Source organism: Stenotrophomonas sp. 1337, assembly GCF_031455455.1.
Classification (GTDB): Bacteria; Pseudomonadota; Gammaproteobacteria; order Xanthomonadales; family Xanthomonadaceae; genus Stenotrophomonas; species Stenotrophomonas indicatrix.
The window spans coordinates 1-115,343 of sequence record NZ_JAVDSR010000007.1 but is presented as its reverse complement, the minus strand read 5'-3'; the positions used below and the strand labels follow the sequence as shown (position 1 = coordinate 115,343).

At 66.2% G+C, this 115,343-nt stretch carries 89 protein-coding genes and 1 pseudogene (1 of these 90 running past the window's edge); 31 read left to right on the top strand and 59 right to left on the bottom strand.

All coding sequences use genetic code 11. From position 1 onward, the window contains the following. From ettA to J2X70_RS11830, 3 genes are all read left to right on the top strand, one after another. Positions 1-477 carry the 3' end of an energy-dependent translational throttle protein EttA gene (gene ettA, locus J2X70_RS11840; RefSeq protein ID WP_025876664.1) on the top strand. 1,188 nt of this gene lie to the left of the window's left edge, so only the last 477 of its 1,665 coding nucleotides appear in the window; the start codon falls outside the window, past its left edge; it ends in the stop codon at positions 475-477. A 245-nt stretch (positions 478-722) separates the two neighbouring features. After that, entirely contained in the window at positions 723-1,412 is a 690-nt protein-coding gene (locus J2X70_RS11835; RefSeq protein WP_025876666.1) for an outer membrane beta-barrel protein, read from the top strand. A 63-nt stretch (positions 1,413-1,475) separates the two neighbouring features. Next, entirely contained in the window at positions 1,476-2,792 is a 1,317-nt protein-coding gene (locus tag J2X70_RS11830) for an NCS2 family permease (protein WP_025876668.1), read from the top strand. Between the two features lie 42 nt (positions 2,793-2,834). On the opposite strand, the gene bcsZ is transcribed toward J2X70_RS11830, so the two are convergent. The 26 genes from bcsZ to purL form a co-directional block, all read right to left on the bottom strand. Then, positions 2,835-3,968, bottom strand: coding sequence for a cellulose synthase complex periplasmic endoglucanase BcsZ (gene bcsZ, locus J2X70_RS11825; protein ID WP_309910475.1), 1,134 nt, complete (start codon positions 3,966-3,968; stop codon positions 2,835-2,837). Beyond that, on the bottom strand, positions 3,952-7,527 hold the full coding sequence (bcsC, locus tag J2X70_RS11820) for a cellulose synthase complex outer membrane protein BcsC (RefSeq protein ID WP_309910473.1): 3,576 nt from the start codon (positions 7,525-7,527) through the stop codon (positions 3,952-3,954). Before bcsC ends, bcsZ begins: the two co-directional genes overlap by 17 nt. Positions 7,528-7,530: 3 nt before the next feature. Next, positions 7,531-9,903 (bottom strand): cellulose biosynthesis cyclic di-GMP-binding regulatory protein BcsB, encoded by a 2,373-nt coding sequence (gene bcsB, locus J2X70_RS11815; protein WP_309910471.1) that lies wholly within the window; start codon positions 9,901-9,903, stop codon positions 7,531-7,533. Next, entirely contained in the window at positions 9,900-12,524 is a 2,625-nt protein-coding gene (gene bcsA, locus J2X70_RS11810) for a UDP-forming cellulose synthase catalytic subunit (protein ID WP_025876674.1), read from the bottom strand. The genes bcsB and bcsA overlap by 4 nt, the downstream gene beginning before the upstream one ends. Continuing rightward, complete coding sequence (bcsQ, locus tag J2X70_RS11805; protein ID WP_025876676.1) at positions 12,521-13,276, bottom strand: cellulose biosynthesis protein BcsQ; 756 nt, start codon at positions 13,274-13,276, stop codon at positions 12,521-12,523. Before bcsQ ends, bcsA begins: the two co-directional genes overlap by 4 nt. Beyond that, the gene (gene bcsR / locus J2X70_RS11800; protein ID WP_025876678.1) at positions 13,273-13,452 is read right to left on the bottom strand and encodes a cellulose biosynthesis protein BcsR; all 180 of its coding nucleotides are present in this window, start codon (positions 13,450-13,452) and stop codon (positions 13,273-13,275) included. The genes bcsQ and bcsR overlap by 4 nt, the downstream gene beginning before the upstream one ends. Beyond that, positions 13,452-15,080 carry a cellulose biosynthesis protein BcsG gene (bcsG, locus tag J2X70_RS11795; RefSeq protein WP_025876680.1) on the bottom strand — a complete coding sequence of 543 codons (1,629 nt, stop codon included), beginning with the start codon at positions 15,078-15,080 and terminating at the stop codon, positions 13,452-13,454. The genes bcsR and bcsG overlap by 1 nt, the downstream gene beginning before the upstream one ends. Beyond that, complete coding sequence (bcsF, locus tag J2X70_RS11790) at positions 15,077-15,256, bottom strand: cellulose biosynthesis protein BcsF (RefSeq protein ID WP_025876682.1); 180 nt, start codon at positions 15,254-15,256, stop codon at positions 15,077-15,079. The genes bcsG and bcsF overlap by 4 nt, the downstream gene beginning before the upstream one ends. Then, entirely contained in the window at positions 15,253-16,791 is a 1,539-nt protein-coding gene (locus J2X70_RS11785) for a BcsE family c-di-GMP-binding protein (RefSeq protein ID WP_134831988.1), read from the bottom strand. The genes bcsF and J2X70_RS11785 overlap by 4 nt, the downstream gene beginning before the upstream one ends. A 238-nt stretch (positions 16,792-17,029) precedes the next feature. Further along, entirely contained in the window at positions 17,030-18,217 is a 1,188-nt protein-coding gene (pncB, locus tag J2X70_RS11780) for a nicotinate phosphoribosyltransferase (RefSeq protein ID WP_025876686.1), read from the bottom strand. Positions 18,218-18,326: 109 nt separating this feature from the next. Beyond that, positions 18,327-19,166, bottom strand: coding sequence for a glycosyltransferase family 2 protein (locus tag J2X70_RS11775; protein ID WP_025876688.1), 840 nt, complete (start codon positions 19,164-19,166; stop codon positions 18,327-18,329). Beyond that, positions 19,163-20,017 carry a glycosyltransferase gene (locus J2X70_RS11770; RefSeq protein WP_025876690.1) on the bottom strand — a complete coding sequence of 285 codons (855 nt, stop codon included), beginning with the start codon at positions 20,015-20,017 and terminating at the stop codon, positions 19,163-19,165. Before J2X70_RS11770 ends, J2X70_RS11775 begins: the two co-directional genes overlap by 4 nt. Before the next feature lie 575 nt (positions 20,018-20,592). After that, complete coding sequence (gspD, locus tag J2X70_RS11765) at positions 20,593-22,800, bottom strand: type II secretion system secretin GspD (protein WP_309910463.1); 2,208 nt, start codon at positions 22,798-22,800, stop codon at positions 20,593-20,595. A gap of 9 nt (positions 22,801-22,809) precedes the next feature. Beyond that, on the bottom strand, positions 22,810-23,598 hold the full coding sequence (locus J2X70_RS11760) for a hypothetical protein (RefSeq protein WP_025876694.1): 789 nt from the start codon (positions 23,596-23,598) through the stop codon (positions 22,810-22,812). Beyond that, positions 23,588-24,301 (bottom strand): type II secretion system protein GspM, encoded by a 714-nt coding sequence (gene gspM, locus J2X70_RS11755; RefSeq protein ID WP_238492784.1) that lies wholly within the window; start codon positions 24,299-24,301, stop codon positions 23,588-23,590. The genes J2X70_RS11760 and gspM overlap by 11 nt, the downstream gene beginning before the upstream one ends. Beyond that, positions 24,282-25,451, bottom strand: coding sequence for a PilN domain-containing protein (locus tag J2X70_RS11750; protein WP_309910461.1), 1,170 nt, complete (start codon positions 25,449-25,451; stop codon positions 24,282-24,284). Before J2X70_RS11750 ends, gspM begins: the two co-directional genes overlap by 20 nt. After that, positions 25,448-26,311 carry a type II secretion system protein GspK gene (locus J2X70_RS11745; protein WP_025876700.1) on the bottom strand — a complete coding sequence of 288 codons (864 nt, stop codon included), beginning with the start codon at positions 26,309-26,311 and terminating at the stop codon, positions 25,448-25,450. Before J2X70_RS11745 ends, J2X70_RS11750 begins: the two co-directional genes overlap by 4 nt. Beyond that, a complete protein-coding gene (locus tag J2X70_RS11740; RefSeq protein WP_032977169.1) occupies positions 26,308-26,940 on the bottom strand; it encodes a type II secretion system protein J in 633 nt (210 codons plus the stop codon). Before J2X70_RS11740 ends, J2X70_RS11745 begins: the two co-directional genes overlap by 4 nt. Beyond that, positions 26,937-27,356 carry a prepilin-type N-terminal cleavage/methylation domain-containing protein gene (locus J2X70_RS11735; RefSeq protein ID WP_025876704.1) on the bottom strand — a complete coding sequence of 140 codons (420 nt, stop codon included), beginning with the start codon at positions 27,354-27,356 and terminating at the stop codon, positions 26,937-26,939. The genes J2X70_RS11740 and J2X70_RS11735 overlap by 4 nt, the downstream gene beginning before the upstream one ends. Beyond that, positions 27,353-27,847, bottom strand: coding sequence for a GspH/FimT family pseudopilin (locus tag J2X70_RS11730; protein WP_025876706.1), 495 nt, complete (start codon positions 27,845-27,847; stop codon positions 27,353-27,355). The genes J2X70_RS11735 and J2X70_RS11730 overlap by 4 nt, the downstream gene beginning before the upstream one ends. Before the next feature lie 6 nt (positions 27,848-27,853). Further along, positions 27,854-28,297 carry a type II secretion system major pseudopilin GspG gene (gene gspG / locus J2X70_RS11725; protein WP_032951922.1) on the bottom strand — a complete coding sequence of 148 codons (444 nt, stop codon included), beginning with the start codon at positions 28,295-28,297 and terminating at the stop codon, positions 27,854-27,856. A 49-nt stretch (positions 28,298-28,346) separates the two neighbouring features. After that, entirely contained in the window at positions 28,347-29,567 is a 1,221-nt protein-coding gene (locus J2X70_RS11720) for a type II secretion system F family protein (RefSeq protein ID WP_025876710.1), read from the bottom strand. A 24-nt stretch (positions 29,568-29,591) separates the two neighbouring features. Next, positions 29,592-31,313, bottom strand: a complete 1,722-nt coding sequence (gene gspE / locus J2X70_RS11715) for a type II secretion system ATPase GspE (RefSeq protein WP_025876711.1) — start codon at positions 31,311-31,313, stop codon at positions 29,592-29,594. A gap of 135 nt (positions 31,314-31,448) precedes the next feature. After that, complete coding sequence (locus J2X70_RS11710; protein ID WP_222390794.1) at positions 31,449-33,335, bottom strand: S8 family peptidase; 1,887 nt, start codon at positions 33,333-33,335, stop codon at positions 31,449-31,451. A gap of 161 nt (positions 33,336-33,496) precedes the next feature. Then, the gene (locus J2X70_RS11705; RefSeq protein WP_309910456.1) at positions 33,497-41,953 is read right to left on the bottom strand and encodes an ESPR-type extended signal peptide-containing protein; all 8,457 of its coding nucleotides are present in this window, start codon (positions 41,951-41,953) and stop codon (positions 33,497-33,499) included. A gap of 440 nt (positions 41,954-42,393) precedes the next feature. Further along, the gene (gene purL, locus J2X70_RS11700; protein ID WP_282280454.1) at positions 42,394-46,278 is read right to left on the bottom strand and encodes a phosphoribosylformylglycinamidine synthase; all 3,885 of its coding nucleotides are present in this window, start codon (positions 46,276-46,278) and stop codon (positions 42,394-42,396) included. A gap of 835 nt (positions 46,279-47,113) precedes the next feature. Here purL and J2X70_RS11695 point away from each other — a divergent pair. Next, the gene (locus J2X70_RS11695; RefSeq protein WP_025879352.1) at positions 47,114-49,225 is read left to right on the top strand and encodes a glycosyl hydrolase family 18 protein; all 2,112 of its coding nucleotides are present in this window, start codon (positions 47,114-47,116) and stop codon (positions 49,223-49,225) included. A gap of 117 nt (positions 49,226-49,342) precedes the next feature. Here the strand turns inward: J2X70_RS11695 and J2X70_RS11690 are convergent, their stop codons facing one another. Both J2X70_RS11690 and xerD read right to left on the bottom strand, forming a co-directional pair. Further along, positions 49,343-50,134 (bottom strand): thioredoxin fold domain-containing protein, encoded by a 792-nt coding sequence (locus J2X70_RS11690; RefSeq protein ID WP_032977259.1) that lies wholly within the window; start codon positions 50,132-50,134, stop codon positions 49,343-49,345. A gap of 100 nt (positions 50,135-50,234) precedes the next feature. After that, positions 50,235-51,212, bottom strand: a complete 978-nt coding sequence (gene xerD / locus J2X70_RS11685) for a site-specific tyrosine recombinase XerD (protein ID WP_025879354.1) — start codon at positions 51,210-51,212, stop codon at positions 50,235-50,237. A 56-nt stretch (positions 51,213-51,268) separates the two neighbouring features. On the opposite strand from xerD, the gene J2X70_RS11680 reads away from it, so the two are divergent. Beyond that, positions 51,269-51,757, top strand: coding sequence for an RDD family protein (locus tag J2X70_RS11680; protein WP_025879355.1), 489 nt, complete (start codon positions 51,269-51,271; stop codon positions 51,755-51,757). A gap of 82 nt (positions 51,758-51,839) precedes the next feature. On the opposite strand, the gene lptG is transcribed toward J2X70_RS11680, so the two are convergent. Continuing rightward, entirely contained in the window at positions 51,840-52,946 is a 1,107-nt protein-coding gene (gene lptG, locus J2X70_RS11675; protein ID WP_025879356.1) for an LPS export ABC transporter permease LptG, read from the bottom strand. After that, a complete protein-coding gene (gene lptF / locus J2X70_RS11670; RefSeq protein ID WP_025879357.1) occupies positions 52,943-54,025 on the bottom strand; it encodes an LPS export ABC transporter permease LptF in 1,083 nt (360 codons plus the stop codon). Before lptF ends, lptG begins: the two co-directional genes overlap by 4 nt. A 104-nt stretch (positions 54,026-54,129) precedes the next feature. Between lptF and J2X70_RS11665 the strand changes: the two genes are divergently transcribed. The 5 genes from J2X70_RS11665 to J2X70_RS11645 all read left to right on the top strand — a co-directional run bounded on the left by J2X70_RS11665 (position 54,130) and on the right by J2X70_RS11645 (position 60,172). After that, on the top strand, positions 54,130-55,608 hold the full coding sequence (locus J2X70_RS11665) for a leucyl aminopeptidase (RefSeq protein WP_059065965.1): 1,479 nt from the start codon (positions 54,130-54,132) through the stop codon (positions 55,606-55,608). A 97-nt stretch (positions 55,609-55,705) separates the two neighbouring features. After that, positions 55,706-56,131, top strand: a complete 426-nt coding sequence (locus J2X70_RS11660) for a DNA polymerase III subunit chi (protein WP_025879359.1) — start codon at positions 55,706-55,708, stop codon at positions 56,129-56,131. Positions 56,132-56,151: 20 nt separating this feature from the next. Beyond that, positions 56,152-56,343 (top strand): YqaE/Pmp3 family membrane protein, encoded by a 192-nt coding sequence (locus tag J2X70_RS11655; protein ID WP_025879360.1) that lies wholly within the window; start codon positions 56,152-56,154, stop codon positions 56,341-56,343. Positions 56,344-56,377: 34 nt separating this feature from the next. Continuing rightward, positions 56,378-59,221: a valine--tRNA ligase gene (locus J2X70_RS11650; RefSeq protein ID WP_309910449.1), complete on the top strand. Its 2,844-nt coding sequence runs from the start codon at positions 56,378-56,380 to the stop codon at positions 59,219-59,221. A 129-nt stretch (positions 59,222-59,350) separates the two neighbouring features. Further along, positions 59,351-60,172: a DMT family transporter gene (locus J2X70_RS11645; RefSeq protein WP_263930006.1), complete on the top strand. Its 822-nt coding sequence runs from the start codon at positions 59,351-59,353 to the stop codon at positions 60,170-60,172. A gap of 58 nt (positions 60,173-60,230) precedes the next feature. Here the strand turns inward: J2X70_RS11645 and rimI are convergent, their stop codons facing one another. The 3 genes from rimI to pssA are packed head-to-tail and all read right to left on the bottom strand — an operon-like array spanning position 60,231 to position 62,013. After that, positions 60,231-60,728, bottom strand: a complete 498-nt coding sequence (gene rimI / locus J2X70_RS11640) for a ribosomal protein S18-alanine N-acetyltransferase (protein WP_032952160.1) — start codon at positions 60,726-60,728, stop codon at positions 60,231-60,233. After that, entirely contained in the window at positions 60,725-61,237 is a 513-nt protein-coding gene (locus J2X70_RS11635; RefSeq protein WP_033830302.1) for a hypothetical protein, read from the bottom strand. Before J2X70_RS11635 ends, rimI begins: the two co-directional genes overlap by 4 nt. After that, the gene (gene pssA / locus J2X70_RS11630) at positions 61,234-62,013 is read right to left on the bottom strand and encodes a CDP-diacylglycerol--serine O-phosphatidyltransferase (protein ID WP_025879365.1); all 780 of its coding nucleotides are present in this window, start codon (positions 62,011-62,013) and stop codon (positions 61,234-61,236) included. The genes J2X70_RS11635 and pssA overlap by 4 nt, the downstream gene beginning before the upstream one ends. 80 nt (positions 62,014-62,093) lie before the next feature. Between pssA and J2X70_RS11625 the strand changes: the two genes are divergently transcribed. From J2X70_RS11625 to J2X70_RS11615, 3 genes and pseudogenes are all read left to right on the top strand, one after another. Then, positions 62,094-62,471, top strand: a complete 378-nt coding sequence (locus tag J2X70_RS11625) for a DUF4124 domain-containing protein (RefSeq protein WP_025879366.1) — start codon at positions 62,094-62,096, stop codon at positions 62,469-62,471. A 602-nt stretch (positions 62,472-63,073) separates the two neighbouring features. Beyond that, positions 63,074-64,777 (top strand): proline--tRNA ligase, encoded by a 1,704-nt coding sequence (locus J2X70_RS11620; RefSeq protein WP_025878494.1) that lies wholly within the window; start codon positions 63,074-63,076, stop codon positions 64,775-64,777. A gap of 223 nt (positions 64,778-65,000) precedes the next feature. Further along, a pseudogene (locus J2X70_RS11615) lies at positions 65,001-65,378 on the top strand (H-NS histone family protein); the annotation flags it as partial. Positions 65,379-65,514: 136 nt separating this feature from the next. On the opposite strand, the gene J2X70_RS11610 reads toward J2X70_RS11615, so the two are convergent. Next, positions 65,515-66,774 carry a threonine/serine exporter family protein gene (locus tag J2X70_RS11610; RefSeq protein ID WP_025878492.1) on the bottom strand — a complete coding sequence of 420 codons (1,260 nt, stop codon included), beginning with the start codon at positions 66,772-66,774 and terminating at the stop codon, positions 65,515-65,517. A gap of 92 nt (positions 66,775-66,866) precedes the next feature. Here J2X70_RS11610 and J2X70_RS11605 point away from each other — a divergent pair, with 92 nt between their 5' ends. The 4 genes from J2X70_RS11605 to J2X70_RS11590 are packed head-to-tail and all read left to right on the top strand — an operon-like array spanning position 66,867 to position 70,385. Next, the gene (locus J2X70_RS11605; RefSeq protein ID WP_170919625.1) at positions 66,867-67,988 is read left to right on the top strand and encodes an ABC transporter permease; all 1,122 of its coding nucleotides are present in this window, start codon (positions 66,867-66,869) and stop codon (positions 67,986-67,988) included. Position 67,989: 1 nt separating this feature from the next. Continuing rightward, entirely contained in the window at positions 67,990-68,817 is an 828-nt protein-coding gene (locus J2X70_RS11600; RefSeq protein WP_025878490.1) for an ABC transporter ATP-binding protein, read from the top strand. A 3-nt stretch (positions 68,818-68,820) separates the two neighbouring features. Next, on the top strand, positions 68,821-69,747 hold the full coding sequence (locus J2X70_RS11595; RefSeq protein ID WP_025878489.1) for an MlaD family protein: 927 nt from the start codon (positions 68,821-68,823) through the stop codon (positions 69,745-69,747). Then, on the top strand, positions 69,744-70,385 hold the full coding sequence (locus J2X70_RS11590; protein ID WP_033830299.1) for an ABC-type transport auxiliary lipoprotein family protein: 642 nt from the start codon (positions 69,744-69,746) through the stop codon (positions 70,383-70,385). Before J2X70_RS11595 ends, J2X70_RS11590 begins: the two co-directional genes overlap by 4 nt. An 85-nt stretch (positions 70,386-70,470) precedes the next feature. Here the strand turns inward: J2X70_RS11590 and J2X70_RS11585 are convergent, their stop codons facing one another. From J2X70_RS11585 to J2X70_RS11575, 3 genes are read right to left on the bottom strand one after another with little or no spacing between them, the layout of a single operon-like run. Beyond that, positions 70,471-71,058 carry an alpha-ketoglutarate-dependent dioxygenase AlkB gene (locus J2X70_RS11585; protein WP_309910443.1) on the bottom strand — a complete coding sequence of 196 codons (588 nt, stop codon included), beginning with the start codon at positions 71,056-71,058 and terminating at the stop codon, positions 70,471-70,473. Positions 71,059-71,103: 45 nt separating this feature from the next. Further along, positions 71,104-71,736 (bottom strand): CoA transferase subunit B, encoded by a 633-nt coding sequence (locus tag J2X70_RS11580; protein WP_309910441.1) that lies wholly within the window; start codon positions 71,734-71,736, stop codon positions 71,104-71,106. 1 nt (position 71,737) lies between these two features. Then, positions 71,738-72,469 carry a CoA transferase subunit A gene (locus J2X70_RS11575; protein WP_025878484.1) on the bottom strand — a complete coding sequence of 244 codons (732 nt, stop codon included), beginning with the start codon at positions 72,467-72,469 and terminating at the stop codon, positions 71,738-71,740. A gap of 173 nt (positions 72,470-72,642) precedes the next feature. Between J2X70_RS11575 and J2X70_RS11570 the strand changes: the two genes are divergently transcribed. From J2X70_RS11570 to J2X70_RS11560, 3 genes are all read left to right on the top strand, one after another. After that, positions 72,643-75,264 carry a DEAD/DEAH box helicase gene (locus J2X70_RS11570; protein ID WP_309910438.1) on the top strand — a complete coding sequence of 874 codons (2,622 nt, stop codon included), beginning with the start codon at positions 72,643-72,645 and terminating at the stop codon, positions 75,262-75,264. 96 nt (positions 75,265-75,360) lie between these two features. Beyond that, positions 75,361-76,707, top strand: a complete 1,347-nt coding sequence (locus tag J2X70_RS11565) for a phosphomannomutase (RefSeq protein ID WP_080150057.1) — start codon at positions 75,361-75,363, stop codon at positions 76,705-76,707. Between the two features lie 14 nt (positions 76,708-76,721). Continuing rightward, positions 76,722-78,125: a mannose-1-phosphate guanylyltransferase/mannose-6-phosphate isomerase gene (locus J2X70_RS11560; RefSeq protein WP_309910436.1), complete on the top strand. Its 1,404-nt coding sequence runs from the start codon at positions 76,722-76,724 to the stop codon at positions 78,123-78,125. A gap of 52 nt (positions 78,126-78,177) precedes the next feature. On the opposite strand, the gene rfbD is transcribed toward J2X70_RS11560, so the two are convergent. From rfbD to rfbB, 4 genes are read right to left on the bottom strand one after another with little or no spacing between them, the layout of a single operon-like run. After that, a complete protein-coding gene (gene rfbD, locus J2X70_RS11555) occupies positions 78,178-79,071 on the bottom strand; it encodes a dTDP-4-dehydrorhamnose reductase (RefSeq protein ID WP_309910434.1) in 894 nt (297 codons plus the stop codon). After that, positions 79,068-79,625, bottom strand: coding sequence for a dTDP-4-dehydrorhamnose 3,5-epimerase (rfbC, locus tag J2X70_RS11550; RefSeq protein ID WP_025878479.1), 558 nt, complete (start codon positions 79,623-79,625; stop codon positions 79,068-79,070). The genes rfbD and rfbC overlap by 4 nt, the downstream gene beginning before the upstream one ends. Continuing rightward, positions 79,622-80,509: a glucose-1-phosphate thymidylyltransferase RfbA gene (gene rfbA, locus J2X70_RS11545; RefSeq protein WP_025878478.1), complete on the bottom strand. Its 888-nt coding sequence runs from the start codon at positions 80,507-80,509 to the stop codon at positions 79,622-79,624. The genes rfbC and rfbA overlap by 4 nt, the downstream gene beginning before the upstream one ends. 14 nt (positions 80,510-80,523) lie before the next feature. Next, the gene (rfbB, locus tag J2X70_RS11540; RefSeq protein ID WP_309910432.1) at positions 80,524-81,579 is read right to left on the bottom strand and encodes a dTDP-glucose 4,6-dehydratase; all 1,056 of its coding nucleotides are present in this window, start codon (positions 81,577-81,579) and stop codon (positions 80,524-80,526) included. Positions 81,580-81,867: 288 nt separating this feature from the next. Here rfbB and J2X70_RS11535 point away from each other — a divergent pair, with 288 nt between their 5' ends. From J2X70_RS11535 to J2X70_RS11505, 7 genes are all read left to right on the top strand, one after another. Then, positions 81,868-82,614, top strand: a complete 747-nt coding sequence (locus tag J2X70_RS11535; protein WP_025878476.1) for an electron transfer flavoprotein subunit beta/FixA family protein — start codon at positions 81,868-81,870, stop codon at positions 82,612-82,614. Further along, on the top strand, positions 82,614-83,552 hold the full coding sequence (locus J2X70_RS11530; RefSeq protein ID WP_309910430.1) for an electron transfer flavoprotein subunit alpha/FixB family protein: 939 nt from the start codon (positions 82,614-82,616) through the stop codon (positions 83,550-83,552). Before J2X70_RS11535 ends, J2X70_RS11530 begins: the two co-directional genes overlap by 1 nt. Positions 83,553-83,680: 128 nt before the next feature. Further along, entirely contained in the window at positions 83,681-85,099 is a 1,419-nt protein-coding gene (locus J2X70_RS11525; RefSeq protein WP_309910428.1) for a UbiA family prenyltransferase, read from the top strand. Continuing rightward, positions 85,096-86,406 carry an FAD-binding oxidoreductase gene (locus J2X70_RS11520; protein ID WP_309910426.1) on the top strand — a complete coding sequence of 437 codons (1,311 nt, stop codon included), beginning with the start codon at positions 85,096-85,098 and terminating at the stop codon, positions 86,404-86,406. Before J2X70_RS11525 ends, J2X70_RS11520 begins: the two co-directional genes overlap by 4 nt. A 2-nt stretch (positions 86,407-86,408) precedes the next feature. Continuing rightward, positions 86,409-87,140, top strand: a complete 732-nt coding sequence (locus J2X70_RS11515; protein ID WP_309910424.1) for an SDR family oxidoreductase — start codon at positions 86,409-86,411, stop codon at positions 87,138-87,140. Beyond that, positions 87,137-87,553, top strand: coding sequence for a GtrA family protein (locus J2X70_RS11510; protein WP_309910422.1), 417 nt, complete (start codon positions 87,137-87,139; stop codon positions 87,551-87,553). Before J2X70_RS11515 ends, J2X70_RS11510 begins: the two co-directional genes overlap by 4 nt. Before the next feature lie 112 nt (positions 87,554-87,665). Beyond that, entirely contained in the window at positions 87,666-88,955 is a 1,290-nt protein-coding gene (locus J2X70_RS11505) for a hypothetical protein (protein ID WP_309910420.1), read from the top strand. On the opposite strand, the gene J2X70_RS11500 is transcribed toward J2X70_RS11505, so the two are convergent. The 15 genes from J2X70_RS11500 to J2X70_RS11430 form a co-directional block, all read right to left on the bottom strand. Continuing rightward, positions 88,949-90,565: a hypothetical protein gene (locus tag J2X70_RS11500; RefSeq protein WP_309910418.1), complete on the bottom strand. Its 1,617-nt coding sequence runs from the start codon at positions 90,563-90,565 to the stop codon at positions 88,949-88,951. The genes J2X70_RS11505 and J2X70_RS11500 overlap by 7 nt on opposite strands. Positions 90,566-90,593: 28 nt before the next feature. Next, positions 90,594-91,199, bottom strand: a complete 606-nt coding sequence (locus J2X70_RS11495) for a hypothetical protein (protein ID WP_309910416.1) — start codon at positions 91,197-91,199, stop codon at positions 90,594-90,596. Positions 91,200-91,262: 63 nt separating this feature from the next. Beyond that, positions 91,263-91,829: a hypothetical protein gene (locus J2X70_RS11490; protein WP_309910415.1), complete on the bottom strand. Its 567-nt coding sequence runs from the start codon at positions 91,827-91,829 to the stop codon at positions 91,263-91,265. Continuing rightward, on the bottom strand, positions 91,826-92,968 hold the full coding sequence (locus tag J2X70_RS11485) for an acyltransferase (RefSeq protein ID WP_309910413.1): 1,143 nt from the start codon (positions 92,966-92,968) through the stop codon (positions 91,826-91,828). The genes J2X70_RS11490 and J2X70_RS11485 overlap by 4 nt, the downstream gene beginning before the upstream one ends. Before the next feature lie 2 nt (positions 92,969-92,970). Further along, positions 92,971-93,891, bottom strand: a complete 921-nt coding sequence (locus J2X70_RS11480) for a methyltransferase domain-containing protein (RefSeq protein WP_309910411.1) — start codon at positions 93,889-93,891, stop codon at positions 92,971-92,973. A 33-nt stretch (positions 93,892-93,924) separates the two neighbouring features. Further along, positions 93,925-94,851 (bottom strand): NAD-dependent epimerase/dehydratase family protein, encoded by a 927-nt coding sequence (locus J2X70_RS11475; protein WP_309910410.1) that lies wholly within the window; start codon positions 94,849-94,851, stop codon positions 93,925-93,927. Between the two features lie 4 nt (positions 94,852-94,855). After that, on the bottom strand, positions 94,856-98,221 hold the full coding sequence (locus J2X70_RS11470; RefSeq protein ID WP_309910407.1) for a glycoside hydrolase family 99-like domain-containing protein: 3,366 nt from the start codon (positions 98,219-98,221) through the stop codon (positions 94,856-94,858). A 3-nt stretch (positions 98,222-98,224) separates the two neighbouring features. Then, positions 98,225-99,400, bottom strand: a complete 1,176-nt coding sequence (locus J2X70_RS11465) for a class I SAM-dependent methyltransferase (protein ID WP_309910405.1) — start codon at positions 99,398-99,400, stop codon at positions 98,225-98,227. A gap of 35 nt (positions 99,401-99,435) precedes the next feature. Then, positions 99,436-100,857, bottom strand: coding sequence for an ABC transporter ATP-binding protein (locus J2X70_RS11460; protein WP_309910403.1), 1,422 nt, complete (start codon positions 100,855-100,857; stop codon positions 99,436-99,438). Beyond that, positions 100,847-101,707: an ABC transporter permease gene (locus tag J2X70_RS11455; RefSeq protein ID WP_309910401.1), complete on the bottom strand. Its 861-nt coding sequence runs from the start codon at positions 101,705-101,707 to the stop codon at positions 100,847-100,849. Before J2X70_RS11455 ends, J2X70_RS11460 begins: the two co-directional genes overlap by 11 nt. Continuing rightward, complete coding sequence (locus tag J2X70_RS11450) at positions 101,704-102,876, bottom strand: cystathionine gamma-synthase (protein ID WP_309910399.1); 1,173 nt, start codon at positions 102,874-102,876, stop codon at positions 101,704-101,706. Before J2X70_RS11450 ends, J2X70_RS11455 begins: the two co-directional genes overlap by 4 nt. Positions 102,877-102,999: 123 nt before the next feature. Continuing rightward, positions 103,000-104,370, bottom strand: coding sequence for a pyridoxal-phosphate dependent enzyme (locus tag J2X70_RS11445; RefSeq protein WP_025878454.1), 1,371 nt, complete (start codon positions 104,368-104,370; stop codon positions 103,000-103,002). A gap of 353 nt (positions 104,371-104,723) precedes the next feature. Then, positions 104,724-104,960: a YdcH family protein gene (locus tag J2X70_RS11440; protein ID WP_025878453.1), complete on the bottom strand. Its 237-nt coding sequence runs from the start codon at positions 104,958-104,960 to the stop codon at positions 104,724-104,726. A 323-nt stretch (positions 104,961-105,283) separates the two neighbouring features. Continuing rightward, on the bottom strand, positions 105,284-106,168 hold the full coding sequence (locus J2X70_RS11435; RefSeq protein WP_309910397.1) for a hypothetical protein: 885 nt from the start codon (positions 106,166-106,168) through the stop codon (positions 105,284-105,286). After that, positions 106,165-106,530 carry a DUF4398 domain-containing protein gene (locus J2X70_RS11430; protein WP_025878451.1) on the bottom strand — a complete coding sequence of 122 codons (366 nt, stop codon included), beginning with the start codon at positions 106,528-106,530 and terminating at the stop codon, positions 106,165-106,167. Before J2X70_RS11430 ends, J2X70_RS11435 begins: the two co-directional genes overlap by 4 nt. A gap of 121 nt (positions 106,531-106,651) precedes the next feature. Here J2X70_RS11430 and J2X70_RS11425 point away from each other — a divergent pair, with 121 nt between their 5' ends. The 3 genes from J2X70_RS11425 (at position 106,652) to J2X70_RS11415 (ending at position 110,673) form a co-directional block, all read left to right on the top strand. After that, a complete protein-coding gene (locus tag J2X70_RS11425) occupies positions 106,652-107,779 on the top strand; it encodes a PilT/PilU family type 4a pilus ATPase (protein ID WP_025878450.1) in 1,128 nt (375 codons plus the stop codon). A 130-nt stretch (positions 107,780-107,909) separates the two neighbouring features. After that, on the top strand, positions 107,910-109,193 hold the full coding sequence (locus J2X70_RS11420; protein WP_025878449.1) for a putative DNA modification/repair radical SAM protein: 1,284 nt from the start codon (positions 107,910-107,912) through the stop codon (positions 109,191-109,193). Then, positions 109,174-110,673, top strand: coding sequence for a UdgX family uracil-DNA binding protein (locus tag J2X70_RS11415; RefSeq protein WP_309910393.1), 1,500 nt, complete (start codon positions 109,174-109,176; stop codon positions 110,671-110,673). Before J2X70_RS11420 ends, J2X70_RS11415 begins: the two co-directional genes overlap by 20 nt. Before the next feature lie 33 nt (positions 110,674-110,706). Here J2X70_RS11415 and maiA read toward each other — a convergent pair whose 3' ends face one another. Both maiA and J2X70_RS11405 read right to left on the bottom strand, forming a co-directional pair. Continuing rightward, on the bottom strand, positions 110,707-111,375 hold the full coding sequence (maiA, locus tag J2X70_RS11410; RefSeq protein WP_309910391.1) for a maleylacetoacetate isomerase: 669 nt from the start codon (positions 111,373-111,375) through the stop codon (positions 110,707-110,709). Between the two features lie 14 nt (positions 111,376-111,389). After that, positions 111,390-112,379, bottom strand: a complete 990-nt coding sequence (locus tag J2X70_RS11405) for a fumarylacetoacetate hydrolase family protein (protein ID WP_025878446.1) — start codon at positions 112,377-112,379, stop codon at positions 111,390-111,392. Positions 112,380-113,336: 957 nt separating this feature from the next. On the opposite strand from J2X70_RS11405, the gene J2X70_RS11400 reads away from it, so the two are divergent. Then, a complete protein-coding gene (locus J2X70_RS11400; RefSeq protein ID WP_218788607.1) occupies positions 113,337-114,758 on the top strand; it encodes a DEAD/DEAH box helicase in 1,422 nt (473 codons plus the stop codon). A 207-nt stretch (positions 114,759-114,965) separates the two neighbouring features. Here J2X70_RS11400 and J2X70_RS11395 read toward each other — a convergent pair. Then, positions 114,966-115,343: IS3 family transposase (locus tag J2X70_RS11395; protein WP_309910385.1), on the bottom strand; the 378-nt coding region annotated here is incomplete at its 5' end.

Sequence of the window (115,343 nt, the reverse complement as noted above, 5' to 3'; positions counted from 1 at the left end):
GACGCGCTGGAAGGCAACCACAGCGTGTTCCAGGAAATCGCGGGCGGCCTGGACATCCTCAACATCAACGGCATCGAGATCCAGTCGCGCGCCTATATCGGCCGCTTCAACTTCAAGGGCCAGGACCAGCAGAAGATGGTCGGTTCGCTGTCCGGTGGTGAGCGTGGCCGCCTGCACATGGCCAAGACCCTGCTGCAGGGTGGCAACGTGCTGCTGCTCGACGAACCGTCCAACGATCTGGACATCGAAACCCTGCGTGCGCTGGAAGATGCGCTGCTGGAGTTCCCGGGCAACACGTTCGTCATTTCGCATGACCGCTGGTTCCTGGATCGCATCGCGACCCACATCCTGGCGTTCGAAGGCGATTCGCACGTGGAGTTCTTCCAGGGCAACTACCGCGAGTACGAAGAAGACAAGCGCCGCCGCATGGGCGACGACGCTGCGCCGAAGCGCCTGCGCTTCAAGGCGCTGAAGTAAGCAAGAACGAAAGGCCGCGCTCGCGCGGCCTTTCGCCTTTCATGGGCTGCAATCGATTTTTATTGACGCTTTTGACCCTTTCGCGACGCGCTTCAACGCCACCCGGCTGAAGGCTGCACGTGTAAAGCAGTGTTGATTCCTTGTCGCACACGGCATCCTCCGTACTTTGCAACTCGTTGTATGTTCCCGGCCCAACGCTTCGGTTTTCCTACGCACCCGATTCATCCCCCTCGTAGGAAAACACCATGAAAGCACTGATCTCCACCACGGCAGCGCTGCTGCTGTCGGGCACTGCCGCGGCCGCGCCGGCGAACTGGGAAGGCATCTACCTGGGTGCCCATGCCAGCCATGGCGAAGGCCACAGCCAGGACCGCAGCAATGCCAATGCCTCTGAAAAGAGCATCCGCGGCTTTGCTGGCGGGCTGCAGGCCGGCCGCAACTGGCAGTTCGACAACAATGTGGTTGCCGGGATCGAAGGCACCCTTTCCTTCGGCAACATCACCCAGGAGTGGAAGGACCGCGACAACCACCAGTACAGCCCCTACTACGGCAAGGATGCGGTGACCCGTTCGGGCGCAGTCAACCTGACGCTGGGTTACGCGGCGGGCCAGTGGCTTCCGTACGTCAGCGCCGGCGTGAGCGTGGCCCGCCAGGAGTTTTCGCTGGGCTGCGACAAGTCGCTGGTGGAGGCCACCAACGGCTGCCGCGTGGCCGAATTCGAAACCCGCGCGTCCCATGTATCCACCGGCGCGAACGTCGGCGCAGGCGTGCTGTACCGCTTCAGCGACCAGCTTTCGGCGGGTGCGGAGTACCGTTACACCCATCTGGGCTCCAGCCCGGTTTACCTGGAAGATCCCAACTACCCGGCTGCGGCGCGACGCAGCTTCCATACCAACTACAGCAGCGTTACGCTGAAGTTGAACTACCACTTCTAACCGCCTGGCGACGCACCCGCCGGTCCTTCGGGCGGCAGGGCGTGCAGGTACGAGAGATCTGCGATGTCCCTGTTCGAACGCCTGTTCCAGCTGCAGCAGCACGGCACCACCGTGCGCACCGAACTGCTGGCCGGTGTCACCACCTTCCTGACGATGTCCTACATCGTCTTCGTCAATCCCGAGATCCTGGGCACCACCGGCATGGATGCTGGGGCGGTGTTCGTGGCCACCTGCCTGGCCGCGGCGCTGGGCTCGGTGGTGATGGCGCTGGCGGCCAACTTCCCGGTGGGCATGGCGCCGGGCATGGGCTTGAATGCGTTCTTCGCCTTCACCGTGGTCGGCGCTGCCGGGCTGCCCTGGCAGCAGGCGCTGGCGGCGGTGTTCATTTCGGGCCTGGTGTTCCTGGTGCTGTCGCTGACTGGCGTGCGCGCGTGGCTGGTGTCGGGCATTCCGGCGTCGTTGCGGTCGGCGATCGTGGCCGGCATCGGCCTGTTCCTGGCCATCATCGCGCTGCAGAAATCCGGCGTGATCATCGGCAACGAGGACACGCTGGTGGCGCTGGGCCCGCTCAATACCGCGCCGCCGCTGCTGGCACTGGGCGGCTTCCTGCTGATCGCGATCCTGGAGGCGCGGCGTGTGCGCGGTGCGATCCTGATCGGCATCCTGGCGGTGACCGCGGCCGGCTGGGCGTTGGGCGATCTGCAGTACCACGGGCTGGTGTCGTTGCCGCCGAGCCTGGCGCCGACCTTCCTGCAGCTGGACCTGCCCGGCCTGCTGCACCACAACGGCGGCGCGCCGATCGCCGTGCTGCTGCAGGTGGTGCTGGTGTTCGTGCTGGTGGAAGTGTTCGATGCCACCGGCACGTTGTATGGCGTGGTCGGCCGTGCCGGCCTGCTGAAACTGCCGGGTGCGCAGAAGCGGTTCGGCCGCGCGCTGCTGGCCGACAGCACGGCGATTGTGGCCGGCTCGCTGCTGGGCACCAGCAGCACCACCGCCTTCGCCGAAAGCGCCTCTGGCGTGCAGGTGGGTGGCCGTACCGGTTTGACCGCTCTGGTGGTGGCTGCGTTGTTCCTGGCCGCGCTGTTGTTCTCGCCGCTGGCGGCGATGGTGCCCGGCTATGCCACCGCGCCGGCGCTGCTGTTCGTGGCCGGACTGATGCTGCGCGAACTGGTGGAAGTGGACTGGAGCGACCTGACCGAATCCGTACCCGCCGCGCTGTGTGCGCTGGCGATGCCGTTCACCTATTCCATCGCCAACGGCCTGGCGTTCGGCTTCATTGCCTATGCCGCGCTGAAGGCCGGCACCGGCCGCTGGCGCGAGGTGCATCCGGCAGTGTGGCTGGTGGCGGTGTTGTTCGTGCTGCGTTACGCGCTGGAGTGATCACCTGTTGATGGGCCCGCCGGGCATCGCCCGGCCGTTGCATCACCAGCGCGGCTGCAGGCGTCCGTCGGCAGCGAAACGCCAGCGGCCTTCCGCCCAGCCGCGACCGAACAGGGTGAGCATCTGCGAATAGTACGCGGGCTCGCCAGCACGCTGCTGTTCGGCGCTGGGCAGGCTTTCAAGCAGCACCGCGGCGCGGGATGTTTCACCCTGTGCCAGCAGGTAGGGCAGCAGTGCGGCACGGAAACCGTAGTTGCCCTCGCCCTGCCCTTTGCCGGTACGCGTGTCGATTTTCTCCCACATCGGCGCACCGCTGCGCAGGCGCTGCAGAGGGCCGGACAGAGCGGTGAGCTGGCGACGGAACAAGGGATCGCGCGGCGCAGTCATGCCGGCCCAGGTGTAACAGCGGATGGCGTCGTAGCCACCCACAGCCCCTTTCACCGGATCGACGATGAAGCTGCCGTCCTTCCACGCGGCCCAGTCCGGCGCGAACCCATGCGGACTGGTCTGCTGCAGCAGGGCCACGGTGTTGTCGGCCAGCGCCTGCCAGGGGCCGCTGCGATCAACCGATGCGAATCGCCGCAGCAACGGCAGCGGCAGGTAGCTCGGATTGACCCGGGTGGCGCCGTCTTCGATGAATCCCTGCGGCCCCGGCAGCAGCATCGGCCCCAGCGTGGGTATCTGCACGATTTCGCGCGCGCGCACCTGTGCCAGCATGCCTTCGGCGATGGCCTGCAGCGCGGGGCGGCGCCACAGGCGTGCAGCTTCCAGCAGTGCGTAGGCGAGCCACAGGTCCGAATCGGATGCAGGATTGTCGTCCAGCAGGCGCCAGCCTTCCTTGCCCTGCCCCCACAACCAGCCTGGCAGGCGCGCGGCCATGTCACCGCCTGCGAGATTGTCCTGCGTCCAGGCCAGGATGCGGTCGAACAGTGCAGGATCGTTGTCGACCAGCGCGAAGAACAGTGCATAGGACTGGCCCTCCGATGTGCTGCGCTGATCCTCCTGGCTGCGGTCGATCATGCGCCCATCGCGGCTCAGGCTGCTGTCCTGCAGCACCTGCCAGGCCGGCCAACGCGATGCTGTGGTGGCCGCGCGAACGCCGGCGCTGCCCAGCAGCGGCAGCAGGACTGTCGCCTGCAGCAGACGGCGGCGTTGCAGGTCAGCGGAATTCGCCATACGGCACCAGCGGAGAGACGGGCAACGGCAGGTTGCCCTGCCACGGTTTGAAGGAATAGCGCAGGTACAACTGGAACGTGTTCGGCGAAAAATCGCGGCTGCGCTGGAGGGTACCGGCCGCACCCAGCACGACGTGATCACCCACGCGCCGCTCTACTGCCGCGTACAGGCGATAGCCCGTACCGGTACTGCTGCCATCGGTGGTGTACAGGCCATCCGGGTCCAGTTGCAGCGGACCGTACTGCGGTTCCAGCTGTGCGATCACGCGCTGGATGAGGGCCTCGTCGGGGAAGCGGCTGATCGAGCGGGTGCGTGCATTGGAGACGCTGACCGAACCATCAACGCGCACCGACCAGTCGTCGTTGCGCCAGGCGAAGCCCACCGGAAGGCTCAGCGACGCATAGCGCTGCGGGCTGTAGTAGCCGCCCTGACCCAGCGAATAGCCGCCCAGGTCCTTCTGGTAGCGCCAATACATCGCGGTGGTTCCCACATCCAGGCGCATGTCCGGGCGTTGGATCAGCTTGTGGTACCAGCCAACCATCGCCCGCGCGCGGGTGTTGTCCACCACGTTGTGACCGGTCAGCTGGTGCCAGCTCCAGTTCGACCACACGCCGTTGCGTCCACCTTCGTCATAGCCGAGGCTGACGGTCACGCCATTGGCGGTGACACCGCCCCAGGCAATGCCACTGCGTGGATCGATCGCACCAGCCTGCGACAGCAGCGAATTGGTCATCGGCCGCCGCGATACGGTCGCTCCCCAGCCCAGCCGGCCGAGGTCACCATTGAAAGTGACGCCGCCCAGCCAGTTGCCCACCACGTAGTTGGACGGCGAATGGCCGATATCAAAATTCCAGCGATCATCCAGGGTGCGCCAGCCCACGGCAAAGCCGGCACCCGAACTGCGCCGCTGGTGTACGTAGCGGGTGCAGCCCGGCGCCTGCAGCTGCGTGCCGTCGGCCTGCAGCAGGCCCAGGTCGCAGCTGCCGAAATCGTCGCTGTAGGCGCCGTCGGCATCGGTCTGGAAACGGCCTGCATCGAAATGCACCTGTTCAATGCGCGCCCAGCCCAGGCCACCGGCGAACGGTGCATCAAGATGGGCGATGCGGGTATCGCGTGCAAGTTTCGAGATGCCAGGCGTGCCGTCGCTGCGACGGCCGGAATCCTGCATCACGGTCAGCGTCGGATTTTCCTGCTGGTACAGGGTTTCCACGTCGCTGCGCAGGCTGCGCCGCAACCAGTCGTCGCTGGCGGTTTCGCGGCTGGCCAGGGTCAACGCGCGGTTGTCACGTGGCTGCGCCTGCGACGGTGCGATCAAGCCATTGTCGGCCATCGCCCGTGCGTACATGTCCAGCGCCTGCTGCGGATCTTCGCGCCGTACAAGACGCGCCGCATCGCGCCAGGACTGGGCGTCCGGTCCGCTCTTGCGGGCAAGCAGCGCGCGCAGGATCTGCAGCGCCTTGGCGTCTTCATGCAGGTCGGTCCAGATGGTCGCCAACTGGCGTTGCTGGCCGATCGCATCATCGGCCACCACGGGGGGCGCGTCGTGCATCTGCCGACGGGCACTGGCCAGGTCGCCGGTGCCGATCCAGGCCTGCAGCTGGCCCAACTGCGCATCGAGATTGTCCGGTTGCACCGCCAGCACCTGCTGGTAGTAGTGCAGCGCCTGTGCATGATCATCACGCAGGCGCGCCCACTCGGCCAGGATCAGCTGGTTGTCCGCGCTGGGCGGCTGTTGCTGCAGCAGGGCAATGGCTTCTGCTTCCCGGCCTTGCGCGCGCAGCTCCCACAGATGATCGATCAGCTGCTGGCGCTGCAGGCGTTCTGACAAGGCGCGCATGTCATCGTCCCACTGCGCGCGCGGCACGCCTTCAAGCACGGCCAGCGCCTGTGGCAGGCGATCGGAACCGGACAGGTACAGCGCCTGCGCGTAACGCGCTTCGATGCCGGCATTGCGCGTGGCCATATCGGCAACCACCGCATCTGCTTCATCCAGCTTGCCGGCCGTCCGCAGTTCATTGCCCAGCGCATACGCCAGCCAGGCATCGCCGGGCAGTTCGCGGCGCAGCTCACGCCCCAACGTGATGGCCGCATCGGCATCACCAGCGGCCAACGCCTGCTCACGACGCTCACGCAGCCGGCTGATCTGCAGCTGGCGCAGGTCTTCGGCGTACAGGGTGCGCTGCGCTGCAGGCAAGGCGTTGATGAAGGATTCCAGACGCTGCGGGTCGGTACGGCCATACAGCTGCACCAGCTTGCGGATCACATTGGCATCGCGCGGGGCGATCCGTCGCGCGGCCTGCAGCTGCCGCTCGGCGGCCTCATCGTCGCCACGCGCCACCGCGACATCAACCAGGCCGAGGATGGCGTTTATCTCGCGCGGCTGCTGCCGGCGCGCCTGCGAATACAGTGCCTGAGCATCATCGAGCCTGGCAGCGGCCAGCGCGGTGTCGGCCTGGTCCAGCAGCAGCCAATAGCGGGTGCTGGTGATCAGGTCGCGCCATCTGTCGCTGGTATCACCCGCGGGTGTGGCCTGCACGGCACGCTGGAAATAGGCGATGGCCTGCTCGCGGCGCCCCTGCCGCATCAGGGCCATGCCCAGCCCACCGAGGAACTCCGCTTCGCGCGGATAGCCGCGCAGCGATTGCAGGAATGCGCGCTCGGCCTCTGCATTGCGACCGGCGTCGAGCAGTTGCTGGCCACGCAGGCCTGCGCGCCAGGAGGGATCGCTTACCCGCTTGTGCTGTTCGGCATAGCGTTCGCGCACCAGCGCAATGTCGCTGAAGGTGGGGTTGCGGGTGATGAACTCCTGCAGGCGGCGCACGTTGCGCTCGTCGGCAGGCTGGTCCTGCAGGTAGCCCCATTCGGCATCGGCCGCCAGCGCGCGCGCTTCCGGATTGCGCCCCATGCGCTGCAGCGCCGCCAGCGCATCGGCATCACGCCCGGCTGCGAACAACAGCTGCGACAGTGTCTGCAACAGGGTGGTGTTGCCGGGGTAACTGCGGTCCAGCGCGGTCAGTTCGCGGATTGCGGCATCGCGCCCGCTGGCCTGCGTGCCGCGCAGGCGCCAGTACTCCAGGCCCAGCTGCAGCCCCGGTGGATCGTCGTTGAACAGACGGCGGTAGATCAGCAACGCTTCCTCGCTGCGACCACCGGCGGCGAACAGCCGTGCCTGCTGCAGTTCCTGCTGCAGGTCGCCGCGATAGGCGCGCCACAGGCGCTCACCGGCGGCCAGTTCGCGGCTGCCGGCGCCGAGCTGGCGCAGCCGTTGCAGGGTCGCATCGGCATCTTCCATCTTCTGCTGCGACAGCTGCACTTCCAGGATCGCCACCAGGGTGCTGCGGTCGTCCGGTGCGAGCATGCGCAGCCGGGCCAGGGCATCTTCGATCAGCCCCTGACGGCCGCTGGCCTCGCCGATGCGCACCTGCTGCAGCAGCCATTGCCGCTGCTCGGCGACAGTGCCGCCGGGCGTGGCTGGCAGCGCCTGCGCCGCGCACGGGCCCGCCAGCCCGATCAGGACCAGGCCGGAGGCGGCGACCAGCGACGGCGGCGTACGCACCATCAATCAGTGCCCCGGATCCAGCCGCTTGGCTGCCACCCAGCGCAGCACACGCCAGAACAGGAATGCCACCATCAGCACCACCACCGTGGCCAGCACCGCCAGCAGTGCCGGGTGGTCGGCCAGGTGGTACCAGAGCAGCAGCCACCACGGCAGCGCGCCAACGTAGTAATGGTCGCCGACGAACTGGCTGTGGATGCCCGAACTGCGCAGGATCGCCACCGAACCGGCGAACGCCTGGCGCTTGCCGGTATCGCTGAGGGCTTCGTCGAGCAGGCCGTAGTCGGCGGCATTGCTGGCCGCCAGCGAGACGATACTGCGCTGCGCGTGATGCGGCGACTGCAGGCCGATGATCGCCGCGAAGGGCGCTTCGGCGGTGACCGCCACCTGGGTAACTGCCGGATCACCGGCACGGCTGCCGCGACGGGCCTGTTCCATCGCCAGCTGCGGCGACGGTGACTGGCCATTGAGCAGGCGCGTACGCTGGTCATCGATCAGCAGCGACAACTGATCGCTGCCGCGCAGCTCTGCCGGCATTGCACCCAGCATCAGCAGGTCGGCATCCAGTGCGCTGGCCTGCTTCCAGTCGTCTGACAGGCGCAGGCCATAGGCCGGGTACCCCGTCTGTACGCCCAGGCCGCCCACCAGGTTCAACAGCAGGCTGACCTGCGACTCGCTCGCCGTTGCCGGCACCAGCACCACCGTCTCGGACAGATCGGCCATGCGGCTGAAGGGGAAACCGCTGAGCGCGAATGCGGACAGGTCCGGCAGGCCCATGTAGTGGTGGAAACCGGAGAAGTCGATGGTCGAATCTTCTTCGATCGCCGCCTGCAGGTTCGGCGGCAGCACGGTCTGGCAGTGGTCGCGCTGGGCACTGCCCATCACGCTGGCAAAGTTGAAATCAAAGCGCAGCTGGTTGCGGTCGCCCAGCTTGAGCGAGGGAATCAGCAGGCGGCCGTCGTCGGCACCGGCGTCGCCGGCCAGCACCGGCAGGCGGATTTCCTCCAGACCCTGCTTGCCGTTGCGGCGCACCAGAGGGAAGCTGGAAATGAACTGGTCGTTGATTGCTACGCCCAATCGCGATTCATCGCTGCCGAACGGCGGCGTGTAGCGGTAACGCAGGTTCAGCGGAATGCCCTGGTTGCGCCAGATGAAAAGATCCGGCGGCAGGTTGAGGTTGACCGTGATCGGCTGCGGCGACACGCCGTTTGCATGCAGCTGCTGCGGGTAGTCGAGCAGTTCGGCCAAGCGCACGGCCCGGTCGGTGCGCACCCAGTTAGGTGCATCGTACGGCTTGCGCGGGGCCAACGGCTTGACCTCGTCGATGCTGACCTGGCGGCCACGGAACAACGCGTTGCCCGCCGCCATCGCCGCCACCGCCTTCTGCAGATCGTCATCGTTGCGGCCCAGCACCAGCAGCAGCTTGCGCTGCGGATCCTCCGGCAGCGCCATCAGCTCGACCACCGGGCCCTTCACCGGTGCATGGTTGGCGATCACCGGCGGGAACTTGCCATTGACTGCCAGCACCACGGCATGCCCCTGCGCCGGCAGTTGGCCGAAGCTGACCGGGAAACGCGCCTGCCGCCACCAGCCGGCCAGGCTGCCGAAGTAAGAGGCCATCACGGCACCGGCGCGTTGCTGGGCCAACGTCGGTGCGGCACCGAACACCACCGGCAGCTCCAGGCGCGCGGTGTCGCGTGGATCGAAGAACGGCAGCGGGAAGTTGGCCAGGTCATCCTGCATCGCCAGCAGCTGTCCGCCCAGGCGCAGCGTGCTGTTGCTGGACAGGTTCACCCACAGCGAACTGTGGGTGGGTTCTTCGCAGATGTCGGTGTAATGGCCGACAAATTCCAGCCGCACCTGGTTGAAGTCTGCGATCAGGCGCGCATCCAGCGGCAGCTTGGCCTGCACCGGGCGGCCAAGCTGGTCGTTGCTGATCGGCACCACGCCCATCAACGCATCGTTGAGATAGACCCGCAGGTGCGACAGGGTCGGCAGCAGCGACGGCGACGGTGTGAAGCTCAGGTCCAGTTCGGCCTCGCGCGCGAGCCGGTCGCGGCGCACCTGGAATTCGAAGGTGGTCGCGTTGCGCACGCCCGACAACAGCGTGTCCTGGCGACGACCCAACTGGGCGAAGGTACTTTCGCGTTGCCAAGGCCAGGCACTGCCTGCCCAGGTCTGCGGCAGTGCAGCTTCACTGCGCTGCGCAGGAACCGCTGCAGCCGCCACCGGGGTCGGTACGGCGACCTGGGCAGCCGGTGCGTCCGGGGTGGAACCGGTGGTCGGCATGCGTGCCGGGGCCGGCGCACTGTTGCCCGAGGCCACAGGCAAGGCCAGCAGAGGCAGCAGCAGCCAGCGCAGAGAGGACGGAATGCTCATGGACGAAGCCCTGGATCAGCGGCTGGGTCAGCCGGGTGGGATGGAAGCGGACGTTGCGGGGCGAAACTGGCCAGCCAGCGCAGCAGGCGACGGTTCCAGTGCGCGGGACGGTCAAGGTCGAACGGAGTGAAGTCGCCCATCCGCCGGTAACCGCGCCAACCCAGCACCAGCACGCTCCACAGGCTGCGTGGCAGGCTCTTGGGCTGATAGCCGGCGTGCCAGTCGAGCCACGCATCGGCGCGGGCGAAGGTGCACTGGGCAAATTCCACGCGCTGGCGTTCATTCTCGAACGTCAACAGCAGGCCGAGGCGATGGCCAACGCTGCGCTGCACCCGTGCGGGGAACGCAAACTCGCGGCGGCCCCGGCCCAGCAGCACCTGCACCGGTTGCCCCTCAAGCAGCTGCGGGTCGTCGCCCAGCTCGATGCCGACACCGTCGTTGGAGTAATCCTGCATGACGCCACGCAGGCGGCGACCATCGGGAACCTGCAGGGCCATCGGCAAGCGTGTCGTCACGCGATGGGTGCGGCGCACCTGCTGCACCTCGGCGGCCACGGCCAGCGCGCCACCGATGATCAGCAGGTTGTACAGCACCCACAGCGAGCTGACGACCACGGTGCCGCGTTCATCAGCCGGGCCGTGCATGAAGCGCCAGACCGCAAAGCACAGGCCCAGCACGTTCAACAGCGCCAGCACCAGGTATGGCCGTGCCACACGCCAGTCGAAACGGTCACCGGCCTGGGTGCCGCCCTTGTCGGTGACGTTGAACTTGCCGCGCCCCGGGCTGAACAACGCAATGGTGGTCGGCCGTGCGATGTACCAGGCCAGCACGGTCTCGTAGACCTCGCCCCAGAAAGGCCGCCGATACTTGCCCTGGATGCGTGCGTTGGTAAGGCTGGCGTGGGCCATGTGCGGCACCACGAACAACAGGATGGCCAGTGCTGGCGCATAGATGATGTAGACGTGCAGCAGCAGGAACGCCAGCGGCGCGGTGAGGAACACCAGACGTGGAATGCCGGCGAGGAAGTGCAGCATCGCGTTGGCGTAGCAGAAGCGCTGGAACAGGCTCAGGCCCTTGCCGATCAGGGGATTGTCGATGCGGAAGATCTGCACCATGCCGCGCGCCCAGCGGATGCGCTGGTTGACATGCGCTCCCAGGCTGTCGGTGGCCAGGCCAGCCGCCTGCGGGATACGCAGGTACGCCGAGTTCCAACCGTTGCGATGCAGGCGCAGCGCAGTATGCGCATCCTCGGTGACGGTCTCGGTGGCAAAGCCGCCAATGGCATCGATCGCCTCGCGGCGCAGCACCGCGCAGGAGCCACAGAAGAAGGCCGCGTTCCACAGGTCGTTGCCATCCTGCACAAGACCGTAGAACAACTCGCCCTCGTTGGGGTCGCTGCGGAATACCTGCAGGTTGCGCTCGAACGGATCGGCCGAGAAGAAGTGGTGCGGCGTCTGTACCAGCGCCAGCTTCGGGTCGCGCAGGAACCAGCCGCAGGAGACCTGCAGGAACGACCGCACCGGCAGATGATCGCTGTCGAAGATGGCCACCAGTTCGCCATCAATCAAGGTCAGGGCGTGATTGAGGTTGCCCGCCTTGGCGTGTCGGTTGTCGGTGCGGGTGATGTAGTTCACTCCGGTACGTTCGGCGAAAGCGCGGAACTCTTCGCGCCTGCCGTCGTCGAGAATGTGGATGCGCAGCTTGTCGGCCGGCCAGTCCAGGCCCATCGCCGCGTACACGGTGTGCCGCACCAGGGCCAGGTCTTCGTTGTAGGTGGGAATGAGCACATCCACCGTCGGCCACTGCTGGACATCGGCGGGCAGCGGCGCCGGGCGACGGCGCAGCGGCCAGGCCACCTGCACATACCCCAGCATCAGCACCAGCCACGAGTAGGTTTCCGCAGCCAACAGCACCAGCCCGCAGATCAGGTCGAAGGTGCTGTTCCAGTTCAACGTGGCCGTATAGCGCCACCACAGGTAGCGGCAGGACACGGTGATCGACAGCACCACCAGCACCAGGGTGGCGTAGCGCCCCTGCATGCGCCGCACCAGCAGGGCGATGACCCACAGCAGCAGCACGAACACGAACTGCGCGAAGTAGGTGAACGGCTGGGTGATGCACAGCACGGCCAGGCCCAGCGTGACCAGGCCGATCAGGAACGTCAGCAGATTGCGCGTACGCGGCGACAGCCCCTGCAGGCGCTGGCTTGCCCAGGCCATGAAGCGGCTGTTCCAGACCTCGTTGGGTGCATCGCGCATTGCGCGCACGTAGCGCAGGTGACCACGCCCGGCGGCACCGCGCAGCTCGGCGATGCGTTGCCGGCGCGCGCGCGCCAAGCGTTGCCGGCGCTGCGAAGGGCGCGGCACCAAGCGCACGATCGACAACCAGAGCGCCTGGATCAGCAAGCGGATCGGATCGCCGGGGCGCCAGCGACGGTCACCCTGCAACTGCGGGAAGGCACCGCGCAGGCGCGGCGCCAATGCCTGCCATGCCGGAGCTTCCAGGCGCAGGAACGCCCAGCCGATGGCCTGCAGCAGCCACAGCACCAGGCAAGTCGCCCACGGCGCATGTACCCGATCACGCAGGCGGCTCCAATGCAGGTAGTACACCCGCGCGCTCATCCGTGCGCGCCCTCCGCCTGCCGCCGGGCAGACTCGGCCAGGCACCACAACGCGAGGCCATCGATATCAGCGGCGGCCAGCGAATCGGCCGCGTAGCGGCCCAACGGCTGCTTGCTGGCCAACGCCGCCGGTACCCGCGCATCCTCATGCAGCGGTTGCGGCAGCAGGCGCGCAGCATGCGAGTGCAGCCACAACTGCATCAGGTCGCGCTGTACCGGCACAGCAGGATCGTAGCGATTGGCCAGCACACGGCGCGCGTCGGCACCTTGCCGTTGCAGCGCCACATGGTTGGCCGGATCGACACAGGCCAGGCGGAGCGGCAAGGTGCAAGCGGCATGCTGGTTGATCGCGGCCACGTGTGCAGGCAGCCGCTGTGGCAGGTCGAACATCACCCAGTCGAACTGCGGCGCCAACAGCGGCATGCGATCGGCCCAGGTGGCCGGCGCCGCCTGCAGCCACTGCTCTACCTGCAGTGCCTCAGCGTCATCGACGCGGCCATAGGGAAGCACGGCCAAGCCAGGCGCGCAGGCGAAGGCCGCCGCGCGCCAGTCGCCTCCGTCAAGCTGGGCACGCGCCCAGCCACCCGCTTCCTTTGCGGGCAGGCCCAGGTGCAGGCCAAGCATCTGGTCCGGGCTGCATTCGACCAGCAGCACGCGCTGGCCCTGCGCATGCAGGGCCTGGCCCAGCGCTGCCAGCACGGTGGTTACCCCGGTGCCGCCATGCACGCCCTGCAGGGACAACAGCGTGTTCATCGCTGCTGCTCCAGCTCCGCCAGCAGCGGCCAGCGCGCCAGCGCCTGCTCGCGCTCGCGCTGCGCCGAAAAGTCCACGTAGGGCATCTCCGGCATGTTCAGGCTGCGCCGCAGCAGGTCGATGTCGTCTTCCTCGACCGACAGGGTGGTGGGCACCGCGAGAATGTCGGCAGCCATCAGCGTTTGTCCTCGGGATAAGGGCTCCAGGTCTGGCTGCCCTGCAGCTGCAGCCACGGCTTGCCGTCGTAGTCGATGACCTTGGCGCCTTCGTTCTCGGAAACCGATGGCGTTCGCGGCAACCCCTTCAGCAGGCTGTCCCAGTCACGGTCGGCCGGCGGCGACTGCGCGTTGAGCGCGTAGACCCGTGCCACCAGCTCGGAGATGGCCAGGTAGCTGCTCGGTTCGGGAATGTGGCGCGGGCCGCCGGCAGCAGGTGCCCCCATACCGACCAGCTTCACGCCTACCGGCACGTGGGTGATCGACGGGCTGGGAATTTCACGCATGCCCGGGATCTGCATGCGATCGCCGTGCAGTGCGGCACCGTGTTCGGGTACCACCACGATCATGGCGCGGCGCCCACTCTTCTCCACCGCGTCGACGAAGCCGGCCATGTCACCGAGCACCATCTGCGCACGCGCCTTGTAGTCGGCAGCGTTGGCACGACCATCGGCGCCGACGATGCGGTTGCCGTCGTGCAGCGAGATCGTGTTGTAGAACAGCGCGACCTGCTGGGTGGATTCGGCCTGGCGTTGCTTGAACCAGCTGTTCAGCACGTCGCCATCGCGACGCAACGGTGACTTGTCGAACGCCACCAGCGCGCGCGGCAGTGGATTGATGTCCATCGGTTTGGCCTGCAGGCCGCCGTACTTGGAGAGCTCGCCGATGAAATCGTCGAAATGGCCATCATGATTCATGGCCAGCTCGCTCTGGAAACCGAGGCGCTGCAGGTTGGAGAACAGCTGGCACTCGGCCGGTACCGGGTCGAACAGCGCGGTGTGCGAAGTCTGCCCGCAGCTGGCGCGCAGCAGGCGGATGGCCGCCGGCCCGCTGTAGGCGGTTGCCGAATTGAAATCGTCGAAGACCACGTCCATGCGGTCGAGCAGGTTGTTCTGGCGCAGCCCCACTTCGTCCAGGTCGCTCCAGGCCAGCGAGCAGATGTTGAGGATGATGACGTCGAAGGGCGCGCCGCTGGCCGGCGCCGGGAAGGCCGTCTTCAAACTTGACTGCTGCTGGTAGAAGCTTGCCAGCCAGGCGTTGAGGTTGTCGTTGCTGGCCGGTGCCAGCGGCGCACGACCGGAGCCCGTATTGCCGGTGGCGGCCACGGCCTGGCCCTGTCGCGCGACCAGGTCTGCTGGCAGCGGCAGCGCAACCACCGCCATGCCGAGCATGCCCAGCACGCTGAGGGTGGTGATGCGCAGCCACGGTTTCAGCAGGTAATAGGCCACCAGCAGCAGGGCCAGCACCGCCACCATCTGCCAGTTGATGAAGCGCTGGGCCAGTTCCAGCCAATAGTCGGCAGAAAAGTCGAGCACGCCCGGCTGCGCCAGCAATCGCTGGAACGGCGGCCACCAGGTGTCCTGGTAGTACAGCGCCACGCCAACGGGGACAGCCACCACCGTCCGCGCGATACGCGCCCAGCGCCAGCGCAGCGGCACCAGCAGCGCGCCGAGGAACAGCAGGTTGGGCAGGATCTTCAGGTCCAGCGCACCCATCCAGGCCAGCACCACCTTGGACAGGAAGTACAGGTTCCAGCCGCGCAGGTCGGCCCAGGCGAACGGCGATGCGGGCAATGCCTGCGGACTCATGCCGGCCTCCGCGGTGCGCGCTGGCGCACGCCCGCCCGGCGCAGGTGACGTGGCGGCAACCACCCACCGACGCGTCGGCGCAGGCCTCGCCACAGCACGCCCAGCATCGCGCCGAACGGAATCATCAATACCGCGCAGGCGACGATCAACGTCCACAGCTGCTGGTCGGTGGTCATGTGTCGTCTCCCAGCCGCAACGGTGTTGGCGTTGCAAATGGCACTGCTACAACCGTCGCAACTGCGACCGGCGCGGGTTCCGCAGGCTGCGGCAGCAGCTCCGTCTCCGGATCGCTGCCGCTGGCGTTCATCGCCGCGATATCGTATTCGGCAAGCCGCTGGTAACCGTCGAACAGCTCGCGCCAGGGCAGCCGGAACAGGTTGCCCAGCGCCTGTTCGATGGCATCGCGGCGACAGCCGAACAGGAACAGGCGCACCTGCCCGCGGTACACGCAGGCCAGGTCGCCCTGGCGGCGGATGCGCAGCTGCTGCAGCGTCTGCTCGGCGCGCAGGCCAGCCACCGGCTGCAATGCCAGCACTGCACTCTCCACGGCGCTGCCGTCCTGGTCGATGCGTTCACTGGCGATCTGGCGGAAGCGCGACGCACTGACCTGGCCACTGATCGACGGCGGCCGGTGCGCACGGATCAACGGTTCCGGATCGTCAGCCAACTGGCCCTGCCAGCGCTGCCGCTGCACGGTATCGAGCAAGGTCAACAGGCGCGGCAAAGGGGTGTGGGCAGGCACCACGAGGCTGCCGCCGCACTGCAGCAACAGCCGCTCATCGGCGTAGCGCAGGCAGGGTTGCAGTTCGCGTACCACCAGCTTCACAGCATCGCCGCGCTCACGCCGCAGGCGATGCAGCAATCGCGCCAGGGCGTCGACCTGTGCGTTTTCGCTGATGGCGACCACCACCGTGGCTTCGCGTGCCTGCAGCGCGGCAGGCATCAGGCCAGCCCAGCCTTCATACAGGCGCCAGGCCGACGACAACGGCGGGGCACCTTCCAGTACATCGGCCTGGGCCAGGAACAGGTCGCGGTCGCTGCCGCCCTCGCCCGCCACTGACGGCGCTTCAACCTCGGGGTCGACCAAGCGCTGCAGACGCTGCTCGACTTGTTCAACGGTGAAGGCACGTTGTGCGACGACGCCGTGGCTGTTGGTCCAGTAATGCAGCAACAGCTGCAGTGCACCACGGTGTGGATGCAACTGGGCGACACCGGCGCAGCTCCGGTTCAAGGGCAACAGACGCGGAGCGAGCGTGGCCACCTCGCCATGGCAGAGCAGCAATAAGACCTGCGCGGCGTTCTGCGCCCACTGCTGCAGGCGCTGGCACCAGCGCGACAAACGCGCGTCGTCCCAACCGTCCAGTGCAGCCACGGGGAACTGCACGATGCACATGCGCGTTGTGGCGCCTGAAGCGCGAGGCAAGTCCTCGGCAAGGCCGCGCAGGGCCAACTGCATGCCCTGGTGCGAGCACTGGAACATGTGCACCCGTGCAGGGCCCTGTTCGGGCGTCAGCAGAGACAACATCGGCTCGACGCCGCGCCCCAGCGTTGCCAGCACTACGTCATCAAGATCGCCCGCGCCGATCAACGCACTGGCGCCGAGCAGATCGGCCGGCGCGCTGCCAGCAGCAACGACCCAGTACACGCTGCCACCGCGCATTTCGACGAATTCGGCCGGCATGCCGGCAATGGCAAGATGGGGCGCCGTCACGCGTTGTTCCTTTCAGCGGCCATCGGTGGGTCCATTGGCAGACTTGCAGGGTGGATACTGCAGCGAAGGGAACTCATTTGATGACGCACGTCACATTCGTGTGGTTGTGGGCGCATCATACCGTCGATCCTGATGCTTGCGGCATCAAGGCACAGTCAATTACTGCCACCCGCGATGTGCGGCAATCACCACATGCAGGGCAGCCACGGGCCGCGGTGCGGCCCCGGACCGACCGCGATCAGGTCTGGGCCGGATCCGGCAGTTCGAATACTTGCCGCAGGTAGGACAGGTAGCCCGGGTCGTCGCACATGCTCTTGCCCGGCGAGTCACTGAGCTTGGCCACCGGCTGGCCGTTGCAGCGGACCATCTTGATGACGATGTTCAGCGGGGTCGGCCCCAGATCGTTGGTCAGGTGGGTGCCCACGCCGAACGCCACCTGGCAGCGGCCACGGAAGTAGTCGTACAGGCGCATCACCTTGGTGATGTCGAGCCCATCGCTGAACACCAGCACCTTGCTGCGCGGGTCGACGCGGCGCAGCTGGAAGTGGGCCAGCATGCGGTCGCCCCAGTCGAACGGGTCGCCGGAATCATGGCGCACGCCGTCGAACAGCTTGCAGAAATACATGTCGAAGTCGCGCAGGAACGCATCCAGCCCGACCACGTCGGACAGGGCAATGCCAAGGTCGCCGCGGTACTCGCGCGCCCACGACTCCAGCGCCGCCACCTGCGAATCGCGCAGGCGCGGGCCCAGTGCCTGGAACGCCTGCAGGTACTCGTGGGCCATGGTGCCGTGCGGCGTCATGCCGTACAGGCGCGCGAAGTGCACGTTGCTGGTGCCGACCAGCTGCGGGCCCAGCGCATCGCGCAGCAGCGGCAGCAGGCGGGCATGCCAATCGCGCGAGTAGCGGCGGCGGCTGCCATAGTCGGCGATGCGGCACTGCTCGAAGCCAGGGGTATCGCGCAGCAGCGCGGCCTTGGCCTGCAGGCGGCGTTCGCCTTCGGCGAAATCCGCCGTGGTGGTGTTGCGGAACCAGACTTCGTTGATGATCGCCAGCAGCGGCACTTCGAACAGGATCGTGTGCAGCCACGGACCGGTGATGTCCAGTTCGATCTCGCCCGGCACCGTCTTCGACGCGCGCAGCTGGATGTATTTGCGGTCCAGGTGGAACAGGCCGAGGAAGTCGGCGAAATCGGGCTTCACAAAGCGCAGGCCACGCATGTAATCCAGCTCTTCATTGCTGAAGCGCAGGCTGCACAGGTGGTCGATCTCCTCATCGATCTGGTCGATGTAGCGGGCCAGTTCGATACCGGGGGTGCGGCATTTGAAACGGTACTGAACCTGCGCGCCGGGGTGCTGGTGCAGCACCGCCTGCATCATGGTGAACTTGTACAGGTCGGTGTCGAGCAGGGACTGGATGATAGGCATGGGGGAATTATGCGCCCGTTCGGGTGAACCGGGGTCCGTGGTGGAGGTGGCGCCCTCACGCGCTCTGCAGTCGATCCACGCCATGTGTGGATGATCCTGTGGCAGCGCGTTACAGCGACCTGCGCAGCAACCTCGGCACCTGCACCAGTGCATGGGCCCAGATCGCCCCCCACACCGCCACCCGCACCGGCAACGACCGCTGCGGCGCTTCGAACTTGCTGAAATAGCGCCATAGCCCGCGATGCTTGTGCCATTCAACGAAGAACGGGCGCGACCGGCTGGACACCCCGCGCACGTGGGTCACCTTCAGGTCGTTGGCGATGGCAACCACGCCGCCGGCCTCACGCACGCGGCGGCACAGGTCGAGGTCTTCGGCGTGCAGCCGGTAGCCGGCATCCCAGCCGCCGATGCGATCAAACAGGGCGCGGGGCATCAGCAGCAGCGCACCGGACAACGCCGGCACCTGCTGCAACGGCTGCGCCGGGTCGCGGGCAATGGCCAACCGCGCGCCACGACCGGGTGAGCGCAGCATGGCAAGGAAGTCCGGATCACGGCGCCGTACCGCTTCATCGGCCTGGCCCTGCTCGTCCACCTGCTCCACCCCCAGCAGACTGTCGCCCACCGCATTGGCGCAGTCACGCAGGGCTGCCAGCGTATCGACTTCGACCATCAGGTCGGGATTGATGAAGGCCAGCCACGGGCTGCGTGAATCGGCAACGCCCTGGTTGTTGGCCGCGGCAAAACCGGGGTTGTCCGGGTTGGCGATGAAACGTACACGCGGATCATGGCTGGCGTGGCGCTGCACGACTTCCAGGGTGTCATCCAGCGATCCATTGTCGACCACCCGGATCTCGGCCACGTCCTGCGCCTGGCGCAGCCGCGACAGGCACGCATCAATGGTGCTGCCGCTCTGGTAGGTGACGACGATGGCGGCAATGGCGGAATTCAAACAGGCGGCTCCAACGGTGATGGCGGGACGAACAGGTCGCCCTGCCCGCGCGGCATTATCGCCTGCTGCAGGCCGTGCTGCAGGTCCTGGCGCAGCGTGTGCAGCGGGTCGTGCATCAGGAAGTCAGCCAGCCGCGGTACCCAGCCCGGCCAGCGCGCGGCCAGTGCTTCCAGATCGCCGTCGCGGCTGGGCGCTTCACTGGCACGGCTGACGAAGGCGTTTTCGCACAACACGTTGCGCCAACCGAGACCAGCCATGCGCAGGCTCAGATCGACCAGCGCCGCGTTCCAGCCCAGGTAGCTTTCTGCATCCAGGCCGCCGGCGCGCCGCCGAGCATTGGCGCGCACCAGCACGGCGTGGGTGACCGCCGAAGGGAGTTCAGGATGCAGGCTCGGCAGTGCGGCGCAGACATGTGCCAACAGCGCCGGGTCGCCCGGTTCGGGGTTGAGCTCACCCAAGCGCGGCCACGCCGCGGTTTCGCCCACGTTGCACCACGGCGTGGCCGTGGCAATGGCCGCGTCGCGTGCAAACGTGGCCTGCAGCTGCTGCAGCCATCCCGGTGCGGGCACGCTGTCCGGGGCCAGCACCGCCACGTCCAGGCCATCGCAGGCACGCAGCATTTCGTCCAGGTGGGCAACCTCGCCCAGCGGCCGCGCGCGGCGGGTGTATTCGGCCTGCAACGGCGTATGTGCCAGCCAGTGTTCGACCACCGCCTGTGCACGTGGCCCGGCCTGTGCGTCATCGGCCAGCCAGATCGATGTCCCCGCTGCGGTACCGGCATCAAGCGCCGCCAGGCAGCGGTCAAGTACCGCGTCGTCCACGCCCAGCGGCAACAACACGATCGCCCCCATCCCGCCTCCGTGGTTGTCGGTGGCCACAGCGTAGCATCGGGTGGGTGTCGGCCGGGTTGCACCCGGCACCCGCAGAGGCTTCAAGCCAGGGCCGAAGCAACAGCAACAGCTGGGGTCCTGGGGGATGGCGGGGCGGTATCGGATTGCGGGGACGCCGCAAGTACGTCCTTGTAGGCTTGGCAGCCGCATCCATGCGGCTGACACCCCGCAATCCGACACCCCCCCACCTTCGACAGTTTTCCGCGAACTGTCTGAACGACTCCTGGGGTCAGATCCGTTTTCCGCAGGAAAACGGATCTGACCCCATTCCTGTATTTCGATATCTGAAAGATGTGTCGACCAAGGTCGACACCTACCAACAGCCCACGGAATCTGTCGGCGGCGGGGCGGTGTGGGCTGGCAGGACCGTTGGCGCCATGGATGGCGCCATCGAGCCCCCAGGGACGGGTTTACGGCGTGTCCTGCCAGCCCACACCGCCCCGCCATCCCACGGAATGCCCGCTGTTGCCGTTGCTTCGGCTTCGGCTTCGGCTTCAGCTTCGGCTTCGGAGGGTGCCGGGCGCAGCCCGGCCGGCTTACTTCCTGCGCGGCTGGTTCAGCGGTTCCATCGCGCGGAAGCGCTGGCTGTACTCGTCGGTCAGGGTGCGGGCTTCCTGGCCGTTGCGGACGATGGTCGGGGTCAGCAGCACGATCACTTCCGAACGACGGCTGGTGCGGCTCTTCTGGCCGAACAGCGCGCCCAGTACCGGAATCCGGCTCAGGCCGGGAATGCCGCTGCTGCCATCGGTGGCCGAATCGGTGATCAGGCCGGCCAGCATGATGGTGTCCCCGCTCTGCACCGCCGCCTCGGTGGCCAGCTTCTTGGTGGAGATGCGCGGATTGCAGTTGCGCTCCTGCGGATTGCAGTTCTCCGGCACGTCCGATGCGCTGCTGATCTCCTGCACGATATCCAGGAACACCGTACCGTCACGGGTGACGCGCGGGCGCACCTTGAGGATCACGCCGGTGTCGATGTACTGCACCGAGCTGTAGCTGCTGGTGCCGATGCCGGTGTTGACCGTGGTGGTGTTGATCGGCACCTTGTCGCCTACGTTGAGGGTGGCTTCGGCGTTGTTGCGCACGAACACCGAGGGCGTCTGCAGCAGGCGCACGTCGGTGACCTTGTCCAGCGCACTGACCACGGCTGCACCGTTGTGCCCGGTGAACGCCCAGCCGGCGCCATCGGTACCGGTCACCGCACCGGCGAAGGTGTTCCAGGAGCCGCCGGCCGCTGCTGGCAGGGTCAACCCGGACAGCGCGCCGGTCAGCGCGCGCCCCGCCACGGCATTGTCGAAGAACCAGTTGACGCCGTACTTCAGGTCGCCGGTCAGCCCGACTTCGGCCACCTGCGCTTCGATGTGTACCTGCAGCGGCATCACGTCCAGCTTTTCGATCACCTCGCGGATCGAGCGCCAGGCCTGCGGTGTCGAACGCACCAGCAGCGTGTTGGTTTCCTCCACCGCCGACACGCCGACACGATCGCCTTCCACTTCCAGGCTGATGCTGACGTTGCCCGACTGGCGCTGCGGCAGGTTCAGGCTGCCGGCGCTGCTGCCACTGCCGCTGCTGCCGGCACCCACCTGGTTGTTGAAACTGCTGCTGTTGCCCGCATCCATGCCGCGGTCGCCCTCGCTGCCCAGCTGCGACGGAATGGCACCCGGCGCCAGCGATGCCGAGCCGGAGCCGCCGCGGTTGCCGCTGCTGGCAAAGGCTTCGCTGAGGCGTTCGGCCAGGTCGCGTGCCTTGATGTATCGCAGTTCATGCGAGAACAGGCGCGCGCTGCCGCCGGCGGTATCGATGCGGTCCAGCCACTGCTGGATCTGGTCCAGGTAGCGCACCTGCGGGGTGATCACCAGCACTGCATTGGCGTTTTCCAGCGGCAGGAAACGGAACATGCCGGCGCTGGGCGTCTTGCTCTCTTCGCCGAAGACCTTCTCCAGATCCGCCGCGACCTGCTCGGCCTTGCCGGACTGGATCGGGAATACACCCACCGACATGCCCGAAAGCCAGTCGACGTCGAAGATCTCGACGGTATGCAGGTAGTTCTCCAGTTCCGCACGCGTACCGCCGAGGGTGATCACGTTGCGGCCGCTGTCGACGTTGACGATGGCATTGGGCCGCGCATAGGGCTCCAGCACCTTCTTCATCTCGGTGGCGGAAATGAACTGCAGCGGCACCACGCGCACTTCAAAACCGCGTGCGCTGGAGGCCGGCGCGGTGCTCGGCGCCACGGTGCCGGCCAGTGCCTGGTCGGCGGCGACAATGTTGTAGCGGCCACCGCTGTAGACCATGCGGGCGTTGTTCCAGCCCAGCACCATCTCCAGCAGGTTCAGTGCCTGTGCCGGCGATACCGGCTTGGGCGTGGCCAGCGTCACCGTGCCCTGCACCCCCGGGGCGATCACGTAGTTCTGGCCGAGCATGTCCCCGAGGATGGCCTTGACCACCGCGTGCACCGACTCGCCTTCAAAGTTGAAGGTCGCCTCACCGGAGCTGGCCGCATGCAGCGCGGGCGACGGCTTGCGCGCGGCTTCGCGGTTGATCATGGTGCCGGTGCCACGGCGGATCACCGCCTGCGGCGCCCCCTGGGCTTGATCGGCCGCTTCGGTCTGCGCATCGACGGCAGCCTGGCCGGCACTGGCCGAGGGCTGCAGGTTGCCGTTGCGTTGCACATGCGGGGCCGACACGGTGCTGCAGCCGACCAGCAGCGTCAGGGCGAAGGACCAGGGAAGAAAACGCAGATTCATGCATTCACTCTATCGGTTGGTGCCATCGCCCGGGGGCGGCGACGGTTGTTGCTGCTGTTGCTGCAGCTGACGGCGGCGGGCCTGGATGCGTTCGCGGATGGCCTGCATCTGCGCTTCGCTGGGACCGTTGGTGTTTGCAGGGGGTGCGGCGGCCGCGGCCGGTGCAGGCGAGGCGGGAGCCACGTTGCCATCGGCGGCACGGGGGGTGGGCAGCGTCTGGCTGGGCGTTGGCTGCGGTGGCGGCGGCGGAACCACCGCGCCAGGCACAGGCGGTGTGCCAGTGGCTCCGCGCAGCGCGGTCGGCGCTTCACCGCCCTGGCCATTGAACACGGCCAGTTCCAGCACCTGGCTGCCACTGGAGCCGATCACCGTGGCCTGGCGCGGTTCCAATGCCACCAGCTGCCAGCCATCGACTGCATCGCCGTTGAGGCGCAGGCGCAGCGACCGGCCCTGCTCGGTGGTGAAGGTGGCCATGCTGAAGTCGCCGGTCATCAGCACGCCGGTCAGGCGCAGTGCCGGACTGGCGGCGGCTTCACTGCCCCCCAGCAGGTACGGGCGCGGCTTGCGGTCTTCGGCGAACAGGGGCCGTTCGCTGATCACGCTGTAGCTGTCTGCACCGGCCATGCGTTCGGGCGCCAGCACGGGCAGCGCCGGCAGCGCGGCCTGCGCGTCGCCCTCCGCACTGACCGTGGGCAGCTGGCTGCCAAGACCGAAGCCGGTGGCCAGCCAGAGCGCTGCGGCCCATCCGGCCACCGCCAGCAACAGCCCGGTGCGCAGGCTGATCTGCTCAAGCTTCATCGGCCACCTCCTGCGCATCGGTGGCAGGCTGCTCCGCCGGTGACGGCACAGGTGCCGGCGGCGACACCGCCGGCGCCGCTGCAGGCGGCGTGGCCACGGGTGCTGTCGAGGGATCGGCAGCAGCCGCCGGCAACAGGTAGCCGGCCAGCTCGAAGGACACGTCCAGGCCGAGGCCGGATTCGTTGGGCGATTGCTGGAAGCGCTGTGCGATCAGGTTGAGGTTGTCCACGAACAGGCGCGGGCTGCCGGTCTCCAGGCTGTGCAGCACGGTGGCCAGTTCGGCCACGCCACAGCGCAGGCGCACCTGCATGGCCACGCGCACGAACGCAGCATCGCGACGGTTGTCGCTCAACGGCGTGCGGTTGCTGATGGTGCAGCTGCGGTTGCCCGGGCTGGCCATCGCCACCGCATCCTGCAGGCGTGCGCCGAGCGCGGCCGCGGCGGCCTCGGCGGTGGCTTCCTGCAGGAACCCCGGGCGCTGCTGCAGGGCGTCGCGGGTTGCGCGCAGCCGCTGTTCGATCTGCGGCTGCTGCTGCAGCTGCGCCTGCACGCGCTGCTGGCGCTCGCGCAGGGCGGCGGCATCGGCATCGATGGCGCGCAGCGGCTGGGTGAACCACGGGTGCACCAGCAGCAGGTAGGCCAGGCCCAGCACTGCCAACAGCAGTGCCAGTGCCAGCCAGCGGTCACGGCGTGCGCTTGGCATCGGCATTGGCCGCCTCCGTGGTTGCAGTCGGGGCGGGTGCCGGCGCCGCTGCCGCCGAAGGCAATGGCTGCAGCTCGGCGGTCAGGGTGAAGCGGTCGCGGCCACTGGCGGCACCGTCAGCCTGCAGCACGCCGGTAAGGTTGACCTTGCGCCACTGCGGCGCGTCCTGCAGCAGCGTGACCAGCTGCGATGCTTCGCTGCTGAGGCCGATCAACTGCAGGCTGTTGTTCTCGATCGCCAGTTTTTCCAGGTAGGTGCCATCGGGCAGGCGTCGGGTCAGCTCGTTCCAGACTTCGACGGTACTGGCGCGCTGGTTGCGCTGTGTTTCCAGGAACGCCGCTCCATCCAGCAGCGCCTGCAGCTGGCTGCGTTCGCTGGCCACGCCACGCGCACTGCGGGCGCTGCGCTCGACGTCTGCGCGCAGCGCATCGACGGCGTCACGACGGTTGTCCAGCAACTGCATCGCCGCCAGCACCAGCATCACCAGCGCAGCCATGGCAAGCAGCAGGTTCCAGCGCCGCATCGGGTCCGGTCGCTGCTGACGCTGCGCGGGCGGCAGCAGGTTGACCTGCAGCGCGCGGCCTTGGGCATCGATCGCATCGACACCGGCCAGCACATCGGCCCACTCTCCGATCTGCGCGCGCCAGTCATCCAGCTGGCGCAGCGGCCAGGCCACCAGCTCCACCTGCAGCAGGCCTTCGCCGGCACTGCCCAGCTCACGGATGTCATAGCTGACCTGGCTGGCTTCGAACGGTGTCTGCCGGTCGATCTCGTAGCCGACCACCGCACGCAGGCGGTCAGCGGCTGCGGCAGGAAGACGCAGATTGCGCCGCAGGACCTGCCCGGCCGGCAGCAGCCACACCCGTGGCAGGCTGCGCAGGCGCGGCTCCAGCACGCGGTCCAGGTCCGCCGGTTGCAGCGGCCACGGCAGGCGGGCCACGGGCTCGAGACCGTCGCCGGTTTCACGCCAGACCTGTAGTTGCCCGTCCTCGCACTGCAGCAGCAGGCGGGTCTGCGACCAGCCCAGCGCCCATTGCCAACGCATCGGCACCCAGGCCAGCAACGACTGCCGCCACCAGCGCAGGAAACGGCCGGCACCGGGGCCGATCTGGCCCTGCACCTGCCGCAGACTGTCCTGCCACGCCGTCATCTTGCTGCCATTCCCTGCTCCCAGCGAAGCACTGTGTAGGTCCGGCCGGGCACCCCGCCCGATCCGTTGCGTACCACCGCCTGCAGCACCGACAGGCGTCCGCTGCCGTCAGTGGCGCGGGACTCGATACTATAGGTGCCACTGCCGCTGGCAAGCGCTGATGCACCCGCAGCGTTATCTCCGTCACGCTCCTGCTGGGCGCGTTGCGCCAGCAGTTGTTCCGCATCCAGGCCCAATGCCGTCAACACCGGTCCACTGGCGAAACGTGGATCCGGGCGCGCCTGCCTGCTGTAGAGCGTCAGGTGCGGCAGCATCGCGGCATACAGCGACCCGCGCATCCCCAGCACCCGCTGCAGTTCGCCCAGGGTTTCAAAGCGCTTGTTGCGCGGGCCATAGGGCAGGCCTGCGGCGGCGTACTCCGGCGCCTCGGCACCGCCACCGGGCTGCAGCAGGCTGTCTTCGTCGCGCCAGTCGATGATCGCACCGGCCAGCTGCCTGGCGCTCTCTGCCGGCTCGCCCAGTGCCTGCATGAATGCGGACAGCAGGGCCGCATCGGCCAGGTTGAGGTTGATCTTGCCGTTCTCGTCCAGCACCCGGATCTCGATGCGGGCGTCGTCGAACTGCCAGCGATAGGCGCGGCCATCAGCCTGCCACGGCGGACGCTGCGGGTCCGGCTGCAGCCGCAGCAACGCGTATTCCAGGCCGGCGCGGGCACGCTCCTGGCCGCGTGCGTCGTCACCGAGCACCCGCTGCTGCAGGTGTTCGACCCGTGCGCTGAGCGCAAAGGCGCCGACCAGCGCGGTCATCAGCGCGATCAGCCACAGCACCAGGACCAGCGCGGCACCACGTGGACGCTTCATCGCGCACCTCCGCTGCCACCGGCCCGCAGTGACACCACCAGCGGCGGCCACGGCGTGCCCCTGGCCGGCACGATCTGCACTTCCACCAGCAATGGCAGGCGTCGGGTGTCCTCCCAGCGTGGCAACCATTCGGTCAGCTGCCCGTTGCTGGCGTCGACACCGCGGTAGCGCAGCCTTACGTCCTTTAACTCCTCCGCCAGCACTTCGGGCGGGCGCGGCGGGTTCTCTTCGATGCGCTCGCCTTCCTGCAGCAGCACCAGCCCCAGCAGCAAGCGGCGGTGGCCGGCTGCGCCATCCACCTGCAGCGCATGCAGGTAAGGGCCGCCACGACCGAGATAGCCCGGCAGGTCGGCAACGAACTGCATGCCCTGATCGTCACCCTGGAAGAACACCGGTTCGCGGGTGGGATCGGGCACTTCCAGCGGGCTGCGCAGGGCACTGGCGAGCTGCCGCCGCAGCAGGGCCTGCACTGCGCGCATGCGTTCGCTCTGCGCGGCAATCTGCTCGCCGCGCTGGCTGATCGCCATCGCCGAGCGCACGCTGGCGAACGCCAGCGCCAGGCCGCCTGCCAGCAGCACCGTGGCCAGCATCACTTCGACCAGGGTGAAGCCGCGTGCGCGGCGCCTCATCGCGCATTCTCCAGCGCGGGCGGCAACAGACGCAGGCTGCGCCAGCGCAACTGCTCGCGTTCACTGTCGCCCCAACGCACCTGCAGCTGCAGTTCCGCCAGCCAGGGTGCGCCCGGCGACTGCGCAGCGGGCAGCGCACCACTGCGCGGCTCGGCCCAGGGCTGCACCTGCAGCTGCCAGTGATAACGCCCCTGCTCCCACTCGCCCTGCTGGCTGCCGGCCTGCAGCGGTGCTTCCACCCCGGCGGCGGCCAGCAACGACTGCGCGTGCAGCACCGCGCGCGTGCGCAGCTCGGCGTCGCGCACCTGCCGCGCGCCGCCGGACAGGCTGCCCAGCAACAGCGTCAGCGCCAGCCCGAGCAAGGCGAAGGCAACGATCACTTCCAGCAGGGTGAAACCACGGGCTCGCGACCTCATTGCGCCCGCCAGGGTCCGGAACGGACTTCACCGGTCAACCAGCCGACATCGATGCGCCACTCGGCGCTCTCCAGCTGCAGGCGGATGCGGCCGCCACTGGAGCCGCCGTCGGGATGGAATTCGATCACGCCCTGGCCGGGCGCGGTGGCCAACTGCGCGGCACCTTCGAACTGCACCTTCAGCTTGGCCGGCACTTCACCGTGGCGCTGGCTGGCGCCCTGCCAACGATGCTGCGCCGGTTCGATCACGAAGCGCTGCGGTTCGCCGCGGGCAATGGCCTGCGCGCGCACCATGCGCAGCTGGTTGGCGATGTCCTTGCCGGCACTGCGCAGCTGCATGCCGGCAAAGCCGCGCGACATGCCAGCGGCGGTGATCAGGCCGATGGCCGCGATCAATGCGATCACCAGCAGCATTTCCAGCAGCGACAGGCCCGCCGCGCGCCTGCCGTGCAGGCGCGGGCGTGACACCCGGCGCGGCAGGAAAAGCAGCATGCGTGCTTACGGCTGGTAGCGGATGTCAGCGTCGACGCTGCTGCCGCCGGCCTTGCCGTCCTTGCCCAGGCTGATCAGTTCATACGCCTGGCCCTCGCCCGGTGCGCGGTACTCCAGCGCGTGGCCCCACGGGTCGTTGAGGTCGGCAGGCTTGGCATACGGGCCCAGCCAGCCACCGACGCCGGCCGGCGCGGTCACCAGGTCGTTGAGCGAGGCGGGCAGCTTGCCGGTGTCGATCTGGTAGTTGTCGACCTTGGAGGCAACGGTCTGCACCTGCGCCTTGGCGATGTTGGCCTTGCCACGATCGGCGCCGCCGAGCACGCGGCTGGCGACCAGGGTCAGCACCGCGCCGATCAGCACGATGACGATGATGATCTCCAGCAGGCTCATGCCGGACTGGTGGCGTGCGGCGGTGAAGGAAAGGCGGATCGGTCGACGGGAAGCAATCATGGTCGGTCCTTTCAGGTACGGGATGTCGGGGTTGCGAAGGAGGCCATCGTCAGCCGATGGCGTTGGTAAGGTCGTACAACGGCACCAGCACGGCTACGATCACCGCGCCGACCACCGAGGCCAGCACCAGGGTGATCGCCGGCACCATCGCCGCCAGCAGGCGGTCGATGCGGCGGGCGCTGTCCTGTTCGAAGGTATCAGCAGCTTTCAGCAGCATGGTATCGAGCGCGCCGGACTCCTCGCCGACCTGGATCATCTGCAGCGCCAGCCGGGGAAAACGCTTGCCGCGCGACAACGCCAGCGACAGGCCGGTGCCGTTCTTGACCTCGTCGGCGGCGGTTTCCAGGTCTGCGGCAAGGGCGCGGTTGCCGAGCACGTTGCGGGCGATGCCCAGCGCCCCCAGCAGCGGCACGCCGTTGCGCAGTAGTGTCCCCAGGGTGCGCGCCAGCCGCGCGGTTTCCAGCTCGCCCAGCAGGCGGCCGATGCCCCGGCGCTGCAGCAGCCAGCCATCCAGCGCCAGACGGAACGCGGGCTGCCGCACCTTGCGTTCGAACAACAGCAGCAGCACGCCCGGCACCACCAGCAGCAGCACCCACCAGTCGCGCACGAACAGGCCCAGCTGCAGCACCAGGTTGGTGAACCATGGCAGCGCCACGTCCAGGCTTTCGTACATCTGTGCGAACTGCGGCACCACGTAGCCCAGCAGGAACAGCAGCGCACCACCCACCACCACCAGCAGGATCGCCGGGTAGACCAGGGCGTTGATCACCTTGCCCTGCAGCGCACGGCTGCGTTCGAGGTAGTCGGCCAGGCGTTGCAGTGTGTCGTGCAAGCTGCCACCGGCTTCGCCGGCGCGCACCATGTTCACGTATAGACGCGAGAACAGGCCGTGCTGGCGTTCCAGCGCAGTCGACAGCGGCGCGCCACCACGCACCACGTCGCGGATGTCAGTGATCGCGCGGCGCGAGCGCTCGTCTTCGGGCAGGCTGAGCAGGATCGACAGCGCGCGGTCCAGCGGCTGCCCGGCACCGAGCAGGGTGGCCAGCTGCTGGGTGAACTGCAGCAATGCCGCGCCCTGCAGCGGACGCTGGCGGAACAGGCCGCGCAGGCTGCTGCCGCCAACCGCCCCCCCGTCGGCCAGCTGCGTTTCCATCGGCAGATGGCCCTGGTCCTGCAGGCGCGCGACCAGCTCGGCCTCGCTGGCCGCTTCCATCTGTCCGTCGAACACTTCACCGTGTGGGTTCAGTGCCTTGTAACGGTAGTTCGGCATGTCAGCGTCGTCCCTGCACGCGCATCAGCCTTCCTCGGTCACGCGAAGGACTTCCTCGAGGGTCGTCTGCCCGCTCAGGGCCTTGCTCAGGCCATCCTCGTACATGGTGCGCATGCCGGCTTCGCGGGCGATGCGCTCGATCTCGCCCATGCCATCGCGACGCATCACCGCACGGCGCAGCGCGTCGTTCATCACCAGGAATTCCATGATGGTGGTGCGCCCCAGGTAGCCGGTCGGCGCCAGCGCCGAAGGCTTCGGGCGATACAGGTAGATCGTTCCATCCGGTTGCAGGCGGCGCAGGTCGAAGCGTTCGATCTCTTCCGGCGAGGCTTCGTAGCGTTCGGCGTGGGTCGGCTCCAGCCGGCGCACCAGGCGCTGGGCCAGGATGCCGTTGATGGTGGAGGTGAGCAGATAATCTTCCACGCCCATGTCGAGCAGGCGGGTGATGCCGCCTGCGGCATTGTTGGTGTGCAGCGTGGAGAGCACCAGGTGGCCGGTCAACGCTGACTGGATCGCGATGCGCGCGGTTTCCAGGTCGCGCATTTCGCCGATCATGATGATGTCCGGATCCTGGCGCACGATGCTGCGCAGCGCATTGGCGAAATCCAGCCCGATCTGCGGCTTGGCCTGGATCTGGTTGATGCCTTCGATCTGGTACTCGACCGGATCTTCAACGGTGATGATCTTGACGTCGGCGGTGTTGAGCTGGCTCAGCGCGGTGTACAGCGTGGTGGTCTTGCCCGACCCGGTGGGGCCGGTCACCAGCAGGATGCCGTGCGGCTGTTCAAGCACCTTGCGGAACTGCGGCAGGAAGGCATCGGTGAAGCCCAGCCGATGGAAGTCGAACACCACCGTCTCGCGATCAAGCAGGCGCATCACCACGCTTTCGCCGTGCGCGGTGGGCACCGTGCTGACACGCAGGTCCAGTTCCTTGCCCTGCACGCGCAGCATGATGCGGCCATCCTGCGGCAGGCGGCGCTCGGCGATGTTGAGCCGGGCCATGATCTTGATGCGGCTGATCACCGCGGCGGTCAGGTTGGCCGGCGGACTCTCGCCTTCGACCAGCACGCCATCGACGCGGTAACGCACCTTCAGCCGGTTTTCGAACGGCTCTACGTGGATGTCCGACGCGCGTAGTTCGACCGCGCGCTGGATCACCAGGTTGACCAGGCGGATCACCGGCGCTTCGGAAGCGAGATCGCGCAGGTGCTCGATATCGTCCACTGCGCCGCCCTCGCCATCGGCGGTTTCCACGATCGCGCCCATCGCACTGCGGCCCTGGCCGAACCAGCGCTCGACCAGATCATCGATCTCCGCGCGCATGCCCAGCAGCGGCGTGACCGGTACACCCAGTGCCAACTGCACGGCTTGCTGCGGGTAAGGATCGTGGGCGTCGGCCAACCACAGCTGCACACCGTGTTCATCCAGCGCCAGCGGGCACACGTGGAATTGCTTGAGGAAGCGCAGCGACAGCGGCAGGCCTTCGGCCAGCGCCTGCGGTGGCGATTCAGGCAGCTGCCGTCCTTCCAGCAGCGGCAGGCCCAGCACATCGGCGCTGGCCTGCGCCTGGTCACGTTCGGACACCAGCCCAAGCCGTACCAGCAGCCCAAGCAGGCTGCCACCGGACTCGGCATGCAGCGGCCGCGCACGTGCCAGATCTCCTTCCTTGAGCCGACCACGTGCCAGCAGCGCATCGAGGATGCGGCCTTCAGTGTCGTCGATGGCGGTGGCAGCGAGCGCGTTCACGTGACTCTCCTGTCGATCGTCCCGACTTTAGCAGTTAAGCCGTGGTTTCCACCCTCTCCGGTTCTTCTTTCGTAGAAAGACGAGGCCCGTCATACAGGTGACGGGCCCCGCTTGTTCATTTACGACAGTCGGTTATTACTGGGTCGCCAGGATGCTCACCCCGCTGTAAGCGGCCTCACCCACCACCTTGATGTAGTAGGTACCGGCCACCGGCTTGGCCACGCGCACGGTTTCGGTATTGCCCGGGCGGGTCGACTTGGCATCGTTGTCGGTCGCGGTGGGCACGCGGCCCTGCGCCAGGTACACCGACACGTTGCCGCTGCCGCCGTAGGTCAGCACGCTCAGCGTCTTGCCGGCAGCCGCTTCGAAGGTATAGACGGTTTCGCTGGCGGCCGCACCGGCCAGCCCACCCACGGTCACCTTGTTGGTCAGCGGAATGCCTTCCGGCTCGCAGTTCTCGGTGCACGGTTCCTTCAGCGCGGCATCCAGTGCGGCCTTGGCATCGAGGATGCCGGTACCGATCGGGGTGGCCGCCGGGATGGTCACCGGGAACTTGCGCGCCGACTGCTTGAGCAGGGTTTCCAGCGCGGCCGGCGCCAGCGGCTCCTTGCCCTTGGCGATCAGCGCGCTCTGCACCAGGGCAGCCACCGCGGCAACGTGCGGCGAGGACATCGAGGTACCGCCCTTGCCCATCAGCACCCACTCACCGGCGTCCGGGGTGGTTTCCGAACTGGAACCGACCTGCCAGATGTAGCCGTTCGGGTTGCCGTCGACACTGCCGCCACCGCCCGGGGCCGACAGGTCGACCGCGGTGCCGTAGTTGGAGTAATAGGTGATGCCACCGGTGACACGGGTCGCACCCACCGCCACCACGTTGTTGCAGCTGGCCGGACGGTACTTGGACGCGTTGTCGGTTTCGTTGCCGGCCGCGACCACCACCAGGGTGCCGCGCGACACGGCGCCGTTGATCGCGTCCTGGTAGGCGGCATCGCAGGCGCCGCCACCACCCAGGCTCATGTTGATGATTTCCGCCGGATTGGTGTTGGCCGGAATGCCCGGCACGGTGCCGCCCGACGCCCAGGTGATGGCGTCGCTGATGTCGGCCAGGGTGCCGCCGCACTTGCCCAGCACGCGCACCGGCAACACCTTGGCCTTGTAGGCCAGGCCTGCCAGGGCACTGCCGTTGTTGGTCACCTCGGCAATGGTGCCGGCCACGTGCGTGCCGTGCCAGGAACTGCCTTCCGGTTCGGAACCGGTGTAGCACTCGTTGGCCGTTTCCACCCAGTCGCCGTAGTCGGTGGCACCCGGTGCGCGGCCATCGTTCGGGCGGCGCGAGGATTCCTTGTCACTGATGAAATCGTAGCCTTCCAGCAGGTTGCTGCCGAAATCCGGCACGCCCGGCAGGATGCCGGTATCGAGCACGGCGACCACGATGCCCTCGCCCTGCGAGAGATCCCACGCGGCCGGTGCATTCACACCACCGGTGGCGTTGAAGAAGTTCCACTGGTACTGCGCGTAGTTGGGATCGTTGGGCACCAGTGCCGGCTGCGCATTGGTGGCACGCAGGTCCGAGCGCTGCAGGCGCACGTTGGCCACCGCGTACTGCACCGACGGATCGGCATTCAGTTCAGCCAGTACCTTCTGCATGTCGGCCGAGCCCAGCCGGGACTTCAGGCGGATCAGGTCGCCACCGGTACCGAGCTTGCGCTCCACCAGCGGGGAAAGTGCCGCAGCACGGCTGGTGGTGCCGCTGCTGACGATGGCACGCGACAGTGCCGACTGCACGACCGAGAGCTTGGTCGAACGATCGCTGGCGGCCGCGGTGCCGTTGCGGTACTTCACGATGATGCCGTCCACGCTCTGCTGGGCAGTGCTGGCCACGCGCGCCGGTTCCTTGGCCACGCCCGGCTTGGCCGCATGCGCCGCACCGACGCCGACAGTCAGCGACAACACGGCGGCAGCCAGCACATTGATGCGAAGGGTCTGCTTCTTGGTCACGTTCGAAATCCTCTTCAAGGTCATGGTTGAGCTTTCCTTCTCCGCCCGTTGCACGGACGGAGCTCACTACGGCCATCACTCCCTGCGACTGCCCTGGCTGGCCCACCAGGGTTGCCATGCCACGCCCCTTTGGCGCTCACTGCTCGACGTGCCGATGGGTTGCCCACCGGCACGTTGTTGCGCACTTACCAGCCGAAGCCGGCACCGACGCCGACCGAGCTGTCATCACTGCTGAAGGCACCACCGACGGTGACCGTGGCGCGATCGCTGATCGCACGCTGGTAGCCCAGCGACATGGCCGACTCGCCGCCCTGGAAACCGATGCCGACGCCGACCCGGTTCTGGGTGCGGATGCCGGCGGCACTGGTGGCCATGTTGAGCATCGCTGCGCTCATCGCGCCCTGGCGGTCGATGCGGCGATCCATGTGGCGCAGGCGCCCATCGACTTCACCCTTGAACACATCGAAGCTGTCGGTGACTGCCTGCACGCGGCTGTCGGTGTAGCTGTTGGCGGTGGTGATGCCACGATCCAGCTGGCCCTTGTTGACCGCATCGGTTGCGGTGGTACCGGCCGCCACGTTGGTGACCTGGCGTTCGTTGCCCTCACTGCCGACCGAGACGGTGTTGGCGCGATCGGCAACCGAGCCCTGGCCCAGCGCCACCGCATTGGCCGCCGTTGCACTCGCGCCTTGGCCGACAGCGGTGGACGATGCACCGCTGGCGACAGCGCCATCGCCCATCGCGACGGCGTTGACGCCACCGCCTGCGACCAGTGCTGGCTGAGCACTGCCTGCGCTGGCGGCGGTCGGCGTGCCCTGCACACGGGCCGTTGCCGATCCGCCATCAGCCATGCTCGCGTCGGTGGCAGCCGACGCCGTGGCCACGTTGGACGCGTCTGCGTCCAGCGGAGCGGCCATCGAACGCAGGCTGGCCGCGCCGGAACGCGTGCCGCTGGCGGTGCGACGATCGATCTCGCTGACCTTGCGGTCCAGTGCGCCCAGCGCGTCGCCGACGTTGCTGTAGGTGGACCCCTGGATCACATAGTTCGGCGCGACGAACACGCCCTGCATGCCGACGCTGGCACCGCCGCCGAGGAAGCTGGCGGCATCGCTGAGCGACTGGAACAGCTGCCCACCGTTGATCGCCTGGCGGCTGCCGGAGGCGATGCTGCCGGCGCCGACGTTGTCGATGGTGGTGCCCTGGATACCGGCCAGGGTCAGGCGGTCACGGCTGGCATCGTCGTAGCCGACCGAGCTGGCCGCGCTGGTTTCAACGGTGGCGATGCGCGAGTCGAAATCACCGACCCGGGTTTCCACCGCACCCACGCGCTGGTTGGTGACGTTGAGCTGTGAACCGGTCACGGCGTCGCTGCTGCCGGCGGCGATGCGGCCATCGGCAACGTTGACGATGCGGCGTGTAGCAGGACCATCAGTGCCGTTGCCGCCGCCGACCGACACCACGTTTGCGTCCACCGCACGCGCGCCGGCACCGAGTGCCACTGAGTTGCTGCCGGTGACGGCGGCATTGGCGCCTACGGCCAGTGATGCGTTGCCGACGGCGCTGGCGTTGCTGCCCAGTGCATTGCTGCGGTTGCCACTGGCAGTGGCACTGGAGCCCACCGCCACTGCGTTGGTACCGCTGGCAGTGGCGGTGCCGCTGCCGTTGGCACGGAAGTGCCTGCTGGTGGCGTCGGCGGTGGAGGCCACCGCATCCAGCTGGCCCTTGTTCACCGCATCGTTGGCCTGGGTACCGGCGGCCACGTTGGTCACCTGGCGGTTGATCGCGCTGTGGCTGACCCCGGCAGCATCGACCCACTCCTGCGCCGCACCCACCGATACCGCATTGGCACGGTCGGCCAGCGAACCTGCACCGAGCGCCACGCTGTTGTCGGCGTCCTTGGTGGTCCAGGTATTGCTGCCCAGCACGGTGGCATTGGTGGCCTGCGCATAGCTGTTGTAGCCGACCACGGTGGCACCGTCCTCGGTGGCCCATGCCTCGCTGCCGATCGCGGTGGTGTGCTGGCCCGTGCCAACGCTGTTGGCGTCCTGTCCGGCCAGCGCGTTGAAGCCGACCGCCACGCCATTGAGCCCGGTGGTGGCATTGTTGCCCAGTGCGGTACCGAACTGGCCGGCGCGCGCCTGCACGCCGAAACCAGCACCGGCGATCTGCGCGACGGTGCCCTGGCCCACGGCTGTGGACACTTCGGCGGCCTGCGCGCCACTGCCCAGCGCCGTGCCGAAGAAGGCGGCCGTGGCACCGGCGCCGTAGGCGGTGGACTGCCAGCCGTTGGCCGACGCGAAGTTGCCGACGGCGGTGGCTTCGCGACCATCAGCGGTTGCGCCATAACCGACGGCGGTTGCGGCCAGCCCGTTGGCCTGGGCGATGCCGCCGACGGCGACCGCACCGATGCCCTGCGCCTGGGACTGCGCACCGAGGGCCACACTGGCCGGGCCTGCGCTGCTGCTTTCCACGCCGATGGAAATCGCGCCACCGGCCGTGCTGCTGGCGCTGCTGCCGATCGCCACACCGTCTTCACCACTGGCCAGCGCATTGAAGCCGACGGCGGTGGCGTTGGCCGCGACCGCGGTGGCACCACTGCCGAGCGCACTGGCGCCATTGCCGATCGCATTGGCCGCTTCACCGGCCGCCAGCGCATTTTCACCTTCGACGTAGGCACCGGCATCGCTGTCGGCACTGCCGCTGGCCTGGAAGTGCTTGCTGGTCTTGTCGGCGACACTGGCCACGGCATCCAGCTGGCCCTTGTTCACTGCATCGGTGGTCTCGGTGCCGGCGGCAACATGGGTGACCTGGCGTTCACCGCCCGCGCTGCCGACGGCCACCGTGTTGTCACGGTCGGCCTTCGAACCCGCGCCGAGGGCGACACTGTTGACACCGTTGGCGGTCGCGCTGGCACCCAGGGCGGTGCTGTCAGCCGCATCGGCCCATGCATTCCAGCCGATCGCGGTGGCGTAGTCATCGGTCGCCCAGGCACCGGCACCGAAGGCCGCCGCACCGGTACCGCTGGCACGCGACGGGATCAGGCCGAAGAAGGTGCTGCCGCCGATGGCGACACTCTCTGCGCCACTGGCTTCGCTGGACTGACCGACGGCGACGGCGCCGCTGCCTGCTGCCGCCGCTCCGAAGCCGACAGCCGTGGTGTTGGCACCGGTCGCCGCCGAGCCGTAGCCCAGTGCGGTGCCGAGGCGGCCGCTGGCTTCGCTGTAGCCACCGATGGCGGTGGTGCCATCGGCCGAAGCGGCACTGCGGAAACCGCTGGCCAGCGACTGCGCACCGCTGGCGACGGCCTCCGCACCGTTGGCGGTGCTGTAGACGCCGCTGGCCTGTGCAGCGGTGCCGGTAGCGGTGGCGCTGATGCCACTGGCTACCGCGCCGTTGCCGAGTGCGGCACTGCCTTCACCGGTGGCCTGCGCGTTGCTGCCTACCGCAGCCGCATTGCTGCCCGTGGCCAGCGAGTTGATGCCCACGGCGGTCGCGTTGGCGGCCACGGCCGTGGCACCACTGCCGAGCGCGGTGGCGCCATTGCCGATCGCATTGGCCGCTTCACCGGCAGCCAGTGCGTTGTCGCCTTCCACATAGGCACCGGCATCGCTGTCGGCGCTGCCGCTGGCCTGGAAGTACTTGCTGGTCTTGTCCGCCGTTGCGGCGACAGCATCGAGCTGGTTCTTGTTGACCGCATCGGTGCCTTCGGTGCCAGCCGCCACGTGGGTCACCTGGCGTTCGCTGCCGGCGCTGCCGACGGCCACCGTGTTGTCACGGTCGGCCTTGGAGCCTGCGCCCAGGGCGACGCTGTTGGCGCCGTTGGCGGTAGCGCTGGCACCCAGTGCCGTCGACTCGGCGCCATCGGCCCACGAATTCCAGCCGATTGCAGTGGCGTAGTCGTCGGTGGCCCAGGCACCGGCACCGAACGCCGCTGCGCCGTAGCCACTGGCACGTGATGGCACCAGGCCGAAGAAGGTGCTGCCACCAATGGCCACGCTCTCATCGCCGCTGGCTTCGCTGGAATCACCCATCGCCACCGAGCTGGCGCCCGACGCAGCAGCGAACACGCCGGCAGCGGTGCTGTTGGCACCACTGGCCACGGTGCCATAGCCCAGCGCCGAGCCGAGGCGACCGCTGGCTTCGCTGTAGCCGCCGACTGCGGTGGTGCCGTCTGCAGAGGCTGCCGAACGGAAGCCACTGGCCAGCGACTGCGCACCGCTGGCGACCGCCTCGGCACCGTTGGCCGTGCTGTACACCGCCGTCGCCTGCGCGCCTGCACCGGTTGCGGTGGTGCTGGTTTCGCTGGCCACCGCGCCGCTGCCGAGCGCCGCACTGTCTTCGCCCGTCGCCTGTGCGTTGTTGCCCACCGCAGCCGCACTGCCGCCGCTGGCCAGGCTGTTGAAGCCTACCGCCGTAGCGTTTGCCGCTACCGCTGTTGCACCACTGCCGAGTGCGGTGGCGCCGGTGCCGATCGCATTGGCGGCCTCACCGGCGGCCAGCGCGCTGTCACCTTCCACGTAGGCACCGGCATCGCTGTCGGCGCTGCCGCTGGCCTGGAAGTACTTGCTGGTCTTTGCGCCTTCGGCGGCCACCGCGTCCAGCTGGTCCTTGTTCACCGCATCGGTACCCTGGGTACCGGCGGCCACGTTGGTGATCTGGCGGGTGTTGCCGCCGCCACCGACCGACACGGTGTTGTCGCGGTCGGCAATCGAATCGGCACCCAGCGCCACGCTGTTGGCACCGCGCGATTCAGCCGCATTGCCCAGCGCGGTGCTGTTGATGCCCGGCGCATAGGCGCCGCCACCGACCGCGGTGGAATAGTCGCCGGATGCTTCGGTCGCCAGCAGGCCGAACAACGATCCACCGACGGCCACGGCATTGGTGCCGGTAGCCAGGCTGCCCTGGCCGGTGGCGGTGCTGTAGGCACCGGACGCTTCCGAATCGCCACCAAGCGCGACGCTGTTGGAACCGGACGCGTTGGCAAAGTTGCCGAAGGCAGTGGCGTTGAATGCCGAGGCGTTGGCGTAACCGCCGATGGCGGTGCTGTAGCCACCGGTCGCTTCGGCACCGATGCCGAATGCTGCCGAAGCGGTGCCACTGGCCACGCTTTCACTGCCGACCGCAGTGGCGGCCTCACCGCTGGCGTTGCTGAAGTAGCCTACCGCCACGGCTTCTTCGCCGCTGGCTTCGGACAGCACGCCGCTGGCGGTGCTGCCAGCGCCGCTGGCCACCGAGGCCGCGCCGAAGGCCGCACTCTGCTCGCCGCTGGCTTCGCTCTCGGCACCATGAGCAGTGGCGTATTCGCCGGTCGCCTGTGCGTTGGCACCGATGGCGCTGGCATTGGCCGCGCTGGCCAGGGCATTGAAGCCGATGGCCTGTGCGTTGCCGGCCAGTGCATTGGCGCCACTGCCGAGGGCGGTTGCGCCGTTGCCGATGGCATTGGCCGATTCACCCGCGGCCAGCGCGTTGTCACCTTCCACGTAGGCACCGGCGTCGCTGTCGGCACTGCCGCTGGCCTGGAAGTACTTGCCGGTGGTCGCGGCACTGGCTGCAACCGCGTCGAGCTGCGACTTGTTCACCGCATCGGTGGCCTGGGTACCGGCCGCCACACTGGTGATCTGCCGCTCATTGCCCGCGCTGCCCACCGACACGCTGCGGTCGCGGCTGGCCACCGAACCGGCACCCAGCGCAACCGCGTTGTTTCCGCTGGCCGTGCTGCCCGCGCCCAGGGCGATCGCACTTTCACCGCCGGCCACCGTGTTGGTGCCGATGGCGATGCTGTTGATGCTGTTGCCCAGCGCCTGGAAGCCCAGCGCAACACTGTTGTCGCCGTAGCTGAAGGCGCCACGGCCGACGGCGGTGGAACTGGTGCCGTTGGCCCAGCTGTTGTAGCCGATGGAGGTGGCACCGTTGGCGCTGGCCCATGCCGCCGGACCAAACGCGGAGGCATTGCGGCCGGTGGCCCACGCGCCGGCACCGAAGGCGGTGGCGCCTTCCTCGCTGGCAGTGCTGTAGCCACCCACGGCGGTGCTGTCATCGGCCTTGGCGAAGGCGCTGTCGCCGACGGCGACGGCATAGCTGCCGGTAGCGCGCGACTTGCCGCCTGCCGCGAAACTGTTGTCGCCGGTGGCCTGTGCCGCATTGCCGAAGGCGCTGCTGCTGGCACCGGTCGCCTGCGCGGCATTGCCGACGGCGGTGGAACCGGCCGAAGCGGTGGTGCCGATCTGCACTGGGTTGCCCTGCTCATCCAGCAGCGGCTGGTTGTATTCGTCGTAGGCCTGGCCGAGGCCACCCACGGCTACCGCACCGTCACCGTCGGCGAAGGTATTGCGACCCAGCGCCACGCTGTCGGCGCCGATGGCCGCAGCGCCTGCGCCCTGTGCCAGCGCGCCGGCACCGATGGCGTTGCTGGCCGAACCCGCCGCTACCGCACCCTCGCCTTCTGCGTACGCACCGGCATCGCTGCCGCTTTCCGGCTGCGCCTGGAAGAAGCGCGCGGTGGTGTCGGCGGTGCTGGCCACGGCGTCCAGCTGGGCCTTGTTCACTGCATCGGTGGCTTCGCTGCCGGCCGCCACGCTGGTGATCTGCCGCTCGTTGCCGGCACTGCCCACGGCCACGCTGTTGGCGCGCACCGCTTCGGAATTGGCGCCCAGTGCAACGCTGTTGGCACCACGCGCAGTGGCGTAGTAGCCGACGGCGGTGCTCTGCGTGCCACTGGCCCAGGTCTGCGCGCCCAGCGCGCTGGCGTTCTCGCCCGGTGCATAGGCGAAGTAGCCCACTGCGACCGACTCGGCACCGGAGGCCTCGGTCAGGCTGCCATTGGCCACGGCCTGGTCGCCGCTGGCGATGGCACCGGCACCGACGGCCGTGGCCGCTTCGCCACTGGCCTGGGTCTGCACGAAGAAGCCCAGGCCCGGGATCAGATCGGCCGGGCCACCGATGGCCACGCTGCTGGTGCCGGTAGCGTTGCTCTGCGTACCGACGGCCGTGGAGTAGTCGCCGATGGCATTGGAGACAGCACCGAATGCCGACGACTGCGCACCTGCCGCGTAAGCTCCCACACCATACGCCGACGCTGCAAAACCACCGGCATCGGCGCTGGCGCCGACGGCGGTACCACCGACCCCGGCACTGGTGGCGCCGGTCTCTACCGGCACGCCACCACTGGTGATCAGCGGATTGCCATCGGCATCCACCGCAGCACCGCCGACGGCGACGCTGCCCGGGCCGACTGCCTGCGCGTTGTTGCCGAAGGCCGCGCTGTTCTGGCCAGATGCAAGCGCGTTGTTGCCGACCGCAGTGGCGTTCTGCGCGACGGCGGTCGCACCTGCACCGACGGCGGTCGTACCGTTGCCGATCGCATTGGCGGCTTCGCCAGCGGCGAGCGCGTCATCTCCCTCGGCCAACGCACCGGCATCGCTGTTGCTGCTGCCGGTGGCCTGGAATCGCTTGGCGGTGGTATCGGCTACCGCTGCCACGTCGTTCAATTGAGCGACGTTGACCGCATCGGTGTCTTCGGTACCGGCGGCAACACTGGTGATCTGCCGGGTCAGGCCGTAGTCGACCGCACCCACCGACACGGTATCGACGCGGTCGGCCAGCGAGCCGGCGCCCAGCGCCACGCTGCCGGTAGCCACGGCCGCCGAATTGGAACCCAGCGCGGTGCTGTATTCGCCCACCGCCGTGCTGAACGCACCGACGGCAATCGACGCTTCGTTGGCGGCGGTCGCACCGCGGCCCAGCGAGGTGCTGCCGGGGCCCATCGCCACGGCACCCGCGCCGACCGCGGTAGCGCCATCGGCGCTGGCTTCGGACAGTGCACCCAACGCGGTGGCTGCGCCGTTCTCGCTGGCGGCCACGGCACTTGCGCCTACCGCCGTATCGCCAAGGCCGAAGGCGGCCGCACTCTGCCCGACCACTACGCTGGCATCACCCAAGGCGAGCGCGTTCTGGCCGAAAGCACTGGCACCAAGTCCTGCGGCAATCGCCTGGGTGCCGACCGCGGTGGTGGCGTTGGCCAGCGACTGGCTGCCACTACCGACCGCGATGGCGCCCTGGCCTTCGATCTTTGCCGCGTCGCTGTCATCACCAGCGCCATCGGCCTTGAAATAGCGGCTGCCCTCGGCCGCCGCCTGCGCAAGCGCGGCCTGCGTGGCGCGCGCCTGTGCATCCAGCTGTGCCTTGTTCACCGCATCGGTGGCGGCGGTACCGGCGGCGACATTGGTCACCTGCCGTTCCTTGCCTGCATCACCGACAGAAACGGTGTTGGCGCGCGTTGCCTTGGAGCCGGCGCCCAGCGCCACGCTGTTGGCGCCGGTGGCGCTGGTACCCGCACCAATCGCCACCGCGTTGCTGCCCTTGGCGCTGGCGCTGCCATCGACCGCGCACTTGTCCAGCACCTTGCTGTTGAGCACCACGCAGTTCGCGCTGCCCCCAATCTCGACCGACTGCGCCGCAGCGATGCCGGTCATGCCCAGTCCCATTGCCAAGGCCAGCGCTGCAGCCAGTCGTGCCGGCGCGGCATCGGTCGCACCGCGGCGCTGGTCGACGACCCCGCCTGATGAGCTGGAAGAGGCCAGTTCCGAGGCCACCACCAACTGACCCAATGCTTTGTTCCAGACCTTGCGATAAATCCGATTCATCGGTACGGCTCCTGATTGGACTGGTTTTGGGCAAAGCAACGCCACCGCCGAGCCTTCGTGGCCCAACGTCCCCTGGGGGCGTTTATTCGCGTGATTTACTGCGGGTATTGCCGAACGGCGCGCAGGGACAGAAAACCGAGCGCATGCGCCGTGCGGTTACTGCGGGATGAACAGATTTGAAACGGGGGTCAAGTGTTAACGGCATCTTTGCGGATCGTCAAGAGTTTGACGCAGCAAAACCCATTGCCGTGAAGCAGTTCACTGTTTCACTTGTTTATGTACGCATTTTGTTAGGCGCACGTGAGGAAATCCTCACTTATGAAAACGCATGTAACTGATGGCCAGTTCAGGAGTTTCCGTATGGACAAAGAAAAACCCGCCGGTTTCCCGGCGGGTTCTCCATACGCGATGGCATCGTCAGCTGCGCAATGCGCGTGCGATCAACCGCACCACACCCGTGCGTTGCGGAACATGCGCATCCACGGTGAATCGCCCTGCCACTCGGACGGGGCCCAGCTCAGGTTGAGCGCGCGCGGGGTGCGCTCCGGGTGCGGCATCATGATGGTCACCCGGCCGTCGGTGCTGGTCAGGCCGGTGATGCCGTCGGGCGAGCCATTCGGGTTCAGCGGGTACTGGCTGGCGACGTTGCCGTTGCCATCGATGTAGCGCAGTGCGACACGGGCTGTGGCCTGGTCGACGGCGTTGTCGAACACCGCCTGGCCTTCGCCATGTGCCACCGCCACCGGCAGGCGCGACCCGGCCATGCCACGCAGCAGGATCGACGGCGACTCCACCACTTCCAGCAGCGCGGTGCGGGCTTCGAACTGCTCGCTGGCGTTGCGGCGGAACTGCGGCCAGTGTTCGGCACCGGGGATGATGTCCTTCAGCTGGCTCATCATCTGGCAGCCGTTGCACACGCCCAGGGCGAAGCTGTCCTCGCGCGCGAAGAACGCGGCGAAGGCATCGCGCAGCGCGGTACGCTCGAGGATCGAGGTCGCCCAGCCGCGGCCGGCACCGAGCACGTCGCCGTAGCTGAAGCCGCCGCAGGCAACCAGGCCGGTGAAGTCCTGCAGCGCCACGCGGCCTTCGATGAGGTCGCTCATGTGCACGTCGAACGCGCGGAAGCCGGCACGTTCGAAGGCGTTGGCCATTTCGATCTGGCCGTTGACGCCCTGTTCGCGCAGGATCGCAACGCGCGGACGCGCCCCGGTCTGCACGAACGGTGCGGCAACATCCTCATTGGGATCGAAGCTCAACTTCGGCTTCAGGCCCGGCGCGGTAAAGGCGCGGGCGATCTCGCGCTCGGCATCGGCGTTGGCCGGATTGTCGCGGCGCTTCTGCATGGCGTGGGTGACCGACCACCAGGCATCGAACAGCGCTTCCCAGCGCCATTCGGCCAGCGACTCACCGCCCAGCGACACCCGCACCACCGGCGCAGTGGTCGGCTTGGCGATGCGCTGTGCGCACTCGGTCAGCGCATGGCGCTCGACCAGGTCGGCGAACGCGGCGCGGTCTTCGCGGGCGATCTGCACAACGGCGCCCAGCTCTTCATTGAACAGGCTGCGGAACGGGTCATCGCCCCAGGCATCGAGGGTGATGTCCAGGCCCAGGCGCGAGGTGAAGGCCATTTCGCACAGCGCGGCGAACGCACCACCGTCGCTGCGGTCGTGGTACGCGCGCAGCAGGCCGGCCTGGCGTGCATCGCGGATCAGCTCGAAGAAGCCACGCAGGCGCTGCGGGTCGTCCAGGTCCGGGGCGGCACCGGCGAAGGCCGGCAGGTCGCCGTGGTCGGCATGCACCTGGGCCAGGATCGAACCGCCCAGGCGCTGCTTGCCGGCACCGAGGCCAATCAACCACAGCTCGCTGTCGATATCGCGGTCCAGCAGCGGGGTCAACTGCTGGCGCGCATCGGCCACCGGCGCGAACGCGGTGATGACCAGCGACACCGGCGACACGCTCTTGTGCGCCTGCCCCTGGTCGTGCCACTGCGCCTGCATCGACAGCGAGTCCTTGCCCACCGGGATGCTGATGTCCAGCTGCGGGCACAGTTCCATGCCCACCGCCTTCACCGCGTCGTACAGCAGCGCGTCTTCGCCCGGGTGGCCGGCAGCGGCCATCCAGTTCGCCGACAACTTGACTTCATCCAGCGCATCGACCGGGGCCGCGCACAGGTTGGTCAGTGCTTCGCCAACGGCCATGCGGGCCGAGGCAGCCGCGTCCAGCAGCGCCAGCGGCGTGCGTTCGCCCAGTGCCATCGCCTCGCCGGCCACGCCGTCGAAATCGGCCAGGGTGATCGCCACGTCGGCCACCGGCAGCTGCCACGGGCCGACCATCTGCTCGCGCGCGGTCAGGCCGCCCACGCTGCGGTCGCCGATGGTGACCAGGAAGTTCTTGGAGGCCACGGTCGGGTGTGCGAGCACGCGCAGCCCGGCTTCCTGCAGATCCAGGCCACCGGTCTTCAATGCCGGCCAGCGCGGTGCCGGCGGGTGCGCGGTATCGCGGTGCATCTTCGGCGGCTTGCCGAACAGCACGTCCATCGGCAAATCGATGGGCGCATCGGCCGGGATGTTGCCCGGCACGGCACCATAGGCCACCACCAGGTGTTCGGCTGCGGTGGCGACACCGACCGCAGCGAACGGGCAGCGCTCGCGCGCGCACAGCGCGGCGAATTCAGCCAGGCGCTCCTGCGCCACGCCGAGCACGTAGCGCTCCTGCGACTCGTTGCACCACAGCTGCATCGGCGACAGCGACGGATCGTCGGTGGGCACCTTGCCCAGGTCGATGATGCCGCCCACGCCGGAATCGTGCAGCAGTTCGGGAATGGCGTTGGACAGGCCACCGGCACCGACGTCATGGAAGAACTTGATCGGATTGTCAGCGCCCATCGCCACGCAGCGATCGATGACCTCCTGGCAGCGACGCTCCATTTCCGGGTTGTCGCGCTGCACGCTGGCGAAGTCCAGGTCCTCGGCGCTCTCACCGGAAGCGACCGAACTGGCGGCACCGCCGCCGAGGCCGATCAGCATCGCCGGGCCGCCGAGCACGATCACGGCATCGCCGTCCTGCAGCAGGATCTTGTCGACCTGCACGCGATCGATGGCGCCGAGGCCACCGGCCAGCATGATCGGCTTGTCGTAGGCGCGCACCAGGTCGGCGCCTTCCGGCAGTTCGAAACTGCGGAAGTAGCCGAGCAGCGCCGGGCGGCCGAATTCGTTGTTGAACGCGGCGCCGCCGAGCGGGCCGTCGGTCATGATCTCCAGCGCCGGGGCCATGCGCGGGTTCAGCGCACGCGGCGCTTCCCACGGCTGCGGCAGCTCGGGAATGCGCAGGTGCGAGACCGAGAATCCGCTCAGGCCGGCCTTCGGCTTGCCGCCACGACCGGTCGCACCTTCGTCGCGGATTTCACCACCCGCGCCGGTCGACGCGCCCGGGAACGGCGCGATCGCGGTCGGGTGATTGTGCGTTTCCACCTTGATCTGGAACGCGCTGGGCACCTGCGGTTCGCGGCGGTACTCGCCGCTGGCCGGGTCCGGGCGATAGCGCGAGGCCGGATGGCCTTCGATCACCGCCGCGTTGTCGCTGTACGCGCTGAGCGTGTGCTGCGGGGTCTGCTGGTGGGTGTTCTTGATCATCCGGAACAGCGAGCGGTCCTGCTCCTGGCCGTCGATGGTCCAGCTGGCGTTGAAGATCTTGTGCCGGCAGTGCTCGGAATTGGCCTGCGCGAACATCATCAGTTCCACGTCCGACGGCGACCGGCCCAGCGCGGTGAAGCGCTCGCGCAGGTAGTCGATCTCGTCCTGCGCCATGGCCAGGCCGAGGCGCTGGTTGGCGGCCTCCAGCTGGTCCACCGGCACGCGCTCCAGTTCGCCACGGGCCGGGGTCGAGAACAGGGAGTGGCCCTGATCGACGCGCTCCAGCACCGACTGCGTCATCGGGTCGTGCAGCACCTTGACCAGCGCCTGCTGGGCGGCAGCGTCTGTCGGCCAGCCCTGCACGTCGATGCGCAGGCCACGCTCGACCCGGCTCACCGGCTGGCCGGCACCGCGGACCAGCTCGCTGGCCTTGCTCGACCACGGCGACAGCGTGCCCAGGCGCGGCACCACGATGCGGCTGACCGCACCGTCAGCGACCGCCTCGGACTGCGGGCGGGCTTCCAGGATGCGGCACAGGGTATCGACGTCGGGGGCGGCAGTGCCCTCGGCCTGCACGAAGTAGACGTGCCAGGCACCGCTGATGCGCAGGGAGGGAGCGATGGACTGCAGGCGGGATTCAAGACGTTCGCGGCGGAACGGCGACAGGGCGGGCGCGCCCTCGAGGACCATCATGTCCGGGGAACCGTAGTTGGGAAACGGGCCCGACATTGTACCGGAAGCGGGGGAAGGGCTTTGGCCGGGCGGCGCCCGGCACCCGCCGAAGCGGTAGTGCCGGCCGCTGGCCGGCAACCTCAAGAGCAACAGCCGAAGCTGGCATTCCGTGGGATGGCAGGGGGGGTCCGGTTGCGGGGGACGCCGTGAATCCGTCCATGGAGGCTCGGTCGCCGCATCCATGCGGCTCACGCCCCCGCAACCGGACCCACCCCGCCTTCGACAGATTTCCGCGATCTGCGGTAGATCCACGCCATGCGTGGATGCTCTGCGGTAATGCCGGCCACTGGCCGGCAACCAGGGAACATCAGAAATCAGGCATTGAAGAGCGCAGCGACCGGCTTCTGCTTTTGATTTTCTGTTCTGTCTTCCGTGGCTGACCGCACAGGAACCTGTCCGTGGCCGGGCGGGTGGGGTCAGGCGGGGTGTCCGCGGCATGGATGCCGCGGCCAAGCCCCCATGGACGGGTTCACGGCGTCCCCGCCTGAGCCCACCCGCCCGGCCATCCCCCAGAAATCCGCTGTTCGCGGCAAGCCCCAGCCACGAGGGGGCTCCGCCGATGGCTGCCGACCGCGCGCCAGCGCCGCTCTCCGCCAAATCCCCGAACCATGCACTCGCTCACGGATTGACCACGCAATTGATGACAACGTTGTCCCCACCTGGCGCCGGACTCTCTCCCCGGCCCACCAGGTACCTCCGTCCGCCCCCTCCGTCGCCTTCCCGGGCGACGTCCGGACCCTGCGTTACGTGCGGCGCCGTCTTGGCCCGCGCGCCAACCATCGATCGGAGACACACCATGTACGACCCGCTTGTGCAGAGTGCCGATGTACGCAGTGCCCACCCTTCCCTTCATCGCTGTCGCCCGCGCCGTCTGGCCTGGCTGCTGGCCCTGGCCGGGGCGGTCGCCCTGCCCGGCCTGGCCCAGGCCGCCAGCTGTGCCGGCGTGGCCGAATGGGACCAGGCCAAGATCTACCGCAGTGGCGACACCCTGCAGAAGGGAGGGGTCCTCTACCGGGCGAACCAGGACATCTGGAACGCGCCGCCGGACCATCCGGCCGGAGCGCCCTACTACACCAACCTCGGCGCCTGCGACGGCGGCGGGGCGAACCAGCCGCCGGTGGTCAGCCTGACCTCGCCGGCCAACGGCGCCACCTTCAGCGCCGGCAGCACGGTCAACGTGACCGCCAACGCCAGTGATGCGGACGGCAGCGTCAGCAAGGTCGAGTTCTTCCGTGATGGCAGTTCGCTGGGCATCGACACCAGCGCGCCGTACAGCGCCAGCTGGGCCAACGCCAGCGCCGGCAGCCACACCCTGCGCGCGGTCGCCACCGACAACAACAACGCCACCGCCAGCACCGCGACCATCACCATCACCGTCAACGCGGCCAGTGGCGATACCACCGCGCCCAGCGTGCCCGGCGGCCTGGCCGTGGGCACCCGCACCGCCAACAGCATCGCCCTGAGCTGGAGTCCCTCCACCGACAACACCGGTGGCAGCGGCGTGGCCGGCTACGACGTGTACCGCAATGGCAGCCTGGTCGGCTCGCCTTCCAGCGCCAGCTATGTCGACGGCGGCCTGACTGCGTCGACCAGCTACAGCTACCGCGTGCGTGCCCGCGACAACGCCGGCAATGCGTCGGCACAGGGCACGGCAGTGACCGCCAGCACCCTGGCCGGCGACGGTGGCACCACCGGCAAGCGGGTCATCGGTTACTTCACCCAGTGGGGCATCTACGGCCGCAACTACCGGGTCAAGAACATCGACAGCAGCGGTTCGGCCGCGCGCCTGACCCACATCAATTACGCCTTCGGCAACGTGCGCAACAACCGCTGCGAAGTGGGCGTCACCCAGCCGTCGGATCCGAACAGCGGAGCCGGCGGCGATGCCTTCGCCGACTACACCAAGGCCTTCGGTGCCGGCGAAAGCGTGAGCGGCAGCGCCGATACCTGGGACCAGCCGCTGCGCGGCAACTGGAACCAGCTCAAGCAGCTCAAGGCCAAGTACCCGGGCATGAAGGTGCTGATCTCGCTGGGTGGCTGGACCTGGTCGCGCGGCTTCTCCAGCGCGGCGCAACCGGCCAACCGCCAGGCCTTCGTCGCCTCGTGCATCGACGCCTACATCAAGGGCAACCTGCCGGTGACCGACGGTGCCGGTGGCCCCGGTGCGGCGCTGGGGGTGTTCGATGGCATCGACATCGACTGGGAATACCCGGTGGCCTGCGGTATCGCCTGCGGCACGCCCGAGGACAACGCCAACTTCACCGCGCTGATGGCCGAATTCCGCCGCCAGCTCGATGCGGTGCGCCCGGGCCTGCTGCTGACGGTGGCGGTCGGCGCCGGCATCGACAAGATCCGCGTCACCGATCCGGCCGCGTACCACCCGTACCTGGACTACATCAACGTGATGACCTACGACTTCCACGGCGCGTGGGATGCGAAGACCAATCACCAGTCGGCGCTGTTCGATTCGCCGAATGATCCGTCCACCGGCGACCAGAAGCTGTACAACAGCAACGACGCCATCGAGGCCTTCATCAGCCGTGGTGTTCCCGCCGCCAAGCTCAACCTGGGCATCGGTTACTACGGGCGCGGCTGGACCGGGGTGACCAACGCCAACAACGGCCTGTACCAGAGCGCCACCGGTGCGGCACCGGGTACCTACGAGGCTGGCATTGAAGACTGGAAGGTGCTGAAGAACCTGGCGTGGCCGAGCTACACCGACAACACCGCCGGTGCCACCTGGATCTACAACGGCAGCACACTGTGGAGCTTCGATACCCCGGCCAACATCACCCGCAAGATGGGCTACGTGAAAACCCAGGGACTGGGCGGTGCGTTCGTCTGGGAGTTCAGCGGCGACGATGCGCAGGGCACGCTGACCAAGGCGGTCAGTGATGGGTTGAAGTAAAAAAAAAGCCGGGGGCGCACTGCGTCCCCGGCTTTCTGTCTGATGCATCCGCCGGGCATGGCCCGGCGCTACCCGCCCATCCACGGTAGCGCCGGGCCACGCCCGGCGGCGTTTCAATCAGCGCTTGGCCGACAGCTTCTCCAGCGCAGCACGCAACTGCGCCGGCGGCAGGTAGCCGCCGAGCTGGGTGCCATCGGGCGCGAAGATCGCCGGCGTGCCATTCACGCCCAACTGCTGGCCCAGGGCGTACTGCATCGCCACCGGGTTGGTGCAGTTCTTCGCTGCCACCGTGCCACCACGCTTGGCATTGGTCAGCGCCTGGCGGCGATCGGCCGCGCACCAGACCGAGATCATGTCGGTGTAATCCTTGCTGCCCAGCCCCATGCGCGGGAAGGCCAGGTATTCGACGGTGATGCCGTTGCGGTTGAGCTCGGCGATGTCCTGGTGCAGCTTGCGGCAGTAGCCGCATTCGATGTCGGTGAACACGCTGATGGTGTACTTCGCGTTCGGCGCGGCGAACACGATGCGGTCGCCATGGTTGGCCTTGGCCAGCAGGTCGCGACGATAGCCCAGCAGGCCTTCGCTGTTGGCCGGGCTCTTGGCGCGGGTGTCGTAGGGCTGCGACTGGAACAGGTAGCGGCCGTCGTCGGAGACGTAAAGCAGCTGGCCGGAGACCACCACTTCACGGAAGCCCGGGAAGGGCGCGGCACCGATGTAGTCCACCTGGAAGCCGGGGTTGAGCTCGGTCAGCGCCTTGCGCACGGCCTGCTCGGCCGGAGCATTGGCCGTGGCGGCAGGGCCGGCCTTGGCTGCCGCTGCAGCGGGGGCCTTTGCGGCGGGCGGGGCGGGCTGGGCGCAGGCACTCAGGCTGAGCGCGCCGAACACGGCGGCGATGGCGAATCGGAGCATGGAGCAGTCCGCAGCAGAAAGAAGACCCCGGATTCTGACACAGCCATCCTGAGCGGTCCGCGATGCCGCGCACAGGCCCGGCAGGGGTTCAGCCGCGGGCTCAGCCGCGTGGATGATGGCGGGCGTGCAGTTTCTGCAGGTGTTCGCGTGCGACCAGCGTGTAGATCTGCGTGGTGGACAGCGAGCTGTGGCCCAGCAGCATCTGCAGCGCGCGCAGGTCGGCGCCACGGTTCAGCAGGTGGGTAGCGAAACTGTGCCGCAGGCCATGCGGACTGATCCGCGCCGGGTCGATACCGGCCACCGCCGCATAGCGCTTGACCAGGTGCCAGAACGCCTGGCGGGTCAAGCCATGCAGCGCCGGTTCGATGAACAGCGGCGTCTGCCCGTCGGCCAGCGCCTGCACCTTGCCCTTCCCCACCAGCTGCGGTCGCGACTGCTGCAGGTAGCGTTCCAGCCAGTACTGCGACTCCTCGCCCAGCGGCACCAGGCGTTCCTTGCTGCCCTTGCCGGTCACCCGCAGCACGCCCTGGCGCAGGTTCACCGCGGTGGCGGGCAACAGCACCAGCTCGCTCACCCGCAGCCCGGCGGCATACATCAGCTCCAGCATGGCGCGGTCGCGCAGGCCGAGCGGACTGTCGATATCCGGTGCCGCCAGCAGCGCGTCGATCTGGCTCTCTGCCAGTGCCTTGGGCAGCAGCCGTGGCAGCTTCGGCGGGTCCAGCAGTGCGCTGGGATCCTCGCTGCGTTCGCCACGCCGCACGGCATCGGCAAAGAACGCGCGCAGCGCCGACAGCAACCGCGCGTTGCTGCGCGGCGACCAGTTGTGGCGGGTGCGCCAAGCCAGGTAATCGAACAGACCGGCACGTTCAATACCGGCCAGACCACCGTCGCGCCCGTCACACCAGCGCGCCAGGCCTTCAAGGTCGCGGCGATAGCTGTCCAGGGTGGCGCGGGCCAGACCGTGCTCGGCCCAGATCGCATCGAGGAAGCGCTGGATGCGCTGGCTGTCCTCGCCGCGCAGCTCGGGCAATTGCTGGACCAGCTGACGACGTTCGGCGGGGGTGGAAGTGACGGCCATGCGCGCAGGATACGAGGCCAACTGCGGGCACGGCCAGCATTGCGTATGCTCGGCACATGTCGAGCCCCGCCACCGATGCGGCCCACGTCGCCGCTGATACGCCCCGCCCGCGCGCGCTGCTGCTGTGGCGCCTGCTGGCGATGATCTATGACGCGCTGCCGGTGCTGGCCTTGTGGATGCTGGCCGGAACGGCCTTCACCCTGGCCTATACGTTCAGCGGCCATGCGCAGCGCGACAACATCGCGCCTTTCAGTGCCTGGCAATGGCTGTTGTGGGCGGTGTGCTGGGCCATGACCGGGTGGTATGCCACCGCCAGCTGGCGGCGCGGTGGGCAGACGCTGGGCATGCGCCCATGGCGCTTGAAGCTGGAATCACGCGATGGCACGCCGTTGCGACGCGGCCAGCTGTGGCTGCGCTTCGCGGTGGCCACGCTGTCGTTGCTGCTGGGCGGATTGGGCTTCTGGTGGGCCTTGGTGGATCGCCAGCGGCTGACCTGGCACGACCGCGCGAGTGCCACGCAGCTGCTGCGGATGCCAAAGCGCTGACCTGTCCTGGCAGCGCCGGGCCATGCCCGGCGGACGCGGGATATCGCACACCTTCGCCGGGCATGGCCCGGCGCTACCGGAATCAGCCCGATTTGCGCCGGAACAACAACCCGGACACGGCCAGCATCACGATCGGCGGCAGCGCGTAGGCAATGCGGTAGTCGAACTTGAGCGCACCGGCCATGCGGCCGAAGAACAGCTGCAGCAGCCAGAACGCCAGCGCGAACAGGATGCCCAGGAACAAGCGCTTGCCCATGCCGCCACTGCGCAGCGAACCGAACGCGAACGGCACCGCCGCCAGGCACAGCGCCAGCACATTCAACGGATAGAACCAGCGGCTCCAGTACACATCCTCGTAGTCGCGTGCATCCAGCCCGTTGCGCTCGCGGTAGGCGATGCTGGTGCTCAGCTCGGACACGCTGAGGTTGCGCGGCTTGGCGATGCCGGTGGCCAGGGCGCCGGCATCCAGCTTGGAATTCCACGGCTCACGGGCCGCTTCCTGGCGCGTTGCCGAGCGCTCGCCGAAGGTGTCACGGCGCACGCCGGTCAACACCCAGCCATCCTTGTCATGCTCGGCGGTGGCCGCATGGGTCAGCGTACCGATCCGACCCTCTTCGTCGATCTTGTACAGGCGCACGTCACGCAGAATCAGCCGGGTGCCCTTGTCGCCGACCAGCTGCTCCTCGCCACTCTGTGCGTTGAGGAAGGTGTCACCCTCACGCGCCCACAGGCCGGAGTAACGCGCCACCGCCATGTCGGTGCCCCACTTGGCACTCATCTTCAGCGAATCGGCGCGGTTCTGGCCCCACGGCCCCAGGGTCTCGGCGCTGATCACCATCAGCCCGGTCAGCAGCGACAGGGCGATCGCCACCGACACGCTCAGGCGCTTGCGCGACAGGCCCAGCGCGCGCAGCGCCGTCAGCTCCGAGGTCGCGGCCAACTGGCCCAGGCCCATCAGCGCGCCGATCACCGCCGCGGTCGGGAACATCGTGTAGGCCCGGCGCGGCACGGTGTACAGCACCCAGGCGGCCGCATGGCCCAGCGAATAGCCGTTCTTGCCGATGTCCTTGAACTCACCGGAGAAGGCCATCAGCACGTCCAGGCCCACCAGCACTGCCCAGGTCAGCAGCACGGTACCCAGCACTGCCCGGCCCAGGTACAGATCGAAACGCATCGGTCGCAGCATCATGCGCGGGCTCCCTTCGGGCGGGCCATGCGGCCGTCACGCGCGTACATCCAGATCGCCAGTGCCAGCAGCGGCAGGGTCAGCCACCACAGGCCAAGCGCCGACGGAATCTGGCCATTGGCGATCCAGCCACTGCCGATGAACATCAGGTTGGTACCGACCATGTAGGCCATCAGGGCCAGCATCATCCGCCCATAGCGCTGCTGGCGCGGCGAACTGCGTCCCAGCGGCACGGTCAGCAGGGCAAAGGCCAGTGCGATCAGCGGCGGCGCCAGGCGACGGTGCAGCTGTGCCTGGGCCTCGGGGCGCTTGTCACCGAACAGCGCGGTGGTCGGCATCAGTTCGGGGTCATCACTCTTGCGGGCCTCACTGCCGTCGGGCAGCGCCACGTCGTTGCGGGCGAAGGTCGCCAGGCGGTAGTCCAGTGCGCCGGCCGCCGGCCCTTCCAGCTGGTGGCCATCATCCAGTTCGAGGAAACGCTGGCGGGCGCCTTCGAAGTACATGCGGCCGCTGGCGGCGGACACCACTTCAAGGCGATCCTCCTTCTGCCGCTGCAGGAACACGCGGCCCAGCTGGCTGCCATCGGGCGAGATCGAGGCGACATAGACCACCCCGCCATTGGGCAGCGGGGTGAACCGGCCCGGCTCCAGGCCGGCCATCAGCACGCTGCGGTTGGCGTCCTGCACCATCTGTTCGGCGGTGCGCCCGGCCCAGGGGCCGAGCCACAGCGAACAGGCGCCGACCACCGCGATCACCGGCAGCACCAGCATCAGCAGGGGCTTGAGCAGGCGCCGGGGGCCGACACCGATGGCGGTGATGACCGCCATTTCCGAGTCGCGGTAGAGGCGGGCGATGGCCAGCAGCAGGCCCAGCATCAGTGCCAGCGGCAGGATCAGCGGCATGTAGACGATGAACTGCAGGCCCAGTTGCGAGAACAGCAGCTTGGCCGGCAGCCGCCCGTCGGCGATGTTGCCGAGGATGTCCACCAGCACGCCGCCCACGCTGACCACCAGCAGGACGATCAGGGTAGCCAGGAAACTCTGGACGAAATCGCCCAATAGATAGCGGTCGAGCTTCAACATGGGGCGGTGGTTTAAACTCTCAGGTTCGTTCGCGGTGCCGCCCAGTCTAGCGTCTGGGCGTAAACGGTCCGCGATTGTACGGACTTGCCAATGGAATCTGCTCAATGGCTCTCGAATTCACCCTGAACCACCTCGCTGCGGCTTCGGCCGCCGTTGACTGCATCGTCGTCGGCGCCTATGCCGACCATACCCTGACTGCGTCCGCGCAGGCACTGGATGCTGCAAGCGGTGGCCGCCTGGCCGCCCTGGCCCAGCGCGGCGACCTGTCCGGCAAGACCGGCGCCACCACCCTGCTGCACGACCTGCCGGGCGTCACCGCCCCGCGCGTGCTGGTGGTCGGCCTCGGCGATGCCGCCCGCTTCGGCGTGCCGCAGTACCTGAAGGCGGTCGGCGATGCCGTGCGCGCGCTGAAGGCCGGCGCTGCCCGCAGCGCACTGTTCACCCTGTCCGAAGTGGCAGTGAAGGACCGCGACGCGGCCTGGGCGATCCGCCAGGCGGTGATCGCCGCCGACCACGCGGCCTACCGCTACACCGCCACCCTGGGCAAGAAGAAGGCCGACGATGCCGGCCTGGCCCAGCTGGCCATCGCCGGTGATGACGCACAGGCCCTGGCCCAGGGCCAAGCCATCGCCGCCGGTGTCGAGTTCGCCCGCGAGCTGGGCAACCTGCCGCCGAACTACTGCACCCCGGCCTATCTGGCTGAAGTGGGCGTGAAATTCGCCGGCGAGCATGACGGTGCCGAAGCCGAGATCCTCGACGAGACCCAGATGGAAGCGCTGGGCATGGGCTCGCTGCTGGCCGTGGCCCGTGGCTCGGCCAACCGCCCGCGCCTGGTCGTGCTGAAGTGGAGCAATGGCGGCGACGCCAAGCCCTACGTGCTGGTCGGCAAGGGCATCACCTTCGATACCGGTGGCGTCAACCTGAAGACCCAGGGCGGCATCGAAGAGATGAAGTACGACATGTGCGGTGGCGCCAACGTCATCGGCACCTTCGTCGCTGCGGTCAAGGCCAAGCTGCCGTTGAATCTTGTGGTGGTGGTCCCGGCGGTGGAAAACGCCATCGACGGCAATGCCTACCGTCCGTCCGACGTCATCACCTCGATGTCGGGCAAGACCATCGAAGTGGGCAACACCGACGCCGAAGGCCGCCTGATCCTGTGCGACGCACTGACCTACGCGCAGCGCTTCGAACCGCAGGCGCTGGTCGATGTGGCCACCCTGACCGGTGCCTGCATGGTCGCCCTCGGCCACCAGACCGCAGGCCTGATGAGCAAGCACGACGACCTGGCCAACGAACTGCTGGCCGCTGGCGAGCAGGTCTTCGACCGCGCCTGGCGCCTGCCGCTGTGGGACGAGTACCAGCCGATGCTGGATTCCAGCTTCGCCGACGTCTACAACATCGGCGGCCGCTGGGCCGGTGCCATTACCGCCGGCTGCTTCCTGTCGCGCTTCGCCGAAGGCCAGCGCTGGGCCCATCTGGACATCGCCGGCGTGGCCAGCGACGAAGGCAAGCGTGGCATGGCCACCGGCCGTCCGGTCGGCCTGCTGAGCCAGTGGTTGCTGGACCAGGTCGCCCGCGCCTGACGCTGTACCTGACCCTGGCCGGCAACCGCCGGCCGGGGCCTCGCCGGTCCAGCCGCTACCCGGCATGGATCGGCACCTGCCTCACCTGGATGCCGCCATGCCCCGCGCCGACTTCTACCTGATCGCCAAGCCCCGTTTCCTGACCGAGCCGTTGCGCCTGGTCTGCGAGCTGGCGCGCAAGGCCAACGACGCCGGGTTGTTCACCCTGGTCCTCGCCCGCGACCAGGCCCAGGCCGAAGAACTTGACGAACTTCTGTGGTCATTCGACGACGATGCCTACATTCCGCACCAGATCGTAGGTGAGGACGTGGACGAGGAAGAAGCCCTGGTGCTGATCGCCCCGCCCGGTGGCGAGGCCCCCGTGCGGCCGCTGGTGATCAACCTGCGCGACGAACCCTGGCTGGGCCAGTGCGAGCGCGTGCTGGAAGTGGTCCCGGCCGATCCGGAAGCGCGCGAACCACTGCGCGAGCGCTGGCGCCAGTACAAGACCGCCGGCTACGACCTGAACAAGCACGACATGTAAGCCCCCGCGAGAACCCCTTGATGCGCCTGCTGATCGCCCTGATTCTTCCCTGGCTGTCCTTTTTCACCATCGGCCGGCCGTTTGCCGGCATCGTCTGCCTGATCCTGCAGATCACCCTGATCGGCTGGCTGCCCGCCGCGATCTGGGCTGCCTATTCGGTCAGCCAGTACCACACCGACCAGAAGATCCGGCGCACCCTCGGGTCGCGCTGATCTCCCTTCCCGCCTTGATGACTGGTTCCCCCGCATGACCCAACTCGCCTCCAGCTACGACCCGAAGTCCTTCGAGACCGACCTCTACGAGGCCTGGGAGAAGGCCGGCCATTTCAAGCCGTCCGGCAAGGGCGAGCCATACACCATCCTGCTGCCGCCGCCGAACGTGACCGGCACCCTGCACATGGGCCATGCCTTCCAGCAGACCCTGATGGATGCGCTGGTGCGCTACCACCGCATGCGCGGCTACGACACGCTGTGGCAGGTCGGTACCGACCACGCCGGCATCGCCACCGAGATGGTGGTCAGCCGCAACCTGGCGCTGGAAGGCAATGGCGAGACCCGCGATTCGCTGGGCCGCGAGGGCTTCATCGGCAAGGTGTGGGAATGGAAGCAGCAGTCCGGTGACATCATCGAACGGCAGATGCGCCGCCTGGGCACGTCTGCCGACTGGTCGCGCAGCACCTTCACCATGGACCCGCAGCCGTCCGAAGCGGTGATCGAAGCCTTCGTGCGCTGGCATGAGCAGGGCCTGATCTACCGTGGCCAGCGCCTGGTCAACTGGGATCCGGTGCTGAAGACGGCGATCTCGGACCTGGAAGTGGAGAGCGCCGAGGAAGAGGGTTTCCTGTGGTCGATCGCCTACCAGCTGGATGAAGGCCTGAGCTACGAGCACGTCGAGCGCGATGCCGACGGCGTCGAGACCCTGCGCGAAACCCGCGATTACCTGGTGGTCGCCACCACCCGCCCGGAAACCCTGCTGGGCGACACCGCAGTGATGGTGCATCCGGAAGACGAGCGTTACCTGCACCTGATCGGCAAGAGCGTGGTGCTGCCGCTGACCGGCCGCCGCGTGCCGGTGATCGCTGATGACTACGTGGACCGTGCGTTCGGTACCGGCGTGGTCAAGGTCACCCCGGCGCATGACTTCAACGATTACCAGGTGGGCGTGCGCCACAGCCTGCCGATGATCAACCTGTTCACGCCGGTGGCCGCGATCAACGACAACGCGCCGGAACGTTTCCAGGGGCTTGACCGTTACGACGCGCGCAAGGCCGTGCTGGCTGAACTGGAAGACCTGGGCATCCTGGTCGAGACCAAGGCACACAAGCTGCAGGTGCCGCGCGGCGACCGTACCGGCCAGGTGATCGAGCCGTACCTGACCGACCAGTGGTTCGTGAAGATGGACGAACTGGCCAAGCGTGGCCTGGAGCTGGTCGAGAACGGCAGCATCTCCTTCGTGCCGCCGAACTGGATCAACACCTACCGCCACTGGATGACCAACATCCAGGATTGGTGCATCAGCCGCCAGCTGTGGTGGGGCCACCGCATTCCCGCATGGTTCGATGCCGCCACCGGCAGCTGCTACGTCGGCCGCAGCGAAGACGAGGTGCGGGCGAAAAACAATCTCGGCAGCGACGTCGTGCTGAGCCAGGAAAGCGACGTGCTGGAGACCTGGTTCTCCTCGCAGCTGTGGCCGTTCTCCACCCTGGGCTGGCCGAACGAGCAAGCGATGGCCGAGCGCGGTTTCGACCGCTACCTGCCGTCGTCGGTGCTGATCACCGGCTTCGACATCATCTTCTTCTGGGTGGCGCGCATGATCATGGCCACCGACAACCTGACCGGGAAGATCCCGTTCAAGGACGTCTACTTCACCGGCCTGATCCGCGACGGCCAGGGCCAGAAGATGTCCAAGAGCAAGGGCAACGTGCTCGACCCGCTGGACATCATCGACGGCATCACCATCGATGACCTGGTGGCCAAGCGCACCGGCGGGCTGATGCAGCCGCGCATGGTCGAGAAGATCGAGAAGGCCACGCGCAAGGAGTTCCCGGACGGCATCGCCGCCCATGGTGCCGATGCGCTGCGTTTCACCATCGCCGCGCTGGCCACCCATGGCCGCGACATCAAGTTCGACATGAACCGCGCCGAGGGCTACAAGAATTTCTGCAACAAGCTGTGGAACGCCAGCCGCTTCACTCTGATGAACACCGAAGGTGCAGCGTTCACCGGTGCGCCAACGCCGCGGACCGACGCCGAGCGCTGGATCCTCTCGCGCCTGGCCGCCACCACCGCCGAGGCACAGGGCCATTTCGCCGCCTATCGCTTCGACCTGCTGGCGCAGTGCCTGTACGAGTTCGCGTGGAACGCGTTCTGCGACTGGTTCCTGGAGCTGAGCAAGCCGGCATTGAACGGCGCCGATGCCGCCGACGCCGACAGCACCCGCCACACCCTGCTGTACGTGCTGGAAGCGCTGCTGCGCCTGCTGCACCCGCTGACCCCGTTCATCACCGAACAGCTGTGGCAGCAGCTGGCACCGCGCCTGGGCCTGGCCGAAACCACGCTGTCACTGCGCCCGTACCCGACCGCCGCCGAATTCGAGGGCGATTTCACCCAGGCCGAGGCCGACGTGGAATGGTTGAAGGCAGTGATCAGTGCGGTGCGCCGCGTGCGCAGCGAGCTGAACGTCGCCCCGTCCAGGCTGGTGCCGCTGCGCCTGCTGGCCGGCCAGGAACATGCCGGGCAGAGCCAAGACCGCGCGCGCATCGAGCGCTTCAGCGCTTCGCTGTCGTTCCTGCTGAAGCTGGACAGCATCCAGTGGCTGGCCGATGCACAGAGTGCGCCGCCGGCCGCCGCCGCGATCGTCGGTGAGCTGAAGCTGCTGGTGCCGCTGGAAGGCCTGGTTGATCTCGATGCCGAGCGCGCGCGCCTGGACAAGGAGATCAAGCGCGTGGAAGGCGAACAGGAGAAGAGCGAGACCAAGCTGGCCAAGTTCTCCGACAAGGTTCCGCCGGCGGTGATCGAGCAGGAACGCGTGCGCCTGGTCGACTGGAACAACCAGCTGGCCGGCCTGCGCGAACAGCGCGCGAAGCTGTAGCGCCGCCCGGGTAGGTGCGGACCTTGGTCCGCACCGCTGTGATGTGCCAACCCAGGTTGGCACCTGCCATGCAAAACGATGTGCCGACCAAGGTCGGCACCCACCCCTGTCTTTTGGCATCATCGCTTGATGCCGCTTTCCATCTTCCTGCTGGTCCTCGCCGCCGCCGCACTGCACGCCAGCTGGAACGCGATCGTCAAACGCGGGCCGGACAAGTTCCTCGGCACGGTGCTGGTCACCGGCAGCGCTGCGCTGTTGTCTGCGCTCGTCTTGCCGTGGCTACCCTTCCCCGCCGCAGAAAGCTGGCCGTGGCTGGGCGCTTCGGTGCTGCTGCAGGTGACGTATTACGCGTTGGTCGCACGCTGCTACCAACAGGTCGACATGAGCCTGGCGTATCCGATGATGCGTGGTTGCGCGCCCATCCTCGTTGCGCTGGCCGGCGCCGTGCTCGGCGAACGCCTGCCGCCGTCGGCCTGGCTCGGTGTCCTCCTGGTGAGTGGCGGCATCCTGTGCATGGCCCGCGGCGCACGTGGCGGCCAGCTGCGGCTGCCGTTGCTGACGGCGGCGATGATCGCCACCTACACCCTGGTCGATGCGCAGGGCGCGCGACTGTCCGGCAATGCGCTGAGCTACACGTTGTGGCTGTTCCTGCTGTCGGGCATTCCGTTGCCGTTGTGGGCGCTGCATCGGCAGCGCGGCAAGCTGCTGGCGTATGCGCGCCAGCACTGGCCGCTGGGCGTGGCCGGCGGCATCGGTACCACCGCCTCGTATGCGATGGCGCTGTGGGCGATGACCCAGGTGCCGGTGGCAATGGTGTCGGCGCTGCGCGAATCGTCGATCCTGTTCGCGCTGCTGATCTCGGTGTTCCTGCTGCGCGAGCGGGTACCGCGTGCACGCTGGGTGGCGGCCGCGCTGATCGTCGGCGGTGTGCTGGCACTGCGGCTGGCGTAAACAACGCATCGGTAGCGCCGGGCCATGCCCGCCGAGCGCAGCGGCCACGCGACGCCCATTACAGCGGCGGCATTGTCTCCAGCTCGCCGTCCACCAGCTCGATCGCCATCACCAGCGCATCTTCGCGCCCCTGCGCAGCAGGGTAGTAGCGGGGGCGCCGGCCGATCTCGTTGAAGCCTTCGCTGTGATACAGCGCCAGCGCCGGGGTATTGGACGGACGCACTTCCAGGAACACCCGCTGCGCGCCTCGATCACCGGCCAGGCGGACCAGCGCACGCAGCAGCTGGCGGCCGAGCCCACGCGACTGCACCAGCGGATCGATGCAGATGTTCAGCACATGTGCTTCATCGGCAGCAAGGCTGAGCACGCCATAGCCGATCAACAGGCCATCGCGCTCCATGGCCAGGCCGGGGTAACCGGCACGCAGGCAATCCAGGAAAATGCCGCGGGTCCAGGGATAGGGATAGCCACGCACTTCGATGGCCATCACCGCGTTGAGATCGCTCTCGCGCAGCGCACGCAGCGCCACCGGCCCGGGCTGGCTGACCGCACTCATGCGGTTCCGCCCTTGCGCAGCGCGCGCAGCTGCGGCCACAACGCGCGCTTGGCTGCGGGGTCGCGACGCAGTTGCTCCAGCGGCCAGCTGTCCATCAGTGCCTGGGTGGCGGGGTCGTTGGGATTGCAGCCCGAGGCACGCAACAGCGCGATCTGCAGGCGGTCAGGCAGGCGCACCAGCGGCTGGCGCGCGTTGCCGGTGGGCAGCGGACGGGCCGCAGCCGGGACGGTGTCCGGCGCCGCTACCGGCACGGCAGTGCGTGGTGGCGCGCGCTCGAGCCGAGGCTCCGGCGCCGCACCGCGCTGGCTGGGTGCGTGCTGCATCGAAGGTGGAGCCGCGCGCGTCGCCTCGACCGGCACGGGTGCCGACGCTGCGGCTTCAGCCACGCTCAGCTGCAGTGCCGCGTCCATTTCGGCGGCCAACTGGCCGTCGTGATAGACGGTGTAGCCCATGGCCTGCAGCCACGCCTGCTGGGCCGGGGACCACAACACGGGCAGGTCCTGGCTCACGCCGCCTCGGGCTTCTTGCGCAGGCGCTGCACGCCCCACATCACCGGGCCTGACAGGGCGTACAGGATGCCGACGACGAACAGCACGCGGGGCAGGTCGATCACCGCGATGGCGATGGCGATCGGCACCAGTGCCAGCACCAGGAACGGGACACGGTCCGAGCGCGCGCCCTGCTTGGCCGCGCCGCCCTTGAAGCTCCAGAAGCGGATGCGGCTGACCATCAACAGTGCGGCGACCAGGGTCACCGCCAACGCCACGAAGCGCAGCTCGTTGCCGTTCCAGCCCAGCGTGCCATCGGCGAAGGCCCAGACGAAGGACATCATCAGGCCGGCGGCAGCCGGACTGGCCAGGCCAACGAACCAGCGCTTGTCGACAACGGCCACCTGGGTATTGAAGCGCGCCAGGCGCAGCGCCGCGCAGGCGGCGTACAGGAACGCCACCGCCCAGCCGAGGCGACCGACCAGCTCACCGTCGTATTTCAGTTCCGACAGGGACCAGTGATACATCACCAGTGCGGGCGCCATGCCGAAGCTGACCAGATCGGCCAGCGAGTCGTACTGCACGCCGAACTCGCTGCTGGTGCCGGTCAGGCGCGCGACACGGCCATCGAGGCCATCCATCACCGCCGCCACGAACACGGCGATGCTGGCGTTGACGAAATCCCCGTTGGCCGCGGCGATGATGGCGTAGAAACCAGAGAACAGCCCAGCCGTGGTGAACAGGTTGGGCAGCAGGTAAATCGTGCGCGAGCGCGGCGGCGGTGTGATCGGGTCCATGGAATCCAGTTTAATCGACTTGCCAGCGGTCGGCGCCAATGCTGCAATCGGCGTTCTACGCCCATTCTGCGGAGTTTGCCATGCGTGCCCTGTCCTGCCTGGGTTGCCTGCTGCTGTTGGCCAGTACCACTGCGCTGGCCGGCCCTGTCTACAAGTGGAAGGATGCCAAGGGCGTGACCCAGTATTCGGAAACGCCGCCGGCCGGGGCAAAGTATGAGACGCGTGCCCAAGCCAGGACAGCGGCGACGGACGCGGCCCCCGAGCCTGCCGCCGCGCCGGTGCCGGAACAATGCAGCACCGCCCGCGCCAACGTGACGCTGCTGGAAGGCACCGGCCCGGTGATGCAGGACACCGATGGCGATGGCAAGGCCGATACCGCGCTTACCCCGGAACAGCGCAGCGCGCAGAAGGGCCTGGCCGAGGCGGCGATCAAGGCGTACTGCCCTCCGGCGGGTTGAGGGGGGATCGGCCGGGCGGCGCCCGGCACCCGCCGAATCAACGTCAACGTCAACGTCAAAAGCGGGCATTCCGTGGGATGACGGGGCGGTGTCGGATTGCGGGGACGCCGTAAACCCATCCGTGGGGGCTTGGCAGCCGCATCCATGCGGCTGACACCCCGCAATCCGACACCGCCCCGTCTTCGACAGTTTCCCGGTGGCCAGTAGATCCACGCCATGCGTGGATGTTCTACGTTCAATTGTCGAAATATTCGATTTCGACGGAGATTCATACACGCATGGCGTGGATCTACGCGTCGACCAAGGTCGACACCCACCAAGAGCAGGCCATGCCATCCCGACAGATTGCGGAGATCTGTCGAAGGCGGGGTGGGTCCGGTTGCGGGGGTGTCCGCGGCATGGATGCCGCGGCCAAGCCCCCACGGATGGGTTTACGGCGTCCCCCGCAACCGGACCCACCCCGCCATCCCACAGCAACCCCGCTGTTGCCGTTGCCGTTGCTCCAGCCGTTGCCTCTGCGGGTGCCGGGCGCCGCCCGGCCGATACCCCTCCCCCGGCCGGGCTGGCAGAATAGGTATCTCTGCCGTAATCCGAAGCCGACGATGCGCCTCTCCCAGTTCCACCTGCACACCACCAAGGAAACCCCCAGCGACGCCGAGCTGACCAGCCACCGGCTGATGCTGCGCGCGGGCATGATCCGCAAGCTCGCATCCGGCCTGTACACCTGGTCGCCGCTGGGCCTGCGCGTGCTGCGCAAGGTCGAACGCATCGTCCGCGAGGAAATGGACCGCGCCGGTGCCGTGGAATTCCAGATCCCGACCATCCAGCCGAAGGAACTGTGGGAGCAGACCGGCCGCTGGCAGAAATTCGGCCCGCAGCTGCTGAAGATCAAGGACCGCAAGGAACAGACCTTCTGCTACAGCCCCACCGCCGAGGAAGCGGCCTGCGATTTCGCGCGCAGCGAACTGTCCAGCTACAAGCAGCTGCCGGTGAATTTCTACCAGATCCAGACCAAGTTCCGCGACGAGATCCGCCCGCGCTTCGGTGTCATGCGCGCGCGCGAGTTCCTGATGAAGGACGCCTACTCGTTCCACCTGCACGACGAAGACCTCGTGCGTGAGTACGAAAACATGAAGGTGGCCTACAGCCGCATCTTCACCCGCCTGGGCCTGGACTTCCGCATGGTGCAGGCCGATTCCGGCGCAATCGGCGGTGACGCCTCGCAGGAATTCCACGTGATCGCCGACTCCGGTGAGGACGCGCTGGTCTTCTCCACCGGTTCGGACTACGCGGCCAACATGGAAGCGGCCATCGCCGCCGATCCGGCCGCGCGTGCTGCGGCCAGCGAAGCGCTGCGCAAGGTCGAGACCCCGACCCAGAAGACCTGCGAAGACGTCGCCGCGCTGCTGGGCATCGATCTGCAGCGTACGGTGAAGTCGGTGGCGCTGATCGCCGGCGAAGGCGAGGCACAGCAGTTCGTGCTGGCGCTGGTGCGTGGCGACCACGAGGTCAACGAAATCAAGCTGGGCAAGGTTGCTGGCCTGGACGAGCAGCGTTTTGCCAGCGAAGCAGAGATCGCCGAATACCTCGGCAGCGTGCCGGGCTTCCTTGGTCCGGTCGCCCCGGCCAAGCCGATCCGCGTGGTCGCCGATCGCGAAGTGGCGGCGATGTCCGACTTCGTCGTCGGTGCCAATGAGGCCGGTTTCCATCTGGCCGGCGTCAACTGGGGCCGCGACCTGGCCGAACCGGAAGTGGCCGATATCCGCAACGTGCGCGCCGGTGATCGTGCGCTGGACGGCGGCGAACTGAAAATCGCCCGCGGCATCGAAGTCGGCCACGTGTTCCAGCTGGGCCGCACCTATGCGAAGGCGCTCGATGCCACCGTGCTGGACGAGAATGGCAAGGCCGCGGTAATGACGATGGGCTGCTACGGCATCGGTATTTCGCGTGTTGTCGCCGCAGCCATCGAGCAGAACCACGATGACGCCGGCATCATCTGGCCCGACGCGATGGCGCCGTGGCAGGTGGTGGTCTGCGTGATCAATCCGAAGGGCGACGCAGGCGTGGCCGATGCAGCTGCAGCTCTGCTGCAGGAGCTGCGCGATGCCGGCCTGGATGCCGCACTGGACGACCGCGGCCTGCGCCCGGGCGCGATGTTTGCCGACATGGAACTGATCGGCATCCCGCACCGCGTGGTGGTCAGCGAGCGCGGCCTGGCCGCAGGCACCTTCGAGTACCGCTCGCGTCGCGCAGCCGAAGCGGAGAGCCTGGACAAGGCCACCCTGCTGCAGCGCCTGCAGGGCTGATCGGAAAAAGACCGGGGTATACCCCGGTCTTTTTTTTTGCGGCTGGCCGCCCCGGGAAAACCGCAACGGACATAATCCGGTCAAAATGGTCGCAACCGGGCCAGCCAGCCGACAGACGGTGACCGCAACTGTTTGTGCTGGGATTAATTCCTCATTACTCTGTCCTGCGACGCCACGGACCGGCTCGTCCCTGTCCCTAAATTAGTTTCTGGAGTAATCGTTGATGAGCATCGACCTGACCGGCCTGTCTGCACGTGAGCTGGGCGCATTGATCCGCACAGCCAAGAAGCAGCAGACCATCGTCGCCAAGCGTCGCCCGATCACCAAGGTTCGTGCCCAGCTGAGCAAGCTGGCCAAGACCGAGGGTTACACCATCGAGGAACTGTTCGGTGGTGAACCCGCACCGCGCGCGCGCAAGGTCGCCAAGACCACCAAGGCCCCGTCCAAGGCTGCCGGCCGCAAGCTGGGCAAGGTTGCGCCGAAGTACCGCAACCCGGCCAACCCGAAGGAAACCTGGACCGGTCGTGGCAAGCAGCCGCGCTGGATGGCCGAGCTGACCGCCAAGGGCAGCAAGAAGCCGGAAGATTTCCTGATCAAGAAGGCCTGAGGCCAGCTGCAGCAGGAATGAAAAACGCCGGCGAAAGCCGGCGTTTTTTTGGGGTAGCGCCGGGCCATGCCCGGCGAGCGCAGCGGTTGGTTACCCGATCCGCCGGGCATGGCCCGGCGCTACCGCCTGGTCACAGCGTCTTGCGCGCCGGCATCAGCAGGTTGCCGAACAGCAGGCCGGCGACCAGCGCCATCACCACGTTCAACACGGTCAGGAACACGCTCTGGCCGGCGCCCACGTCCTGTTGCTGGACCAGGGTCAGCACGCCGCGCAGGCTGGTGCTGCCGGGCACCATCATGATGATGCCCGGCAGGCGGATGATCGCACCGGGGCGGCCGACCACGCGCCCGAACAGGTTGCCGCCGGCGGTCAGCAGCATCGCCGACAGAAAGATGCCGGCGGGCGTACCCCAGGCATGACCACCAAATTTGGAGATCGCGTAGCCGGCCACCGAGGCGGCGATCACCCACGGATAGTCGCGGCGGTTGGCCTTGAACAACATCGCGAAGGCGAACGCCGCCGTCAGCAGCGAGCCCCACTCCACCCACGGCCCCTGTGGCCGCGAGGCACGGATCATCGGATCCAGCCCCAGCACATCGGCCAGGGTCACCGCGATCATCGCGCCGACACTGAGCTTCATGATCGTGGTCAACGCGCCGGCAAAGCGCGCGGTGCCGGACACCCAGTGCTGGCTGGCCAGTTCGTTGACCGCATTGGTCAGTGACATGCCCGGCAGCAGCACCACCAGCGAGGCGATGATCACCGTGTTGAGATTCAGGGCACCCACGAACGTGGCAACCACGGTAGCGACCAGGCCGGCCAGCAGCGCCGCCAGCGCTTCGGCCGCTTCCCGGCTGGCCGGACGCTTGTCGGTGACCATGCCGAGCAGGCCGATCAACAGGCCGATGACGCCGGCGGTGGCGATGTCCAGCCACGGCAGCTTCCACATGCCCGCCACGCCGGCCGCACCGAGGGTGAAGGACAGGATGGTGCGCAGCTTGCCGCGCCGGCCCGGATCCTTGTCCAGCTGGCGCAGCGCGGTGTGGCCCTGGGCAATGCTCATGCGGCCGTTGGCCACTTCTTCGGCGATCCCGTCAGCCACGCTGAGCTTGTGCAGGTCGTTCTCGCCGGGCGCCAGCCGGATCACCCGGGTGATGTCGCTGGAGCCAATGGCCTGCGCCGGATCGCTGAAACTGAGGATGATGCCGGTGGGGTTCGACCACGGTTCACAATCCAGATCGAGCTGCCGGGCCAATGCAACCACCGCCGCTTCCAGGCGCTGGGCCGTTGTGCCGTAGCTGTGCAGGCGGCCGGCGATCTCGGAAACGAAGGCCACGCGCTGCGCGTAGGTGGCCTGGGGCGTGGGGATCGTGTGAGCGTCTGCGGACATGCGCCGTAGTATTACCTACGTCAGGCTCTGCTGGAGAAATTCATCCTGGTTCGACGCGACGTGCAATTCAGAACGGTTATGCTGCGACCCGAATGGCCCCCATGACCCCGACCCACGCCCCCCAGCTCGAACAGGACGCTCAGGATCCGGGATTGATCCGGCTGTCCGGCCACTGGACCCTGAAGACCGCGCTGGCCGCGGCCGAAGTGCTGCGTGGCGTTCCGGACAAGCTGACCGGCATCGACGCTACCGGCATCGAGCTGCTCGACTCCGCCGGCGTGCTGCAGGTGCTGCGCGTGGCCCATCGCGCTGACCTCAGCGAAGACGCGTTGCAGTTCCGCGCGGACCACCAGGCGCTGGTGTGCACCATTGAAGAAGTAGCCGACGACCGCCCGAAGCCGAAGCGTGACTTCGGCGTACTGGCCGCACTGGAGCGGCTGGGTGTCAGCGTCCATGCCACCGGCCACAACATCAAGGCACTGTGCAGCTTCCTCGGCGAGAACCTGGTCAAGGGTGCGCGCCTGGTCAAGGAACCTCGACGTTTCCGCCTGACCGCGACCGTGCACCAGATGGAACAGGTCGGGCTGGATGCGGTGCCGCTGGTGGCGCTGCTGTCCTATCTGGTCGGCGCGGTGATCGCCTTCCTCGGTTCGACCATCCTGCGCGACTTCGGTGCGGAGATCTATGTGGTCGAACTGGTGAACATCGCCTTCCTGCGCGAATTTGCCGTGCTGCTGACTGCGATCGTACTGGCCGGCCGCACCGCCAGTGCCTTCACCGCGCAGATCGGTGCGATGAAGGCACGCGAGGAAATCGATGCGATGCGCACCCTTGGGCTCGATCCCATCGACCTGCTGGTACTGCCGCGCCTGGTCGCGCTGCTGTTGACCCTGCCACTGCTGACCTTCATCGCGATGGTCGCCGGCCTGGCCGGCGGCATCACCGTCGGCGCGTTCGACCTGGACATCCCGCCGCAGATGTACATCGCGCGCATGCACGAAACGATGGAAGTGCGGCACATGCTGGTGGGCCTGTCCAAGGCGCCGGTGTTCGCGCTGGTGATCGGCCTGATCGGCTGCCTGGAAGGCCTGAAGGTGGAAGGCACCGCGCAGTCGGTCGGCGAACGCACCACCTCCAGCGTGGTGCAGACGATCTCGCTGGTGATCATCATCGACGCCTTCGCGGCGTTGTGGTTCATGCACATGGACTGGTGACATGACTACGCATCCGACCCCCGAAGACGTGCCCATGCAGGACGACGCCGGCCACGACCTGGCCATCCGCGTGCGCGGGCTGGTCAACCGCTTTGGCAGCCAGACCGTGCATGAAGGGCTGGACCTGGACGTGCGCCGTGGCGAGATCCTTGGCGTGGTGGGCGGCTCGGGTACCGGCAAATCGGTGCTGATGCGCTCGATCCTCGGGCTGCGCGTGCCGGATGAAGGGCAGATCGAGGTGCTCGGCCGCGATGCGCGCGCCGACGATCCCGAGAGCCGCCTGCATATCGAGCGCAACACCGGCGTGCTGTTCCAGGACGGCGCCCTGTTCTCGTCGCTGACCGTCGGCGAGAATGTGCAGGTGCCACTGAAGGAACACCACCGCGAACTGCCCGAGCGCTGGCATTACGAACTGGCACTGCTGAAGGTGAAACTGGCCGGCCTGCCCGCCGATGCCATCAACAAGCTGCCCTCGCAGCTGTCCGGCGGCATGCGCAAGCGCGCCGGCCTGGCACGTGCGCTGGCGCTGGATCCACCGCTGCTGTTCCTGGATGAGCCCACCGCCGGCCTGGACCCGATCGGTGCGGCGGCGTTCGATCGCCTGATCAAGACGCTGCAGGAGGCGCTGGGGCTGACCGTGTTCCTGATCACCCACGACCTGGACACGCTGTATGCGATCTGCGACCGGGTGGCGGTCATCGCCGACCGCAAGGTGGTGGCCAATGCGCCGCTGCCGGAAATCGAGAGACTGGATCATCCGTGGATCCAGGAATACTTCCACGGACCCCGCGCGCGCGCTGCGCGTGGCGAACAGATCGAGAGTGCCTGAGCCATGGAAACAAAAGCCAACTACGTGCTGATCGGCGCGTTCACCCTGATCACCGGCCTGGCCCTGCTGGCCTTCGGCCTGTGGGCCGCCAAGTACTCCTCCGACCGCACCTGGCAGGAGTACCGGGTGGTGTTCCGCGAAGCGGTGACCGGCCTGTCGGTCGGCAGCCCGGTGCAGTACAACGGCATCGCGGTGGGCTCGATCACCGAACTGAACCTGGTACCGGATGACCCGCGCCAGGTGGTCGCACGCATCCGCCTGAACTCGACCACGCCGGTCAAGACCGATACCCGCGCCAAGCTGGCGATCACCAGCCTGACCGGCCCGTCGATCATCCAGCTCAGCGGCGGCACGCCGCAGTCGCCGGCGCTGACCACGGTCAACAAGGACCCGGCACCGATCATCCCGACCACGCCGTCGGCGCTGCAGAACATCACCGACGTGGCCAACCGCATCGTCGAGCGCATGGACCAGATCCTCAGCGACCGCAACGTCGCCTCGATCAACGCCACCCTGGCCAACCTGGAAACCATCAGTGGCGGCCTGGCCGACCGTGACCAGGGCACGCAGTCGCTGCTGCTCAGCGCGCGCGATGCCGCGCGCAGCCTGGACGCCACCCTGAAGACCACCAACGGCACCATCGAGCGCCTGGACAAGAACCTGGTGCAGCAGCTGCCGGGCATCATCGACAAGCTCGACGCCACCTTGGCCAAGCTTGATTCGGCGGCCGGCAATGCCGATTCGATCCTTGGCGAGAACCGCGCCGCCATCAACAGCTTCGCCAATGACGGCCTGGGCCAGCTCGGCCCGACCCTGGGTGAACTGCGTGGCCTGATCCGCGACCTGCGCCGGGTCAGCGACCGCCTCGAGAACAATCCCGCACGCTACCTGCTCGGCCGCGACGCCCCGAAGGAGTTCGAACCCAAATGAGCCCGACCACCCTTCCGCGCCTGTTGCTGGCAGCGTCGCTGGCCACCCTGCTGGGTGGCTGCTCGATCCTCGGCAGCGGCGACAAGAACCCCGTCACCCTGTATTCGCCGGCCGTGCAGGTCAAGGTCGACCCCAGCTGGCCGCAGGCCGACTGGCAGCTGGTGCTGGCCAAGCCCAGCGCCGCGCGCATGGTCGACAGCCCGCGCATCAACGTACGGCCGACGCCGTCGGAGCTGGAGATCTACAAGGGCGCCAGCTGGGCGCAGCCGGCCACCGACATGATCGAAGACACCCTGCTGCGTGGCTTCGAGGATTCCGGCCGCATCCACGGCGTGGCCCGCGTTGCCGCCGGCATCCGCGCCGACTACAAGCTGTCCACCGACATCCGTCGCTTCGAATCGGATTACCAGGGCCAGGCAACGCCGACGGTCGTCATCGAGATCAACGCCAAGCTGATCGACGTCACCAACCAGCGCGTGGTCGCCGACCGCACCTTCCGCCAGCTGCAGCCGGTGGGCAGCACCGATGTGTCGGCAGTGGCAGCGGCGTTCGAGCGTGGCCTGCAGCAGGTGGCGCAGGACGTGGTGGGCTGGACGCTGACCAGCGGGCAGAATGACAAGCAGGCGCTGAAGCGCTGAGGCTGCCCGTTTCGCACGCCGGGCATGGCCCGGCGCTACCGCCACCTGTTCCTGGTAGCGCCGGGCCATGCCCGGCGAACCCCGGTCAACGCGGATGGATCCAGCGGAACGTCAGGTTGATGCGTTCGCCCTGCACCCGCGCCATCTTCGGCAGCGCGTGCTGGTAGTGGCGCTGGGTGGCGCCGCCCATCAGCAGCAGGTCGCTATGACCGAGCAGGAATTCCGCCTTGCGCGTGGTGTCATCGCGGCGGCGCAGCAGGAACCTCCGCGCTGCGCCGAGGCTCAACGAAGCGATCAGCGGCGCCGGCCCCAGCTCGGGCTCGTCATCGCTGTGCCAGCCCATGTAGTCGGCGCCGCCGCGATAGCGGTTGAGCAGTACGCTGTTGAATCGACCGACGCCCTCGGCCTGTAGCCGGTCGCGCAGCGCGGACAGCCCTGGCGGCCACGGATGCGGCACGAACTCGGTACCTGAATAGCGATAGCGCGCCTGCGGATCGCCGATCCAGCAGCTCAACCGCGGTGAATCCACCCAGTTGCCGAACATGCGGATGCGGTGGGTTTCCCAGGGGATTGCCTGCGCCAATACACGCTGCAGTGCATCGGCGTCAGCCGCTGGCAACCAGCCCGGCAGATGTCGGACGTCAGCATCAGGCAGATCGTGGGGGAATAGCATGGGAGATTCAGGAGATGGGGCAGCGACATGCCGCCCCGTGGATGCTCAGCGGCGCTTGAACGCGACGCCGGTCTTTTCCTTCAACTCATCCTCGCCCACACCCGCCGCAGTCTCCACCAGCACCAGGCCGTCATCGGTCACATCGAATACCGCCAGGTCGGTGATGATGCGGTCGACCACGCCCACACCGGTCAGCGGCAGCGTGCATTCGGCCAGGATCTTGTGTTCGCCGTTCCTGGCGGTGTGCTCCATCAGCACCACCACGCGCTGCACGCCGGCCACCAGGTCCATCGCACCGCCCATGCCCTTGACCATCTTGCCGGGCACCATCCAGTTGGCCAGGTCGCCTTTGTCGGTCACCTGCATCGCACCGAGGATGGCCAGGTTGACGTGGCCACCGCGGATCATCGCAAAGCTGTCATGGCTGCCGAAGTAGCTGGCGCCCGCACGTGCGGTGACGGTCTGCTTGCCGGCATTGATCAGGTCGGCGTCCACCTCGGCCTCGGTGGGGAACGGACCGATGCCCAGCAGGCCGTTTTCCGACTGCAGCCACACGTCCACGCCTTCGGGAATGTGGTTGGCCACCATCGTCGGCAGGCCGATGCCCAGGTTCACGTAGGCGCCATCGGTCAGTTCACGCGCAGCGCGCGCGGCCATCTCATCGCGGGTCCATGCCATGTCAGTTGCCCTCCGCACGGATGGTGCGCTGTTCGATACGTTTTTCAGGGGTGGGGTTGTGCACGATGCGGTGCACGTAGATGCCCGGCAGGTGCACTTGGTCCGGATCGATGCTGCCGACCGGCACCACCTCCTCCACTTCCACGATGCAGACCTTGCCGGCCATTGCACAGGCCGGGTTGAAGTTGCGCGCGGTCTTGCGGAACACCAGGTTGCCGGCCTCGTCGGCTTTCCAGGCCTTGACCAGGGCAACGTCGGCGCGCAGCGCGGTTTCCATCACATAGTGCTTGCCATCGAACTCGCGGGTTTCCTTGCCCTCGGCGACCACGGTGCCGTAACCGGTGGCGGTGAAGAACGCCGGGATACCCGCCCCGCCGGCACGCAGGCGCTCGGCCAGGGTGCCCTGCGGATTGAATTCCAGCTCCAGCTCGCCGGCCAGGAACTGCCGTTCGAATTCCTTGTTCTCGCCCACGTACGACGAAATCATCTTGCTGATCTGCCGGGTTTCCAGCAGCTGGCCCAGGCCGAAGCCATCGACGCCGGCGTTGTTGGAGATCACGGTCAGGCCCTTGGCGCCACTGTCGCGCAACGCGGCGATCAGTGCCTCGGGGATGCCGCACAGGCCGAAGCCCCCCACGGCCAGGGTCTGGCCATCGGCGACCACGCCCTGCAGGGCCTGCGCCGCAGAGGCGAAACGCTTGCTGCGCGTGCCGCTGGAAGTTGATTGCTGCATCTCTACTGCCCTACCCGGTGAGAATGCCGCCATTCTAGCGGCACACCCGTTACCGGCTGGGATGCGCCGCAGCATGAACCGGCATGCCGGGCTGCCAATCCGTAGAATGTTCCCTTTCCCGCTTGCGGTGCCCTTGGCAACGCGTGCTGTAGATGGAGAGGACAGGACGACGCATGGCCGAAGTATTCACCGGAGGGGAACTGTCCCGCTGGCTGGATGCCGGGACGCTGGAAAAGGGCAACCACCACGTGTCGGCAGTGCGCGAGCTGCGCTACCGGTCACCGCTGCTGACCGCCCAGGTCGAGGGCTGGCAGGTGGCGATCGACCTGGATGCCAGCGCACGCACCCCGCACAGCCCCCTGCAGAGTCGCTGCACCTGCCCGGCTGGCACGCACTGCGAGCATGTCGCCGCGGTGTTGCTGGCCGCACTGCAGAACTCACTGGAGGGTGAACCGGGTTCGCTGCGTGCGGCCGCCGATCCGATACTGCCTACCCTGCAGATCCAGGCGATGACACCGATCCTGCATCTGCACAGCATGGAATACCGACCTGCCTGGCTCACCGAACGTGACCCCTCGCAATGGCTCGACGTCGCCACCGTCGCGTTCGAGTACGACGAACACGTGCGTTTTCTCGACGATCCGTCGCTGTTCGTGCATGACGCCGAGGGCCAGCTCTACCTGCTGCCGCGTGACCTGGCCGGGGAGGCACGGCGCGAGGCTGAACTGCACAGCGTCCACCTGCACCGCGAGCGGCAACCGCGCATCGCGCTGGACGGCGGCGGCCCGTTGTTCGAGCTGCGCAGTTTCGACTGGACCCGCTTCCTGCTGGAGGATGTGCTGCGGCTGGAAGCGCTGGGCTGGAAGATCGAGACTGACGACGCCTTCCGCCACCGCATCACCCGGGTGGAGGACATCGACCTGGATGTCCGGTCGGTGTCCGCCGACAGCAACGAGCTCGACCTGGCCCTGACCATCGACGTCGATGGCCGCAGCATTGCGCTGGTTCCGCTGCTGCAGGGCGTACTGCAGTCCGATCCGCGCTGGCTGCGCGGCCAGCTGGACGCGATTGGCGATGACGAGAACGTATTGCTGACGACGGCAGACAATGAACGTCTGGCCCTGCGGGCAGCGCGGCTGAAGCCGGTGATCGCGCTGCTTGCGGATCTGTTCGGCGACCGTGGGCAACCGCTGCGCCTGCAGGCGCATGATCGCGGCCGCCTGCAGGCCCTGCAGGACGCTGCGCAGTTACGGCTGCACAGCAGCAACGATACCCGTGCACGCGTGCAGCGCCTGCTGGACGCCCCGGCGATGAGCGCTGTCCCAGCGCCCCAGGGTTTGCGCGCGACGCTGCGCAGCTACCAGCTTGAAGGCCTGTCCTGGCTGCAGTACCTGCGCCAGCAGGGCCTGGGCGGCGTGCTGGCCGATGACATGGGCCTGGGCAAGACACTGCAGACCCTGGCCCATCTGCTGCTTGAAAAGCAGAGTGGCCGCCTGGACAAGCCGGCGCTGGTGGTCGTGCCAACCTCATTGCTGCACAACTGGCAGAGCGAAGCGGCGCGCTTCACCCCGGATCTGCGTGTACTGACCCTGCACGGCCCCGCACGTGACACGCAGTTCGACGCCATTGCCGCCCATGATCTGATACTCACCACCTATCCCCTGCTGTGGCGCGACGAACCGGCGCTGCAGGCGCATTCCTACCATCTGCTGATCCTGGATGAGGCACAGCAGGTGAAGAATCCCAAGTCGCGCGCGGCGGCCACGCTGCGCACGCTGCAGGCGCGGCATCGGCTGTGCCTGACCGGTACCCCGCTGGAGAACCATCTGGGCGAGCTGTGGACGCAGTTCGACTTCCTGCTGCCCGGCCTGCTCGGCAGCGAAAAACAGTTCAACCAGCACTGGCGCCATCCCATCGAACGCGGCAGCGACCAGCGGCGTGCTCAGCTGCTGGCCCAGCGGCTGCGACCTTTCATCCTGCGCCGGCGCAAGGACCAGGTCGCTTCCGAGCTTCCACCGAAGACGGTCATCACCCGCACCGTGGCAATGGAAGGCGCCCAGCGCGATCTGTACGAAGCCGTGCGCGTGGCGATGGAAAAGCAGGTCCGCGATGCGATCAACGGCAGCGGGCTGGCGCGCAATCACATCGTGGTACTGGACGCGTTGCTGAAGCTGCGCCAGGTCTGCTGCGATCCGCGCCTGCTGCCAGGCGAGACACCCGCGCGCGCTGCCGGTTCGGCCAAGCTGGACCTGCTGCGCGAGATGCTGCCTGCCATGGTCGAGGAAGGGCGGCGCATCCTGCTGTTCTCGCAGTTCACCGGCATGCTGGCGTTGATCGGCCAGGCCCTGCGGGAACTCAGCCTGCCCTACGTGCAGCTCACCGGCGATACCCAGGACCGGGTCACGCCCGTGCAGCGCTTCATGCAGGGCGAGGTTCCCGTGTTCCTGATCAGCCTGAAGGCCGGTGGCGTGGGCCTGAACCTGACCGCTGCCGACACCGTCATCCACTTCGATCCCTGGTGGAATCCGGCCGCCGAGAACCAGGCCACCGACCGTGCCCATCGCATCGGCCAGGACCAGCCGGTGTTCGTCTACAAGCTGATCACCGCCGGCAGCGTCGAGGAACGGATCGCCGAGCTGCAGCAGCGCAAGGCCGACCTGGCCGACGCGATCCTGGAGGGCAGTGGCGGCACAGGCCCACGTTTCGACGCAGCCGACCTTGAGGCCCTGCTGTCTCCCCTGCCCGGCGCGCCGGCCAAACGCGCGGCAGGCAGACGCAGGGCCACCCGCACGTGACCACTTCGGCGGTCAGGCAGCGTTCGGGCTATGGAAACGATTCCCATACAAGGCTGGGATTACACTAGCCAACTGATCTGACAAAGGATTCCAGCGATGCCCCTGCCCGCCTTCAAGGCTTATGACATCCGCGGCCGCGTGCCGGAAGAACTGAACGAAGACCTCGCCCGCCGGATCGGCGTGGCCTTGGCCGATCAGTTGTCACCCGGGCCAGTGGTGGTGGGGCACGACGTCCGCCTGACCAGTCCGGCGCTGCAGGATGCCCTGGCAGCCGGCCTGCGCGGCGCGGGCCGGGAAGTGATCGACATCGGCCTGTGCGGCACCGAGGAAGTCTATTTCCAGACCGACCATCGCGCTGCAGCGGGCGGTGTGATGGTTACCGCCAGCCACAACCCGATGGACTACAACGGCATGAAGCTGGTCAAGGAGAACGCCCGGCCGATCAGTTCCGATACCGGCCTGTTCGCGATCTCCGATGCCGTGGCAGCCGACAGCGCAACACCGCAGCCGCCGACCGCAGGCCAACGCAGCGAGCACGACAAGAGCGCCTACATCCAGCATCTGCTGTCCTATGTGGACAGCACCAAGCTCAAGCCCCTCAAGCTGGTGGTCAACGCAGGCAATGGGGGCGCCGGCGCCATCGTCGACCTGCTCTCACCGCACCTGCCGTTCGAGTTCATCCGCATCTGCCACGAACCCGATGGCAGCTTCCCCAACGGCATTCCCAATCCGCTGCTGCAGGAGAACCGCGCCGCCACGGCCGAGGCGGTCCGCGAGCACGGCGCCGACTTCGGCATTGCCTGGGATGGCGATTTCGACCGCTGCTTCTTCTTCGACCACAGCGGGCGCTTCATCGAGGGCTATTACCTCGTCGGCCTGCTGGCCAAGGCGGCGCTGGACCGTAACCCGGGTGGCAAGATCGTGCATGACCCACGCTTGGTCTGGAATACCGTGGAGATGGTCGAACAGGCGGGTGGTGTGCCGGTGCTGTGCAAGAGCGGCCATGCCTTCATCAAGGAGAAGATGCGCGCAGAGGACGCGGTGTATGGCGGCGAAATGAGTGCCCATCACTACTTCCGCGAATTCGCCTATGCCGACTCGGGCATGATCCCCTGGCTGCTGATCGCCCAGCTCATTTCCGAAAGCGGCCGTTCGCTGGCCGACTGGGTTGAAGACCGCATGGCCGCCTATCCGTGCAGCGGCGAAATCAACTTCAAGGTCAGCGATGCGAAGGCGTCCGTGGCCCGCGTGATGGAACACTTCGCCGCGCAGTCGCCGGCGCTGGACCATACCGATGGCATCAGTGCCGACTTCGGCGACTGGCGCTTCAACCTGCGCAGTTCCAACACCGAGCCGCTGCTGCGCTTGAACGTTGAATCGCGTGGGGATGCGGCGCTGATGCAGGCACGCACCGATGAAATCGCCACGCTGTTGAAGGCCTGAGCGGAGATGTTCCGATGAACACCGTCCAGCCCGTGATCCTCTCCGGTGGTTCCGGCACCCGTCTGTGGCCGCTCTCGCGCGAAGCGTATCCCAAGCAGTTCCTGCCCTTGGCCGGTGAGCTGACGATGCTGCAGGCGACCTGGCGGCGCGTGGCGCCCATTGCCAGCCGTGGCCCGCTGGTCATTGCCAATGAGGAACATCGCTTCGTTGCGGCCGAACAACTGCAGCAGGTCGGCGCCGAGCCCGCGGCGATCATTCTTGAGCCGGTCGGCCGCAACACCGCCCCGGCCATTGCCGTTGCCGCGCTTGAGGCGACCCGCGATGGCAACGATGCACTGCTGCTGGTACTGCCCTCCGACCACGTGATCACCGACGAAGCCGCGTTCCGCGCTGCGGTGCAGGCTGCTGCCGGCGCCGCTGAAGCCGGCAAGCTGGTCACCTTCGGTATCGTGCCGACCGGCCCAGAAACCGGCTACGGCTACATCAAAGCCGCCGACGGCCAAGGCGTGCGCGCGGTTGAGCGTTTCGTCGAAAAGCCCGATCTGGACACCGCCACCGGCTACGTGGCCAGCGGCCAGTACTACTGGAACAGCGGCATGTTCCTGTTCAAGGCCTCGCGTTACCTGCAGGAGCTGGAACGCCTGCAGCCGGCCATGTTGTCGGCCTGCCGCGACGCATGGCAGAGCGCACGCCGCGATGCCGATTTCACCCGGTTGGACAGGGACGCGTTCACTGCCGTGCCGTCCGATTCGATCGATTACGCCGTGATGGAAAAGACCGCCGATGCAGTAGTGGTGCCGCTGGATGCAGGCTGGAACGATGTCGGCTCCTGGACCGCACTGCGCGATGTATCGCAGCAGGACGGCGATGGCAATGCGCACCAGGGTGATGTGATCGCCATCGACTGCCGCAACACCTATGCCTACGGCCAACGCCTGGTGGCGATGGTCGGGCTGGATGATGTGATCGTGGTCGAGACCGACGACGCGGTGCTGGTCGGCAAGGCCGACCGCATGCAGGAGGTCAAGACGGTGGTGGCGAAGCTGAAGGCTGACGGCCGCAGCGAAGCGACCTGGCACCGCAAGGTCTACCGCCCGTGGGGAGCCTACGATTCAATCGACAACGGCGAGCGTTTCCAGGTCAAGCGGATCACGGTCAAGCCCAGCGGTACGCTGAGCCTGCAGATGCACCACCACCGTGCCGAGCACTGGATCGTGGTCAGCGGCACCGCCGAAGTCACCCGTGGCGACGAGGTGATCCTGCTGAGCGAAAACCAGAGCACCTACATCCCGCTGGGGGTGACCCATCGCCTGCGCAACCCCGGCAAGCTGCCGCTGGAACTGATCGAGGTGCAGTCCGGCAGTTACCTCGGCGAGGATGACATCGTGCGGTTCGAGGATACGTACGGGCGGAGTTGACCCTACGCCCTGCGGTGGGTGCCGACCGTTGGTCGGCACGTCGCCTACCGGGTCAGGCAATCTCAGCCATGACCCGCTTCAGGCCGTCCTGCCACGTTGGCAGCGCGATGCCAAAGTCCTGCTGCAGCTCGCGGTTGTCGAGCACCGACCATGCGGGACGCTTGGCCGGGGTCGGGTATTCGGAACTGGGGATGGCTTCAACCGACGGCACCTTGGCCAGCACGCCCGTCGCCAGTGCTTCGGCGAAAATCGCTTCGGCAAAACCATGCCAGCTGGTCTGGCCCGACGCCGTCAGATGCCACGTTCCCGACAGCGCGCCCGGATGCTGCAGCGCCTGCACGGTGACATCCGCGATCATTGCCGCCGGCGTCGGCGTGCCGATCTGGTCGGCCACCACACGCAGCTGATCGCGCTCAGCGCCCACCCGCAGCATCGTGCGCAGGAAGTTTGCGCCGTGCGAGGCATACACCCATGCAGTGCGGAAGATCAGATGACGGCCGCCGGCAGCGCGCACGGCGTCTTCGCCATCACGCTTGCTGGTGCCATAGACCCCCAGCGGCGCGGTCGGTTCATTCTCGCGGTACGGAGCCGTGCCCTGGCCATCGAACACATAGTCGGTGGAGTAATGCACGAACGGCACGCCATGCGCCGCACACCAGCGCGCGATCACGCCCGGCGCCTGCGCGTTGGCCGCAAAGGCGGCGTCGACCTCCTGTTCGGCACGGTCGACGGCGGTGTAGGCGGCCGCATTGACCACGATCGACGGTTGCAGCCGGTCAAGCAGCGCCGGCAGGCTGTCAGGCTGGCCGAAATCGGCGGTTTCGCAGGCGCTGCCATCGGGCAGGACGCCGCTGCGGGTGGTCGCAACCACCTTGCCCAGCGGTGCCAGCGCGCGCAGCAGCTCCTGGCCGACTTGGCCGTTGCCGCCGAATACCAGAACGGTCATGGTACGTAGACCGGCAGGCGGTCTTCAGCAATGTCCTTCAGGAAGGGAGCGTTCTCGTCCTTGGCCGACAGCGTCGGTGCACTGACCGGCCAGTCCACGCCGATATCGGCGTCATTCCAGCGCACGCCGGCATCGAAGTCCTTGAGGTAGACCTCGGTGCACAGGTAACTGAACACCGCGCGTTCGGACAGCACCGCGAAACCATGCGCGAAACCTTCCGGAATCCAGAACTGCTTCTTGTTTTCCGCGCTCAGCACCACCGCTTCCCACTGACCGAAGGTCGGCGAACCGCGGCGGATGTCCACAGCCACGTCGTAGACCTCGCCTTCCAGCACGCTGACCAGCTTGCCCTGCGGGCGCGGCCACTGGTAATGCAGGCCGCGCAGCACGCCCTGCGCCGAGGTGGAAACATTGCTCTGCACGAAGCGATCCGGCAGGCCCAGCGCTGCGAAGCGCTCGGCATTCCAGGTTTCGAAGAAATAACCACGGGCATCGCCGAACACGGCCGGCTCGATCACTACGCAGCCGGGCAACTTGGTTTCAATCACTTTCACGGAACGACTCCACGCAGGGCGAGCTTGTGCAGGTACTGGCCGTAGCCATTCTTGATCAGCGGTGCAGCCAGCGCTTCCAACTGCTCGGCGCTGATCCAGCCTTGGCCGAAGGCGATTTCCTCGGGGCAGCAGACCTGCAGGCCCTGGCGGGTCTGGATCGTCTCGATGAAGTTGGACGCTTCCAGCAGCGACTGGTGGGTACCCGTATCCAGCCACGCGTAGCCGCGGCCGAGCGCCTCCAGATGCAGGTTGCCTTCACGCAGGTAGCGCTGGTTCAGATCAGTGATCTCCAGCTCGCCGCGCGGCGACGGCTTCAGCTCGGCCGCATGGTGGCTGGCATTGCCGTCGTAGAAATACAGGCCGGTCACGGCATAGTTGGAACGCGGGTTCTCCGGCTTCTCCACCAGGTCGACCACCTTTCCAGACTTGTCGAACTCGGCAACGCCGTAGCGCTCCGGATCATTGACCCAGTAGCCGAACACCGTCGCGCCGTGGTCGCGCTGATCGGCATTGCGCAGCACCTCGCGCAGGCCATGGCCGTGGAAGATGTTGTCACCCAGCACCAGGCAGCTCGGCTTGCCGGCCACGAAATCGCGGCCGATCAGGTACGCCTGGGCCAGGCCATCGGGACTTGGCTGCACGGCGTACTGGATGTCCATGCCCCACTGCGAGCCATCGCCCAGCAACTGCTGGAACAAGGCCTGTTCGTGCGGGGTATTGATGATCAGCACTTCACGGATGCCCGCCAGCATCAGCACGCTGAGCGGGTAATAGATCATCGGCTTGTCATACACCGGCAGCAGCTGCTTGCTGACGCCCTTGGTGATCGGATACAGCCGGGTGCCGGAACCGCCGGCGAGGATGATGCCCTTGCGTTGGGTCATGTCGTGTCCTTGGTTCAGGCCGCGGTGCCGATGCGCTGCAGGCGGTAGCTGCCGTCGAGCACGCCGTTCACCCATTCCTGGTTGTCCAGGTACCAGTCGACGGTGAAGCCGATGCCCTGTTCAAAGGTGTAGGCCGGCTCCCAGCCCAGATCGTTCTTCAGCTTGGAGGCATCGATCGCGTAACGGCGGTCATGGCCCGGGCGGTCGGCAACGTAGGTGACCTGGCTGCTGCGCGGCTGGCCGTCCGCACGCGGGCGGCGCTGGTCCAGCAGCGCGCAGATCGCCTGCACCACTTCGATGTTCTGCTTTTCGGAGTTGCCGCCGACGTTGTAGGTCTCGCCGACCTGGCCCTTGGCCAGCACGGTACGGATCGCTTCGCAGTGGTCGGACACGAACAGCCAATCACGCACCTGCTTGCCATCGCCGTACACCGGCAGCGGCTCGCCGGCCAGCGCCTTGGCGATCACCAGCGGGATCAGCTTCTCCGGGAAGTGGTACGGACCGTAGTTGTTGGAGCAGTTGGTGGTCAGCACCGGCAGCCCGTAGGTATGGTGGAACGCACGCACCAGGTGGTCCGAGGCGGCCTTGGACGCCGAGTACGGCGAGTTCGGGGCATACGGGGTGGTTTCGCTGAACTTGCCGGTCTCCCCCAGGGTGCCGTACACCTCGTCGGTGGAGACATGCAGGAAGCGGAAGGCCGCGCCCTGATCGGCCGGCAGCGCCTTCCAGTAATCGCGCACGGCCTCGAGCAGGCCGAGAGTGCCGACGACATTGGTCTGGATGAACGCGCCTGGGCCGTCGATGGAACGGTCGACGTGGCTTTCGGCCGCGAAGTTCAGCACCGCATCGGGCTGGTGCTCGGCCAGCAGGCGGGCAACCAGCGCACTGTCGCCGATGTCGCCCTGCACGAACACGTGGTTGGGATTGCCGTCCAGGCTGGACAGGGTCTTCAGGTTGCCGGCGTAGGTCAGCACATCGAGGTTGATGACCTTGACGCCGCGTGCGACGGCCTCGAGAACGAAGTTACCGCCAATGAATCCGGCGCCGCCGGTGACAAGCCATGTGGGCACTACCTGTTCTCCTGATGATGATTCGCGGGACAGGGCCCTCGTGGCCCCGACAATGCAACTTGAAAGGATACAACGCAGTTCCTGTAGCGGGCGATCACACAGGTGAACTGGCGCCCACTGGATTGCTGCATCGCACCAGGAAACAAGTAGACCATACGCATTCGCATGGTTGCCCCAAGCCAGCTAGAATCGGGGTCCCACCCCCGAACCGGTTGCTGTTGCAGGACCGGACGTTCTCCAGCAAATGCGAGCCGGCCAGCGACCGGCACTACAAGGATCTCGTACCAGATGAAAATCCTCGTCGCGTACAAGCGCGTGGTGGACTACAACGTCCGCATTCAGGTCAAGCCGGACGGCTCCGGCGTGGTCACCGATGGCGTCAAGCTGTCTCCCAATCCCTTCGATGAAATCGCCCTGGAAGAGGCCCTGCGCCTCCGCGACAAGGGCATCGCCAGCGAAGTCGTGGTGGCCACCATCGCCCCGGCCGACGCCCAGGCGCACCTGCGCAACGGTCTGGCCATGGGCGCCAATCGCGCCATTCATGTGGTCACCGATCAGGCCATCCAGCCGCTGACCGCCGCCCGCACCCTGCTCAAGCTGGTGGAGAAGGAACAGCCGGACCTGGTGATCCTGGGCAAGCAGGCCATCGACGATGACGCCAACCAGACCGGCCAGATGCTGGCCACGCTCTGGGGCCGTCCGCAGGCGACCTTCGCCAGCAAGCTTGAGATTGCCGATGGCAAGGCCATGGTGACCCGCGAGGTCGACGCCGGCTTGGAAACGCTGGAAGTGGACCTGCCGGCCGTGGTCACCACCGACCTGCGCCTGAACGAGCCGCGCTTCATCAAGCTGCCCGACATCATGAAGGCCAAGGCCAAGCCGCTGGAAACCCTGCAGCTGGCCGACCTCGGCGTTGAAGCTGCCGACACCTTCAAGACCACCCAGTACGCCGCGCCGTCCAAGCGCAGCAAGGGTGTGATGGTCAAGGACGCGGCCGAACTGGTTGCCGCACTGAAGCAGAAGGGGCTGCTGTAATGAGCAAAATTCTCGTCATCGCCGAGCACCACGACGGCAAGCTCAACGCCGCCACCGCCAAGACCGTCAGCGCGGCCGCCGCCATTTCCGGCGCCAGCATCGACGTGCTGGTGCTGGCCGCCGACCCGACCGCCGTAGCGGCTGAAGCGGCCAAGATCGCCGGCGTCGCCAAGGTCCTGACCGTGGCCAATGCCGCCAACGCGCAGGCGCTGGCCCAGGTACTGGCCCCGCAGATCGCACAGCTGGCCACGGGTTACACCCACGTATTCGGCCCGTCGACCACCTTCGGCAAGGACCTGATGCCGTGCGTGGCCGCCCTGCTCGGCGTCAACCAGGTCTCCGACCTGATGGCCGTCGAAGGCAGCCACACCTTCAAGCGCCCGATCTACGCCGGCAACGCCATCATCACTGTCGAAGTCCCGGCCGACCAGATCGTGGTCGCTACCGTGCGTGCCGCGTCGTGGCCGGAAGCCGCCCAAGGCGGCAGCGCCTCGGTTGAGGCCGCAAGCGTCGACGCCTCCCTGCCGACCCACACCCGCTTCGTCGGCCTGGCCGCCGGTGCCAGCGACCGCCCGGACCTGCAGAGCGCCAAGCGCGTGGTCTCCGGTGGCCGTGGTGTTGGTTCGGAAGAGAACTTCAAGGTGATCTTCCAGCTGGCCGACAAGCTCGGCGCCGCCGTGGGTGCCTCGCGCGCCGCCGTGGATGCCGGCTATGTGCCGAGCGACCTGCAGGTCGGCCAGACCGGCAAGATCATCTCGCCGGAGCTGTATGTGGCCGTCGGCATCAGCGGTGCCATCCAGCACCTGACGGGCATCAAGGATGCTGGCACGATCGTGGCGATCAACAAGGATGCGGATTCGCCGATCTTCGAGATTGCCGATATCGGCCTGGTCGGGGATCTGTTTGCGATCCTGCCGGAGCTGGAAAAGGCGCTCTAAACAGCGTGAACCTCCCGGCACGCGTGCGCCGGGAGGTTTTGGACTTGCCGCTATACTGGATGGCCTTTGCATCCGGAAATGGAACCTATGCAGTCCAAGCCAATCCGTCCCCTAGGGAGCGCTGTCGCGTGAGCACCAATAGTCGTCCCCTCTGCGTAGACCTGGATGGAACGCTGCTGCGTTCAGACGTCCTGTATGAGTCATTGCTCGCTCTGCTCGCACAGAATCCGCTCTACGTATTCATGCTGCCGCTCTGGCTGCTCAAGGGAAAGGCGGCACTGAAGCGTGAACTGGCCAAACGCACAACGCTGCCGCCGGAGACGCTGCCGTATGACGAGCGCGTACTGGAACTGTTGCGGACCACCCCACAACGGCCCCGCGTGCTTTGCACTGCGTCGGATGCATTGCTGGTAACTCCGATTGCAGAACACCTTGGGCTCTTCGAAGAGGTTCTATGCAGCGACGGCAACCGTAACCTGGCCGGGCATCGCAAGGCGGAGGCGCTCGTGGAGCGCTTCGGTGAGCGGGGCTTTGACTATCTCGGCAATGGGCGCGTTGACCTGCAGGTCTGGAAGCATGCTGCCTCGGCGATCGTAGTCAATGGTGCTGACTCGCTGGCAGAGGCCGCAGCAAAGGTCACCACGGTGGGCAGCACCTTGCCACGCGCACGGGAAGGCTTGAAGACCTGGGTAAAGGCGCTGCGCATTTATCAATGGCTCAAGAACCTGCTCGTGCTGGTTCCGCTCGTCACTGCGCACCGCTTCTTCGATATTGATGCGATCATCCAAGGCGTGGTGGCATTCCTTGCATTCGGCCTGTGCGCGTCGGGCGTCTACGTCCTGAACGACCTGCTGGATCTCACCCCCGACAGATTGCACGCACGCAAACGCCTTCGCCCCTTTGCTGCAGGCCGGCTTCCCATCCTGCAGGGCCTGCTGGCAGCCCCCCTGCTGACGCTGAGCGGTTTCGCACTTGCACTGGCCTGCAACTGGAAGTTCGCCTTGGTGCTGGTGGGCTACTACATCATGACGCTCAGCTATTCGTTGAAGCTGAAGCGCATCGTCATGATCGATGTCGTCCTACTTTCGGCTCTGTATACCGTCCGGATCATCGGAGGAACAGTCGCCATCAATGCAGACATGTCGTTCTGGTTGCTCGCCTTCTCCATGTTCCTGTTCCTGAGCCTGGCATTGGTGAAGCGTTATGGTGAACTCGAGTCGGCGCTCAGCAGTGGCAAGGGAAGCGCTATCGGGCGGGGGTACAGTGTCAATGACCTGCCGCTCATCCAGTCAATGGGAACCAGCGCGGGCTACCTGGCGGTGCTGGTGTTCGCCCTGTACATCAACAGTCCTGCCAGCATCCAGCTCTACAGCAGGCCGGAGCTGCTGTGGCTGCTGTGCCCGATTCTGCTGTACTGGGTGAGCCGCGTCTGGGTCGTTGCGCACCGTGGCGACATGCACGATGACCCCATCGTGTTCGCGGCCACAGACCGCGTAAGCCAAGTGGTCGGCGCCCTGGGACTGCTAGCGCTTTTGATCGCCATATGAGCAGCGAGTTCAGCTCATGGGGCCGCTTTCCCGTCACCTACGGACAGCGCAACCTGCCCGTGGCGGGTCGGCTTGCGCCGCTGCCTGATTTCAGTGGATCCGCGCTTCCCCGTGGCAACGGCCGTAGCTATGGCGACAGCTGCCTGAACGCCGGCGGAAGTCTGCTGACCACCCGTGCCTTGGACCATTTCATTTCCTTTGACCCTTGCACTGGCGTACTCGAAGCGGAGGCGGGCGTCACCCTGGCTGAGGTCATTTCGCTGGCCCTACCCCACGGATGGTTTCTCCCCGTTACGCCTGGTACGCGCTGGGTCACGCTGGGCGGGGCCATCGGCAATGACGTGCATGGCAAGAACCATCACGTAGCAGGCAGCTTCGGGCACCACGTGCGCTCGGTTGAACTACTGCGCTCGGATGGATCAAGGGAACATCTCGCTGCTGGGACGGGAAGCGAACGGCTGCGTGCCACTATCGGGGGCCTGGGGCTGACCGGGCTCATCACCCGCTGCGAAATTCAGCTACGACGTGTCCCGGGACCATGGCTCGACACAGAAACAGTCCGCTTCGGCTCACTCGATGAATTCTTCGCACTTTCTGCAGAATCCGCCTCTACGCACGAATACACGGTCGCGTGGATCGACTGCCTGGCAAAAGGCAGCAGGCTCGGTCGCGGGCATTTCATTCGCAGCGACCACGCACCCGGCGATCCTCTAGCACCGGTTCCAGGCGGCCGGCAACGATTGTCCTTCCCTGCCACGCCACCGGTATCGCTGGTGAACCGGCTCACCCTGCGGCCGTTCAACACTGCCTATTATTGGCGGCAGTTGGCCCTGCGCCAGCGTCGCCAGCAGCATTACCAGGGCTATTTCTACCCGTTGGATGGAATAGGAAACTGGAACCGGATGTACGGACCACGAGGGTTCCTGCAGCATCAATGCGTGCTTCCCCCCACCTGCGCCAAGGACGCGACCGCGAGCTTGCTGCGGGCAATCTCCGACAGCGGCAACGGCTCCTTTCTCGCGGTACTCAAGGAGTTTGGCGACATCAGTTCCAGCGGGATGCTCTCCTTCCCCCGGCCAGGCACAACCCTTGCGCTCGACTTCCCAAACACTGGGCCCAGTGTCTTCCGGTTGCTGAGCAGGTTAGACGATATCGTCACTGAAGCGGGTGGAACCCTGTACCCGGCCAAGGATGCCCGCATGGCGCCCAAGCTTTTCCAGCAAGGATATGGGCACGCGCTCAGCGCCTTTGAAAGCCACATGGACCCTAGATTTTCGTCAGATTTCTGGCGACGCATGACGGAGTAAATATGCAGAAGATCCTGATCATCGGCGCCACTTCGGCCATTGCTGAAAGCGTTTCGCGTTGCTATGCACAACGCGCCAGTGCACTGCACCTTGTGGGCCGCAGCAGCGCGAAACTGGACATCATCGCGGCGGATCTCTCAACGCGTGGCGCAGCTCGGGTGACCTCTTCCGTACTGGATGTGGCCGACATTCGCGCCCATGCTGCGATCCTGGATAAGGCAATGCAGAGCCTAGGGCAGATCGACGTCGCCCTTATCGCGCACGGAACGCTTCCCTCACAAGCAGATTGCGATGCGGACGTCGATGTCGCGCTACGCGAGTTCCATGTCAACGGAACCGCGACTATTGCACTTGCACACCAGCTGACTTCCAGAATGCAGGCGGGTTCGACCATCGCGGTCATTTCATCTGTCGCCGGAGACAGGGGCCGCGCCAGCAACTACCTTTACGGGAGCGCGAAATCTGCGGTCACCGCGTACATGAGCGGCTTGTCGCAACGCCTGCAGAGCGAAGGCATCAACGTCCTAACGATCAAGCCAGGTTTCGTTGACACGCCGATGACTGCCTCCTTCAAGAAGGGTCCCCTTTGGGCGTCTGCGGACAACGTTGCAAAGGGAATCGTCAAGGCGATCGACCGGCGACGCCCTGTCGCCTATCTTCCCGGATTCTGGTGGCTCATCATGCAGGTCATCAAGCACATCCCCGAGCGGATCTTCCAGAAGGTCCGCCTGTGACCCGCACCAGGCTCGTAGCGATCTACGCAGCATTCGCAGCGTTGTCGATCGCTGTGAACATTGGTTCACAGGCCTTGGTCATCGCCGTGTATTCAGGGCCTTGGGCAGTTGCGCTCTCGATGGCGTTTGGTACAGGTACCGGGCTCGTCTGCAAATACGTCCTCGACAAGCGATTTGTGTTCGAGCATCGTTCGCGCGACCACAAGCACGAAGCCAAGACATTCATTCTTTACACATTGATGGGCATGGCAACCACGGTCATATTCTGGGGAACGGAGACCGTGTTCCATTTTGTGTTCGAAAGCGACGTAATGCGCTACATCGGTGGGATCGTGGGTCTGTGTATCGGATATATCGTGAAGTATCAGTTGGATGCGAGATTCGTATTTTCCCGGCAACACGATCCAATCTGACCGCCAGTAGTATGCTGGGCCGGCCTATCGCCAGCCATTTCCCATGACACAGCCTCCAAGCCGCTCGTCATCCCCCCTCCACTGGCACATTGCGTATCGCTGGCTCCCTTACGTGTTGTTGCTTGCCTTGCCGATTGTGCAGATCGCACGGCATTTCCGGGACCTGCAGGTCTACCCTTTTGCTGATGAGTGGTACTACGTAACCTCCGTCTTGATACAGCGTGGAATTCCGTGGGGTTGGTTCTGGGAGCAGCATGGGGACCACAGGATTCCCCTGCAGAAGGCCGTGCAGTGGGCTCTGCTCAACGCATCAGATTTCGACTTCAGATCACTGGTCATCCTCAATCTCCTTGTAGCTACAGCGATCGGCCTCATCACTCTGCAGGTCGCCCGCAATCTCCGCGAATCCACCAGCGTATGGGATGCGATGATTCCCATCGCGCTTTTCAACCCGATGGCCGGTTACGCCATGTGGGGATTTCACCTGCAGTTTCTGTCGAGCGCGCTATTTACCTGCGTATTTGCGTGGGCAGTTGTTCGTCATACCGTTCGCCCATGGCATCTGGCCGTGGCGATTCTGGCAGTCATTGCGTGCGGCTTGTGTGGATTGAATGGCCTCTTGCAGGCCGGGTTCATGCTCCCGCTGGCATGGCTGCGCGCAACGAAGACGCAGCGCGGACCATACCTCACTGCTGCGCTATGCTTGGCCAGTCTACTTCTGGCATTGCTGTGGTTTTCATGGTCACGGGCCGGTGCGGGTGAGGCAGTCCCCTCTCCCTCTGCGTTCGGACAGTTCTTTGCGGGCTTGATCGGTGCGAGCCTGCTGCCAGCCTGGAATGTGTACGCCGCAGCAGCGATCATCAGCGTGGCTGCGGCAGCCGCGGTGCTGGCTGGACTGCGCGGTGGGCAAGAAAATCCTGCCGCCCGCGTCTGCGCACTCTTGGTCTCCGCCGTCATGCTCCAGCTGTGCGCCGTTGCGTGGGGACGCGCGCAGTATCAGGGCGGCTGGCAACCTGGGTTGGCTATGCACTATGGCGCGATCTCCATGCTACTTCCGATTCTGGCATGGCTGACGCTTGCTAGCCGAAACCGACCGATGGCCACGCGAGCCGTTGGTGTTCTGCTTACGCTTGCATTAGGCGCTGGCTGGGTCGAGGCCGAATTCTGGCGCACGACGTACACCAGGGAGCACTCTTCCAGCAAGGCGCTGGCATACAGGGATATAAGGGATAGGTACATGCCGATCCCTACGGTCATAGAGCGTAATGCCGCACTTTACTGGAGCGATGACGCCGCAGCCAAAGAGACCATGTCGCTCGGCATCCCGATCCTACGGCGGGCGTACGAGAGAAAATGGCCGGGCCTCGCTGTGGAAGAACCCGGCCCCCCACTGAATCAGTGAGCCGTTGCATCGGCCTTACGTCGGTAGAGCATGGCGCCTTGCTTCAGCAGCACATCCCAGTAGGGCTCCCGGAACTCTCCTACCAGTTCGTAGTGATCAAAGAAGCCGGGCTGCTGGTCAGGGTTGTACTTGCCTTGCCAACTCGTCACTACGTACTTGGGCTTCCAAGTTGTCACCGTATAGTTGAAGTCGCCAGCGCGCAGGGCCTTCGCTACACCCGGACTTGCCAGACCGAGCACGTCCAGCACCTGGTAGTCAGGACCCAGCTTGTATCCGAAGGTGCCCGGCTCAGCTATGGCCACGCTCGTACCAGCAGGCTCATGCTTCTTCAGGTAATACATGATCGGGTCATAGCTTGTCAGGTGCCCGTTGACGTTTCGGCCGGTTGCGAACGTCTTTGCCTGCTGGTCAATCCGCGGCGTGATCGACAGGCCGACAGCCAGCAGGAAAACGAGGATGAAGGATGCCCACGTTCCAGGCGTGCTTGGCACTTGGCCAACACTGGCAGCACTGGCTACCCGCTGCTGCGCGAGGTAGTTGGCGCCGTATACGCCTGAGAGCAACAGCCCGAAACCGATCGGCGCGACGTACCACGTCCACAACGTCACCTTGAACACGGTATAGGCGCAAACGACACCCAGTGCGAACAAGAGCCAGACCGCGCAGTAAAGGATCAAAGGATTGACCAACGGACCTGACAGGCGCGCGCGCAACTGTCGCAGGAATACACCTGCGGCGACCAGTGCGGGCACCGGCAGCAATAGCCAGTAGCGACCCGCGAACAGCTGGTCGAGCGCCGTTACGACGGTGCTGATCTTGAACAGCGGCCAATAGCCCATCTGCACCTGGGCCTTCTTTGCGTCCATCGTGCCCGGGAAGAAGGTGCCGTAATACAGCTTCATCGCCACCACCCACGCCAGCATCCCGACTAGGACTATGCCCACCGCAATGCAGATCTGCCGCAGGGTGTAGCGGGACTGTGTCCGGTCAACGCCAAAGGCGAAGACCAAGCCTGAGAACTGGATGATGACGAATAACAGCGAGTCCGGGCGCAGCGTCATCGCGAGCACCATCATCAGTGCCCCTACAAACAACGCGCGTCTCATGATGATCAGGTAGCTGCCCACCGCAAGCGCCGCGGTGAAGGCATATGTCTCATGGCCAGATACCGAACTGGACAGCGGAAGGACCACAATGAACACCGCTACTGCAACCGCAGCGACCTGTCCGAGCAACGAGCGATTCCAGAGACAGGCTCGCCCAGCGATCCAGGCGATCCCAGCGACCGACAACGCTGAGAGGAAGGTCGATACCTGCGGGATGTCGACCAGAATGCGTACGAACGACAGCAACTTCACTATGCCGGCAAGCAGCATGGCGTAGCCGGTTGCGGTTGATCCGTAGTAGTGCTGGCCTACGTTGAAGACGAAGCCATGACCGGCCAATGCATTCTGCGCATAGCGGAAGGTGATGTAGGAATCATCTACCGCGAACCCTTTGTTGAAGCGCAGATATGCCCAGAACAATAGGACAACCGAAATAGTGAGCGGCGCGAGGCGCTTCCATGTTACCAAGGTACCGCTATCGAATCTGGTCAGGCTTTCATTCATTGGATCAACTCACATTCCTGGGATGCGCTTACTTGGGTACAACGTCGTGGAAACCGACTGCAAGCCAGTCACACCAGATGACGCCGTTCTGGTCGCTGGACTCGATGACCAGCTGTTTGGCGCCACCGACATCGACCCGGATGGTCGAGGCATACTTGCGGTCTACGACGACGTCGTTCATCGGTGCCCCATCAAGCTGCCAGTGCAGTCCTGCAACGCCGGCGCTCGGATCCGCCTCACAGGTCGCATTACCTTGGAAACTCTCGATGACAGGCGAAAGCGTGAGACCTGAAAGGCTGCTTACATCGAGCACAAGGCGGGAACGCTTGCCTTCAGCTGGGTGCACCAAGAGTCGGTGGTCAGCCAGCGGTGCGATAGGCAGATAGGCATCCTCCTTTGACTTGATCAGCGGCTGCACTGCATCCAGCCCAGCAAGCAGCTGTGCCTCCACTTGAGCCTTGGCGGCGGAATCCGCGGCCTCGTTCGCCCCCGCAGTGGGCGCTGCATTCACCGGCTGGGCCGGATCCGCTGCCGCAGCAGGCGTGGCTGCTGGCTCACGCAGATCACATGCCGTCAGCGCCAGACACGTCGCTCCTGCCAAGCACAGCGAGGACAATCCGATACTGAACTTCATTTTAGTTTTCCTTGTTGAATAGCGGATCGATTCAGGAGCGATCAGTGCAGTTGAATAGTTTCATCACTTATCGAAAGTGACTTGGCGGCCATTGTCGCAACGGTACGTCTTTCCATCGACAATGTAGTGCAGAAGCAGCTTGTAGGTGCCCGCCGGTACGTCCGGAAGCGCAGCCTCGAAACCGGATTCGCGTAGTTCCGCTCGCCCTCCGTAGGCGTTCACCACATCGTCCCGCACCATGGACAGCTGCAGGGCGATCTCTGCAGCGGCGCCGTGCTCGCCCAGCAGCACTAGCACGGGTGAACCTACAGGGGCGGGCGTGGAATGACCCAACCAGCCGTGGACCTTCTGCGCCGGCGCCACCGCCAGTGGTCCTGCGACGAAAGCACTGGACCCAACGCTCTCGATGTTGCAGTAGGACTGGTCAGATGCCTTGGCAACATCGATACCCTCCATGACGCCAGGCCCCGCTTGATCCTGGGCAACGGGCGGCTCGACTTCAGCTGCCGATTTTACGCCACCAGGCCCACTGCCAGCAGGCAAAGTGGAAGCTGGCAGCGGTGCGTTTGGTTCCCGGCAACCTGCCAGGAGCAAGATTGAAACAAGGAACAGGCCATTCCAGCTCTTCATTGCACAGTCTTCCTCGGGATCCAGCGTGCTTCCAGCGACTTGCCCAGCCGGATGCCCGGCAGTTCGATGAAGCGATAGGACAGCCAGGCCAGCGGCAGGAGAATTGCGAAGGTCAGTCCGGCGCACACGATGAACGCGACCGTCAGATCGGTCTGCTGTTCGTGGATGCGGCGATAGACGGGGATCAGCAGGTACACGATGGTCGGGTGCAACAGATAGACCGAGTAGCTGACCTTGCCCAGGAATGAAGTGAAGCGATTGACAACCAGCTTCCAGGGGAACAGGGTCAAGCCGATGAAGATCAGTCCATAGGCAAGCGCCTGGAAGTAGTACGGGTTACCCAGAACGTTCGGCAACCAGCCTTGAATCAGTGCCAGATAGGTAAAAGCCCCCGCGAACAACGCAGCCTGTCCCTTGCTTCGGGCCATGCTGCAGTCGGCATCGGTATCCATGAACCAGTAGTACAGAAGGATGCCCGTGGCGAAGATCGGGAAATGCTTGAAAGTGCTCCACTGCAGGATCGACTCGCGCCACCCCTCCGGCAACACCAAGTAATCGAGCACCAGTCCGATGAAGTACCAGAACAGGAGGGTGACAAAAATGAACGCGACAGCCCTGTACCGATCCCTCACCCGGGCATAGATCAAAGGAAACACCGCGTAGAAGATCATTTCCACGCCAATGGTCCAGCCTGCCCAGACGAATCCTTCCTGGCGCATGGGGAATAGGTTGAAGATGAAAGTCGCAGACGCTGCCACCGCGCTTACCGAATGGTGGACATCAAACAGCCAGGCGTCGCGGAGCCAGCTCACCAGAATAAGGAAGTAGAAAAGAGGCGCTACGCGGAAGAAACGATGCAGATAGAAACTGGCAGTCGGTTTCGGGCTGCCTTCGCGCATCGGCATCGTGTAATAGAGCGAGAAAGCGCTAACGATGAAGAACAGGGTGACTCCCGTGCCCCCCATCAGGGTGAACTTCTCGGCCCAACGCGGCAATGCCAACTGGGGCTGGGGCATCAGGGTCATGTGGTAGATCACCACATAGGCAGCAGCCAGGCCACGCAGTGCGTCCAGAAACTCCAACCGTCCGCGCTTGGGAAGTGCGGTAACGGCGGACACAACAGCGGTGTTGTCTTGCATTTTCACTCCACGATCGACGCCGGGGCAGGATTCGTCTCATCCATCCGCTCCCTGACCGCACGGACGACCGTGGGTAGCATAAGGAACTCATCCCCATAACGGTAGTTGTTTGTCACCAGGCCAGCATAGGGGTCATAGCACACGCCAAAGGAGACGTCTGCGAACCCCGCACGCGTCACCAGGTCGGCGAAATCGGCACCGAAATTGTGAAATGTGTAGATCCCCTCGGGGCGAAGGCCGTCGCCATGCAACTCTGTTGGCAGCAGCTCCACCAGGGCCCCGCCCTCGTCCAGTCGCCCTCTGACCAGGGTTTCAGGAAGCCAAGGGAAAAACGGTACAGTGAACAACGCCACGCCACCTGGCGCGAGCACGCGGTGACATTCTTTCAGGCCCGCCAAGGGATCTGGAACGTGCTCAAGTACGTCGTTGTGGAGTATTCCATCCAGGCATCCATCGTCGAACGAGAGTGCCTGCATATCCTGATGAACCGCAGTGCGCGTGCCCCCCTGGTGATCGGGGAAGGTGTACTCTTCCCCACCCCGTGAGCCAGGCCCATGGAACTCAGACAGCATCATCGCGGGCCATACCGCCGCGGCATAGCGCGACAGCGGCGAAAAGGCCTCCAGGAGCGCGAGACGGTCAGTTGGCTCGAAGCAGTTGCGTGCTTCCATGTACAGGTGCCGGGACCGTGAGTTGAGCCCACACGACTGGCAGACCAGCCCTTCCCGAAGGTTGACATCGGCACCAAACATCGCACCGCCGTTGACCTGCAGATCCCGCACCTTGCCGCAATGGGCGCATAAGCCACGGGTCAGGCTGCCCTTGGCGATCTCGCCATCAATTTCACGCATCAGATCCAGCGAGCCCGCTACCGCTTGGGAGATCGCTGCTACAGAATCAAACCACATCGTCTGCGGGTACATGGCCTGCTCCCTGAATGGGCGGTATCCACTACATCATCCCCTGGAAGCACCCTCGTCCAGCATTGCCTGCCAGGTTCTGCGGATACCATCGTGAATTCCCACCTGGGGCAGCCACCCCAGGTCCTCTCTTGCCCTTGCCACATCGAGCACGATTTCGCGCACATCGAACGCGCGAGCCGGCTGGTACTGAACAGACAACGCACTGCCAGTAACACTCCGGATGCAGTTGCACAGCTCGTTGAGACTGATGCCGCTACCCGAGCCCGCATTGAAGACCGCATTGCGGCCCGAATCAACCGCACGCAGGGAGAGGTCGATCAGATCGTCAATGTAGATGTAGTCCCTGACCGTCTCTCCATCGCCCCAGATCTGTATCTCTTCACCGGCAAGCGCCTTTCCAAGGAAGACAGCAACGGCGCCTTGGATGCTGCGCGCCGGCTGACCCGGGCCGTACGGGTTGGAGGGCCGGATGATCACCGGATCCAGCCACCCCTTGCGCTGGAACATGGTCAGATAGTGCTCGATGGCGACCTTCACGATGCCGTAGGACGAGATTGGCCGCAGCGCGTGCGTTTCGGGCACAGGAACGGCGTCGGGGTTGCCGTACACCGTTCCTCCCGAGGAGAAGTAGCAGAACCTGCGGACACCGCGCTCACGCATGGCCTCCAGCAGCCGGTGGGTTCCGACCAGATTGCCTTGGATGTCAGCGATGGGGTCGGCATCGGCCGTGCTCGGCACGGTGCAACTGGCCAGGTGGTAGACGGTGTCCACCCCCTGCAGTGCCTGTTCCAGTACATCCGCGTCATGGAAATCGCCCTGGAAATAGCGCACGCCACTCCAGTCCATGTCCAGGCGGGCAGCAAAGCGATCCAGCACCGCTGTCTCGTCACCGCGCGTGCGCAGCGCGGCGACGAGTCGCGAGCCGATGAAACCATTTCCACCGATGACCAGCACTCTCATGCGATCATTCCGCCCCGGCCGGGAGGCTGCGCAACCCGAAGTGGGTGCGCAGTTTGTCCTCATAAGCCGCCGCCGCGCTTCGCGTAGCCGCGCTCAGCGGGAACAACCGTTGCGCATGGGCATGCAGGCTGCGGATTTCATCGAGGTGACCTTGCGCCTTGGAGCCGATGGTCACGCTATTGCCATGGCGGCGATGCTGGTTGAGCGATTCAGCATTGAAGCTGAGGCCACCATCGCGCAGCAGCAGCAGGTAGACCAGCCAGTCGCCCGCGATCCGATACTGAGTGATCTCTTCGATGTGCTCCTGCATCACTCTCAACAGCGCCTCGCGACGGAACAGCACGGCGCTGACGTTGGGCAGGGTGTTCTTGACGGCCAGTCCGGCTTCAACTTCTTCGGAACCCATCGCCGAATAGCTGCTGCGCCAGCGATCACGCGAGAGATCGTTGGTGTATTCCAGATAGTCGCCAGCCATCACCTCCCCGAACTCGTCGATCTGTTCCGACTGCGAGAACGCCATCACCGAGCGGGGGTTGGACTCGAGCAGGTGCACCAGCGAGCGCAGGAATGCAGGCTTGGAAAGATCGTCGGCCTCGGCGATCCAGACGTACTCGCCGCGCGCAAGGCTCACGCCCTTCATCCACTGGCGGAAGACCGACCCGCTGTTGTCCGACGACGCCTCAAGGCGAGGCTCCGGATCGAATGTTGGCCAGAGGCGTTCGAGTTCTGCCAGGCTCCCATCCGATGAGGCGTCATCAAGGATGATGACCTCATACAGCGGGAAGTCCTGCCCGTACACCGACGCCAGACGCTCTTCCAGGTAGTGGGCGTAGTTGTAGTTCGGCACCACCACCGAGACGCGCGGAATGCGATGCCCGGCCAGTTCCAGCAGGTCCAGCAGGTAGCTGCGGAAGGAGAAGTCGGCATTGACAAGGCGTCGTCCGGCTTCGCCTGCCGTTGCTCGCAGGGAATCCTCATCAAGCAGACGCGCCAAGGCGCCGCCATAGGCGACAGCGTCCAGTGCCGGCACGACCACGCCCGCCTGGTGCTGGGCGACGAGGTCCGCACCGCCCCCCGTGCCTGCGAATGCGACGACCGGCAGCTCAACAGACAGCGCCTCCAGCACAACGGATGGGAAAGGATCTTCCCGCGACGCGAGCGCGTAGACGTCAGCGCCTGCGTAGTAGTCATCGGTGTCAAAGTCGAGACCGGAAAAGTGGAACCGCTCCAGCATGCCGTGGCGGCGGAGCACCTTTTCCGCGGCCTCACACGCAGCCTCTTCACGGTGACCGACCCAAACGATGTGGACCTCAGGTCGCTGGGCGAATGCACTGGTGAACGCCTCGGCCAGCAGGTCGACACCCTTACGCGCATCGGCGTAACCCACCGACAACACGATCCTGTCCGTCGATTTGAGACCCAAGCGCTGCCGCAGCGCTGCGCGCGCAGCGTCTTGATTGCGCTTCCCGCGATGGCGGTTGGCTGCAAACAGCCCCTGCGGCAGCTTGGTTACCTTGGCCCGCCCTGCCGGGTCGAGGAAGGGCTGCAAACCTTCGCGTACGGCGTCCGAGGCGACAACGATGCGCTTGGCAACACGGGAAATGTCCGTCAGTGCAGGCTGCAGGCCGTAGCTCTGGATGACACCCGGCAGCTCGTGGATCATCGACACCACGGTAAGACCTGCATCACCCAGCGCCTGCACGATGCGGCCGCTGACCGCCGTATTGGCAAGCACCGAGCGCACGCCCAGCTGGCGTAGTTCATTGGCCAGCACCGCTGGATCCCGGTCGCCCAGCAGGTGGACCGTGGAGCACTCGGCGAACTGGCTGTGCAGGCGGCCGTCTTCGAGCAGCACGACATGCACGTCCAGTCCCAGGCCGGCCGTCATCTTGCGTGCCATGTTGAGCGCCAGGTACTGCGCGCCATGGGGGTGCGCGTCATGCGAAATCAGTGCGACACGCGGCTTCGCCCTGCCGGCGGTGACATTGCGCGTCGCCTGTAGGAAGGCATAACCGTAGTAACGGTCCGGTTCCAGATGGGCGCCTTCGGCCCACTCATTCCAGGCGTTGATGAAGACCACGCTCTCGCCACGCACAGGTTTGGCCAGTGCGAACTCGCCCGCCGATTCCAGCCAGCGCTGGTACTCGCCCGGCGAGGAATGGGCGAACGTGTAGCCGCGCCCCGGCTTTCGCGCTTCATTGTCCCAGCGTGGCGTAACCCCCTTGAACAGTGGATAGTCTTCTTCCGGCCAGTTTCTGGAGCGGTCGGCCATCTCGCGGTAGTCGACCACGTAGCCTTCATAACGCGGGTTGGCAATGTCTAGCGTGTGGTTGATGCTGGAAAGGCCACGCGCCACCTTGTGTGGCGGGAACTCGAGCGCTGCATCGAAGCCGTAGGTGCGCGGATCATCGACGTCGAACTGGACCATGGCAATGAACAGCTCGCCAAGGCCCTGCTCACGCGCATAGTCTCGCCAGACATCCAGCGACTTGCGGGCATCGGGAAGCAACGATGGCCGGTAGATGACGAGCAGCGGCCGACCATCGATGCGGATATACCGGGGATCAGACAGGTACGGCATCGCATCACGAATGAACGCGATGTCGTTGTCAGCCGTGTAGTTCTGACCAATCAGCACATCGTTTTCATGCCCATCCCAGCGGCGGGTCCAATTCTCGTTGGCCCAGCAGATGCAGAACGGCAGGTCAATTTCCGGATGCGCGAGCAGCTGGTCCACCGGCCGCTCCATCAGTCGATGACCGGAGAACCAGTAATGGTGGAAACAGAAACCATGCAGGCCGTACAGCCTCGCTAGCTCAGCCTGACGTTTGAGTACGTCAACAAGTCGCAAATCGTAGAAACCAAGTTCACCCGGCAGGTGCGGCTGTCGATGCCCGGCGAATTGAGGGACGGCCTTGCTGACGTTCGTCCACTCAGTGAATCCGCGCCCCCACCATGCGTCATTCTCTGCAAAGGGATGGAACTGCGGAAGATAAAACGCGATGGATTTGAAACGAAGGCTTGTTGGGGCCTGCAGAGAACTGGGTAGCTCGACATACTCGCGACCACGCACGCCAGCAGCGGCATCAATGGCCCCCGCGTAGATCTGCGCGACAGCCGGCAGCTTCACGCCTTCGGCAACAAGGGTGGCTGCAGCCGGCGGCGGCGCCTTTGCGAAGGATTCAGCAGCAATGCCTTGGCCAGGGCCCAGTGCGCGCCAGCGACGGTAGGCATTTGTTCTGGCGAACACGAAACTGAAGTTGCGGAAAAGGAAATCCTTCAATGCCAGACGCGCATTCCAACCCGGCACGGCCATGTAAATGCGCCGTGCGAACGTCCCCAGCTTGCCACCCTTGTAATTCTGATGCATGTGTTACAGGTGCCTCCGTGCGCTACCGGTAATTCGGCGCAGCCAACCAGTGTACCTCCAACTGCGCGACTCCTTCAGCAACTGGACTTCTCGTTCCCGCTGGTCACCAATAAGACGCTGTTCGGTCACAGCAAGCTGGAGCCGCTGGACCTCCTCGCGGTCTTGATTGTGCTGCGCCACCAAACGCGCCAGCTCGTCGCGAAGCGCGCCCTCTCCGGCAAACTGCGTCAGCAGGGTCTGCTGCGACGACGCAAGGAGGCCTTCGAGCTGCTTTACCTGCTCTCCTACGTTCTGGAGGGCAACGTGCTGGATTGAAAGCTGGCGCAGGAGTTCATCATTCGAAAAGTTGTCGATCCGGGCTTGCAATGCAGCCACCTGCCGATCGCCGTCACTGACCCGCTCGGGCAGGTGCACGCCGTAGAAGGTGGCTGCATCCAGTCCGTGAACCTTCATTTCATAAAAGCTCGACTGGGCTTCTGGAAGCCCAGCATCACTGGCCAGGATTAGATCGTACAGGGGTCGATTCAGGCCGGTTTCGGTTTCGCTGGTGTCCGGACCCGTGCCGAGGATCGAGCTGAATGCGCTCTTGCCTTCAGCCACGAGCAGAGAGCCGTGCACCACCCGCTGCGAGTACACCTGCACCTTGCCAAAGTAGCGACCAGCCAACGCAAGCAATTCCTCACGGAAGAGCTCCTTCACGTGATATGGATTGGAGTATCCCGGGTCGATGGAGTAGTACTGCTTGTTCGGACTGGACAACACGAGCAGACCGCCTGGACGCAGGACGCGACGAATCTCCGAGAGCATTTCCTCATGCTGATCATGATGCTCGATGGTCTCGAAGCTCACCACCACATCAACGGAGTCGTCCTCCAATGGCAGTAAGGCAGCAGACGCCTCGACGAACCGCAAGCGATCGGACCCGTAGCGGCCAGCCGCATGGGCGACGGCCTCGGCCGAGATGTCGATGCCGGTCACCGAGTCCGCAACGCCAGACAGGATCTGGCTGCCATAACCTTCGCCACAGGCCACGTCCACCACCTGCTTGCCGGTACAGAACCTGGCGGCGAAGTGATAGCGATGGAGATGTTCGAAGGCGATCTGACCGGCCACTTCGGGCATGAACCGTTCGCCGGTGAATGCGAGATCTTCTACGTGCTCGTCAAGCTGGGTTGCCATGGGTCACCTCAATACATGATTGCTGCTGAAGCCGGTCACCCGGATACCAGATCTTGTTGCTCGACTACAAGGCGCACGCGCTGCATGGGTGCGCCGAACAATCCAAGGCAGATACCACGCGCATGAACATGAAAAGCAAGCGCGTCATGCAGCCAATGGTGCTGGACATGGTGATGCTGATTGCCGTCTGCGATGGCTGCGCTCATGGTGTAGTCACCCTCGCGCAGGACTGGCATCCGGAAATCAAAGGAAGCCACCAGTACCTGCCCCGCTTGAGCGCCGGGAGGGGGATCAATGGCGGCGACATACGTGTTGTCCGCGAACAGGGTCTGCCCCAGCCGGTCGTACACCTCGAAACCGATGATGGGCGAGCTCAGCACCTGGTTCACACGGCAGCGGATCTGCAGCCTGACCGGCTCTCCACCCACCACCCAGGACAGCGGGTTGCCATCCACGTCAACAAAGGCAGCGAACTCGACCTGCGCCCCGCCTTGTCCGAATCCCTTGTCCGCATTGAACTCGAAGACCCGGATTTCGTGCCGGTGCTCACTGGCGTTGATCAGATCCTGGCGGAAATCACGGGGCACCATGCCTGCGTGGTCCGGTTCGATGGCGGTCGCACCAGCAGCCGCCGGTTGGACTTCACTTTCGGGAGCGTCAACGGCCACCGGAGCAGGACCAGCAGCGGCCATCTCCACCGCGTAGAGATCCTCCAGATACTTGGCGGTGACTTCCTTGGGGGCGCCATCTGCAACGATCTGCCCGTGCGACAACCAGACCACTCGGTCGCAGAGATTGATGACGGCGGCGGTGTCATGGGATACGAAGACCACCGTGCCGTTCTGCATGAAGGAACGGAGGAATCGCATGCACTTCTGCACGAAAAACGCGTCGCCGACGCTCAGTGCCTCGTCGATTACCAGAATGTCGGCTTCCACGTGCGCGATGACGGCGAAGGCCAGCCGCACGAACATGCCGCTGGAGTATGTCTTCACCGGCTGGTCGATGAACTCGCCGATATCGGCGAATTCGACAATGGAGTCGTACTTGCTGCGCAGCTGCTCGTCCGAAAGCCCCAGCAGGGCGCCGTTGAAGAACACGTTCTCGCGGCCGGTGAAATCAGGATTGAAGCCCGCCCCAAGCTCCAGCAGTGCCGCAACCCTTCCGTCGACTAGGATCTGGCCCTCCGATGGTGCCAGCGTACCGCTCAGCAGCTGTAGCAGCGTGGACTTGCCCGACCCGTTGCGTCCGATGATGCCGACCGTTTCACCCTTGCGAATCTCGAATGAAACACTCTTCAGCGCGCTGAACTGGCGGCCGTAGGATTTGCCTCTGCTTCCCACGACACGCGCCGCGCGCGAAAAAAGGGCGTCCTTCAGCCGCTCTTGGGGCGAGCTATAGACCTGATAGTGCTTGGAAACACCGTCGATCTTGAGAACGACCGGATCAGATGACATCGGCAAATCCATCTCTAGATTTCTGGAAGAAAGCGTAACCGGCCATGGCCATGAGCAGGCCCACGAGCAGGCCGATCCCGAAGTACGCAGGAGATGGGATGTCACCGAACATCAACACCTTGCGTGCCGCCTCCAGGACACCCGTCAGGGGATTGGCTTGGATCAGGGGACGATAACGTTCAGGAATCGAATCAAGCGCGTAGAACACTGGAGAAAGGAACAGCAGCAGCGTCGCGAGCGTACCGGTCATCTGTGCCACGTCCCGGAAGTAGACACCGATCGCGGCCAGGAACCAGGAAACACCAAGGCAACCGAGCAACAACGGCAGCATGACCACGGGGAACAGGATCACTGTCCAGGGCAGCGCAACGCCCATGCACAGCTGGGCGATAGTCAGCACGATCCAACTGACGAAAGCATGGAACATCGCCGAGCCGAGCGTCACCCACGCGTAAACTTCCAGCGGAAACACAACCTTCTTTACGTAGTTGGCATTGCTCGTGATCAACGCCGGGGAACGATTGATACATTCGGCAACCACGCCGTGCACGATCAGTCCGGAAAAGAGAATCAAGGCAAAGCCACCGCTGGTATCGAAGTCCTTCCACTTTGCCTTGAACACGATGGAGAACACGAACGTGTACAGGACCAGCATGATCAGCGGTGTGATGAACGACCAGGCCAGGCCGGCGAAGGAACCGCGATAGCGGCCCACGATCTCACGCTGGATCAGACGGAAGATGAGTTGACGGTGCTCCAAGGGCGAACGCAGGAAGCCCGCCAATGGCTGCCGCCGGGCAGTTGCATAGGGCGTCAGCCCGGAAGATCTCTTGTCCAAGCGACTGCTCACGCCAGCGCCCTTTCCAGATCCACCTGCAGATCCCCCAGCTCTTCCACGCCCACGCTCAGCCGCACCAGCGCATCGCTGATCCCCAGCTGCTCACGGCGCGCCACCGGAATCGAGGCATGGGTCATCACCGCCGGGTGGTTGACCAGGCTTTCCACGCCACCCAGCGACTCGGCCAGGGTGAACAATTCGGTCTTCTCGCAGAAGCGCTTGGCCGCCTCAAAACCGCCCTTCAGCACGATCGAGACGATGCCGCCAAAGCCGGCCATCTGCTTACGGGCAAGATCATGCTGCGGATGCGAGGGCAACCCAGGGTAGATCACCTTTTCCACCTCGGGATGCGTTTCTAGCCACTTGGCCAACGCCATCGCATTGGCGCAATGCGCCTTCATGCGCAGCGGCAGGGTCTTCAGACCGCGCAGGGCCAGGAAGCTGTCGAACGGGCCCTGCACGCCACCAATGGAGTTCTGCAGGAAGGCCATCTGCTCGGCCAACGGCGCATCGTCACCGACCACCACCATGCCGCCGACCATGTCCGAATGGCCATTGAGGTACTTGGTGGCCGAATGCAGCACCAGGTCGGCGCCCAGCAGCAGCGGCCGCTGCAGCATCGGCGAGGCGAAGGTGTTGTCCACCACCACGATCAGGCCATGGCGCTTGGCGATGGCGGCGACCGCGGCGATGTCCACGATCTTCAGCATCGGGTTGGTCGGGGTCTCGATCCAGACCATCTTGGTCTTCGGCGTGATCGCCGCTTCGAAGGCCGCCAGATCGGTCAGGTCGACGAAGCTGAAGTCCAGCGCAGCGGTGCGGCGACGCACGCGCTCGAACAGGCGGAAGCTGCCGCCATAGATGTCGTCCATCGCCACCACGTGGCTGCCGGCATCCAGCAGCTCGATCACGGTGGAGCTGGCAGCCATGCCCGACGCGAAGGCGAAGCCACGGGTGCCACCTTCCAGCGAGGCCACGCAACGCTCGTAGGCGAAGCGGGTCGGGTTGTGGGTACGCGAATACTCGAAGCCCTGGTGCTCGCCCGGGCTGGACTGCGCGTAGGTCGAGGTGGCGTAGATCGGCGGCATCACCGCGCCGGTGCTCGGGTCGGGCGACTGGCCGCCATGGATGGCCAGGGTGGCCAGCGCCAGCGCGCGGTCCGGGGAAGAAGCGTTGGACATGTCGTTTCCTGATTGGCGCCGATGACCGGCGCCGTCGAAGGAGCGGGAGTCTATCAGCGCGGCCTTAACGAGCTTTGACGCGGATAAACCGGGATTCAGCAGCGATCTGCGGCGATAAACGCCTTACTGAACGCGCCGACGCAGGTAATTCAGCAGGTCGATGCGGGTGATCAGGCCGAGGAAGGTGTCACCGTCCATCACGATGGCCACCTGGCCGCGGTCGAACACCGGCAGCAGCGCCTCGATCGGCGACTTCACGTCCAGCCGGTCCAGCTTGCTGACCATGGCGGTGGCCACCGGGTCGCGGAAGCGTGCTTCGTCGCCGTAGACGTGCAGCAGCACGTCGCTTTCGTCGACGATGCCGACCAGCTGGTCACCGTCCAGCACCGGCAGCTGCGACACGTCATACAGCTTCATGCGCTGATAGGCGGTGGTCAGCAGGTCGTTCGGGCCGATCACGACGGTGTCGCGCTGGCCGTACGGGCGCAGGATCAGGTCGCGCAGGTCACCGTGCTGCGGGCGCTCAAGGAAGCCGTTGTCCAGCATCCAGTAGTCGTTGTACATCTTCGACAGGTACTTGTTGCCGGTGTCGCAGACCAGCACCAGCACCTTCTTCGGCGTGGTCTGCTCCTTGCAGTACTTCAGCGCCGCCGCCAGCAGGGTGCCGGTCGAGGAGCCACCGAGGATGCCTTCCTTGCCCAGCAGCTCACGCGCGGTATGGAAGCTCTCCGCGTCGGTGATGGCGTAGGCCTTCTTCACACGGCTGAAATCGGAGATCGAGGGCAGGAAATCCTCGCCGATGCCTTCCACCAGCCAGCTGCCCGACTTGTCGTTGAGCACGCCGTCGTTGATGTACTCGGCCAGGATGGAGCCGACCGGGTCGGCCAGCACCAGCTCGGTCTTCGGCGACAGCGTGGCGAAGGCGCGCGAGAGGCCGGTCATGGTGCCGGAGCTGCCGCAGCCGAACACGATGGCATCCAGATCGCCATCCATCTGCTCGAGGATCTCCGGGCCGGTGCCGAATTCATGCGCGGCCGGGTTGTCCGGGTTGCCGAACTGGTTGACGAAGTAGGCGCCCGGGGTCTGCTCGGCGATGGTCTTGGCCAGGTCCTGGTAGTACTCCGGGTGGCCTTTGGCCACGTCCGAGCGGGTCAGGCGCACTTCGGCACCCATCGCCTTCAGGTTGAAGATCTTTTCCCGGCTCATCTTGTCCGGGACCACCAGGATCAGCTTGTAGCCCTTCTGCTGGGCCACCAGCGCCAGGCCCAGGCCGGTATTGCCGGCGGTGCCTTCCACCAGGGTGGCGCCGGGCTTGAGGTCGCCGCGCTTCTCTGCCGCTTCGATCATCGACAGGCCGATGCGATCCTTGATCGATCCGCCCGGGTTGGCGCTTTCGAGCTTCAGGTAGAGCTCGCAGACGCCAGCATCCAGGCGCTGGGCCTTGACGATAGGGGTCTGGCCGATGAGTTCGAGGACGGAAGAATGGATGGGCATTCGGGGGACTTCGGTTCGCGCCACACAGGGCCGGACCGGTGATTATCCGACGGATGGCGACGAAAGTCAGGAGCCGTTTCTGTAGCGCCGGGCCATGCCCGGCGGGAGGCGTGCTGACCCACGGTCGGCACCCACCAGCTCGGCTGGCGGCCCAAGGGGATGCGGACGGCCCCGGATCGACGAGGAGACCGGTACCGCCCGCATCGGGGGACGTGCCTGCGGGGCCAAGGCACCACCGCGTGTGGTGCCTTGGCGCGACGCCTGCGTTCAGCGGCGCCGCGTTGCCAGGTCAGGAGAGCCTGGCAGGGCCATCGATGGCCAGGTCATGCCATTCCGGGCACGACAGGGGTGCGTCAATGCGTGGGGGACGAGGTTGCGAGCGGTGTTTCGTACATTCGCAGAAGGCGTTGCTTGGCCAGCAGCTTCTCGCGCTTCATTCGACCCAGGGTGACATCATCGATCGGGAGTACACCCAACTCCGCATCCATGCACTTCTTGTTCAACTTGCGGTGCTGGTCATGGAGTGCCCGGAACTCCGGATCGCGCGCGCGACGGGCGTCGATCTCGCTCTGGGGCTGATCTTCAAACATGATGGACCTCCTTCGACAGATACACGAACGCCCCGGCCGCAAGGCACGGGGCGTTGTTCATGGAGGAGTGCCGGTCGATGCCCACATGGGTGCCCACAACGACATGCGGCACTGGCCTGCGCACTTCGATCTGCTGCGGTTCGCGCCCTGCTTGCATCGGCCCGGCCCTCCCATCGTCCGGTCCGCGTTATTGCGTCCCGGACAATTGACCCTACGCTTGCTCTGGACGGGGTTCAAGCCCCTGCGGCAAAAAGACCGAACCCCGCCGAGGCGGGGTTCAGGCTGAATACTCAACACAACGAAAAACAAACAATATCAATCAATTACGGCGCGATGACGACCTCGGCCGAGCGGGCCCGGGTGGAGGCGGCCTTCTTCCCAGCAACCTGGATCCGGCTGCTGGCGACACCGGCCGACACCAGCGCGTCGCGCAGTGCCTCGGCGCGCTTCTGGCCGACGCCATTGGCACTGTCATAGGCTTCGATGCGGATCCTGCCCTTCTTGCCGATGTTCACGTACTCGGCCAGGGCCTTGGCCTGGTTGCGGGCGCCACCGGACAGGCTCGAGGCCCCGGCGGCAAACGCGTCACCGGCAAAGGTGAAGACCTCGCCGCGGCCATCGAACTTCGAGCCCGGCAGTTTCTGCCCGGACACCAGCTCGGCTTCCTCACGGGCCAGCTTGGCCGCGTTCTGCTGGGCCGAGCTGAGGCGCTGCTGCTGCTTGCCGGCCACGCTGGTCAGGGCGTTCTCGGCATCCTGGCGGGCCAGGGTCTCGGCCTCGGCCGCCTGGCGCAGGCGTTCGGCCTCTTCTGCCTGCATCTGCGCCTGCATGCGCAGCTGTTCGGCTTCCTGGCGGGCACGGGCGGCATCGCGGCGGCTGGCCTCGATCAGCAGATCGCCGCGGGTGCGCTCCAGGCGGTCGACCTCGCGCGCGGCCAGCGCAGCCCGCACGGCGGTCTCGGCGATCTCGACCCGGCGCTCGGCCAGGTAGGTGGCCAGCTCCTGGTCACGGCGCTTGGCCTTTTCCAGGGTGGCGATGGCCTGCTGCGCCTGCATGCGCTCGAAGGCGCCCAGTTCGGCGGTGTCCGGATTGGCCTGGATCGCCATCAGGCGCTGGCTCAGCTGGCCCACCATCGGGTTGTCAGCGGCCAGGACCAGCGTCGGCAGGGCCAGCAGCGTGGCCAGGGTCAGCGCGGAAATCGTCTTCATCGGCGGTCCTCCCCGGTCGACAACTGGCGCTGCAGCTGGTTGACCTCGTTGCGGCGCAGCTGCAGCTGTGCGGTCGCCGTGGCTTCCTCGCTGCGGGCACGGGCCAGATCGGCGTCAACGGTGGCACGCAGGGCCAGGGCCGGTGCGTTCTTGCGCTCGCGGCGGTCGCCAGCGGCACGCTGGGCCTGCTCCAGCCCCTGGCGGGCCAACCCGATCAGGTCCGGGGCGTACTGGTCGGCGTCGGCCTGGGTGGCCTTGTCCACCGCCTGCCGGGCCTGGGCCAGTTCCAACGCGCCATCCTGCGCCCAGGCGGGAGCAGAGAGTGCGAATGCAAACGCCATCACATACAGGCTGTGGCGCATTCGTGCGAAGCTAAGTCGTTTCATTGGGGAGGCCGTACCGGTTGTCGGTTCGCGGCCATTGTCGTCAAGCCGGTACCGTGCTTGCAACGGGCACCGGCAGTTTCGTTGGGGAAAATTCGCAATGGATATCGGCTACTTCCTGAAGCTGATGACCGAAAAGAACGCTTCGGACATGTTCTTGACCACCGGCGCGCCGGTGTACATCAAGATCGAGGGCAAGCTGTATCCGCTCGGCAATACCGGCCTGCCGCCGGGAATGGTGAAGAAGATCGCCTACTCGCTGATGGACGAGGGCCAGGTGCCGCAGTTCGAGCGCGAGCTGGAACTCAACATGGCCATCGCCCTGGCCGATGCCGGGCGTTTCCGCGTCAACGTGTTCAAGCAGCGCGGTGAAGTGGGCATGGTCATCCGCGCCATCCGCAGCCGGATTCCGAGCATCGAAGAGCTCAACCTGCCGCAGGTGCTGAAGGACGTCATCATGACCCCGCGTGGGCTGGTGCTGGTGGTGGGGTCCACCGGCTCGGGCAAGTCCACCTCGCTGGCGTCGATGATCGACCATCGCAACAGCACCACCACCGGTCACATCCTCACCATCGAGGACCCGATCGAATACCTGCACAAGCACAAGATGTCCATCGTCAACCAGCGCGAGGTCGGGCTCGATACCCATGCCTTCCACAATGCGCTGAAGAACGCGATGCGTGAAGCGCCGGACGTGATCCTGATCGGCGAGATCCTGGATGCCGAAACGATGGAGGCGGCGATCGCCTTCGCCGAAACCGGGCACCTGTGCCTGGCCACCCTGCACTCCAACAACGCCGACCAGACCATCGAGCGCATCCTCAACTTCTTCCCGGAAAGCGCGCACAAGAACGTGCTGATGAACCTGGCGCTGAACCTGCGCGCGGTGATCAGCCAGCGCCTGGTGAAGAACAAGGAGGGGCGCCGCCTGCCGGCCACCGAAGTACTGATCAACACGCCGATGATTCGCGACCTGCTGCGTCGCGGCCAGGTACACGAGATCAAGGCGGCGATGGAGGCTTCGCTGGAAGAAGGCATGGAGAGCTTCGACCAGTGCCTGTTCCGGTTGGCCAAGAACGGCACCATCGATCAGGAAGAAGCACTGCGCGCGGCCGACTCGCGCGATGGCCTGGCGCTGAAGTTCCGCCTGTCAGAAGGCGGCAGCGGCGAGCACGATCCGTATGCGGACTTCTCGGCCGGCGCGCCGAGCATTACCCACGGGTTCTGACGGCGCGCCCGCCAGGCATGGCCCGGCGCTACCGGACGCGTGGTGGCAGCGCCGGTCCATGCCCGGCGGAATCCTGAAGAGTTAAGGGGCGGTCTCATCCAATGAGACCCCTCGTGCGTAGGTTTCTTCAATGGAAACCATACGCAAGCTGGCCATCCTTGCAGATGCCGCCAAGTACGATGCCTCCTGCGCCTCCAGTGGTGCGGGCAAGCGCGATTCGCGCGCCTCCGGCGGCATCGGCAGTACCGAGGGCATGGGCATCTGCCACAGCTACACGCCCGATGGCCGCTGCGTGTCGCTGCTGAAGATCCTGCTGACCAACTTCTGCGTGTACGACTGCGCCTATTGCGTGAACCGGGTGTCCAGCAACGTGCCGCGCGCGCGTTTCAGCGTGGACGAGGTGGTCACGCTCACCCTGGACTTCTACAAGCGCAATTACATCGAAGGGCTGTTTCTTTCCAGCGGCATCATCCGCAACGCGGACTACACGATGGAGCGCATGGTGGAGGTGGCTCGTCGGCTGCGCGAGGAGCACCGATACGCCGGCTACATCCACCTGAAAACGATCCCCGAGGCATCGCCAGAACTTCTGGCCGCTGCGGGTCGTTACGCCGATCGCCTGTCGATCAATGTCGAACTGCCCACCGAGGCGGGCCTGGCCACCCTCGCCCCGGAAAAGACCAGCACATCGATCCGCGGCGCGATGGGTGAACTGCGCTGGCGCATCGAAGAAGCCAAGGAGGCCCGCAAGGCGCCGGCAGTGATCGCACCGGTTTCCAGCCGCGGCGCGCGTCCTCGCCCTCCCCGCTTTGCACCCGCCGGGCAGAGCACGCAGATGATCGTCGGCGCCGACGGTGCCAGCGACCAGCAGATCCTGACCAGTGCCGACAGCCTCTACGGCAACTACCGCATGCGGCGGGTGTACTACTCCGCCTTCAGCCCGATTCCCGATGCGAGCCGCCAGCTGCCCCTGCAGCCTCCTCCGCTGCAGCGCGAGCACCGGCTGTACCAGGCCGACTGGCTGCTGCGCTTCTACGGCTACGGCGTGGAGGAGATCACCGACACCACCCAGGGTGGCATGCTGGATCTGGACATCGATCCGAAGATGGCCTGGGCGATCCGCCATCCCGAACGCTTCCCGGTGGACCTGAATCTTGCTCCGAAGGAGCTGCTGCTGCGGGTGCCAGGCCTGGGAGTGCGCAACGTCAAGCGCGTGTTGATGGCACGCCGCCACGGTCGCCTGCGGGTGGCCGACGTTGCCCGACTGAAGGCGCCGATGAGCAAACTGCTGCCGTTCGTGCAGCTGGCCGACCACCATCCGCGCAGTGCGCTGGATGATCCGGCGGCGCTGCGCGCGAAGCTGGCGCCACCACCCCGCCAGGGCTCGCTGTTCGATGCCGCGCCCGCTGCCTGAGCTGCAGCGCTGGTCGCTGCGCGTAGACCCGCCGTGGTCGCTGGATGCCTGGCGCGGTGCGGCGCGTGAGGCCTTGCTGCGCGGGGTGCTGCCGGAACAGCTGGACTGGATCACGGGCAGCGAAGCGTCGCTGCTGGACGCGCCGGCGGTGCAGCAGGCGCCACTGCCCGACGGCGCCACCGCCCCGAACGTGCCGCGCGACTTCGTCGAACTGGCCGCTACCTGCCTGTGCCATCGCGATCCGCAGCGCCTGCCGCTGCTGTACCGCCTGCTGTGGCGCATCGCGCATGGCGAACGCACGGTGCTGTCCAATCCGGCCGACGCCGATGTGCTGCGGTTGATGGCGCTGGCGCAGGCGGTGCGCCGCGACACGCACAAGATGAAGGCCTTCGTACGCTTCCGGGAGGTGCCCGGCGAGACCGACGCGTTCATCGCCTGGTTCGAACCCGATCACAACATCGTCGACCGGGTCGCGCCGTTTTTCGCCCGCCGTTTTGCCGGCATGCGCTGGGCGATCCTGACCCCCGCGCGCAGTGTCCGCTGGGATGGCAGCGCGCTCTCATTCGGTGATGGCGGCAGCCGTCGCGATGCACCCGCCGAAGACGCCCGTGAGACGCTGTGGCAGACCTATTACGCCAGCATCTTCAATCCGGCCCGGCTCAACACGCGGATGATGCAGCAGGAAATGCCCGCCCGTTACTGGAAGCATCTTCCCGAAGCGCACCTGTTGCCGGGTCTTGTGCGCGACGCAGCCGGCCGCGTGCAGGAGATGCATGATCGACCGGCACAGGCACCGCAGCGACGTATTCCCGCACGGCCGAACGATGCAACCGGTGCCGCTGCGGACAATGGCAGCCTGCAGGCGCTGCGCCAGCAGGCCGCCGTCTGCCGGCAGTGCCCGCTGTGGGAAGCGTCGACCCAGACCGTGTTCGGCGAAGGTCGTGCCGATGCACGCATCATGCTGGTGGGCGAACAGCCCGGTGATGTCGAGGACCTGAGTGGGCGCCCCTTCGCCGGGCCGGCGGGCAAGCTGCTGGACCGTGCGCTGCAGGAGCTGGGCATCGAACGCAGCGCCCTGTACCTGACCAACGCGGTGAAGCACTTCCATCACGAGCGGCGAGGCAAGGTGCGCCTGCATAAGCGCCCTGAGAGCCGCCATGTGCATGCCTGCCGGCCGTGGCTGCAGGGCGAGATCGCACGGGTGAAGCCGCAGGTGATCGTCTGTCTGGGTGCCACGGCGGCCTCGTCCGTATTCGGTCGCGATTTCAACCTGACGCGCGACCGTGGCCGCTGGCTCACGCTCGAGGATGGCACCCGGGGATACGCCACCGTGCATCCTGCCTGGGTACTGCGACAGAAGGATGATACGCGGCGCGAGGACGCCTACCGGTTGTTCCGCGATGACCTGCGGCAACTGCTGGCGGCCGATTCCGCGCCCACCGGGCATGGCCCGGCGCTACCGCGCGCTGGAGACCGGTAGCGCCAGGCCATGCCCGGCGAGCACAGCGGGACGTCAGGCGGCGTCGACCTGGTTTTCGGGGCGTGCAGCGATGAAGGCATCCAGCTGCTGGCAGGCCGCTTCAATGCGGCGCAGTGTGGGGTATGCCGCCAGGTCCAGGCCGAAGCGATGGGCGTTGTACAGCTGCGGCAACAGGCAGATGTCGGCCAGGCCCGGACGGTCACCGTGGCAGAACATGCCGGTATCAGCGCTGTTGGCCAGCATCGTTTCCATTGCGGCAAAGCCCTCGGCCATCCAGTGCAGGGTCCACTGCGTGCGTGCATCGGCGGGAAGCTGCAGATCGCGCTCGAGGTACTGCATCACCCGCAGGTTGTTGATCGGGTGGATGTCGCAGGCCACCAGCTGCGCCAGCGCCCGCACCCGTGCGCGGCCAGCGGCATCGGCCGGCAGCAACGGCACCTGCGGGAACCGCTCTTCCAGATACTCCAGGATCGCCAGCGACTGGGTCAGCACGTGGCTGTCATGCAGCAGCGTGGGCACCAGCTGCTGCGGGTTGAGCCCGCGATAGGCGTCATGGTGCTGCTCGCCGCCCTCGCGCACCAGATGCACCGGTCGTGCTTCGAAAGCCAGGCCTTTCAAGGCCAGGCCGATGCGCACGCGGTAGGCGGCGCTGGATCGCCAGTAGGTGTACAGCACGATGCCGTCGTCGACCGGAATCTGCATCGCCGCCTCCATGCTCAGGGCTTGGCCGCCTGTTCGATGCGCTGCTCGATCGCACCGAAGATGCTGTTGCCGGCGGCATCGAGCATCTCGATGCGCACCACGTCGCCGAAGGACATGAACGGCGTGCTCGGCTTGCCGTCGCGCAGGGTTTCCACCACGCGCTGTTCGGCGAAGCACGAAGCACCCTTGCTGGTGTCTTCGTTGGCGATGGTGCCCGAGCCGACGATGGTGCCGGCACTGAGCGGCCGCGTCTTCGCCGCGTGCGCGACCAGCTGGGCGAAGTTGAACTGCATGTCGACACCCGCTTCCGGCGCACCGAACCACGTCCCGTTGATGTGGGTCAGCAGCGGCAGGTGCACCTTGCTGTCCTGCCAGGCAGCACCCAGCTCGTCGGGAGTGACGAACACCGGCGACAACGCCGAGCGCGGCTTGGACTGCAGGAAGCCGAAGCCCTTGGCCAGTTCGCCCGGGATCAGGTTGCGCAGCGAGACGTCGTTGACCAGGCCGATCAGCTGGATGTGGCCGGCGGCCTGCTCCGGGGTGGCGGCCATCGGCACGTCGTCGGTGATCACCACGATCTCCGCTTCCAGGTCGATGCCGTAGTCCTCGCTGACCACCTTGACCGCATCGCGCGGGCCATGGAAACCGGCGCTGGTGGCCTGGTACATCAGCGGATCACTGTAGAAGCTCTCCGGCACCTCGGCGCCGCGCGCGCGACGTACGCGCTCGACGTGCGGCAGGTAGGCGCTGCCATCAACGAATTCATAGGCGCGCGGCATCGGCGCGGCCAGAGCCTGCGGGTCCAGGTCGAACACGCCATCGGCGTCACCGGCATTGAGCGACTCATACAGCGCATTCAGACGCGGGGCCAGATGGCTCCAGTCCTCCAGGGCCAACTGCAGGGTGGCGGCGATGCCGGTGGCGCGCACGCCGTGGCGCAGGTCACGCGAGACGACGATCAGGGTGCCGTCGCGGCCGCCTTCCTTCAAGGAACCAAGCTTCATGGTGGGTGTCCGGAGTCGTGGGCAAACAAGTTTCAAGTGTAATCAAATAAGCAGCGTAGCCAAGCTGCAGCGCGGCATCGCCTCACCCTACCGCAGGAGGGGGGCGGCAGGGTTGCACCCTGCACCGGCTTCAAGCCAGAGCAGCGGCCGGAGCAACTGCAACAGCCGGCTCTGGGTTTTCTGCGGGTTGGGCGGGGCGGTATGGGGCTGCAGGACACGCCGTAAACCCATCCATGGGGGCTCGATGGCGCCATCCATGGCGCCAACGGTCCTGCAGCCCCATACCGCCCCGCCTTCGACAGTTTCCCGATGACGGTGGTAGATCCACGCCATGCGTGGATGAATTTCCAACGAAATCGAATATTTCGACAATTGAACGAAGAGCATCCACGCATGGCGTGGATCTACCGTGTCGACCAAGGTCGTCACCCACCAGGAGCGGGCCATGCCATTCCGACAGATCGCGGAAAACTGTCGAAGGCGGGGTGGGTCCGGTTGCGGGGGTGTCCGCGGCATGGATGCCGCGGCCAAGCCCCCAAGGACGGGTTTACGGCGTCCCCCGCAACCGGACCCACCCCGCCATCCCACGGTATGCCCGCTGTTGCTGTTGAGGTTGCCGGCCAGCGGCCGGCACTACCGCTTCGGCGGGTGCAGGGCGCAGCCCTGCCGAACCCCCAACCTGAACAGCCTGTTTTGCGTCAGGTCTCATCCTTCCGTTAGACTATGCGGGTCTGCAGCGGCCGTCCGTTTCCCTCCGGGATCGCCGGCGACCGGGGTTCGCCCCATCGCCCGCCCCCACTCCGACGCCGTTCGTCACGCATTCCAGCCTGCGCTTCGCGTTGGCTGCACCCAATTCTCGCAGCGCGGTTCACGGGAACGCTCCGAGTCAGCCGATCAGTTTGATCTGCCCCCGTCTGTCCGTTCGGACAGGCGTTAACTGTACTTGGAGCAATCTCGATGTCTTTTGAATCCCTGGGCCTTGCGCCCTTCCTGCTGCGTGCGCTCGCCGAGCAGGGCTACGAAACCCCGACCCCGATCCAGCAGCAGGCGATCCCGCTGGTGCTGGCCGGTCGCGACCTGCTGGCCGGCGCACAGACCGGCACCGGCAAGACCGCCGCGTTCGGCCTGCCGCTGCTGCAGCACCTGGGCACCGCTTCGCAGGAAGTGCGCACCGGCCCGCGCAAGCCGCGCGCGCTGATCCTGGCACCGACCCGCGAACTGGCCACCCAGGTGCATGACAGCCTGCGCGGTTACAGCAAGTACCTGCGCATCCCCAGCGCCTGCATCTACGGCGGTGTCGGCATGGGCAACCAGCTGGACATCCTGCGTCGCGGCGTGGATCTGCTGGTGGCCTGCCCGGGCCGCCTGATCGACCACCTGGAGCGTCGCAGCATCGACCTGTCCGGCATTGAACTGCTGGTGCTGGACGAAGCCGACCGCATGCTGGACATGGGCTTCCTGCCCTCGATCAAGCGCATCCTGGCCAAGCTGCCCAAGCAGAACCGCCAGACCCTGCTGTTCTCGGCCACCTTCGAGGACAACATCCGGCAGTTGGCGCTGGAATTCATGCGCAACCCGGAACAGATCCAGGTCACGCCGAAGAACACCGTCGCCGAAACCATCACCCACAAGGTGCATCCGGTCGATGGCAGCCGCAAGCGCGACCTGCTGCTGCACCTGCTCGCGCAGGACAGCCGCGAGCAGACCCTTGTGTTTGCCCGCACCAAGCACGGCAGCGACAAGCTGGCCGCGTTCCTGGAAAAGTCCGGCATCAAGACCGCGGCGATCCACGGCAACAAGAGCCAGGGCCAGCGCCTGCGTGCGCTCGGCGACTTCAAGGCTGGCCGTGTCACCGTGCTGGTGGCCACCGATATCGCCGCGCGCGGCATCGACATCAACGAGCTGCCGAAGGTGATCAACTTCGATCTGCCGATGGTGGCCGAAGACTACGTGCACCGCATTGGCCGTACCGGCCGCAACGGTGCGACCGGTGAAGCGATTTCGCTGGTGGCGCAGGATGAAGTGAAGCTGCTGCGCGCGATCGTGCGCCTGCTCGGCCGTGACATGGACATCCGCGATGTGCCGGGCTTCGAGCTGCAGACGCCGATCCGCTGGGGCAACAGTGCTCCGGGCAAGGCCGAGGCCGATACCGGCGAGCGCGTGCCGCGCAAGACCCACGCGCGCCGTCCGCACGGCGATGCGCCGCGTCATGCCCATGCAGGCCCGAAGAAGGCCGGCGGTGGCCGCCGCGAGGGCGCCGGCAACGGCCAGCAGCGCGCAGGCGCAGGTGCCGGCCAGGGCCAGCGTCGCGGTGGCGGCAACAACAGTGCTGGCGGCCGTGGCCGCGGCCAGGGTGGCGGCGGCGGTCGCGCCAGCTGATCCCAGCTGACCGGGATGGCGTCTCCCGCTGCGCGGGGGCTGCTTATCGGGGGACGACGCTTACGCGTCGTCCCTTTTTTGTTGCTGGCTGCCGGGTGGTTTGAAAGCTGGCGGTGGGTTTTGTGTGGGCGTTGGGGAGCGGGGGCGGTGCAAAACACGCCGTAAACCCATCCATGAAGTGACCCCCTAAAGTTGGACAGTTGGGGATCAGGCAGCCAGCGCGACCTGTTCCCGGTACTTTACCGGGCTCAGGCCCTTTAGTTTCAGTCGGATACGGTCTTCGTTGTAGTACCGGATGTACTCCGTCAGTCCCGCTTCCAGACTTTCGATGCTGTCAAAGCTGTTCAGGTAGAAGAATTCCGACTTCAGTGTCCCGAAGAAGCTCTCCATGGCCGCGTTGTCCAGGCAGTTGCCACGCCGGGACATGCTCTGTTTCAGCGAGTGCTTCGCGAGCTTGTGGCGGTAGTTTTCGTGCTGGTAATGCCAGCCCTGGTCAGAGTGGATCATCGGTCGATCTTCGGGCGAAAGCTTCTTGATCGCTTGGTCCAGCATCTCCCCCACCAGGTCGAACACCGGTCGGCGCTT

Bases quoted from the DNA above. Each gene is read 5' to 3' on its own strand.
- J2X70_RS11835 (WP_025876666.1), top strand. From the start codon at position 723: ATGAAAGCACTGATCTCCACCACGGCAGCGCTGCTGCTGTCGGGCACT.
- J2X70_RS11830 (WP_025876668.1), top strand. From the start codon at position 1,476: ATGTCCCTGTTCGAACGCCTGTTCCAGCTGCAGCAGCACGGCACCACC.
- bcsZ (WP_309910475.1), bottom strand. From the start codon at position 3,968: ATGGCGAATTCCGCTGACCTGCAACGCCGCCGTCTGCTGCAGGCGACA.
- bcsC (WP_309910473.1), bottom strand. From the start codon at position 7,527: ATGGTGCGTACGCCGCCGTCGCTGGTCGCCGCCTCCGGCCTGGTCCTG.
- bcsB (WP_309910471.1), bottom strand. From the start codon at position 9,903: ATGAGCATTCCGTCCTCTCTGCGCTGGCTGCTGCTGCCTCTGCTGGCC.
- bcsA (WP_025876674.1), bottom strand. From the start codon at position 12,524: ATGAGCGCGCGGGTGTACTACCTGCATTGGAGCCGCCTGCGTGATCGG.
- bcsQ (WP_025876676.1), bottom strand. From the start codon at position 13,276: ATGAACACGCTGTTGTCCCTGCAGGGCGTGCATGGCGGCACCGGGGTA.
- bcsR (WP_025876678.1), bottom strand. From the start codon at position 13,452: ATGGCTGCCGACATTCTCGCGGTGCCCACCACCCTGTCGGTCGAGGAA.
- bcsG (WP_025876680.1), bottom strand. From the start codon at position 15,080: ATGAGTCCGCAGGCATTGCCCGCATCGCCGTTCGCCTGGGCCGACCTG.
- bcsF (WP_025876682.1), bottom strand. From the start codon at position 15,256: ATGACCACCGACCAGCAGCTGTGGACGTTGATCGTCGCCTGCGCGGTA.
- pncB (WP_025876686.1), bottom strand. From the start codon at position 18,217: ATGCCTATCATCCAGTCCCTGCTCGACACCGACCTGTACAAGTTCACC.
- J2X70_RS11770 (WP_025876690.1), bottom strand. From the start codon at position 20,017: ATGGGGGCGATCGTGTTGTTGCCGCTGGGCGTGGACGACGCGGTACTT.
- gspD (WP_309910463.1), bottom strand. From the start codon at position 22,800: ATGAATCTGCGTTTTCTTCCCTGGTCCTTCGCCCTGACGCTGCTGGTC.
- J2X70_RS11760 (WP_025876694.1), bottom strand. From the start codon at position 23,598: ATGAAGCTTGAGCAGATCAGCCTGCGCACCGGGCTGTTGCTGGCGGTG.
- gspM (WP_238492784.1), bottom strand. From the start codon at position 24,301: ATGCCAAGCGCACGCCGTGACCGCTGGCTGGCACTGGCACTGCTGTTG.
- J2X70_RS11750 (WP_309910461.1), bottom strand. From the start codon at position 25,451: ATGACGGCGTGGCAGGACAGTCTGCGGCAGGTGCAGGGCCAGATCGGC.
- J2X70_RS11745 (WP_025876700.1), bottom strand. From the start codon at position 26,311: ATGAAGCGTCCACGTGGTGCCGCGCTGGTCCTGGTGCTGTGGCTGATC.
- J2X70_RS11740 (WP_032977169.1), bottom strand. From the start codon at position 26,940: ATGAGGCGCCGCGCACGCGGCTTCACCCTGGTCGAAGTGATGCTGGCC.
- J2X70_RS11735 (WP_025876704.1), bottom strand. From the start codon at position 27,356: ATGAGGTCGCGAGCCCGTGGTTTCACCCTGCTGGAAGTGATCGTTGCC.
- J2X70_RS11730 (WP_025876706.1), bottom strand. From the start codon at position 27,847: ATGCTGCTTTTCCTGCCGCGCCGGGTGTCACGCCCGCGCCTGCACGGC.
- gspG (WP_032951922.1), bottom strand. From the start codon at position 28,297: ATGATTGCTTCCCGTCGACCGATCCGCCTTTCCTTCACCGCCGCACGC.
- J2X70_RS11720 (WP_025876710.1), bottom strand. From the start codon at position 29,567: ATGCCGAACTACCGTTACAAGGCACTGAACCCACACGGTGAAGTGTTC.
- J2X70_RS11710 (WP_222390794.1), bottom strand. From the start codon at position 33,335: ATGACCTTGAAGAGGATTTCGAACGTGACCAAGAAGCAGACCCTTCGC.
- J2X70_RS11705 (WP_309910456.1), bottom strand. From the start codon at position 41,953: ATGAATCGGATTTATCGCAAGGTCTGGAACAAAGCATTGGGTCAGTTG.
- purL (WP_282280454.1), bottom strand. From the start codon at position 46,278: ATGATGGTCCTCGAGGGCGCGCCCGCCCTGTCGCCGTTCCGCCGCGAA.
- J2X70_RS11695 (WP_025879352.1), top strand. From the start codon at position 47,114: ATGTACGACCCGCTTGTGCAGAGTGCCGATGTACGCAGTGCCCACCCT.
- J2X70_RS11690 (WP_032977259.1), bottom strand. From the start codon at position 50,134: ATGCTCCGATTCGCCATCGCCGCCGTGTTCGGCGCGCTCAGCCTGAGT.
- xerD (WP_025879354.1), bottom strand. From the start codon at position 51,212: ATGGCCGTCACTTCCACCCCCGCCGAACGTCGTCAGCTGGTCCAGCAA.
- J2X70_RS11680 (WP_025879355.1), top strand. From the start codon at position 51,269: ATGTCGAGCCCCGCCACCGATGCGGCCCACGTCGCCGCTGATACGCCC.
- lptG (WP_025879356.1), bottom strand. From the start codon at position 52,946: ATGATGCTGCGACCGATGCGTTTCGATCTGTACCTGGGCCGGGCAGTG.
- lptF (WP_025879357.1), bottom strand. From the start codon at position 54,025: ATGTTGAAGCTCGACCGCTATCTATTGGGCGATTTCGTCCAGAGTTTC.
- J2X70_RS11665 (WP_059065965.1), top strand. From the start codon at position 54,130: ATGGCTCTCGAATTCACCCTGAACCACCTCGCTGCGGCTTCGGCCGCC.
- J2X70_RS11660 (WP_025879359.1), top strand. From the start codon at position 55,706: ATGCCCCGCGCCGACTTCTACCTGATCGCCAAGCCCCGTTTCCTGACC.
- J2X70_RS11655 (WP_025879360.1), top strand. From the start codon at position 56,152: ATGCGCCTGCTGATCGCCCTGATTCTTCCCTGGCTGTCCTTTTTCACC.
- J2X70_RS11650 (WP_309910449.1), top strand. From the start codon at position 56,378: ATGACCCAACTCGCCTCCAGCTACGACCCGAAGTCCTTCGAGACCGAC.
- J2X70_RS11645 (WP_263930006.1), top strand. From the start codon at position 59,351: ATGCCGCTTTCCATCTTCCTGCTGGTCCTCGCCGCCGCCGCACTGCAC.
- rimI (WP_032952160.1), bottom strand. From the start codon at position 60,728: ATGAGTGCGGTCAGCCAGCCCGGGCCGGTGGCGCTGCGTGCGCTGCGC.
- pssA (WP_025879365.1), bottom strand. From the start codon at position 62,013: ATGGACCCGATCACACCGCCGCCGCGCTCGCGCACGATTTACCTGCTG.
- J2X70_RS11625 (WP_025879366.1), top strand. From the start codon at position 62,094: ATGCGTGCCCTGTCCTGCCTGGGTTGCCTGCTGCTGTTGGCCAGTACC.
- J2X70_RS11620 (WP_025878494.1), top strand. From the start codon at position 63,074: ATGCGCCTCTCCCAGTTCCACCTGCACACCACCAAGGAAACCCCCAGC.
- J2X70_RS11610 (WP_025878492.1), bottom strand. From the start codon at position 66,774: ATGTCCGCAGACGCTCACACGATCCCCACGCCCCAGGCCACCTACGCG.
- J2X70_RS11605 (WP_170919625.1), top strand. From the start codon at position 66,867: ATGGCCCCCATGACCCCGACCCACGCCCCCCAGCTCGAACAGGACGCT.
- J2X70_RS11600 (WP_025878490.1), top strand. From the start codon at position 67,990: ATGACTACGCATCCGACCCCCGAAGACGTGCCCATGCAGGACGACGCC.
- J2X70_RS11595 (WP_025878489.1), top strand. From the start codon at position 68,821: ATGGAAACAAAAGCCAACTACGTGCTGATCGGCGCGTTCACCCTGATC.
- J2X70_RS11590 (WP_033830299.1), top strand. From the start codon at position 69,744: ATGAGCCCGACCACCCTTCCGCGCCTGTTGCTGGCAGCGTCGCTGGCC.
- J2X70_RS11585 (WP_309910443.1), bottom strand. From the start codon at position 71,058: ATGCTATTCCCCCACGATCTGCCTGATGCTGACGTCCGACATCTGCCG.
- J2X70_RS11580 (WP_309910441.1), bottom strand. From the start codon at position 71,736: ATGGCATGGACCCGCGATGAGATGGCCGCGCGCGCTGCGCGTGAACTG.
- J2X70_RS11575 (WP_025878484.1), bottom strand. From the start codon at position 72,469: ATGCAGCAATCAACTTCCAGCGGCACGCGCAGCAAGCGTTTCGCCTCT.
- J2X70_RS11570 (WP_309910438.1), top strand. From the start codon at position 72,643: ATGGCCGAAGTATTCACCGGAGGGGAACTGTCCCGCTGGCTGGATGCC.
- J2X70_RS11565 (WP_080150057.1), top strand. From the start codon at position 75,361: ATGCCCCTGCCCGCCTTCAAGGCTTATGACATCCGCGGCCGCGTGCCG.
- J2X70_RS11560 (WP_309910436.1), top strand. From the start codon at position 76,722: ATGAACACCGTCCAGCCCGTGATCCTCTCCGGTGGTTCCGGCACCCGT.
- rfbD (WP_309910434.1), bottom strand. From the start codon at position 79,071: ATGACCGTTCTGGTATTCGGCGGCAACGGCCAAGTCGGCCAGGAGCTG.
- rfbA (WP_025878478.1), bottom strand. From the start codon at position 80,509: ATGACCCAACGCAAGGGCATCATCCTCGCCGGCGGTTCCGGCACCCGG.
- J2X70_RS11535 (WP_025878476.1), top strand. From the start codon at position 81,868: ATGAAAATCCTCGTCGCGTACAAGCGCGTGGTGGACTACAACGTCCGC.
- J2X70_RS11530 (WP_309910430.1), top strand. From the start codon at position 82,614: ATGAGCAAAATTCTCGTCATCGCCGAGCACCACGACGGCAAGCTCAAC.
- J2X70_RS11520 (WP_309910426.1), top strand. From the start codon at position 85,096: ATGAGCAGCGAGTTCAGCTCATGGGGCCGCTTTCCCGTCACCTACGGA.
- J2X70_RS11515 (WP_309910424.1), top strand. From the start codon at position 86,409: ATGCAGAAGATCCTGATCATCGGCGCCACTTCGGCCATTGCTGAAAGC.
- J2X70_RS11500 (WP_309910418.1), bottom strand. From the start codon at position 90,565: ATGAATGAAAGCCTGACCAGATTCGATAGCGGTACCTTGGTAACATGG.
- J2X70_RS11495 (WP_309910416.1), bottom strand. From the start codon at position 91,199: ATGAAGTTCAGTATCGGATTGTCCTCGCTGTGCTTGGCAGGAGCGACG.
- J2X70_RS11490 (WP_309910415.1), bottom strand. From the start codon at position 91,829: ATGAAGAGCTGGAATGGCCTGTTCCTTGTTTCAATCTTGCTCCTGGCA.
- J2X70_RS11485 (WP_309910413.1), bottom strand. From the start codon at position 92,968: ATGCAAGACAACACCGCTGTTGTGTCCGCCGTTACCGCACTTCCCAAG.
- J2X70_RS11480 (WP_309910411.1), bottom strand. From the start codon at position 93,891: ATGTACCCGCAGACGATGTGGTTTGATTCTGTAGCAGCGATCTCCCAA.
- J2X70_RS11475 (WP_309910410.1), bottom strand. From the start codon at position 94,851: ATGAGAGTGCTGGTCATCGGTGGAAATGGTTTCATCGGCTCGCGACTC.
- J2X70_RS11470 (WP_309910407.1), bottom strand. From the start codon at position 98,221: ATGCATCAGAATTACAAGGGTGGCAAGCTGGGGACGTTCGCACGGCGC.
- J2X70_RS11465 (WP_309910405.1), bottom strand. From the start codon at position 99,400: ATGGCAACCCAGCTTGACGAGCACGTAGAAGATCTCGCATTCACCGGC.
- J2X70_RS11460 (WP_309910403.1), bottom strand. From the start codon at position 100,857: ATGTCATCTGATCCGGTCGTTCTCAAGATCGACGGTGTTTCCAAGCAC.
- J2X70_RS11450 (WP_309910399.1), bottom strand. From the start codon at position 102,876: ATGTCCAACGCTTCTTCCCCGGACCGCGCGCTGGCGCTGGCCACCCTG.
- J2X70_RS11445 (WP_025878454.1), bottom strand. From the start codon at position 104,370: ATGCCCATCCATTCTTCCGTCCTCGAACTCATCGGCCAGACCCCTATC.
- J2X70_RS11440 (WP_025878453.1), bottom strand. From the start codon at position 104,960: ATGTTTGAAGATCAGCCCCAGAGCGAGATCGACGCCCGTCGCGCGCGC.
- J2X70_RS11435 (WP_309910397.1), bottom strand. From the start codon at position 106,168: ATGAAGACGATTTCCGCGCTGACCCTGGCCACGCTGCTGGCCCTGCCG.
- J2X70_RS11430 (WP_025878451.1), bottom strand. From the start codon at position 106,530: ATGCGCCACAGCCTGTATGTGATGGCGTTTGCATTCGCACTCTCTGCT.
- J2X70_RS11425 (WP_025878450.1), top strand. From the start codon at position 106,652: ATGGATATCGGCTACTTCCTGAAGCTGATGACCGAAAAGAACGCTTCG.
- J2X70_RS11420 (WP_025878449.1), top strand. From the start codon at position 107,910: ATGGAAACCATACGCAAGCTGGCCATCCTTGCAGATGCCGCCAAGTAC.
- J2X70_RS11415 (WP_309910393.1), top strand. From the start codon at position 109,174: ATGCCGCGCCCGCTGCCTGAGCTGCAGCGCTGGTCGCTGCGCGTAGAC.
- maiA (WP_309910391.1), bottom strand. From the start codon at position 111,375: ATGCAGATTCCGGTCGACGACGGCATCGTGCTGTACACCTACTGGCGA.
- J2X70_RS11405 (WP_025878446.1), bottom strand. From the start codon at position 112,379: ATGAAGCTTGGTTCCTTGAAGGAAGGCGGCCGCGACGGCACCCTGATC.
- J2X70_RS11400 (WP_218788607.1), top strand. From the start codon at position 113,337: ATGTCTTTTGAATCCCTGGGCCTTGCGCCCTTCCTGCTGCGTGCGCTC.